Source organism: Glutamicibacter sp. NPDC127525, assembly GCF_042672105.1.
In the GTDB taxonomy this organism is placed as follows: domain Bacteria; phylum Actinomycetota; class Actinomycetes; order Actinomycetales; family Micrococcaceae; genus Glutamicibacter.
In genome coordinates this window covers 1,039,450-1,139,431 of sequence record NZ_JBHXVN010000001.1, presented here as the reverse complement: position 1 = coordinate 1,139,431, position 99,982 = coordinate 1,039,450, and the positions used below count along the sequence as shown (strand labels likewise).

General features: G+C 60.6%; 98 protein-coding genes, 4 tRNA genes and 1 riboswitch. Of the genes, 59 read left to right on the top strand and 43 right to left on the bottom strand.

Translation table 11 applies throughout. The features are described from left to right. Window positions 1-145: 145 nt before the first annotated feature. Both ACFVHU_RS05370 and ACFVHU_RS05365 read right to left on the bottom strand, forming a co-directional pair. Complete coding sequence (locus ACFVHU_RS05370; protein ID WP_105657082.1) at window positions 146-784, bottom strand: TrkA family potassium uptake protein; 639 nt, start codon at window positions 782-784, stop codon at window positions 146-148. Window positions 785-809: 25 nt separating this feature from the next. Next, window positions 810-2,243 (bottom strand): TrkH family potassium uptake protein, encoded by a 1,434-nt coding sequence (locus ACFVHU_RS05365; protein WP_105656958.1) that lies wholly within the window; start codon window positions 2,241-2,243, stop codon window positions 810-812. Between the two features lie 205 nt (window positions 2,244-2,448). On the opposite strand from ACFVHU_RS05365, the gene ACFVHU_RS05360 reads away from it, so the two are divergent. The 5 genes from ACFVHU_RS05360 to ACFVHU_RS05340 all read left to right on the top strand — a co-directional run bounded on the left by ACFVHU_RS05360 (window position 2,449) and on the right by ACFVHU_RS05340 (window position 6,410). Beyond that, the gene (locus tag ACFVHU_RS05360; RefSeq protein WP_181148815.1) at window positions 2,449-3,618 is read left to right on the top strand and encodes an acetoin utilization protein AcuC; all 1,170 of its coding nucleotides are present in this window, start codon (window positions 2,449-2,451) and stop codon (window positions 3,616-3,618) included. 95 nt (window positions 3,619-3,713) lie between these two features. After that, window positions 3,714-4,157: a metalloregulator ArsR/SmtB family transcription factor gene (locus ACFVHU_RS05355; protein ID WP_332594628.1), complete on the top strand. Its 444-nt coding sequence runs from the start codon at window positions 3,714-3,716 to the stop codon at window positions 4,155-4,157. A 190-nt stretch (window positions 4,158-4,347) separates the two neighbouring features. Beyond that, window positions 4,348-5,691, top strand: a complete 1,344-nt coding sequence (gene gdhA, locus ACFVHU_RS05350) for an NADP-specific glutamate dehydrogenase (protein ID WP_105656957.1) — start codon at window positions 4,348-4,350, stop codon at window positions 5,689-5,691. A 256-nt stretch (window positions 5,692-5,947) separates the two neighbouring features. Beyond that, window positions 5,948-6,172: a helix-turn-helix domain-containing protein gene (locus ACFVHU_RS05345; RefSeq protein ID WP_013349804.1), complete on the top strand. Its 225-nt coding sequence runs from the start codon at window positions 5,948-5,950 to the stop codon at window positions 6,170-6,172. Window positions 6,173-6,311: 139 nt separating this feature from the next. After that, the gene (locus ACFVHU_RS05340; protein ID WP_005504750.1) at window positions 6,312-6,410 is read left to right on the top strand and encodes a 30S ribosomal protein bS22; all 99 of its coding nucleotides are present in this window, start codon (window positions 6,312-6,314) and stop codon (window positions 6,408-6,410) included. A 102-nt stretch (window positions 6,411-6,512) separates the two neighbouring features. Here the strand turns inward: ACFVHU_RS05340 and ACFVHU_RS05335 are convergent, their stop codons facing one another. Then, the gene (locus ACFVHU_RS05335; protein ID WP_105656956.1) at window positions 6,513-7,319 is read right to left on the bottom strand and encodes an HAD family phosphatase; all 807 of its coding nucleotides are present in this window, start codon (window positions 7,317-7,319) and stop codon (window positions 6,513-6,515) included. A 62-nt stretch (window positions 7,320-7,381) separates the two neighbouring features. On the opposite strand from ACFVHU_RS05335, the gene ACFVHU_RS05330 reads away from it, so the two are divergent. Next, on the top strand, window positions 7,382-7,627 hold the full coding sequence (locus tag ACFVHU_RS05330; RefSeq protein ID WP_332485935.1) for a glutaredoxin family protein: 246 nt from the start codon (window positions 7,382-7,384) through the stop codon (window positions 7,625-7,627). Between the two features lie 27 nt (window positions 7,628-7,654). Then, complete coding sequence (locus tag ACFVHU_RS05325; protein ID WP_286134124.1) at window positions 7,655-8,329, top strand: redox-sensing transcriptional repressor Rex; 675 nt, start codon at window positions 7,655-7,657, stop codon at window positions 8,327-8,329. Between the two features lie 106 nt (window positions 8,330-8,435). On the opposite strand, the gene ACFVHU_RS05320 is transcribed toward ACFVHU_RS05325, so the two are convergent. Continuing rightward, complete coding sequence (locus tag ACFVHU_RS05320; protein WP_105656954.1) at window positions 8,436-9,212, bottom strand: DUF3824 domain-containing protein; 777 nt, start codon at window positions 9,210-9,212, stop codon at window positions 8,436-8,438. A gap of 173 nt (window positions 9,213-9,385) precedes the next feature. Here ACFVHU_RS05320 and ACFVHU_RS05315 point away from each other — a divergent pair, with 173 nt between their 5' ends. The 5 genes from ACFVHU_RS05315 to ccsB are packed head-to-tail and all read left to right on the top strand — an operon-like array spanning window position 9,386 to window position 14,127. Beyond that, window positions 9,386-10,048: a histidine phosphatase family protein gene (locus ACFVHU_RS05315; protein ID WP_388022874.1), complete on the top strand. Its 663-nt coding sequence runs from the start codon at window positions 9,386-9,388 to the stop codon at window positions 10,046-10,048. A gap of 36 nt (window positions 10,049-10,084) precedes the next feature. Beyond that, window positions 10,085-10,678, top strand: coding sequence for a TlpA disulfide reductase family protein (locus ACFVHU_RS05310; protein ID WP_332485937.1), 594 nt, complete (start codon window positions 10,085-10,087; stop codon window positions 10,676-10,678). An 8-nt stretch (window positions 10,679-10,686) separates the two neighbouring features. Further along, complete coding sequence (locus ACFVHU_RS05305) at window positions 10,687-11,442, top strand: cytochrome c biogenesis CcdA family protein (protein WP_105656951.1); 756 nt, start codon at window positions 10,687-10,689, stop codon at window positions 11,440-11,442. Further along, window positions 11,442-13,070, top strand: coding sequence for a cytochrome c biogenesis protein ResB (locus ACFVHU_RS05300; protein ID WP_133833583.1), 1,629 nt, complete (start codon window positions 11,442-11,444; stop codon window positions 13,068-13,070). The genes ACFVHU_RS05305 and ACFVHU_RS05300 overlap by 1 nt, the downstream gene beginning before the upstream one ends. Continuing rightward, entirely contained in the window at window positions 13,063-14,127 is a 1,065-nt protein-coding gene (gene ccsB, locus ACFVHU_RS05295; RefSeq protein ID WP_105656949.1) for a c-type cytochrome biogenesis protein CcsB, read from the top strand. The genes ACFVHU_RS05300 and ccsB overlap by 8 nt, the downstream gene beginning before the upstream one ends. A gap of 266 nt (window positions 14,128-14,393) precedes the next feature. Here the strand turns inward: ccsB and ACFVHU_RS05290 are convergent, their stop codons facing one another. Beyond that, window positions 14,394-14,837 (bottom strand): PLD nuclease N-terminal domain-containing protein, encoded by a 444-nt coding sequence (locus tag ACFVHU_RS05290; protein WP_105656948.1) that lies wholly within the window; start codon window positions 14,835-14,837, stop codon window positions 14,394-14,396. Between ACFVHU_RS05290 and ACFVHU_RS05285 the strand changes: the two genes are divergently transcribed. After that, a complete protein-coding gene (locus tag ACFVHU_RS05285; protein WP_353615987.1) occupies window positions 14,738-15,181 on the top strand; it encodes a DUF4229 domain-containing protein in 444 nt (147 codons plus the stop codon). The genes ACFVHU_RS05290 and ACFVHU_RS05285 overlap by 100 nt on opposite strands. A gap of 133 nt (window positions 15,182-15,314) precedes the next feature. On the opposite strand, the gene ACFVHU_RS05280 is transcribed toward ACFVHU_RS05285, so the two are convergent. From ACFVHU_RS05280 to ACFVHU_RS05270, 3 genes are all read right to left on the bottom strand, one after another. After that, window positions 15,315-16,199, bottom strand: coding sequence for a 1,4-dihydroxy-2-naphthoate polyprenyltransferase (locus ACFVHU_RS05280; RefSeq protein WP_105656946.1), 885 nt, complete (start codon window positions 16,197-16,199; stop codon window positions 15,315-15,317). A 75-nt stretch (window positions 16,200-16,274) separates the two neighbouring features. After that, window positions 16,275-17,402 (bottom strand): AMP-binding protein, encoded by a 1,128-nt coding sequence (locus tag ACFVHU_RS05275; protein ID WP_105656945.1) that lies wholly within the window; start codon window positions 17,400-17,402, stop codon window positions 16,275-16,277. A 27-nt stretch (window positions 17,403-17,429) separates the two neighbouring features. After that, window positions 17,430-18,392 (bottom strand): 1,4-dihydroxy-2-naphthoyl-CoA synthase, encoded by a 963-nt coding sequence (locus tag ACFVHU_RS05270; RefSeq protein WP_388022868.1) that lies wholly within the window; start codon window positions 18,390-18,392, stop codon window positions 17,430-17,432. Between the two features lie 185 nt (window positions 18,393-18,577). Here ACFVHU_RS05270 and ACFVHU_RS05265 point away from each other — a divergent pair, with 185 nt between their 5' ends. Next, window positions 18,578-20,017, top strand: coding sequence for an amino acid permease (locus ACFVHU_RS05265; RefSeq protein WP_388022866.1), 1,440 nt, complete (start codon window positions 18,578-18,580; stop codon window positions 20,015-20,017). 72 nt (window positions 20,018-20,089) lie between these two features. Here the strand turns inward: ACFVHU_RS05265 and ACFVHU_RS05260 are convergent, their stop codons facing one another. Continuing rightward, window positions 20,090-21,517: an MFS transporter gene (locus ACFVHU_RS05260; RefSeq protein WP_388022864.1), complete on the bottom strand. Its 1,428-nt coding sequence runs from the start codon at window positions 21,515-21,517 to the stop codon at window positions 20,090-20,092. A gap of 336 nt (window positions 21,518-21,853) precedes the next feature. Between ACFVHU_RS05260 and ACFVHU_RS05255 the strand changes: the two genes are divergently transcribed. From ACFVHU_RS05255 to ACFVHU_RS05245, 3 genes are read left to right on the top strand one after another with little or no spacing between them, the layout of a single operon-like run. Next, window positions 21,854-23,077 carry an acetyl-CoA C-acyltransferase gene (locus tag ACFVHU_RS05255; protein WP_105656942.1) on the top strand — a complete coding sequence of 408 codons (1,224 nt, stop codon included), beginning with the start codon at window positions 21,854-21,856 and terminating at the stop codon, window positions 23,075-23,077. Window positions 23,078-23,079: 2 nt separating this feature from the next. Next, entirely contained in the window at window positions 23,080-23,874 is a 795-nt protein-coding gene (locus ACFVHU_RS05250; RefSeq protein WP_388022861.1) for an enoyl-CoA hydratase/isomerase family protein, read from the top strand. A gap of 2 nt (window positions 23,875-23,876) precedes the next feature. Further along, window positions 23,877-24,749, top strand: a complete 873-nt coding sequence (locus ACFVHU_RS05245; protein WP_133833586.1) for a 3-hydroxyacyl-CoA dehydrogenase family protein — start codon at window positions 23,877-23,879, stop codon at window positions 24,747-24,749. Between the two features lie 59 nt (window positions 24,750-24,808). Here ACFVHU_RS05245 and ACFVHU_RS05240 read toward each other — a convergent pair whose 3' ends face one another. Then, window positions 24,809-25,594 carry a LuxR C-terminal-related transcriptional regulator gene (locus tag ACFVHU_RS05240; RefSeq protein WP_388022980.1) on the bottom strand — a complete coding sequence of 262 codons (786 nt, stop codon included), beginning with the start codon at window positions 25,592-25,594 and terminating at the stop codon, window positions 24,809-24,811. A 286-nt stretch (window positions 25,595-25,880) separates the two neighbouring features. Between ACFVHU_RS05240 and ACFVHU_RS05235 the strand changes: the two genes are divergently transcribed. After that, window positions 25,881-26,333, top strand: a complete 453-nt coding sequence (locus ACFVHU_RS05235) for an acetate uptake transporter (protein WP_388022978.1) — start codon at window positions 25,881-25,883, stop codon at window positions 26,331-26,333. A 149-nt stretch (window positions 26,334-26,482) separates the two neighbouring features. Here ACFVHU_RS05235 and ACFVHU_RS05230 read toward each other — a convergent pair whose 3' ends face one another. Next, entirely contained in the window at window positions 26,483-27,385 is a 903-nt protein-coding gene (locus tag ACFVHU_RS05230) for a serine protein kinase RIO (protein WP_388022857.1), read from the bottom strand. 140 nt (window positions 27,386-27,525) lie between these two features. On the opposite strand from ACFVHU_RS05230, the gene ACFVHU_RS05225 reads away from it, so the two are divergent. After that, window positions 27,526-28,242, top strand: coding sequence for a tyrosine-protein phosphatase (locus tag ACFVHU_RS05225; RefSeq protein ID WP_388022855.1), 717 nt, complete (start codon window positions 27,526-27,528; stop codon window positions 28,240-28,242). Window positions 28,243-28,352: 110 nt separating this feature from the next. Beyond that, on the top strand, window positions 28,353-30,467 hold the full coding sequence (gene paaZ / locus ACFVHU_RS05220) for a phenylacetic acid degradation bifunctional protein PaaZ (RefSeq protein ID WP_388022852.1): 2,115 nt from the start codon (window positions 28,353-28,355) through the stop codon (window positions 30,465-30,467). A gap of 93 nt (window positions 30,468-30,560) precedes the next feature. On the opposite strand, the gene ACFVHU_RS05215 is transcribed toward paaZ, so the two are convergent. From ACFVHU_RS05215 to ACFVHU_RS05190, 6 genes are all read right to left on the bottom strand, one after another. Continuing rightward, window positions 30,561-31,289 carry a nicotinamide mononucleotide transporter gene (locus ACFVHU_RS05215; RefSeq protein ID WP_388022849.1) on the bottom strand — a complete coding sequence of 243 codons (729 nt, stop codon included), beginning with the start codon at window positions 31,287-31,289 and terminating at the stop codon, window positions 30,561-30,563. A 216-nt stretch (window positions 31,290-31,505) separates the two neighbouring features. Further along, window positions 31,506-32,123, bottom strand: coding sequence for a TetR/AcrR family transcriptional regulator (locus tag ACFVHU_RS05210; RefSeq protein ID WP_105656933.1), 618 nt, complete (start codon window positions 32,121-32,123; stop codon window positions 31,506-31,508). A 32-nt stretch (window positions 32,124-32,155) separates the two neighbouring features. Beyond that, window positions 32,156-33,475 (bottom strand): phenylacetate--CoA ligase family protein, encoded by a 1,320-nt coding sequence (locus ACFVHU_RS05205; RefSeq protein WP_388022845.1) that lies wholly within the window; start codon window positions 33,473-33,475, stop codon window positions 32,156-32,158. Between the two features lie 32 nt (window positions 33,476-33,507). Further along, window positions 33,508-33,954, bottom strand: coding sequence for a hotdog fold thioesterase (locus ACFVHU_RS05200; protein ID WP_105656931.1), 447 nt, complete (start codon window positions 33,952-33,954; stop codon window positions 33,508-33,510). Between the two features lie 116 nt (window positions 33,955-34,070). Continuing rightward, a complete protein-coding gene (locus ACFVHU_RS05195; RefSeq protein WP_388022842.1) occupies window positions 34,071-35,084 on the bottom strand; it encodes a GNAT family N-acetyltransferase in 1,014 nt (337 codons plus the stop codon). Window positions 35,085-35,104: 20 nt separating this feature from the next. After that, window positions 35,105-37,258 carry a S9 family peptidase gene (locus ACFVHU_RS05190; RefSeq protein ID WP_388022840.1) on the bottom strand — a complete coding sequence of 718 codons (2,154 nt, stop codon included), beginning with the start codon at window positions 37,256-37,258 and terminating at the stop codon, window positions 35,105-35,107. Between the two features lie 202 nt (window positions 37,259-37,460). On the opposite strand from ACFVHU_RS05190, the gene ACFVHU_RS05185 reads away from it, so the two are divergent. The 9 genes from ACFVHU_RS05185 (at window position 37,461) to ACFVHU_RS05145 (ending at window position 45,097) form a co-directional block, all read left to right on the top strand. Then, on the top strand, window positions 37,461-38,927 hold the full coding sequence (locus ACFVHU_RS05185) for an amino acid ABC transporter substrate-binding protein/permease (RefSeq protein ID WP_388022837.1): 1,467 nt from the start codon (window positions 37,461-37,463) through the stop codon (window positions 38,925-38,927). After that, window positions 38,924-39,679: an amino acid ABC transporter ATP-binding protein gene (locus ACFVHU_RS05180; RefSeq protein WP_105656927.1), complete on the top strand. Its 756-nt coding sequence runs from the start codon at window positions 38,924-38,926 to the stop codon at window positions 39,677-39,679. Before ACFVHU_RS05185 ends, ACFVHU_RS05180 begins: the two co-directional genes overlap by 4 nt. A gap of 195 nt (window positions 39,680-39,874) precedes the next feature. Further along, window positions 39,875-40,324 carry a DoxX family protein gene (locus ACFVHU_RS05175; protein WP_332489071.1) on the top strand — a complete coding sequence of 150 codons (450 nt, stop codon included), beginning with the start codon at window positions 39,875-39,877 and terminating at the stop codon, window positions 40,322-40,324. Between the two features lie 141 nt (window positions 40,325-40,465). Continuing rightward, complete coding sequence (gene paaA, locus ACFVHU_RS05170; RefSeq protein ID WP_388022833.1) at window positions 40,466-41,452, top strand: 1,2-phenylacetyl-CoA epoxidase subunit PaaA; 987 nt, start codon at window positions 40,466-40,468, stop codon at window positions 41,450-41,452. 1 nt (window position 41,453) lies between these two features. Further along, entirely contained in the window at window positions 41,454-41,744 is a 291-nt protein-coding gene (gene paaB / locus ACFVHU_RS05165; RefSeq protein WP_105656924.1) for a 1,2-phenylacetyl-CoA epoxidase subunit PaaB, read from the top strand. Beyond that, a complete protein-coding gene (gene paaC, locus ACFVHU_RS05160; RefSeq protein ID WP_388022829.1) occupies window positions 41,741-42,601 on the top strand; it encodes a 1,2-phenylacetyl-CoA epoxidase subunit PaaC in 861 nt (286 codons plus the stop codon). Before paaB ends, paaC begins: the two co-directional genes overlap by 4 nt. A gap of 37 nt (window positions 42,602-42,638) precedes the next feature. Further along, entirely contained in the window at window positions 42,639-43,136 is a 498-nt protein-coding gene (paaD, locus tag ACFVHU_RS05155; protein WP_332489069.1) for a 1,2-phenylacetyl-CoA epoxidase subunit PaaD, read from the top strand. Continuing rightward, the gene (gene paaE / locus ACFVHU_RS05150) at window positions 43,133-44,293 is read left to right on the top strand and encodes a 1,2-phenylacetyl-CoA epoxidase subunit PaaE (protein WP_105656922.1); all 1,161 of its coding nucleotides are present in this window, start codon (window positions 43,133-43,135) and stop codon (window positions 44,291-44,293) included. Before paaD ends, paaE begins: the two co-directional genes overlap by 4 nt. An 18-nt stretch (window positions 44,294-44,311) precedes the next feature. Further along, entirely contained in the window at window positions 44,312-45,097 is a 786-nt protein-coding gene (locus tag ACFVHU_RS05145; protein ID WP_388022825.1) for an enoyl-CoA hydratase/isomerase family protein, read from the top strand. 76 nt (window positions 45,098-45,173) lie between these two features. Here ACFVHU_RS05145 and ACFVHU_RS05140 read toward each other — a convergent pair whose 3' ends face one another. Continuing rightward, complete coding sequence (locus ACFVHU_RS05140; RefSeq protein ID WP_013349765.1) at window positions 45,174-45,626, bottom strand: Lrp/AsnC family transcriptional regulator; 453 nt, start codon at window positions 45,624-45,626, stop codon at window positions 45,174-45,176. A 226-nt stretch (window positions 45,627-45,852) separates the two neighbouring features. Between ACFVHU_RS05140 and pdhA the strand changes: the two genes are divergently transcribed. The 4 genes from pdhA to ACFVHU_RS05120 all read left to right on the top strand — a co-directional run bounded on the left by pdhA (window position 45,853) and on the right by ACFVHU_RS05120 (window position 50,770). Continuing rightward, window positions 45,853-47,016 (top strand): pyruvate dehydrogenase (acetyl-transferring) E1 component subunit alpha, encoded by a 1,164-nt coding sequence (pdhA, locus tag ACFVHU_RS05135; protein WP_105656919.1) that lies wholly within the window; start codon window positions 45,853-45,855, stop codon window positions 47,014-47,016. Window position 47,017: 1 nt separating this feature from the next. Further along, on the top strand, window positions 47,018-48,100 hold the full coding sequence (locus ACFVHU_RS05130; RefSeq protein ID WP_105656918.1) for an alpha-ketoacid dehydrogenase subunit beta: 1,083 nt from the start codon (window positions 47,018-47,020) through the stop codon (window positions 48,098-48,100). Then, entirely contained in the window at window positions 48,101-49,510 is a 1,410-nt protein-coding gene (locus tag ACFVHU_RS05125) for a dihydrolipoamide acetyltransferase family protein (protein ID WP_388022821.1), read from the top strand. It begins immediately after the preceding gene. A 234-nt stretch (window positions 49,511-49,744) separates the two neighbouring features. Then, a complete protein-coding gene (locus ACFVHU_RS05120) occupies window positions 49,745-50,770 on the top strand; it encodes a hypothetical protein (RefSeq protein WP_388022819.1) in 1,026 nt (341 codons plus the stop codon). A gap of 25 nt (window positions 50,771-50,795) precedes the next feature. Here the strand turns inward: ACFVHU_RS05120 and ACFVHU_RS05115 are convergent, their stop codons facing one another. Further along, window positions 50,796-51,659 carry a phosphatase PAP2 family protein gene (locus ACFVHU_RS05115; protein ID WP_105656915.1) on the bottom strand — a complete coding sequence of 288 codons (864 nt, stop codon included), beginning with the start codon at window positions 51,657-51,659 and terminating at the stop codon, window positions 50,796-50,798. Between the two features lie 80 nt (window positions 51,660-51,739). On the opposite strand from ACFVHU_RS05115, the gene ACFVHU_RS05110 reads away from it, so the two are divergent. The 3 genes from ACFVHU_RS05110 (at window position 51,740) to menD (ending at window position 56,831) form a co-directional block, all read left to right on the top strand. Next, on the top strand, window positions 51,740-52,735 hold the full coding sequence (locus tag ACFVHU_RS05110; RefSeq protein WP_332489063.1) for an o-succinylbenzoate synthase: 996 nt from the start codon (window positions 51,740-51,742) through the stop codon (window positions 52,733-52,735). Window positions 52,736-52,860: 125 nt separating this feature from the next. Beyond that, window positions 52,861-54,984: a PhoX family protein gene (locus ACFVHU_RS05105; RefSeq protein WP_388022814.1), complete on the top strand. Its 2,124-nt coding sequence runs from the start codon at window positions 52,861-52,863 to the stop codon at window positions 54,982-54,984. Window positions 54,985-55,139: 155 nt separating this feature from the next. Beyond that, window positions 55,140-56,831, top strand: coding sequence for a 2-succinyl-5-enolpyruvyl-6-hydroxy-3-cyclohexene-1-carboxylic-acid synthase (menD, locus tag ACFVHU_RS05100; RefSeq protein WP_388022975.1), 1,692 nt, complete (start codon window positions 55,140-55,142; stop codon window positions 56,829-56,831). A 71-nt stretch (window positions 56,832-56,902) separates the two neighbouring features. On the opposite strand, the gene ACFVHU_RS05095 is transcribed toward menD, so the two are convergent. From ACFVHU_RS05095 to ACFVHU_RS05080, 4 genes are all read right to left on the bottom strand, one after another. Continuing rightward, a complete protein-coding gene (locus ACFVHU_RS05095) occupies window positions 56,903-57,685 on the bottom strand; it encodes an amino acid ABC transporter ATP-binding protein (protein ID WP_133833593.1) in 783 nt (260 codons plus the stop codon). 13 nt (window positions 57,686-57,698) lie between these two features. Further along, window positions 57,699-58,490: an amino acid ABC transporter permease gene (locus tag ACFVHU_RS05090; RefSeq protein ID WP_105656910.1), complete on the bottom strand. Its 792-nt coding sequence runs from the start codon at window positions 58,488-58,490 to the stop codon at window positions 57,699-57,701. A 98-nt stretch (window positions 58,491-58,588) separates the two neighbouring features. Beyond that, window positions 58,589-59,377, bottom strand: coding sequence for a transporter substrate-binding domain-containing protein (locus ACFVHU_RS05085; RefSeq protein WP_388022810.1), 789 nt, complete (start codon window positions 59,375-59,377; stop codon window positions 58,589-58,591). 166 nt (window positions 59,378-59,543) lie between these two features. Next, complete coding sequence (locus ACFVHU_RS05080) at window positions 59,544-60,881, bottom strand: isochorismate synthase MenF (RefSeq protein WP_388022807.1); 1,338 nt, start codon at window positions 60,879-60,881, stop codon at window positions 59,544-59,546. 290 nt (window positions 60,882-61,171) lie between these two features. On the opposite strand from ACFVHU_RS05080, the gene ACFVHU_RS05075 reads away from it, so the two are divergent. Continuing rightward, window positions 61,172-62,269 (top strand): polyprenyl synthetase family protein, encoded by a 1,098-nt coding sequence (locus ACFVHU_RS05075; RefSeq protein ID WP_388022804.1) that lies wholly within the window; start codon window positions 61,172-61,174, stop codon window positions 62,267-62,269. Window positions 62,270-62,352: 83 nt separating this feature from the next. On the opposite strand, the gene ACFVHU_RS05070 is transcribed toward ACFVHU_RS05075, so the two are convergent. The 4 genes from ACFVHU_RS05070 to ACFVHU_RS05055 all read right to left on the bottom strand — a co-directional run bounded on the left by ACFVHU_RS05070 (window position 62,353) and on the right by ACFVHU_RS05055 (window position 65,075). Beyond that, window positions 62,353-62,523 carry a hypothetical protein gene (locus ACFVHU_RS05070; protein ID WP_166650716.1) on the bottom strand — a complete coding sequence of 57 codons (171 nt, stop codon included), beginning with the start codon at window positions 62,521-62,523 and terminating at the stop codon, window positions 62,353-62,355. 183 nt (window positions 62,524-62,706) lie between these two features. Next, on the bottom strand, window positions 62,707-63,219 hold the full coding sequence (locus tag ACFVHU_RS05065; RefSeq protein ID WP_388022801.1) for an HIT family protein: 513 nt from the start codon (window positions 63,217-63,219) through the stop codon (window positions 62,707-62,709). Beyond that, window positions 63,219-63,653, bottom strand: a complete 435-nt coding sequence (locus tag ACFVHU_RS05060; RefSeq protein ID WP_105656905.1) for a hypothetical protein — start codon at window positions 63,651-63,653, stop codon at window positions 63,219-63,221. The genes ACFVHU_RS05065 and ACFVHU_RS05060 overlap by 1 nt, the downstream gene beginning before the upstream one ends. An 18-nt stretch (window positions 63,654-63,671) precedes the next feature. After that, the gene (locus ACFVHU_RS05055; RefSeq protein ID WP_388022798.1) at window positions 63,672-65,075 is read right to left on the bottom strand and encodes a PucR family transcriptional regulator; all 1,404 of its coding nucleotides are present in this window, start codon (window positions 65,073-65,075) and stop codon (window positions 63,672-63,674) included. A gap of 114 nt (window positions 65,076-65,189) precedes the next feature. Between ACFVHU_RS05055 and ACFVHU_RS05050 the strand changes: the two genes are divergently transcribed. The 3 genes from ACFVHU_RS05050 to gabT all read left to right on the top strand — a co-directional run bounded on the left by ACFVHU_RS05050 (window position 65,190) and on the right by gabT (window position 68,493). Then, window positions 65,190-66,797 carry a sodium-dependent transporter gene (locus ACFVHU_RS05050; RefSeq protein WP_388022795.1) on the top strand — a complete coding sequence of 536 codons (1,608 nt, stop codon included), beginning with the start codon at window positions 65,190-65,192 and terminating at the stop codon, window positions 66,795-66,797. A gap of 2 nt (window positions 66,798-66,799) precedes the next feature. Continuing rightward, window positions 66,800-66,943 (top strand): methionine/alanine import family NSS transporter small subunit, encoded by a 144-nt coding sequence (locus ACFVHU_RS05045; RefSeq protein WP_332487043.1) that lies wholly within the window; start codon window positions 66,800-66,802, stop codon window positions 66,941-66,943. Between the two features lie 206 nt (window positions 66,944-67,149). Beyond that, window positions 67,150-68,493 (top strand): 4-aminobutyrate--2-oxoglutarate transaminase, encoded by a 1,344-nt coding sequence (gene gabT / locus ACFVHU_RS05040; RefSeq protein WP_388022792.1) that lies wholly within the window; start codon window positions 67,150-67,152, stop codon window positions 68,491-68,493. 94 nt (window positions 68,494-68,587) lie between these two features. On the opposite strand, the gene rarD is transcribed toward gabT, so the two are convergent. Next, window positions 68,588-69,526 carry an EamA family transporter RarD gene (rarD, locus tag ACFVHU_RS05035; protein ID WP_388022789.1) on the bottom strand — a complete coding sequence of 313 codons (939 nt, stop codon included), beginning with the start codon at window positions 69,524-69,526 and terminating at the stop codon, window positions 68,588-68,590. 238 nt (window positions 69,527-69,764) lie between these two features. Here rarD and htpX point away from each other — a divergent pair, with 238 nt between their 5' ends. Both htpX and ACFVHU_RS05025 read left to right on the top strand, forming a co-directional pair. Beyond that, a complete protein-coding gene (htpX, locus tag ACFVHU_RS05030) occupies window positions 69,765-70,643 on the top strand; it encodes a zinc metalloprotease HtpX (RefSeq protein ID WP_105656899.1) in 879 nt (292 codons plus the stop codon). Between the two features lie 229 nt (window positions 70,644-70,872). Continuing rightward, the gene (locus ACFVHU_RS05025) at window positions 70,873-71,469 is read left to right on the top strand and encodes a hypothetical protein (RefSeq protein WP_388022785.1); all 597 of its coding nucleotides are present in this window, start codon (window positions 70,873-70,875) and stop codon (window positions 71,467-71,469) included. A gap of 115 nt (window positions 71,470-71,584) precedes the next feature. Here the strand turns inward: ACFVHU_RS05025 and ACFVHU_RS05020 are convergent, their stop codons facing one another. After that, window positions 71,585-72,073: a YajQ family cyclic di-GMP-binding protein gene (locus tag ACFVHU_RS05020; RefSeq protein WP_105656897.1), complete on the bottom strand. Its 489-nt coding sequence runs from the start codon at window positions 72,071-72,073 to the stop codon at window positions 71,585-71,587. Window positions 72,074-72,255: 182 nt separating this feature from the next. Here ACFVHU_RS05020 and ACFVHU_RS05015 point away from each other — a divergent pair. After that, a tRNA-Tyr gene (locus ACFVHU_RS05015) sits at window positions 72,256-72,337 on the top strand. Between the two features lie 141 nt (window positions 72,338-72,478). Then, window positions 72,479-72,853, top strand: a complete 375-nt coding sequence (gene trxA, locus ACFVHU_RS05010) for a thioredoxin (RefSeq protein WP_105656896.1) — start codon at window positions 72,479-72,481, stop codon at window positions 72,851-72,853. A gap of 24 nt (window positions 72,854-72,877) precedes the next feature. Here the strand turns inward: trxA and ACFVHU_RS05005 are convergent, their stop codons facing one another. Continuing rightward, entirely contained in the window at window positions 72,878-73,840 is a 963-nt protein-coding gene (locus ACFVHU_RS05005; protein ID WP_388022780.1) for a DNA-3-methyladenine glycosylase family protein, read from the bottom strand. Window positions 73,841-73,979: 139 nt separating this feature from the next. On the opposite strand from ACFVHU_RS05005, the gene ACFVHU_RS05000 reads away from it, so the two are divergent. After that, window positions 73,980-75,344 (top strand): pyridoxal-phosphate dependent enzyme, encoded by a 1,365-nt coding sequence (locus ACFVHU_RS05000; RefSeq protein WP_332498254.1) that lies wholly within the window; start codon window positions 73,980-73,982, stop codon window positions 75,342-75,344. A 27-nt stretch (window positions 75,345-75,371) separates the two neighbouring features. Further along, window positions 75,372-76,529 (top strand): cystathionine gamma-synthase, encoded by a 1,158-nt coding sequence (locus tag ACFVHU_RS04995; protein WP_388022777.1) that lies wholly within the window; start codon window positions 75,372-75,374, stop codon window positions 76,527-76,529. Between the two features lie 88 nt (window positions 76,530-76,617). Here the strand turns inward: ACFVHU_RS04995 and ACFVHU_RS04990 are convergent, their stop codons facing one another. Next, window positions 76,618-77,034, bottom strand: a complete 417-nt coding sequence (locus ACFVHU_RS04990) for a hypothetical protein (RefSeq protein WP_133833604.1) — start codon at window positions 77,032-77,034, stop codon at window positions 76,618-76,620. Between the two features lie 308 nt (window positions 77,035-77,342). On the opposite strand from ACFVHU_RS04990, the gene ACFVHU_RS04985 reads away from it, so the two are divergent. Beyond that, window positions 77,343-79,262, top strand: a complete 1,920-nt coding sequence (locus ACFVHU_RS04985) for a DEAD/DEAH box helicase (RefSeq protein WP_388022972.1) — start codon at window positions 77,343-77,345, stop codon at window positions 79,260-79,262. Between the two features lie 92 nt (window positions 79,263-79,354). On the opposite strand, the gene thiC is transcribed toward ACFVHU_RS04985, so the two are convergent. Together thiC and ACFVHU_RS04975 are read right to left on the bottom strand one after the other, a co-directional pair. Next, window positions 79,355-81,097, bottom strand: coding sequence for a phosphomethylpyrimidine synthase ThiC (gene thiC, locus ACFVHU_RS04980; protein ID WP_332594905.1), 1,743 nt, complete (start codon window positions 81,095-81,097; stop codon window positions 79,355-79,357). After that, a riboswitch (TPP riboswitch) is annotated at window positions 81,094-81,201 on the bottom strand. Its footprint overlaps the gene before it by 4 nt. Window positions 81,202-81,474: 273 nt before the next feature. Next, window positions 81,475-81,546: transfer RNA gene (locus ACFVHU_RS04975), tRNA-Thr, on the bottom strand. A 533-nt stretch (window positions 81,547-82,079) separates the two neighbouring features. On the opposite strand from ACFVHU_RS04975, the gene ACFVHU_RS04970 reads away from it, so the two are divergent. Next, window positions 82,080-82,151: transfer RNA gene (locus ACFVHU_RS04970), tRNA-Thr, on the top strand. 47 nt (window positions 82,152-82,198) lie between these two features. Then, window positions 82,199-82,275, top strand: a tRNA-Met gene (locus tag ACFVHU_RS04965). An 82-nt stretch (window positions 82,276-82,357) separates the two neighbouring features. On the opposite strand, the gene ACFVHU_RS04960 is transcribed toward ACFVHU_RS04965, so the two are convergent. Next, entirely contained in the window at window positions 82,358-83,134 is a 777-nt protein-coding gene (locus tag ACFVHU_RS04960; protein WP_286134123.1) for a GTP pyrophosphokinase family protein, read from the bottom strand. Window positions 83,135-83,375: 241 nt separating this feature from the next. Here ACFVHU_RS04960 and ACFVHU_RS04955 point away from each other — a divergent pair, with 241 nt between their 5' ends. From ACFVHU_RS04955 to ACFVHU_RS04925, 7 genes are all read left to right on the top strand, one after another. Next, complete coding sequence (locus ACFVHU_RS04955; RefSeq protein WP_332727213.1) at window positions 83,376-84,317, top strand: DUF2797 domain-containing protein; 942 nt, start codon at window positions 83,376-83,378, stop codon at window positions 84,315-84,317. A gap of 87 nt (window positions 84,318-84,404) precedes the next feature. Beyond that, on the top strand, window positions 84,405-84,680 hold the full coding sequence (locus tag ACFVHU_RS04950; RefSeq protein WP_105656889.1) for a hypothetical protein: 276 nt from the start codon (window positions 84,405-84,407) through the stop codon (window positions 84,678-84,680). A 101-nt stretch (window positions 84,681-84,781) separates the two neighbouring features. Further along, complete coding sequence (locus ACFVHU_RS04945) at window positions 84,782-85,228, top strand: MaoC family dehydratase N-terminal domain-containing protein (protein ID WP_105656888.1); 447 nt, start codon at window positions 84,782-84,784, stop codon at window positions 85,226-85,228. Between the two features lie 2 nt (window positions 85,229-85,230). Beyond that, window positions 85,231-85,671: a MaoC family dehydratase gene (locus ACFVHU_RS04940; RefSeq protein WP_332498258.1), complete on the top strand. Its 441-nt coding sequence runs from the start codon at window positions 85,231-85,233 to the stop codon at window positions 85,669-85,671. A 2-nt stretch (window positions 85,672-85,673) separates the two neighbouring features. Beyond that, window positions 85,674-86,873, top strand: a complete 1,200-nt coding sequence (locus ACFVHU_RS04935; RefSeq protein ID WP_105656886.1) for an MFS transporter — start codon at window positions 85,674-85,676, stop codon at window positions 86,871-86,873. A gap of 52 nt (window positions 86,874-86,925) precedes the next feature. Next, entirely contained in the window at window positions 86,926-87,987 is a 1,062-nt protein-coding gene (locus ACFVHU_RS04930; protein ID WP_133833608.1) for a UDP-N-acetylmuramate dehydrogenase, read from the top strand. A gap of 52 nt (window positions 87,988-88,039) precedes the next feature. Further along, the gene (locus tag ACFVHU_RS04925; protein WP_388022769.1) at window positions 88,040-88,555 is read left to right on the top strand and encodes a GNAT family N-acetyltransferase; all 516 of its coding nucleotides are present in this window, start codon (window positions 88,040-88,042) and stop codon (window positions 88,553-88,555) included. 81 nt (window positions 88,556-88,636) lie between these two features. On the opposite strand, the gene asd is transcribed toward ACFVHU_RS04925, so the two are convergent. The 9 genes from asd to ACFVHU_RS04880 all read right to left on the bottom strand — a co-directional run bounded on the left by asd (window position 88,637) and on the right by ACFVHU_RS04880 (window position 97,048). Beyond that, a complete protein-coding gene (gene asd, locus ACFVHU_RS04920; RefSeq protein WP_388022767.1) occupies window positions 88,637-89,755 on the bottom strand; it encodes an aspartate-semialdehyde dehydrogenase in 1,119 nt (372 codons plus the stop codon). A gap of 112 nt (window positions 89,756-89,867) precedes the next feature. Then, complete coding sequence (locus tag ACFVHU_RS04915) at window positions 89,868-90,095, bottom strand: NF038396 family protein (protein WP_105656882.1); 228 nt, start codon at window positions 90,093-90,095, stop codon at window positions 89,868-89,870. 7 nt (window positions 90,096-90,102) lie between these two features. Beyond that, on the bottom strand, window positions 90,103-90,678 hold the full coding sequence (locus ACFVHU_RS04910; protein ID WP_105656881.1) for a dihydrofolate reductase: 576 nt from the start codon (window positions 90,676-90,678) through the stop codon (window positions 90,103-90,105). Beyond that, on the bottom strand, window positions 90,675-91,484 hold the full coding sequence (locus ACFVHU_RS04905; RefSeq protein ID WP_105657074.1) for a thymidylate synthase: 810 nt from the start codon (window positions 91,482-91,484) through the stop codon (window positions 90,675-90,677). The genes ACFVHU_RS04910 and ACFVHU_RS04905 overlap by 4 nt, the downstream gene beginning before the upstream one ends. Window positions 91,485-91,593: 109 nt before the next feature. Continuing rightward, window positions 91,594-91,923, bottom strand: a complete 330-nt coding sequence (locus tag ACFVHU_RS04900; RefSeq protein ID WP_388022762.1) for a GNAT family N-acetyltransferase — start codon at window positions 91,921-91,923, stop codon at window positions 91,594-91,596. A gap of 139 nt (window positions 91,924-92,062) precedes the next feature. Then, entirely contained in the window at window positions 92,063-93,070 is a 1,008-nt protein-coding gene (locus ACFVHU_RS04895) for an NUDIX hydrolase (protein WP_105656879.1), read from the bottom strand. Then, a complete protein-coding gene (locus ACFVHU_RS04890) occupies window positions 93,070-95,286 on the bottom strand; it encodes an RNA degradosome polyphosphate kinase (RefSeq protein ID WP_332502981.1) in 2,217 nt (738 codons plus the stop codon). The genes ACFVHU_RS04895 and ACFVHU_RS04890 overlap by 1 nt, the downstream gene beginning before the upstream one ends. A gap of 84 nt (window positions 95,287-95,370) precedes the next feature. After that, window positions 95,371-96,327, bottom strand: a complete 957-nt coding sequence (gene mshD / locus ACFVHU_RS04885) for a mycothiol synthase (RefSeq protein ID WP_133833613.1) — start codon at window positions 96,325-96,327, stop codon at window positions 95,371-95,373. Between the two features lie 52 nt (window positions 96,328-96,379). After that, window positions 96,380-97,048 carry a response regulator transcription factor gene (locus ACFVHU_RS04880; RefSeq protein WP_105656876.1) on the bottom strand — a complete coding sequence of 223 codons (669 nt, stop codon included), beginning with the start codon at window positions 97,046-97,048 and terminating at the stop codon, window positions 96,380-96,382. A gap of 198 nt (window positions 97,049-97,246) precedes the next feature. On the opposite strand from ACFVHU_RS04880, the gene ACFVHU_RS04875 reads away from it, so the two are divergent. From ACFVHU_RS04875 to ACFVHU_RS04865, 3 genes are all read left to right on the top strand, one after another. Continuing rightward, window positions 97,247-97,915 (top strand): hypothetical protein, encoded by a 669-nt coding sequence (locus ACFVHU_RS04875; protein ID WP_105661542.1) that lies wholly within the window; start codon window positions 97,247-97,249, stop codon window positions 97,913-97,915. Between the two features lie 266 nt (window positions 97,916-98,181). Continuing rightward, entirely contained in the window at window positions 98,182-98,796 is a 615-nt protein-coding gene (locus ACFVHU_RS04870; RefSeq protein WP_133833614.1) for an FABP family protein, read from the top strand. 2 nt (window positions 98,797-98,798) lie between these two features. Next, window positions 98,799-99,881, top strand: coding sequence for a folate-binding protein YgfZ (locus ACFVHU_RS04865; protein WP_105656873.1), 1,083 nt, complete (start codon window positions 98,799-98,801; stop codon window positions 99,879-99,881). Window positions 99,882-99,982: the final 101 nt, after the last annotated feature.

Here is a 99,982-nt window from a genome sequence, read left to right as displayed (position 1 = left end):
CAATCTGGTGGCCCTGCATTTTTTTTAAAAACCCACGGTGCCCCCCCTGGTGTTTTACGCGCGCGGCTCCCAACTAAAAAAAATCCGGGGGGGGCCCCCCACCGTTGGGGGCCCCCCCCACCGCCGTATTCACGATCCTCGTGCCCTACGGGCGTGCTGCGAAACGCTCGAGCAGGTCCACGTGCCCCGAGACGATCAGGACATCTCGGCGAGTCACCATGGTATCCGGCATGGCGTAGGTGAAATCCTCGCCCGGGGACTTCACACCAACGATCGTCACCCCGTACTTGGAGCGGACTTGGGACTGGGCCAAGGTGAAGCCCTGGGTCTCCTTCGGAGGGTACATCTTCACGATGGCGAAGCCGTCATCGAATTCGATGAAGTCGAGCATGCGGCCACCGACCAGGTGCGCGGCACGCACACCGGCATCGGCTTCCGGGTAGATGACGTGGTTGGCACCAATGCGGGTAAGAATCTTGCCATGGGAGGGCGTAATGGCCTTGACCCACAGATGCTCAATGCCCAGATCCACCAGGTTCACGGTGATCAGCACGGATGATTCGATGGAGGTACCCACGCCCACGACTGCAGAGGAGAATTCCTGGGCGCCGAGCTGGCGCAGGGCGTCAATATTGGTCGCGTCGGCCGCGACCACGTGGGTCAAGGTGCTGGCCCACTGCTGAACGAGCTCCGGGCTGCGCTCAATGGCCAGCACTTCGCGCCCCTGCTTGACCAGCGTTTCAGCGACAGATGCACCGAAGCGGCCCAGGCCGATAACCAGCACCGGGGCATTGTGGTCTATGTTCTTGTCAGCCAATGAGTGGCCTTTCTTCTGGGAGTCTGAACAGCGTATTGCGGTGGCGCATGGTCAACGCGCTGGCGAGCGTAATACTGCCGATGCGTCCGGCAAACATCAACGCGCTGAGCACATACTTGCCGGCCGGAGGCACTTCTTGCGAAACCCCGCTACTCAGGCCCACGGTAGCAAAGGCCGAGATCGACTCGAACAGGGCTCGCGAGAAGCCCACCGATTCGTCGATGGTCACGAGTGCGCCGGTAGCGACCATCACCAGCGAAGCACCCATGGCGACCACGGAGATGGCCACGCGCATGGTGCCTTGCGGAATCTGCCGGCCAAAGGCCTTCGCGTCAGTATCGCCACGGACCTCGGCCAAGATCGCCAAGAACATCACGGCAATGGTGGTGACCTTGATGCCGCCAGCAGTAGAAGCTGAACCGCCACCGGCGAACATCAATGCGTCGGTCAACAAGATGGTCACCTGGTGGATGTCGTTCTGATCCACCAGGTTGAAGCCGCCAGAACGGGTCATGGTGGAGGCGAAGAAGCCATGAATGAGCTTGTCGCTGATGGATAAGCCGCCGATGGTCTTGGGATTGGCCCATTCGAAAATCAGCCACAGGAAGGATCCGGCAAAGAGCAGGATGGTGGTGGTGAGCATGGTCAGCTTGGTGTGCAGGTTCCACTTCTTCATATTGAACTTGTGCGCCAGCAGCACCATGATCACCGGGAAACCCAAGGAACCGGTGAACACGCCGGCCATCAATGGGCCCAGGATCCACAGGTCGGTTTCGTAGGGAACCAATCCGTCGGAGTGCGGGGTGAAGCCTGCATTGTTGAAAGCCGAGACGGCATAGAAGATTCCATGCCAGATGGCGGACAGGACGCTTTCACCCAGAATGTAGAAGCGCGGGATCAGAAAGAGCGCGATGACCGCCTGCAGGCTGATCGCTGTGAGGATCACGATGCGCAGCAATGAACTTACTTCACCCAGGGCTGAGGCTCCAGAACTGTTCATCGAATTCTGCGCCATCAGCTTGGCTCGCACGCCCAGCTTGCGGGATACCGCCAGGGACATGATGGAGGCCAGGGTCAAAATGCCCAGGCCGCCCATGAACGTTGCGACCAGCATGATCAGCTGACCGGCGAATGACCAGTGCACAGCGGTGGAGACGGTCGTTAGGCCAGTAACGCAAACTGCCGACACAGCGGTGAATAATGCGTCATGCAGCGCGGTGGCTTCCCCCGTGGCCGAGGAAAACGGCGCCGCGAGCAGGGAGGTGAACAACGTGATAGCCAGCAAGAAGGCGCCAAGAGTCAAGCGCGCGGGGGAGCGCACGGTGAAGTCCGCAACTGCGATGCGAACGGTCAGCCATTTCTTGCGTCGCTGTTCGCGCATTTCAGCTGCCCGGGCGCTGGGGCCCGATGCACTGGCTGTGCTCATTTATTACTCGCCGTTTCCTGGGGAACAGTTCTTTGCCATGAGGATTTGAAGTCCTTCTAGTAATTTACGCGTTTCCACCGCTAAACGCTTGTGTTGCCCGGCTAAAGACCCGACAAGCCGCGCAAACTGCCATGAATTCATGAGTTGGGTCACTATCGGGTAGCCTGAAATCGTGTTAGATCCGCAGCATGCCCCACGGCCCACCATGGTGATGTGGGATGAAGAGTATCTGAAGTACAAATTCAGCGACTGGCATCCCATGCACCCTTCACGGCTAGAACTGACCTATCGACTCAGCGATGAGCTGGATATCTTCGATGCGCCGAACGTCACGATACAGGCTCCGGATATTGCCGACGATGCGGTCATCGGCTCCGTCCATGACCAGAGCTATATCGATCAGGTGCGGCGGGTGAGCCAGGATCCAACACTCGTTGCCGAAGAATTCGGCTTGGGCACCGAAGACGACCCGGTATTCGCCGGGATGCATGAAGCCGCCGGGCGCATTGTTGGCGGTTCGGTAGCAGCGGCCCAAGCCATCATGGACCAAGAGGTGGTCCGTGCGGTGAACTTCGCCGGCGGCATGCACCACGCCGCGAAAAGCAAGGCCAGCGGTTTCTGCATCTACAATGACGCTGCTGCCGCGATCCATCGCATGCTGGAACAGGGTGCCCAACGCGTGGTCTACATCGATGTGGACGCGCATCACGGGGATGGCACCGAGTCGATCTTCTGGGATGACGAACGCGTGCTGACCATTTCCATCCATGAATCCGGGCTGTCGCTGTTCCCCGGTACGGGATTCGCCAATGAAATTGGCGGCAAGAACGCCGAAGGCAGCGCAGTAAATGTTGCTCTGCCGGCAATGACCGGGGACTCCGGGTGGATGCGTGCCTTCCATGCGATCGTTCCGCAGCTGGTACGCGCCTTCAAGCCCGAAATCATCGTCTCCCAGCACGGTTGCGATGCGCACCGTGATGATGACATGACCAACTTGAAGCTGTCTGTTGATGCGCAACGCCAGGCGGCCCTGGACATATCCCAGTTGGCAGATGAGCTGTGCGAAGGCCGGTGGCTGGCTACCGGAGGCGGGGGATACAACGTCACCGCCGTCGTGCCGCGTACCTGGACCCATCTGACGGCTATTGTTGCCGGCAAGCCGGTGCCGTTGCGTACCTATGTTCCCGAGACCTTCCGCCGCTACGTTCTGGAAAGGTACGGCCGTGCCATGCCTTACCTCATGGGCGATGACGCCCAGCTGTGGTGGCGCAATTGGGAAGTCGGCTATGATCCGGCCGATCCGGTAGACCGAACCATCATTGCTACACGCAAGGAGATATTCCCGCTTTTCGGGCTCGATCCATGGTTCGACTAGCCTCGCATGGCTGCGGCCAACGGAGACAGAGGCGAGACCTCACAGCATTTTAGGCATGGAAATCGATTGCCAACCGTTCATATGCCGTTAGGGTTATGTGTGTGGCAATTGATGAAGTGTTTTCGGCGTTGGCTGAACCAACCCGACGAAAGATAATAGAAGCGCTCAAGAACGAGCCGAAAGCAGTGGGCACTCTGGTCACTGAACTGGAGATCTCGCAGCCGACTGTTTCCAAGCACTTGAAGGTGCTGCGCGAAGCTGAACTCGTGAGCATGGCCGCTGCCGGGCAGCGGCGCATCTACAGCATTGATACCTCAGCGCTGGAAGATCTCGTGCGCTGGTGCGCCGATTTGGTACCTGCCCAACTGGAGGGCCAGGAGCTGGCAACCACGCAGGCCGAAGCCGAGGGGCAGCTGGCAGCGGTATCGAATCCAACGGCTCAGCAGATCGGTCGGCGCGTTGGCCAAGGCCTGGAACAAGTTACTGGACGTGCGCAAGAGTTTTTCGAGAAACTTCCGCGGTTCGGGCGTCGGCGCTAGCTCTTGTCCAGTCTTCGGCGCTGCAACCGTGCAATATGGTCAATCTTTTAAGTTACGCGCGCAATCCTGTTTTATAACATGAAAATTTTGTTCAGAATGCCCAGCATGGCATTCTCGTGTGCGGGGCAGTGACGCCGGCAATGAGGCCCCTTGTGCGCCTGTGCCTGCCCCAAGTGATGAGGAGAAAAACTTGGATAAGCACTTAGCGACGATTCGCGACGAAGTCTTCCGCCGCAATCCCGGCGAAGCAGAATTCCACCAGGCCGTCACGGAAGTATTCGACAGCCTTGAAGCTGTATCGGTCAAGCATCCTGAATACGCCGAAGCCGCAATCCTGCAGCGTTTGTGCGAACCTGAACGCCAGATCATCTTCCGAGTGCCATGGGTTGACGACGAAGGCCGCGTGCAGATCAACCGCGGCTTCCGCGTTGAATTCAACTCGGCTCTGGGCCCATACAAGGGCGGTCTGCGTTTCCACCCATCGGTTTACCTTGGCATCGTCAAGTTCCTGGGCTTCGAACAGATCTTCAAGAACTCCCTGACCGGCATGCCCATCGGCGGCGGCAAGGGCGGCTCGGACTTCGACCCGCGCGGCAAGTCCGATGGCGAAGTCATGCGCTTCTGCCAGTCCTTCATGACTGAGCTCTACCGCCACATTGGCGAATACACCGACGTGCCAGCCGGCGATATCGGCGTTGGCGGCCGCGAAATCGGTTACCTCTTCGGCCAGTACAAGCGCATCACCAACCGCTACGAGTCCGGTGTGCTGACGGGCAAGGGCTTGAGCTGGGGCGGTTCCCTGGTTCGCCCGGAAGCCACCGGCTACGGCGCAGTGATCTTCACTGAAGAAATGCTCAAGACCCGCGGCCAGACTTTCGATGGCCAGCGCGTGGTCGTTTCCGGTTCGGGCAACGTGGCAATCCACGCCATCGAGAAGGCGCAGGCACTGGGAGCGAAGGTCGTTACGGCTTCCGACTCGGCCGGCTTCATCGTTGACGAGGGCGGCATCGACCTGGATCTGCTGCGTCAGATCAAGGAAGTTGAGCGCGGCCGCATCTCCGAGTATGCCGAACGCCGTGGCACCAAGAAGGTGAAGTACGTTGCCGGTGGCAGCGTCTGGGACGTTGCAGGCACCGTGGCGCTGCCCTGCGCAACCCAGAACGAATTGGGCGCTGAGGCCGCAAAGAAGATGGTTGCTGCTGGCACCATCGCAGTGGCCGAAGGCGCCAACATGCCTACTACCGCTGAAGCGACCTCGATCTTCCAGGATGCAGGGGTGCTCTTCGGCCCGGGCAAGGCAGCCAACGCTGGTGGTGTTGCTACCTCCGCTCTGGAGATGCAGCAGAACGCCAGCCGCGATGCATGGAGCTTCGAGCACACCGAGCGTCGCCTGACTGAGATCATGGTCGGCATCCACACCAGCTGTGCTGCTACTGCAGACGAGTACGGCATGCCGGGGAACTACGTCGCCGGCGCCAACATCGCGGGCTTCGTGAAGGTCGCAGACGCAATGCTCGCACAGGGCGTCATCTAATAATCTGCAGCGCTGCAATCCGCGTGAATTCATTGGGGACCCGGTGAAATCACGCGGATTGTCTCGTTCAGGCATCAAAAAATGTGATTCAGATGGTCACGTGTGTGTTTCGTGATGCAAAAGTTACAAAAGTGCGATTAGACTAGTACAAAGCGAACGTGAACCTGAACCGCCGATGTTGATCCAAAGTCGTGTAAGTTCATCTTCGCTAAATTAACGCGACGAATAAGAGATCAGCGTCAGGAGAATATCCCGCATGACGGATAAACAGAATTTTGCCGGAGCCCGTTTCATGACTGTGGCCGAAGTGGCCGACATGATGCGCGTTTCCAAAATGACCGTTTATCGGCTGATCCACGCCGGTGATTTGCCTGCTGTTCAGTTCGGTCGCTCCTATCGCGTTCCGGAAAACGCCGTGGAATCATATCTGAATGCCGCGGCCATTGATCCGCAGCACGGTACCGGTTCTTACGGTCGATAGTCCGCGCGATGGTCAGAGCATGACCGAAAAGCGGGTAATCTGTTAAGGAACGTTTAACGTCCGGTCAACCTTGTCCTTGGGCTCGCGCGCAAGCAGGCATTTGGGGTTGACGCATTTATTTAGTTTGTGAGGAACCACTATGGGCTCTGTTATCAAGAAGCGCCGCAAGCGTATGTCGAAGAAGAAGCACCGCAAATTGCTTCGTAAGACCCGCCACCAGCGTCGTAATAAGAAGTAAATCTACTTCTGAGCATTTGCCGCTTGGCAATCATCGCCACCGCTTCACAGTGAAACTGTTGAACGGTGGCGATTGCTTTATCCAAAGCCGCCCAGCGCCGGCCTAAGAGCCGGAACGGCGCAGAATGGACCGTCGCGCCGCCCAGAGCGCACCAAGCACTCCAGCGGCCTTCAGGCCTAGTTTGGCGGCTCGCTGGCCGGTGCGGAAATCGTAGACCTGCCAGCCGCGGCGCTTGGCGTAGGCGCGAAGCCGCGCATCGGGATTGATGCATACGGGGTGTCCCACAGCTTCAAGCAAGGGAACATCATTGTAGGAATCCGAGTATGCCCATGATTTCGACAGCGAGATGCCGCGAGCCTTCGCCAGGGTGCGCACCGCTTGCGCTTTTTCCGCAGCGTGCAGGATCGGGCTGGCCAGCGCTCCGGTGTAGAAACCGTCTTCGCTGGCCACTACAGTGCCCAATGCACCGGTAAGTTCGAGACGTTGCGAGATGACATTCGCCACTTCCAGGGGAGTGGCAGTGACTAGCCAGACTTCACGGCCCACCGTCCGATGCTGGCGAGCAATGGCTACCGTACCGGTCCATAGCTTGGGTTCGATGTATTCGTCATAGATCTCGTTGCCGATCTTCTCGATCTCGGACACCGGGATCCCTCGGACCATCATCAACGCACGGTCGCGAATCTGGTGAATGTCCCCTAGGTGCTCACCGCGCGCGGCGAAGCGCAACTGCTTGAGCGCGAACCAGAGGATTTCGCGGAATTGGAAGAAGCGGCGCTCATGCAGTTTCCGGGCCAGCAGATACAGCGATGCACCGCGCACAAGGGTGTTATCTACATCGAAGAAAGCGGCGACCGTGTCCGGAGCCAGGGCGGAATTCGGGCTGGGGTGATGATCGATGGAAGACATTTGATCCAGTTTATTTCATTGCCAAGTTTAAGGGCGGTTACGGCTCGTGAGATTATAGGCAGGTGAGTACTTTGAATCAGATCCAGCTGTTGGTTCGAGAAGGCTGCCACCTGTGCCAGGCCGCACGCGCAACCGTGGCCGAGGTGACTGGCCGGTTGAATATGGAGTTTTCCGAACTGGATATTGACCAGCACCCTGAATTGCTGGCCAAGCACCACGAGGAAGTGCCGGTTCTGCTGATCAACGGAGAAGTCCGCGACTTCTGGCACATCGACGCACAGCGTCTGGAACGACTACTGAGCAGCTAGCCGCTGCCGAATAAATGAAAATGCGTTGTGCTCTTCAAGAGCACCGAAAAGTGCGGGAGAACGAAGATGTCAGAGCTTGAAGCCCGGGTCCTGCCTGAGGCCACGCTGGCTCGACTGACCCAGTACTTGCGCGCGCTGAACGCCTTGGAAGCCCAGGGCCTGGAACGCACCAGTTCCGGGGTGCTGGCCAAGGAAGCTGGAGTGAACCCCTCCATCCTGCGCAAAGACCTTTCCTGGTTGGGTTCCTACGGAACCCGCGGGGTGGGCTACGTGGTCCGCGAACTGGCAGAACATATCAGCCGCACCCTCGGCCTGAACCAGGACTGGCGTGTGGCCATCCTCGGCGCCGGTAACCTGGGGCGCGCGCTCAGCGGATATGCAGGCTTCAGGACTCGTGGCTTCAACGTCAAGGCGATCCTGGATATCGACCCCGCACTGGTCGGCAGCCCGGTCGGCGAGCTGCACGTGGAAGCGATCGCGGACTTGGCCGCAGTGGTTGAACGCGAAGAAATCAACATCGCTGTTCTGGCAATTCCGGGCGATGCTGCGCAGGACCTGGTCTACGAACTGGCCGCGCTTTCGGTCCGCTCGGTGCTCTCGTTCGCACCGATGCCGCTTCGCGTACCCGCGGGCATGAACCTGCGGCGCGTTGATCTTTCCACTGAATTGCAGATCCTGGCATACCTCGCCGTTCAAGGCTGAAGCCGCGCAGACGAGAAAAGGCGTAGCCGCGTCATCCCTTGGGTGGATGGAGCGGCTACGCCTTTATTGTCCCTGCAGGGCCTCGCGAAGAGGCTCGGCCATGCGTTTAGCGGAAGCCGGCCAGGCGAGCCTGGCGGCGCTGCGCAATGTATTGCGAAGAAGGGCGCAACCAGGCGAAGACCACGCCTGCAATGCCCAACAAGATGCCCACAACGTAGACAGCGTTGATAATTCCGGCTTGAGTGTCAGCGAACATGCTGATCATTGGAACGATAGTCACCAGATTCAGCAGTGAAAGCGCACCGAGGATCGTGGCGATAATTCGCATGGCGCCCACGCCGCGGCCAACGAAGAAGCCCACCAGGAAATACAGGGCCAAGGTGATGATCATGGAGATAATCACGAAGGTCGACATCATGGAATTGACCTGGGCCATGAAGGCCTCAGGGCTTGCCATCATCTGTTCAACCAGTGGATCCTGCTCCATGCCCGGGGTGCTCTGCATCTGGTTCTGGAACTCTTCTTGCACCAGCGACCACTGCTGGCCAATCATGTTGGCCATCATGTTGGAGTTGGTCATCAGCCAGCTGGCGAGGGCACTGAAGATGCCCGCGAGCATGATCAAGCCAAAGGCGATAGCCAAGGTCCGTGGCCGCTCGGTCGGCGGCTGCACGCCGGCGTAACCTCCCTGCTGGGCATACTGGTCGTAGCCCGGTGCCTGCGGTTGCCCGTAAGGATTCGGATTCTGGCCGTACGGGTTCTGGCCGTACGGCGAGGGCTGCTGGCCGTAGGGGTTTTCGCCGTACGGGTTCTGCGATGAACCCTGGCCGGAAGGGCCCGGGTTGTAGGGCTGGCCCGGCTGGTTAGGATCGTTGTCGCTCATGATGCGTCCTTCTGGTCGAACTGTCTTATTGACTAAGCGTAGTGGCAGTCGATTGTGAGCAACCCCTCCGAAAGGATGGTTTTTCCATATGGGATTCCAATGCGTGTCCTGTGAATAGTTGACGGTGGCCACAATATGGCTAATTTGCACCGAATATTTGAGACACTGGAGGCATGCCTTTATCGACCGTCCATTTGTTGCGCCACGGGGAAGTTTTCAACCCTGACCGTATGCTCTACGGCAGGATCCCCGGCTTCGGGCTCTCGGAACTCGGATTCCAGATGGCCGATGGGGCAGGAGAATATTTTGCCAAGCGCCAAGCAGAAGGCGGCAACGTGGTGCGTCTGGTGGCCTCACCGCTCCTGCGAGCCCAGCAGACAGCCGCGCCGACCTCCAATGCTCTGGATCTGCAGGTCCACACCGACGAGCGGGTTATCGAAGCCGGCAACAAGCTGGAAGGGCTGTCCAAGGTTGCGGAGCACCTGCGTCAGCCGAAGTACTGGCCGCTGCTGGTCAACCCGCTGGAGCCTTCATGGGGCGAACCATATGCCCAGCAGGTTGCTCGCATGCGCCTGGCCATGGATGAGCACCGCAAGGCCGCCCTCGCCGAGCACGGCGAAGGAGCGGAAGTCATTATCGTCAGCCACCAGCTGCCGATCTGGGTTACGCGCCGCGCCGCCGAGAAGAAGCCGCTGTGGCACGATCCGCGCCAGCGCGAGTGCACCCTGGCTTCCATCACCAGCTTTGATTTTGAGGGAGACGAATTGGTCTCCGTGCGTTACACCGAACCGTGCCCCGAGCTGCTTGCCGGCGCGGCGAATATCCCTGGAGCCTAAAGCAAAATGACAGATCCTGTGCCTAATCCTCGCCACTTGAGCCGCCGCACCATGTTGCGTTCGCTCATGGTTGCCGCCGCCGTGGTGCCCTTGGCTGCCTGCAGCGGCAAGGAAGATGCGCTGACCGCGCAAGCAAACAGCGGCGACGGCAAGAACTACATCGCTGGCGACGGCGCCGTGGAAGAGTACGAAGTTTCCAAGCGCAGCGAACCGGTTGCCCTCAAGGCCACCACCTACCATGGCACCGATATCGACTTCACGCAGTGGCAGGGCAAGCCCGTAGTCATGAACTTCTGGTATGCCGCCTGCGCTCCGTGCCGCATCGAGGCACCGGATCTGAAGGAAATCGCTGAAGGCTTCGGCGAGAAAGTCGAATTCATTGGCGTCAACGTACGCGATGAAGCCGAAGCGGCGAAGGCCTTCGAGCGCACTTTCGAGATTCCCTATGAGTCGGTACAGGATACCTCCGGGGACATCCAGCTGGCGATGACCAAGTACGTCCCGTTGCAAGCGGTTCCATCCACCTTGGTGCTGGACCGCCAGGGCCGTGTCCGTGCCCGCGTGATCGGTGCCGTAGAGCCTGGCACCCTGAAGTCATTGATCGACTCCGCTCTGACCGAAGAGTTGTGAGCTGATCAGTGACCACTAATCCCTTTGCCGACATCGTCCTGGACGGGTCGTTGCTGCTGGCTGCCCCAGTAGCACTGCTGGCCGGGCTGGTCTCTTTCCTTTCGCCTTGCGTCCTGCCGCTGGTGCCGGGCTACCTCGGTTACGTCACCGGGTTGACTGGTGCGGATCTGAAGGAGCACCGGCGCGGCCGCGTGGTCTCCGGCGTACTGCTCTTTGTCCTGGGATTCTCCGTGGTCTTCATCGCAGCGGGCGTGCTTTTCAGCCAGGCCTCCGCGTGGCTCAGGTTCAACGGCTCCTGGGTCACCCAGGCATTGGGCCTGGTCGTGGTCTTCATGGGCATCGTGTTCATGGGCGGCTTCTCCTGGATGCAGCGTGACCGCAAGATCCACAGGAAACCGCCTGCAGGCCTGTGGGGTGCCCCGGTTCTGGGGCTGACCTTCGGCCTGGGGTGGGCACCGTGCATCGGCCCCACCTTGAGTGCGGTACTGATCATGTCCACCGGTGTGGACGCGAACGTAGGGCGTGGAACGCTCCTGACTGTGTTCTATTGCCTCGGATTGGGTTTGCCCTTCATCCTGATTGCAATGGGGTTGCAGCGCGGCATGCAGGCGCTGGCGTTCTTCCGCAAGCACCAGGTTTTCATCATGCGTTTGGGCGGGGTACTACTCATTGCCTTGGGACTGGTCATGGTGACCGGTCTGTGGGGAACATGGGTAGCAGAACTGCAAAACTGGTTTGCCAATGAAGTGAGGTTGCCAATTTAATGGCGAAACAACAACGGAATTCCAAGGGAACTGGCGACGCGCCTGCTCTGGGATTCATGGGTTCCATGCGTTGGATCTGGACCCAGCTGACATCGATGCCAACAGCCTTGTTCTTGCTGTTGCTGCTCGCCGTCGCTGCGGTACCGGGATCGATCTTCCCGCAACGCGACGCCAACCCCGAATCTGTAGCCCAGTACCTGGAACAGCACACCACCGCTGGTCCATGGCTGGATCGCTTCCAGATGTTCGAAGTGTATTCATCGGTGTGGTTCTCCGCGATCTACATCTTGCTGTTCGTCTCGCTGATTGGCTGCATCATCCCGCGTGTGAAGAAGCACGCCAAAGCCTTGCGCACCCCGCCGCCGAGGACCCCGGTGCGCCTGGAACGACTTCCCCAGTACAGCTCGCATGAAATTCTGGAAGGCGAGACGGATACGCCCGATGACCAGCAGGTCATCGAGGATTCGTTCAGGATCCTGAAGAAGCGCGGCTACCGTGTCGAGCGCCGCGAGGATGCCACCGGGGCCTCGGTTGCCGCAGAGCGCGGGTATACCCGCGAAATCGGCAACCTGCTCTTCCACATCTCGCTGATGGGCGTACTGGCTTCGGCCGCGATCGGCGGAGCCCTGGGCTACACCGGGCAGCGCGTGGTTGTCGAGGGGGAGACCTTCGTGAATTCGCTGGTGGCCTACGACTCCTTCACCCCGGGCACCGGCTTCAATGCCGATAATTTGCCGCCCTTTGCTGTGACGCTGGACAAATTCGACATCATCTTCGACCGCGAATCCGAATCGCATTTCGGACAGCCGCTGGACTTCACCGCCCACGTCAAGGTGCGCGAATCGCCCGATGCCGAGCCAGTGAAGCAGGAGCTGAAGGTCAACCATCCGCTGCGGATCAGCGGCGGTGACGTGTACCTGGTCGGCAATGGCTACGCCCCGGTGATCACCGTCAAGGATGGCAACGGCAATGTCTCCTATTCCGGCCCGGCGGTTTCCATTCCGCAGGATTCGGTCTACACCTCGATGTTCGTGCTGAAGGTTCCGGACGCCGAGCCATCGCAGCTGGGCTTCCAGGGCTTCTTGCTGCCAACCGCACTGGTGGATGAGAACGGCTTCGGCATCTCGGGCGATCCCAACGCCATCAACCCCCAGCTGCACCTGAACTCGTACTTCGGGGATCTGGGCCTTGACGACGGCAACCCGCAAAACGTGTTCGTGCTGGACACGGAGAAGATGGAACCGCTGAACAGCCGTGATTTGGATGCCGGCGGCATCATCCTCGAAGCGGGGCAGACCTACGAGCTGCCCGACGGCAAGGGCTCGATTACCTTTGACGACCTCAAGCGCTTCGTTGCATTGGACATCAATCATGACCCGGGCAAGCTGCCAATCGGCATTTTCTCAGGTCTGGCGCTGATCGGCCTTGCGGTCTCGCTGTTTACCCCGCGTCGCCGCGTCTGGGTGAAGCTGAAACAAGAAAACGGCAAGCGTAGTATCGAGTACGCACTGCTGGCACGTGGCGAGGATCCGCGTCTGGAACGCGAAGCTGCAGAACTACAGAAGATCTTTGACAAGGCTTGGCCATTGGCAAGCCAGGAGCAGAACCAAGGAGCAGTAAATGGATAACGCTGGGGCATTAGCGCCAATCAATGAAACGCTGGGTGAATACAGCCAGTTGTTCATGCTGCTGGCCGCCATGGTCTACGGAGTGGTCTTCATCATTTTCGCCTTGGACCTGGCAAAGACCAACAAGTCCATCAGCGAAATGGATTCCGAAGCGCTCAAGCGCGACGAGGAACTGCTGGTTAGCGCCGGCGGCGCCGTGGGCACCAAGCCCCGTTCGCGCCGGGGTGCCGCTGTGCGTGCCGACAACGTCGGCGAGCATATCGTGACCGACAAGATGGAGTACACGCAGTTGTCGGCCAAGCGCCCCACGGCTCGCATTGCCGTGGTGCTGATGTGGCTGGCCGCTGCCCTGCACGGCGGTGCCGTGGTTTCCCGTGCGATAGCCGCGCACCGAGTGCCCTGGGGCAACATGTACGAGTTCCTGTCCACCGGTGCATTCCTGGTGGCTCTGGTCTTCTTGCTGGTGCTGATCTTCAAGGACCTGCGCTTCATGGGATCCTTCATCTCCGGCCTGGTCACCTTGATGCTGTGCGGTGCCACCATCGGCTTCCCGACACCGGTTGGCCACCTCGTTCCTGCCCTGCAGTCGCCATGGATCGTCATTCACGTCTCCATCGCCGTCCTGGCGTCGGCACTGTTCGCCATCAGCTTCGCCATGAATGTGCTGCAGCTGGTACAGCATGCTCGCATGAACCGGCTGGCCGCTGGCCAGGACGACAAGCTGCCCTTCATGCGCGTGGTGCCAGGTGCCGGCGCATTGGAGAACTTCGCCTACCGCATCAACACCATCGGCTTCGTGATGTGGACCTTCACTGTCATCGCTGGTGCGATCTGGGCTGAGGCCGCTTGGAGCCGCTACTGGGGCTGGGATCCAAAGGAAGTCTGGTCCTTCGTGATCTGGGTTGTCTACGCAGGCTACCTGCACGCCCGTGCCACCGGTGGCTGGACGGGCCCACGCTCGGCCTGGTTGTCGATCATCGGCTTCCTGTGCGTGGTCTTCAACTTCACCATCGTGAATATCTTCTTCGACGGTCTGCACTCCTACGCCGGAGTCTAGTTCCTAAGAATCCAGCACTGCGAGCGGTTTCCCTTTAGCGGGGAGGCCGCTCGCAGTACTTTAAGCGTTCGTTGCAGGCCCTGGTACTCAAGTGCAGGGGCACAGACCGGCGCCTGCCCCCGTCCGCCCCTCCAGCGCCCGTAGAGGAAGCCCCGCGTCCCTGGCCGCCTGCAAGAGTGCCCGAAGTTTCCACGAGGCATGAAAAAGCCCAGCGGCGCTGGTACGCGTGCTGGGCTGGTTGCCGGGATCCCGGCAGTACTAGGGGGTTATTCGGTTTCAGACGAAGAGCTGTCGGTGCCTTCTGGCTTGTTCTTGCGTTCTGCACCTGGCTTCGGTTCCTTGGCCTCAGGCTTGGCTGGTTTCTCGCCATCGGCCTTCTGCACGTCTTCACGTTTAGTGAGGTCTTGCTCACGCGCTTTCGAGTCGGCTTCACGCTGTTGCTGGCGGCGCCAGACCTCCAGCTGGCGCAGGAAATCCTCATCGTCGTCCGGAGCCATGGACTTCTGCGCAGGGGTGCCATTTGACGCAACAGGGCGACCTAGGAGGAACCACAAACCGGCTCCGATTAGCGGAAGGAGGATGACGACCGCAATCCACGCAGGCTTAGGCAATGAACGAATGCTGCGGCGCTCTGCACGAGCGCATTCGATCAGGGTATAAATCGTCAAAGCAACCGAAACCACTGCGGCGAAAATCAATAAGCGGACCATGCTTCCATTCTAGTGATAATCCTGTTCACAGGTTCACCGGTAGAATTGAGACTATGCAGTTTGTGAAATATACCGTTATCCGCCTAGGCATATTCCTAGCCGTTTTCTTGGGCCTCTGGTTAGGTATGAAGTGGCCAATCTTCGTTTCCGGAATCATTGGCCTGGTCGTGGCCTTCGCGGTGGCCTACCTTTTCTTCAATAAACTTCGGCTAAAGGCGAACGAAGATATCCGCAACGCTTTCAGCAAGACCTCGGCAAACAAGACCAGGATGCAGCTAGCTGATGAAGCCGTTGAGGATGAATTCGACGAATCACAGCGCAAGCAGACCCCTGGCGCCGAGTAAATTTCCCCACGCAGGTTCACCTCGAACTGCATAGCCAGCCATTCACGCATGGCCGGCAGAACAATTAACGAGATGGGCTGGCCGGATCAATTGATCCGGCCAGCCCATCTCGTTTTTCCTTCTGCAGCGGTGGCTAGGCCAAAACCTCGATGGCGATAGCCAAGGAGAAGAGCACCGCATATACGACATTGACCATGCCGGTCTGCTTGAGCACCAGCACCAGCTTTGGCAGCTGCTGCTCGCGAAGCATCAGCAGCGATGGAGCCACTGCAGGAACGAAGGTGAGCAGGATCAGCCACATCCACGGGAAGGCGCTGGTGGCCAGCAAGGGGAGCAGGATGGCTACCGTCAGCATCAGCACGTAGCTCAAGCGGGCATTGTGTTCGCCAAGGCGCACAGCCAAGGTAATCTTTCCCACCTCTTTATCGGTAGGAATGTCTCGCACGTTATTGGCCATCAGCAGGGCGCAGCCAATCAGGCCGGTGCCGATGGCACCCCACAGCGAAGCCATGGTCAGCTGGTTGATCTGGGTGAAGGTGGTACCCAAGGTGGCGACCAAGCCGAAGAAGATGAAAACGTAAATATCGCCCAAGCCACGGTAGCCGTAGGGGTTCTTGCCGCCGGTGTAGCCCCAAGCGGCGAAGATCGCGGCGACGCCTACCAGCAGCAGCGGCCACGAGGAAGAAATGATGACCAGGACCAGACCGAAGATGGCGGCTAGCCCGAAGCAGCCGAAAGCGGCATTGCGCACGTTCTTCGGCTCGGTGAGCTTGGAACCGGTCAGGCGCAGCGGGCCGACGCGTTCGTCATCGGTGCCTCGGATGCCGTCCGAGTAGTCGTTGGAGTAGTTCACTCCGACCTGGAGCAGCAGGCCCACCAGCAGAGCCAAGACGAAACGGAACCAATGAACGGTTCCAGTTTCGCCCAGCGCGGCTGCGGTACCGATGACAACCGGGGCAATGACGATAGGCAAGGTGCGCAAACGCGCCCCAGAAACCCACTGGGAAAGTGTGGCCACTTTCTGTCCTTTCAGGGCAAGCGGAAACTCGTACCCTCTAGTTTCCCGCGATTAGGCGTGCAAGGCGAATCGAGACTAGTCGCGAACGCCTAGTTCTTCGATGACCAGTTGTCGATTGAACTTGCCATTAGGCAGCTGCGGCAAGCCAAGAGGGTAGTGGCGCACGTGCTTGGGCACCGCTTCCTTGCCCAAGGTCCGGCGCACCGCTTCGAAGGCATCGGCGGTATTGGTCGGGCCCGCATAGGCCAGGCCAACGCTGTGGCCCCATTGCGGATCGGGCACCGGGACCACGATTGCCTGCGTGAAGAATTCTTCCAGCAGCCCTTCAATCTTCGATGCCGAAAGCTTGATGCCCCCGGTATTGATCACATCATCGATGCGTCCAATGATCTTCAAGCGCTGTTTTTCAACGGTGCCCAGGTCATCGGTGACGTACCAGCGGACACCATCGCGTTCAATGAAGTGCTCGGCGGTGGCTTCGGGGGAGTTGGCGTATCCGTCGGCGAGCATGGGGCCGGCGACCCAGATGCGCCCCTCATGCGCTGCCAGCTGCACGCCGGGAAGGGCCGTGCCGTTGTAGACCAGGCCGCCGGAAGTTTCCGAGGACCCATAGGTCTGGAAAATCTTCAGCCCATGGTGTCGGGCGCTGACCAGCAGGTCCTTGCTGGCTCGCGCGCCGCCCAAGAGGATGGCGTCGAAACGCTTCAGCGCCTGCAAGGTTTCCGGCGCCGGGTTATCCAGCAGCCGGGCAAGCTGGGTTGGAACCAGCGAGGTGATCCGGCGGGAGTCGATCATTTGATTGGCGGCTTCGGTGAATGCCGTGGCCGAGAAGCTGCCCTCGGTGTCCATCACCACGGGCTTGGTGCCGGCGAACAATGAACGCGTCAGCACGCTCAGTCCCGCGACATAGTGCACCGGCAAGGCCAGCAGCCACTGGCCTTCGAAGCCGAGGAACTCGGCCGTGGCCTGCGCACTGGATGCCAACGCCGAAACGCTGAGCACCGTGCGCTTGGCCCGGCCGGTGGAACCGGAAGTCCGCACCACTGCCATGGGCTGCTCGAAACCTGGCAGGTCCTGTGGTGCCAAGTACTCGATGCGCCAGCCGTTGGGGTTGCTCTCATCGAGCAATACCTCAACGGCCGGCCCCCCGTCATTGGCCGCCGTGGCCAAGGCTGCGAGCAGTTCAGAGAGTTGTCTGTCCATATCCGGTCCTCGTTCCGTCGCGGAAGATTAGAAGCAGTAAGGGTAGTTGGACCAATCCGGGTCGCGCTTGCCCAGGAACGCGTCGCGTCCTTCTACTGCCTCATCAGTCATGTACGCCATGCGGGTGGCTTCGCCAGCGAAGACCTGCTGGCCGGCCAAGCCGTCATCGGCCAAGTTGAAAGCGAACTTCAGCATGCGGATGGCCTGCGGGGACTGGCGGGCGATGTCGGCTGCGTACTCCAGGGCCACCTCTTCGAGGCGTTCGTGCTCTACCGACTCGTTGACGGCGCCCATGCGGACCATGTCATCGGCCGAGTACTCGCGGGCAAGGAAGAAGATTTCGCGGGCGGTCTTCTGCCCGACCTGGCGGGCGAGCAATGCCGAACCGTATCCGGCATCGAAGGAACCGACGGTAGCGTCGGTCTGCTTGAACTTGCCGTTCTGCTTCGAGGCAATGGTCAGATCCGAGACCACGTGCAGCGAATGGCCGCCACCGGCAGCCCAGCCGTTGACGACGCAGAGGACAACCTTGGGCATGGTGCGCATCAGGCGCTGGACTTCCAGGATGTGCAGGCGCCCGGCACGCGCCGGGTCGATGGATTCGCGGGTCTCGCCTTCGGCATAGCGGTAGCCGTCACGGCCACGGATGCGCTGGTCGCCGCCGGAGCAGAATGCGTGTCCGCCGTCCTTTTCCGAGGGGCCATTGCCGGTCAGCAGGACAGTGGCCACGTCGCTGGTCATGCGGGCATGATCCATGGCGCGGAACAGCTCGTCCACGGTGTGCGGGCGGAAGGCGTTGCGCACCTCGGGGCGGTCGAAAGCGATGCGCACGGTCGGAAGGTCGCGCACGATGCTTCCATCCGCCGCTCGCTGGACCTGGCGATGGTAAGTGATGTCGGTGAAGTCGAATCCCTCGACCACGCGCCAGCGCGTTGGATCGAAGACATCGGAGACCTTCTCGGGCAATGCGGAATTATTCAGGCTACTCACCCTATGAATGCTAGTCGGTTTCGTCCGGAACTCTAAGAAAGGAGGAGTAGACTTTTCACGGCCCGACTCGCGGTTGCGCGTGGAATCCCCGCCCGTACGGCTTGGACCATCCAGTGAATCACCGGATTCATTTCACGATTTTTGCACGGATTCATTGAACGCGTCCGTAGGTCAGGAGTTCATCTATGCCATCTGGTCAGCATCGCCCGGCAACCCCGGAAATCAGTGCCGAGGGCTACAAGAAATCCCTGAGCCGCCGCCACGTCCAGATGATCGCGATCGGCGGAGCCATCGGTGTGGGCCTGTTCATGGGCTCCGGCGGGCGCCTGGCCTCGACCGGTCCGGCGCTGGTGCTGTCCTATCTGGTAGCTGGCGCATTGGCCTACCTGCTGATGCGGGCACTGGGCGAACTGATCATGTACCGCCAGACTTCCGGTTCCTTCGTCTCGTATGCGGCTGAGCTCTTCGGCCCCAAGGGCGCCTTCATCTCCGGATGGATGTACGTGCTGAATTGGATCATGACCGGCATTGCCGAGCTGATCGCCATCGGCCTGTACTTCCAGTATTTCTTCCCGAATGTTCCGGTAACCGTTTCCGCGTTCTGCGCGTTGCTGCTGCTGGTGGCCATCAACCTCTTCAGCGCCAAGGCTTTCGCAGAATTCGAGTTCTGGGCAGCTTGCATCAAGGTGACCGCGATCGTCCTGTTCTTGGCCGTGGGTACATACATGGTGGTGACCAACGCACAGGTGGGAGACCACACCGCGTCGGTGGCCAACCTCTTCATCGGCGATGAGAACGGCGAGGGCGGAATGTTCCCCCGTGGTTTCTTCGTCAGCATCCTGGTCCTGAACTCGGTGATCTTCGCCTATAACGCCATTGAACTGGTGGGCATTGCCGCCGGCGAGATGGAGAACCCGGAAAAGGAAGTTCCATCGGCAATCCGTGCGGTGGTCGTTCGCATCCTGGTCTTCTACGTAGGCAGCGTCTCCCTGCTGGCCATGGTGCTGCCATGGAACGAATACGAATCCGGGGTCAGCCCGTTTGTCACGGTCTTCGAGAAGATGGGCCTGGGCTGGGTTGGCAGCGCGATGAACCTGGTGGTGATTACCGCTGCGCTGTCCTCGTGCAACTCGGGCCTGTATTCCATCGGCCGCATCCTGCGCACCATGAGCGGCAATGGGCATGCTCCGCAGTGGCTCGCGAAGATGAACAAGCACTTTGTTCCCTCGACCGGCGTTATCACCGTGGGCGTGGTCTATCTTGCCGGCGTCATCCTGAACATCTGGCTCGGAGATTCCTTCGCCTTCGACCTTGCCTTGAATACCGCATCCATCGGCGTGCTGTTCACCTGGGCCTCGATTTTCGGATGCCAGCTCATGCTGCGCAAGAAAAAGGGCTCTGTTTCCTCGCTGCCCATGCCCGGGTCGCCCATTACCGGTTGGGTCGGATTGATTTCCTTGCTGGTTATCACCGTCCTGATTTCTTTCGATACCTTGACCGGGGAAAACGGCGAGGTCTTCCCGGTGGGGCTGTACACGATCGCCACAATTCCGGTGTTCGCCTTGCTGTTGTGGGGCGGATGGCATTTTGCTCGCAAGCACGCCCGGCCGGGCATTGATTTCTAGGCCGCCAGCGATTATGCGCCAGCCGCTAAAGGGAGCAGTTCAACTGATGCGCCCCCTTGGCGGCTGGATGGCTCAGGACGTTCGGTTTTCATCGCGCTGCACCGCAGCGAGGATGCCGGTGTCCAAGGCATCGGGAATCGCGGTGCCGCGCAGCGAAGCGCCGGCGGTCTCCGGCATGAACTTGATGGCGATCGCACCAATCACGCACGCTGCCATCATGTAGATGGCCGGGAAGAGCAGGAAACCGGTGGCATTGATGGCCGCTTCATTGACCATCGCGGCGGTGCCGCCGAAGACCGCCGTAGCGATGTTGTAGGTAATCGCGAATCCTGCGAAGCGCACCTGCGAAGGGAACATCGCCGGGAACGTCGCGGTAATCGTGGCCAACTGCGGAATGTAGAGCAGACCCAGCACGGCGAAGCCGACAATGGCCCAGGCGAAGGACTTGCCCATCAGCCAGAACATCGGTACTGCCAAGACGAACAGGCCAATGACTGAGGCGTACCACATTGGCTTGCGTCCGACCTTGTCCGAAAGCGAGCCCGCAAATGGAATTACGGCCATCATGGCCACCTCGCCGATCAGGATGGTGGCCAGCGAAGCGTTGGGGTCCAGCCCCAACTGGGTTTCCAGGTACGTCGGCATGTAGCTGAGCAACGTGTAGTTCACGACGTTCAGCGCAATGACCAGTCCGGTCATGGTCAGCATGGGGCGCCAGTAGGTGAACACCAGTTCCTTGAGCGACCCGCTCTGCTGGGCTTCGCCGGATTCTTCCATCTCCTGGAAGACCGGCGTGTCCTCCAATCTGCTACGCAGGTACAGGCCGATCAGGCCCATGGGCAAAGCGAGGAAGAATGGGATGCGCCAGCCGTAAGCCATCATGGCCTCCTCGCTGAGCACCACCTGCAGACCCAGCATCACGGCGGTGCCGAGGGCGAAACCGCCCAAAGTGCCGAATTCCAAGAAGGAACCGAAGAAGCCGCGTTTGCGATCCGGCGCATACTCGGCCATGAAGGTTGCCGCGCCGCCGTACTCGCCACCGGTGGAGAAGCCCTGGATCATGCGCAGCAGCACCAGCAGGATTGGCGCGGCGACGCCAATGGCTTCGAAGGTTGGCAGGATGCCGATGAGGAAGGTGGCCAGCGACATCATGATGATGGTCAAGGCCAGGATCTTCTTGCGCCCCAGCTTGTCGCCCAGCGGGCCCCAGACCAGGCCGCCAATCGGGCGGACCAGGAAGGAGAGGGCGAAGGTGGCCAAGGCCATGAAGGTGCCGCCCTCGGTGGGGAAGAAGTGGGCGGTGATGTAGGTGACGGCCACGGCATAGACACCGTAGTCGAACCACTCGGTCATGTTGCCCATGGCAGATGCCGCAGTGGCCTTGCGAACTTCTTGCCGGCCTTCTTGCGTGTTCATGTCCGGCCCGATGTCATGGTCCAGGTCGGGAGCGAAATTATGTGCATTCGAGTTGTCGTTTGGCTGGCTATGTTCCGGTTGCATTGCTGCTCCGTTGTTTTCAGCTTTCCGTCGACCGATCGCCCTAAGGCCAGATAGGAATTCATCGCCTTGGCCGCGGTCCACGATCCGGGAGTTCCCCGGAGTCGGTTAAATACCAGAGGCTATTCGAATCAATTTCTAAAATCAACCACTGACATGGAATTGATTGCCCGCAATTGCGGACAGAACGGGGGTTGGCCCGTGGCCCGGCCATGTGGTCCCGGCGGCCTGGAAATGCTCAATTGTGAAAATCCGGCGACCCGCGACTTTATTATTGAACGAATGGTCGGTAAGTTTAGGTGTTGAGGGTCACTAATCATTTTGGCATAAGGAGCACAGATGACCGAGGCATTTCTCGTAGGTGGAGCACGCACGCCGGTAGGCCGTTATGGAGGTGCGCTCAGTGCTGTGCGCCCCGATGACCTGGCCGCGCTGACTATTCGCCGAGTCATTGAAGACGCGGGCATCGATCCGGCCGACGTTGATGAAGTCATCTACGGAAACGCCAACGGCGCGGGCGAAGAGAACCGCAATGTTGCCCGCATGGCTGCGCTGCTGGCCGGCCTGCCCGTGACCGTCCCGGGCATCACGGTCAACCGCCTCTGCGCCTCGGGCATGAGCGCCATCACTATGGCCAGCCACATGATCAAGGCCGGCGCCGCGGACATCGTGATCGCCGGCGGCACCGAATCCATGTCGCGGGCACCTTGGGTCATGGAAAAGCCTTCCAAGGCCTTCGCCAAGCCGGGAGCAACCTTCGACACCTCCATCGGCTGGCGCTTCACCAACCCGCAATTCCTCTCCGGCCAGTACTCGCGCGATGGCAAAGCCACCTTCTCGATGCCGGAAACCGCCGAGGAAGTCGCCCGCGTCTACAACATCTCGCGTGAGGATTGCGACCAGTTCGCCGTCGAATCCCACGCCAAGGCCATTGCCGCCATCGAGGCCGGGCATTTCCGCGATGAAATCGTTCCGGTCACTGTCAAGGGACGCAAGGCAGAGAGCATCGTGGACACCGACGAGGGGCCACGGCCAGGGACCACCATGGATGTGCTTTCCGCCCTGCGCCCAGTAGTCAAGGGAGGAAGCGTCGTCACTGCTGGCAATGCGTCGACGCTGAACGACGGAGCGTCGGCAATCCTCGTGGTCTCCGAACGGGCCATCAAGAAGTACGGACTGGCGCCGCGCGCCCGAATCGTCGACGGGCAGGCCGCGGGCCTGGAACCAGAAATCATGGGCATGGGACCGGTCCCGGCGACCCGCAAGGTACTTGAACGCGCGGGACTGGGCATTGACCAGATCGGTGCCATGGAAATCAATGAAGCCTTCGCCAGCCAGTCCCTGGCCAGCATGCGCGAGCTGGGGGTCGATGCAGGAATCGTCAACCGCGACGGCGGCGCCATCTCGCTGGGCCATCCGCTGGGTTCCAGCGGTTCCCGCATTGTCATCACCCTGCTGGGCCGCATGGAACGGGAGCTGGCTTCCGAGCAGCGCAAGCTGGGCATTGCCACCATGTGCGTTGGCGTGGGCCAAGGCACCGCGATCTTGCTGGAAGGCGTCTAGAAGTGGGCGATTTGAACAGCGGGTTCACCACCCTCAAGCTGGCGGAAACCGATGACCGCCTCTGGGTGCGCCTGCACCGCCCAGCGGTCCGCAATGCCATTGACCAGGCCATGGTCGACGAGCTGCACACCATCTGCGATTATCTGGAGAAGAATCCCAAGATCCTGATTATGGCTGGCACCCCCGCAGAGGCAGCGAGCGAAGCGAATCCCAAGGGGCGCAAGGGCATCTTCGCTTCCGGAGCCGATATTTCCCAGTTGCGCGAACGCCGCCGGGATGACGCGCTCGCCGGGATCAACTCGGGCATCTTCGACAGGATCGCCAAGTTGCCGATGCCGGTGGTTGCGGCATTGGACGGCTTCGCCCTGGGCGGGGGCGCTGAACTGGCCTACGCCGCGGACTTCCGTATCGGCACCCCCGAGCTGCGCATGGGCAACCCGGAAACGAATCTGGGCATCATGGCCGCCGCAGGCGCCACCTGGCGGCTGAAGGAACTGGTCGGCGAGCCGCTGGCCAAGGAAATCCTGCTGGCTGGCAAGGTGCTCACCGGCGAGCAATGCCTGGCCGCCAACCTGGTGACCGAACTGCATCCGGCTGCCGAGCTGGATGCCGCCGCCGATGCACTGGCAGATCGCATAGCAGCCCAGGATCCGCTGGCGGTGCGCATCACCAAGTCCGTCTTCCATGCTCCGCGCGAAGTCCATCCGTTGATCGATACCTTGGCCCAGGGCATGCTTTTCGAGTCCCAAGCCAAATTCGACCGCATGCAAGCATTCCTAGATCGAAAGAAGAAGTAACCATGAGTGCACAAACCAGCTTCACCACCGGAGCGTTGCCGCAGCAGATGGGCGTGCTCGGCGGCGGACGCATGGGTGCCGGCATCGCCCACGCCTTCTTGACCAGCGGCAGCACCGTTCTCGTTGTTGAACGCGACGACGAGGCGGCGCAGGCGGCCTATGAGCGCGTAGCCGGATCCGTGGACAAGTCCATTGCCCGTGGCCAGATCAGCGAAAGCCGCGAAGAGCTTTTGTCCCGCTTCTCCACCAGCACCGACTACGAGCAGTTCGCCAGCGCGCAGCTGGTGGTTGAAGCCGTTCCGGAAATCTGGGACCTGAAGGTTTCTTCCCTGCAGGCCGTGGAGCAGGCACTGAACGCCGAGGCGGTGCTCGCTTCGAACACCTCGTCGCTGTCGGTCAGCGGCTTGGCCAAGGAATTGCAGCGTCCCGCGAACTTCCTGGGCTTGCACTTCTTCAACCCGGTTCCCGCCTCCACCCTGATCGAGGTCGTGATCGGCAAGCAGACCGATAAGACCCTGGTGGACGCATCGCGCGGATGGGTTCAAGCACTGGGCAAGACCGCAGTGGTGGTCAATGACGCTCCCGGGTTCGCTTCTTCCCGCTTGGGCGTGGCTATCGCCTTGGAAGCCATGCGCATGGTCGAGGACGGCGTAGCCAGTGCCGAAGACATCGATAACGCGATGGTCCTGGGATACAAGCACCCTACCGGCCCGCTGAAGACCACCGACATTGTCGGTTTGGATGTGCGCCTGGGCATTGCCCAGTACCTGCACGAGACTCTGGGGGAGCGTTTCGCTCCGCCGCAGATCCTCAAGGACCTGGTGGCCCAGGGCAAGCTCGGACGAAAGACCGGCCAGGGCTTCTACAGCTGGTAAACGGCTGAAGCCAGTTGCGACGCCCGTAGCCCGGGTCCCGGGGTCCCCGGAATGGCCGCCTAGGGGATCAGGCCCCGGCTGCGAGCGCGCAACACCACATCAAAGCGATTCGTGGCACCCAGCTTTCGCACGGCCGAGGCCAGATAGCTTCTGACGGTGCTTTCGGCTAATCCCGGATGCGTCGCAATCAAGGCGTTGCGCTTGCCCAGCGCCAGATGGGAAAGCACATCCAGCTCACGCGGCGAAAGGTTCGAGGGGCCGTCGATTGCCTGCGGCGCTGGCCCCTGCCCTGGGCGCAGCATCGTGCTGGCCGTGCTGAGCCGTGCGGCGAGCTCCGGATCCTGCACCATCCGCGCAATATCGCGCAGCTCGGTGTAGAGCGCATTGAAATCTTCTTGGCTCAATGCCATCTCCGAGGGGTGCGCGGCCTGCGGTTCGTAGGCACTGAGCACCGCCATGCGCCTCTGGGTCTCTTCATGGACCGATAGTTCCCAAGCGAGCCGGCGGGCCTCTGCTGCGGCGGCGGACAGCATTCCATCGGTCAGCTGCCGGCGGTTTCGCAGTCCGGCATAGATCAGCGCACGCACCTGGTCGTCAACCACGACCGGTACTGCCAGCAAGGCCAGTATTCCCTCGCCGCCAATTTCCCGGTCATAGCTGTGAATGATTTCCGGGGTCTCATGGTACGAATCCGTGGCAGCCAATTGACGCCGCGATAGCGCCAAGCCGCCTAGGCCCTCACCGGGCTTGACCACCAGGCCACGCAGCGAACCGGTGCGGGTTCCTGCGAAACAAGTCAGCTTCGTACCCGTGGACCGGGCGAAACCGCCAAAGGCAACTGGCAGGCCGGTGCGTGCCGCCGAAGTATTGAGCGTGCGGTCAAAAAGGGCTATTTCGTGCGAAGAATCAGTGGTCGCCGGCTACCTCCTTTAGATGGTAGTGATCCGACTCACCATCGATTTAGGATACCTGCTAAAGGCAAGTGATCGGCATCACTTGCCTGGATTGAACTGACCGCTGACACGATGGAGTATCCGCCATGACCGCACTGCTGACCCGAGAAGACCCCGTTGGAATCGCCTCACCAGCCGCACCGGCCAAGCCGGGCCTGGCTGACCCCGCGGCACTGGGATTGGGCGCCTTGCGCTGACAACCTTTGCGCTGAGCCTGTCCAACGCCGGGATCATTCCAGAAGCTGGCGCCGCCGTCCTGGCGATTGCCCTATTCTACGGTGGCTTGGTCCAGCTGATTGCTGGCGTCATCGAATTCGCGAAAGGCAATGTCTTCGGCGCCACCGCGTTCACTTCCTATGGCGCATTCTGGATGGCCTTCTGGTGGCTGGAAACCAACCCGGAGGTAGCGCAGGCGGCGGGCCCGGCGGGCCTCGGTCCATTCCTTCTGGGGTGGACCATTTTCACCGCCTACATGACGGTCGCCGCCCTGCGTACCAATGGCGTGCTGGTTGCCGTGTTCACCATGCTGACCGCGGCCTTCATCTGCCTGACTATCGGCGCCTTCACCGGCAGCACGCTGATACATGAACTCGGAGGCTGGTTGGGCCTGTTTACCGCATTCCTGGCCTAGTACGGCTCCTTTGCCATTGTCACGAACGCCACCTGGGGACGCCAGGTCCTGCCTACCTGGGCGAAGTAGGCCGCGGAAAGCTGGTCGCAGGCGCGCGCCCGCGGCGAATCATCGGGATTCGTCGCGGGCGCGCCCAGTTCTGGCTGTCCTCAGAAGAGGTAGCTCATCAGCGAGGAGAACAATTCATCGGGGTCATTGGGCAAGCCCTTGGAAGTGAACCAATCGCAAAGATTCACGCAATCACGGTGCAGGAAGTCCAAGCCGTTCGGGTTGCCGGCCAGATCTACGCACTGCGGAACATCGATTACTACCAGCCTTTCGCCGGAGACAAGAATGTTGTACGCGGAGAGGTCTCCGTGGGCGATGCCGAGCCCGGCAAATTTCTCCAGTGCTCCGGTGAGCTGGTCCCATAGCGATGGAAGGCGCGGGTCAAAGCGCGAGAGCTGCTGCAGGCGAGGCGCTGCCGCATGCTGATCGTCTGGATCGGCAATGAACTCCATGAGGATTTCGGTGCCATCTATTTGCACAGGGTAGGGAACAGGTATGCCCGCCTCGTAGCAACGGAGCAAATAGCTCCATTCGGCATTGGCCCACTGCAGAGCGGCGATCTGCTTGCCGTACGTGGAGTTGTTGCGGATAGCGCGGTTATCACGCGAACGCCGTGCGGAGCGCCCGTCGCTATAGGACTGCGAGCGGCTGAACTGCATTTGCTCGCGCGAACGATAGCGCTTTGCTGCCAGAAGGCTGCTGCGATCTTCGGTGGCACGTTCCAGCAGGAAGACATCGCCTTCCTTGCCCGTTTTCAAGATGCCCAGCTCGGTGTCGATGGCTGCGGCCTCTTCGATGAGCCAGTGCGGATACGGTTTGGGTCCGCGCAAGCTCTTCTCGATAAATGGCCATGTCGAATAACGTTGGCCGTTTGCCGGATCACCGGTCTCAGAGTCGTTCCAGACCGGCTTGTGCTTGCTGAATTTCAGTTGTTGATCGGCATCCGTGGAGGCAGTGGCGATCAGTGGCGAATTTGCGGCCTCGAGGCCAGCGGGAAAATGCATCGGAAGTAGTCCTTGGGAGAAGGGGGAAATGGCTTGTTCAGGCGGTAAGCAATCATCGTTACCCCTCCTTCAACAGACTGATTGACGTTTGCCAATGACTAGAACAATACAACAGCCGGGCAATGTGTTGCAATAGGCTTATGAGCCACAGCCTTACCTACCGCAAGCAAGCCGGGGACCTGGACTGGAGCGGAGCCGTTAATGCGCGCCACATCTGCGGAGCCTTCTACCGCATGGGCAGGCATGAGTGGCTGACGGCTGAGGGCTGGCAGCAAATGCACGCTGCTGGCGTCAATAGGGTCATCGACCTGCGCAACCCGGACGAAATCCGCCGTCGCGAGCATGACCCAGCGGTGCCCGCGGCAAGCCTCGCAGGGATCGAGCTGGTGAATCTGCCGCTGGAATCGCCAGGCAATGAGCGTTTCGAGTCGGTGGCGGTGCCGTACATGAATCACACCGGGATGTACCAGCTGGTCTGCGAGGAATTCGGCGACCACCTGCGGGCAGTGTTCGAGAGCCTCGCGACCGCGGAGCAGGGCGCGGTGGTCCACTGCTCGGCTGGACGCGACCGATCGGGATTGATAGCCACAATGCTGCTTCAGCTGGCTGGCTTGGATGGCCAGATCCTGCTCCATGATGAACTCGCGGTCAGGGGGATCAATGAGTGGCATCGCATTTCCCCTCGCAAGCACCCGTACGAGAGCTACCGCAGTGAAGAGCAACTGCGGGAAATCATTCATGGCCGAGCTGGCGAACTGGAGAATTTCCTCAGGTGGCTCGGGTCCACGCGGAGGTATTTGCTGGACCAGGGAATGAGCGAGAACGCCGTGGAGCGCCTGCGCCAGCTGGCACGCTAAGGGCCAGGGGAGCGCTGGCGAAGCAGCGAGGCGCACAAGTGTCCTCGATCACCCCTTCCTGCTATGGTTAACGGTAATACTGACCGACCGTTCAGGAAGGAATTGCGTCAATGACGACAGAACAGATCACCGTAGTACCCAGCTATATCGCGGGGAACTGGCACAGCCCAGCGGCACAAGGCGGAACCGAGGTCCGCGACGCCAATACCGGCGAAGTGCTGGTCACCGTCACCAAGGACAACTTGGATGTTGCTGGCGCCGTGGCATACGGCCGACAGACCGGCCAGCGCGAACTAGCCAAGCTCTCCTTGCATGAGCGGGCGCTCAAGCTCAAGGAACTAGCGCTGTACCTCAATGAGCGGCGCAAGGACCTGTACGAGGTTTCCTTCAAGACCGGTGCCACCAAAATCGACTCGATGGTCGACATCGACGGTGGCATTGGCGTGCTGTTCACCTTCTCTTCCAAGGGCCGGCGCGAACTGCCCAATTCCAACGTGATCCTCGATGGCCCCACCGAGCCGCTGAGCAAGGACGGTTCCTTCATTGGCACCCACATCTACACCGCGATGGCCGGCGTAGTCGTCCAGGTCAATGCCTTCAACTTCCCTGTCTGGGGGATGCTCGAGAAGTTCGCACCGGCCTTCATCGCCGGTGTGCCGACAATCGTCAAGCCGGCAACCCCCACCGGGTACCTCACCGAAGCGGCTGTGCGCATGATGCTGGACTCGGGCATCCTTCCAGAGGGTTCCCTGCAGCTGCTTTCCGGCTCTGCTCGCGACATCATGGACCACCTGGACTACCGCGATATGTTCGCCTTCACCGGATCGGCATCCACCGCAAGCAAGCTCAAGTCGCACCGCAACGTTATCGACGGAGGCGTGCGCTTCGCGGCTGAAACCGATTCCCTGAATGCAGCCATCCTCGGCCCCGACGCTGTGGAAGGCACCCCGGAATTCGAAGCTTTCGTCAAGGTTGTCGTCAATGAAATGACGTCGAAGGCCGGCCAGAAATGCACCGCCATCCGTCGCAACATCGTGCCTGCAGCACAGGTGGATGCGGTCATTTCGGCCGTTGGCAAGCGCATCGATGAACGGGTGGTCATCGGCGATCCTCGAGTTGAGGGCGTCACCATGGGTGCCCTGGCTTCGCTGGAACAGCTGGCCGATGTGCGCGGGGCCGTCGAGGACATGATCGCTGCCGGCGGCGAACTGGCCTACGGCCGCCTGGATGCCCCTGCGGTACGTGTCGCTCCCGAAAAGGACGCCGTGGCAGAAGGCGGAGCCTTCATGTCCCCAGTGGTCCTTCGCTGGAACGACGCGCGCAACCCGATGGTGCACTCGCGCGAAGCCTTCGGCCCAGTCAGTTCCGTCATCGGCTACAGCAGCGTTGACGAGGCCGTGGAACTGGCTGCCATGGGCGCCGGCTCGCTGGTCGCAACCGTGTGCACCAATGACGCCGAAGCCATGCGCGCCCTGGCCTTGGGCATCGCCGCGCACCACGGGCGCGTGCACATCCTGAACCGCGAAACCGCACGATCCACCACCGGCCACGGCTCTCCGGTTCCGCATCTGGTCCATGGCGGTCCAGGCCGGGCCGGAGGCGGCGAAGAACTGGGCGGCATCCGGTCGGTCAAGCACCACATGCAGCGCACCGCGGTGCAGGGCTCACCCAACATGATCACCGCGCTGAGCGGCGTCTGGCACACCGGTGCCCAGCAGTCCCTTGCTGGCAGCCAGCAGTTTGGCGGTAAGCCGCAGAACGTCCACCCGTTCCGCAAGTCGCTGGCTGAGCTGAAGATCGGTGACGGTTTCGTCTCGGATCTGCGTGAAGTCAGCTTGGAGAAGATCACCGAATTCGCTCACGAAACCGGCGATACCTTCTATGCGCACACCGATCAGGCCGCCGCCGAAGCCAACCCGTTCTTCCCGGGAATCGTGGCCCACGGCTACTTGCTGGTTTCCTGGGCCGCGGGACTGTTCGTGGAGCCCGCTCCGGGACCCGTCTTGGCTAACTACGGCCTTGAATCACTGCGATTCATCACCCCTGTAGCTGCCGGCGACTCGATTCGCGTCACCCTGACGGCCAAGAAAATCACCCCGCGCGTCACCGACGAATACGGCGAGGTTGCTTGGGATGCGGTGCTGCACAACCAGAACGATGAACTGGTCGCCACCTACGACGTGCTGACCTTGGTTGAAAAGACCGACTCGACCTATGCCAACTAGAACGGCTAAGTCCGGCTGACCCCTTCGCGGGAAACAAGAAATGGCGTTGGGCCACGATGAGGAAATCGTGGTCCAACGCCATTTTCGCGAAGCCTAGGAAGCGCCGTTGCTTCCGTGCTGCTTGTTCAGCTTCGCCAAGGTAGCTTCCTTGGCGGCATCCAGTGCCAGCTCGGCCTCGGAGAGCTCTGCAATGCCTTGACCGGCCTGGCCGGCGGCTGGCAGGTTGCGCCAGAGGAAGAAGCCGTACAGTGCCGCCAAGGCGATGAAGACGAACAGGCCCAGCATGCCCAGCATTGGGGAGATCAGGAAGTAGACGACCAGATCGGCAACGGCGGCCACGGCCAGCACCAGCCAGCCAGCTCGCACACCGCGGGCAACCATGACGAACGATGCGAAGATGGCCGCATCAGCGAAGTACAGCACCCAGATTTCCGGGGTTGCACTCATGAAGCCGCCATTGAAGAGGAACGGGCCGAAGCGCAAGGCGACCAGCAGGATCAGGCCCACGAGCAGGCCGAGCGCGGACCACACTGTCACCGCGGTGCTCGTGACCATGCGGGTGAACTTTCCCTTGAGCTCGTAGCGGGAGAAGCGCCAGAGGCCGAAGATTGCAATCAGCAGCAGCGGAACGGCGTAGATCAGGCCCAGCAGGTCGAACTGCATCGAAGAAATGACCGGGCCTACGAAGACACCCAGGATCAGGGTCCACCAACCCAGGTCGTTGCGGTGCGCCAGCAGTGCGGCGGAGACGAAGACGAGCAGCATGCTCGCAGCCGAGAGCAAAATCTGGACAAAGGAACTACTGCTGTCGGCGGTAGCCATGAAAAGGGTTTCTAAGATGGAATCCACAGCGCTCTTCACTTGGTTGATCGAGAATGACAGGTGCTAAAGCACCCCTTCGATGCTAACGGTGATTTCTGTGAGGACGGCAAGATTACAAGGTTGGCTGCGCCACATTGCAGCGGACGCCCAGCCCGGTTAGCGACGTCGGCTCCCGGCTGGAAGGCGGGAGCCGATATGGGGAGCCCGGACTTGGAATCAGGCGCCGCCGGTATGCAGGCCGTTGAAGAGCAGCGAAACAGCCTGGTCCTCCAACTCGGGTCCGTCGATCGGCCCGTCAGCGCGGTACCAGTCCACCACTGAGTTGATCAAGCCGAAAAGCAGCCTGGCGGTGGCCCGAGGTTCCAAGTCGGCACGCAACTTGCCATCCGACTGCGCGGCAGTCACCAATTCTGCCAGCTGGCGGTCCATTGCGCGGCGGCGTTCCAGCGCCTGGCGTTCCAGATCAGTGTTGCCACGCAGACGCAACAACAAGGTCACGTAGGAACGCTTAGCCAGCAGGATCCTGAAGGTTGCGCGCAGGAAGAATTCCAGACGCTCATCCGCGGTGCCCTCATGCGAGCGGACCTCGGCGATCACCGCCTCCAGGGGAATCAGCGCCTCATCCAACGCTAGGCGCAGCAGGTCCTCTTTCGACGGGACATGGTGGTAAATCGCGGATTTGCTGATACCCAGTCGGTCGGCGAGCTTGCCCATGGAGGTCGCGTCGTAGCCGTATTCGTTGAATGCCTCGACAGCAATGCGCAAAACGGTTTCTTGATCGTAACCAGGGCGGCCACGCTTGGCCGGACGGTTGGCAGTATCGGTAGTTTCCATGATTAGTTGATTATCCCATGTCCCGGCGGAGGCTAGTTAGCGCGCATGTCGTAGATGCGCTTGAGCTTGCCCATGGAGCGTTCCAGGGATTCCGGTTCGACAACGTCGATGGCGCAGGAAGAACCGACATGGATCTTGATCAGCTTGGCCAGTTCCTTGGCGCCGTTGGTGGCATCTTCGATGGACGCCTCGCCGCGGCGCTCCACCTTCACCGCCAGCTGGTCCATGCGATCCGGACGGGTCAGGATCAGCTGGAAGTGCGGCGACAGGGTCGGCACCTTCAGGATCAATTCCTCGATCTGGCTTGGGAACAGGTTCACGCCGCGCAGGATGATCATGTCATCGCTGCGTCCGGTGATGCGGCCCATGCGGCGGTGGCCCGGTCGGCTGGTGCCAGGCATCAGGCGGGTCAAATCGTGGGTGCGGTAGCGGATGATCGGCAGGGCCTGCTTGGTCAGCGAGGTGAAGACCAATTCACCGTGCTCGCCATCGGGCAGCACCTTGGTTTCGTCGAAGGCATCAATGATTTCCGGGCGGAAGTGGTCTTCCCAGATGTGGCTGCCATCCTTGCGTTCTCCGGATTCGCCGGCCACCCCGGGGCCCATGACCTCGGAGAGGCCGTAGATGTCGCAGGCGGTGATGTTGAACATCTCTTCCAGCTCGTGGCGCATCTCTTCGGTCCATGGTTCGGCACCGAGGACGGCCACCTTCAGCGAGGTGGACCGCGGATCAAGGCCCTTGCGCTGCATGGCATCGCCAATGGTCAACAGGTAGGTCGGCGTGCACAGGATCGCATCAGGCTCGAAGTCCTGGATCAGCGAGATCTGCTTGTCGGTCTGGCCTCCGGACATGGGGATGACCGTCGCTCCGAGGTGCTCGGCGGCGGCATGCGCACCCAGGCCGCCGGTGAACAGGCCGTAGCCGTAGGCGTTGTGGACCTTCCAGCCTGGCTTGACTCCGGCCAGGCGCAGGCAGCGGGCGCCGAGCTTGGCCCAGTCCTCCAGGTCCTTCTTGGTGTAGCCAACCACGGTGGGCTGGCCAGTGGTACCCGAGGAGGCATGGATGCGGGCGACTTCATGCTGCGGGACGGCGAACATGCCGAAAGGGTAGTTCTTGCGCAGATCTTCCTTGTCGGTGAAGGGGAACTTGGCGAGGTCGCTCAGTTCCTTCAGGTCATCAGGGTGCACGCCAACGGCATCGTACTTTGCCTTGTAGTACGGCACGTTGTTGTAGGCATGGTGCAGAGTTTCCTTCAAGCGGGTCAGCTGGATCGCTTCGATCTGCTCACGGCTCATGGTTTCTTCTGGATCAAGCGGATTCGGAAGGCTGTCGCGGTCGGTGTTCTGGGACATGCTGAAACTTTCGTGTCGAGTGGGCAGGGTGCTTAGCGGTTCTTCGGTTTCGGGACGGTGCGCGATCGTCCGCGGAACTCTGCGACGGTTTCAATTGAGCCGTCGGCCGCTGGCTGGGTCACCTTGATGTCGTAGATCCCGCTGCGGCCTTGCTGCGAGACACGGTTGCCGGTGGCAGTCAGCACTCGTCCGGGAATGGCTGGCTTGAGGAAGTTGACGTCGGCGCCGGAGGCTACCGTGATGGTCTCGTCGGAGCCTGCCTGCGGATTGCAGCTCAGTGCGAACGCAGTGTCGGCCAGAGCGAAGATCATTCCGCCGTGGCCAATGCCGAAGCCGTTGAGCATTTCCTGCCGGAGCGCCATGGTGATGACTGCGTGGCCGTCGGAGACCTCGACGACTTCGATTCCCATCCACTGGGTGGCGTAGTCATTGCGGAGAATGGCGTGCGGGACCGAATTCTCTAGCTGTGTTTCGCTCATCATCTTCCTTCGCCGAATTATTTACCGAACGATCATTAGGTAATAACATTATGTGAGCTAAGTCAAGTTATGCGGCCATATCGGCGGTACTGTTTCAGCGATGAAGCGCAGCGGATTCAGGCGGTGAAAATTCGTTGATGGACGTCAAGGATGAAAGGTTCCTTGATCCGGTTGTAGTCCATGACCAGGCCGTTCTCGCCGTCGCTTGCAGCCAATGCGCGGGCGGCTTCCCGCTTTACCGCGGCGTATGCCAAACGGTCGGCTTCATGGTGTTTCAGATGCTCGCGGAAAATCACGAGCCGCAGATACTCGGGGCTTCCTGCGCTGAAGACATGGATATTGGCCTCGGGGAGCCGCGAACCGGCAGCGGGCTTGAGCATGCGGTGGCCATACCAGCCAGGTTCACGATGCCAAAGAAGCATGCCGCTGGATTCCAGCGCCGGAACGTAGGACGCTTCCTGATCCGCGTCGGGGACCAGCAAGACGATGTCGATGATCGGCTTGGCGGGCAGGTCCGGAACGGATGTCGAGCCGGTGTGTTCAATGGCCAACGCGGTGGCCCCCAGGACACTGGCGATTCGATGGTGCAGGCGGTGGAAGTCCCTGGCCCATTGCTTCGATGGCTCGGCAATCTCTATGAGGCCGCGCATCAGCTCTCCACCCACGGCCTCGTATTCCGGATCTTCATCTGGCTGGTCGGTGAGCAGCGGGTAGAAGGGCAAGGTGCACAGGTACCGCCGGGCATCCGGCCAGCGCGGGTCGGCAGAAGACTGCGAAACAACGCAACCCAGCGAGCGGTAAAAACCCACCGCATCCTCTGCAGTGGTGGCCCAAACGTTCTTCTCATGGCAGTCGCGCAGCTCAGCGAGCAGCCTCGAGCCCAGCCCCCGGCCCTGGTGGGATGTTTCCACGGCCAGGTATTCAACGCACACCGCGTATTTGCCGCTGTGCCGGTAGGCGGCCAGTGCCGCAATATCGCCCGCGGCAGTGGCGATGGAAAGCACCTCAAGGCCTTCGCATTCATCGAGCAGCGCTTCGAGCGCCTGCTCGTTGGCAGGTTCGGCGGCCAGCACCAGCAAGCGGCGAATCGCAGGGTCGTTGCGGTAGTCGCTGATCTTGATGTGGTGCATGGCCGCCGTTCCTTTGCTACTTAGATTTCGTCGGTGCATCCCAGGGCGTCCAAGGCGAAGGCGTAGTCCCACGCGCGGGCCTTCCAGGACTCGTAACGTCCCGAAGCGCCGCCGTGACCGCCATCCATTTCGGTCTTCAGCACAATCGGGGCCTGTCCGGTACCGACTTCCCGCAGCTTGGCAACCCATTTGGCTGGCTCCACATACAGTACACGGGTGTCATTGAGCGAGGTGACCGCCGCGATCTTCGGGTAATCCTGTGCTGTGACGTTTTCGTAGGGAGTGTAGGACTTCATGTAGTCGTAGACCTCCTTGCTCTCGATCGGGTTGCCCCATTCTTCCCATTCCAGTGCCGAGAGCGGAAGCTCTGGATCCAGGATGGAGGTCAAGGCATCGACGAACGGCACCTGGGCGATGATCGCGGTATACAGCTGCGGAGCCATGTTCGCGACAGCGCCCATCAGCAGTCCGCCGGCCGAACCGCCCAGGGCGGCGATGCGCTGCGGATCGGCCCACCCGGAATCGAGCAGGTACTGTGTGGAATCAATGAAGTCGGTGAAGGTGTTCTTCTTGTGCAGCTTCTTGCCCTGCAGGTACCAGTTGCGGCCCAGCTCGCCGCCGCCGCGCACGTGGGCAATGACAAAGACCACTCCGCGATCCAGCACGCTCAAGCGAGGGATGCCGAAACCAGGATCCATGGAGGCCTCGTAGGAACCGTAGCCGTAGATCAGCACCGGCTGGGGAACCGAGGTATCCAGGTCGGCACGGCGCATGATGGTCAAGGGGATCTTGGCGCCATCGGCCGCGGTGGCCCACTCGCGGGTGGACAGGTACTTGGCAGGATCGAAGTTGTTCACCTGGGTCTGCTTGCGCAGCACCAGCGACTGGTTCTTGAGCCACAGGTCGTATACGCGGGCCGGGGTGAAGTCTGCGGTGTAGCCGATGCGGATCAACGGAGCATCCAGCTCGGCAAAGGTCGCCGAGGCAGTGAACAGCTCATCATCGAAATCCGGTTCAATGGCCGGCTGCTGGGCTTTGGTGCCCAATCCGTCCAAGGCGATCAGCTGCACGCGCTCGCAGGTATCTCGGCGCACCGAGAGCACCACGTGCGAACCGGTCAGCGCGGTGCCTTCGATCTTGACCGTGTCCTCGTGGGCCACCACGGTCTGCCAGTGCGCCGGGTCGGCGTTTTCGCCCAGCTGGTCCAGGGATGCCAGCGACACCATGTTGTTCGGTGCCTGGTGGTCGTGGGTGATCAAGGCCTGGCCGGCGCCCGGCATCAGGTCGATTCCGTGCAGCAGGCGCAAGGAGCGCGGCACCAGCAAGGTCACGGCAGCCGAAGGCTCGGCCAGATCCAGCATGCTGGTTTCAGCGTATTCGGAGTTGCCGCTGGAGATCATCAGGGTGTTGCGGTCCGGGCTCAGATCGAAGCCGAGCCACATGCCAGGATCATTTTCCTCGAAAATGATCTTGTCCTGCGTTGGGAGGGTCCCCAGCAGGTGAGCGCGAATCTGGTGTGGCCGCCAGGTTTCGTCAACCACCGTGTAGAAGACAGTTGAAGAATCGGGGGAGAAGGCCAGGCCGTAGAACACTCCTTCAATGGTGTCGCTCAGCAGCAGGCCGGTGTCCAGGTCCTTGATGAAAAGGGTGAATCGCTCATCGCCCGCATTATCGACACAGTAGGCAAGCAAGTTGCCTGCTTCATTCAACGCCATGCCGCCGAGCGAGAAGAACGGCTGCCCTTCGGCTAAGGCGTTGCCATCAAGCAGCACCTCTTCGGCAGGCAATGCAGTTTCCGCGTCGATGACCGGGGGAGTCCAGTCGGCAACAAGGTCCCCGGTGTCCGATGCCTTGACGCGGCACTGGATGGTGTAGGGCTTGCCTTCGGCCGAACGGGTGAAGTACCACCAGCCGCGGCGGCGCACTGGAACCGACAAGTCGGTTTCAACGGTGCGTGCCTTGATCTCGCTGAACAAGGCATCGCGCAGCGGCTGCTGGCTAGCGGTAATGGTGTCGGTGTACTCGTTTTCTGCGGTCAGATGCGCGATGACATCCGGGTTGGCTTTCTCCCGCAGCCACTCGTAGTTGTCGATGAAGTCATCGCCGTGGAAGCTGCGGGTGGTGGGCAGCTTTGCGGCACGCGGTGCATTGGCGGTCAACGATTCTGGAGTCATACCCCTATTCAATCCCACTGCCGTGCTATGCGGGTGCAGCTATGCTCAGCGCGGACAGAACAGCGGTTTCAAACCGATAACGATGCAAGTGCAGGCGAGTCGCGGGGTACCGGCTAGGCTTTATAAGTCCTAGGCTTGCAGGCAGAACGTATCATCTGCACCTTGGGCCATTCGCCCTTCAGTACGAGAAAGCGATACATCAGTGGAAAAGAAAAGAACAGCTGCCCCCACAGGGCGCCTGGCCCGATGGATAGCCGCGGCTGCCATCGGTTTGATGGCCTTGGTCGTCGGGGCACCCTCGGCCGTGGCCCAAGGCAGTGAAAGCGTCGAGGGCCAGACCTACGTCATCGGCACGGATACGACTTTCGCGCCCTTCGAGTTCCGCCAGAACGGCGAACTGACCGGTATCGACATGGATCTTCTGCGCGCCATTGCCGAAGACCAGGGTTTTGAAGTCGAGATCAGGTCCCTGGGCTTCAACGCCGCTTTGGCCGCCCTTTCCTCCAACCAGGTGGATGGCGTGATCGCCGGCATGTCGATTACCGACGAGCGCAAGGAGATCTACGACTTCTCCGAGCCGTACTTCGAGTCCGGCGTGCAGATGGCTGTCGCTGCCGGCAATGACGAGATCACCGGTTACGAGGACTTGGAAGGCAAGACCGTTGTCGCCAAGACCGGCGCCGAGGGCGAAAGCTATGCAAAGTCCATCGCCGAGGAATACGGCTTCCAGGTCAAGTCCTTGGACCAGTCGGCCACCATGTACGAATCGGTCAAGGCCGGTTCTGCCGTTGCCGTCTTCGACGACTACCCGGTGCTGGCCTACGGCATTGCCCAGGGCAATGGCCTGAAGACCGTCACCGACAAGGTCCCGGGCGGTTCCTATGGCTTCGCCGTGAACAAGGGCGAGAACACCGCGCTGCTGGCAGCGTTCAACGACGGCTTGGCCGAGCTGAAGGCCAACGGCGAGTACCAGCAGATTCTGGACTCCTACCTTGCCGACCCGACCGCAGCGGCGCCAAGCAACTTCTTCGACCTGCTGGTCAAGTCCATTCCCGCATTGATGACCGGTCTGTGGCACACCCTGCTGGTGACCGCGATTTCCTTCGCCATTGCCATGGCATTGGGCCTGGTCTTCGGCTTCATGAAGATCTCCGGGAACATCGTGCTGCGCGGCATCGCCACGACCTTCGTGAACATCTTCCGCGGCACCCCGTTGCTGCTCTGGGCCTTCATGTTCTACTTCGGCCTGCCGCAGCTGACCGGCTGGGAGATCAGCGTCTGGACCGCAGGCGTGCTGACGCTGTCGCTGAACGCCGGTGCCTATGTCGCCGAAATCGTTCGCGGCGGTATCCAGTCGGTGGATCCAGGGCAACTTGAAGCATCCCGTTCGCTGGGCCTGGGCTATGGCAAGTCGATGCAGAAGGTCGTGATCCCGCAGGCTTTCAAGATGATGACCCCGTCGCTGATCAACCAGTTGATCATCAGCCTGAAGGACTCCTCGTTGCTGCTGGCTATCGGCTTCACCGAGCTGCTCTACCAGGGCCAGCAGATCTACGCGGCGAACTTCCGTGTCACTGAGACCCTGCTGATCGTGGGCATTATCTACTTCATCGCCATTATGGCGCTGACCAAATTGGCAAATTATGCCGATCGGAGGTTCAACAAGTGAGCACCGTAACCGAGCAAAGCTCCAACGTGAAGATCCAGGTCAAGGACTTGCACAAGTCCTTTGGCTCCAACAATGTCCTCAAGGGCATCGACATGGATGTCCGCGAAGGCGAAGTGGTGTGCGTGATCGGCCCTTCGGGGTCCGGCAAGTCCACCTTGCTGCGTTGCCTGAACAAGCTTGAGGACATTACCTCGGGCAAGGTGGTTGTCGATGGCTTTGATGTCACCGACCCCAAGGTGGACATCAATGAGGTGCGCCGCCATGTAGGCATGGTGTTCCAGCACTTCAACCTGTTCCCGCATATGAGCGTGGCAGAGAACATCATGCTGGCGCCGGTCGAGCTCAAGAAGATGAGCAAGGCGGAAGGCCGGGAGCGCGCACTTGAGCTGCTGGAACGCGTGGGCTTGCGCGAGAAGGCCAACGCCCGTCCGGCCTCGCTCTCTGGCGGCCAGAAGCAGCGTGTGGCCATCGCCCGCGCGCTTGCCATGGCCCCGGGCATCATGCTCTTCGATGAGGCTACCAGCGCTCTTGACCCGGAGATGGTCGGCGAAGTGCTGCAGGTTATCAAGGAGCTGGCCGACACCGGCATGACCATGGTTCTGGTGACCCACGAGATGGGCTTTGCACGCGAAGTCGCTGACCGCGTGGTCTTCATGGCTGATGGTGTTGTCTGCGAGCAGGGTGCGCCCGAACAGCTGTTCGGCAACCCGCAGCAGGCGCGTACCCAGGACTTCTTGTCCAAGGTTCTCTGAGCCGTACCGCCAAGCCAGCGGAAAACCGTGCTGTCCACGACCAGATGAAACTGGTTGCGGGCAGCACGGTTTTTTCGTGACGAAGCTTACGGGACAAAAACCTTCATATGCTTGAAGGTTCAACTTATTCCCTTGTAGGGTTGGAGCAGTAGCCACACGGGATCTTCCCGTGCCCCAATCCCTAGGAGTTAAAATATGTCCGCTCTGGAAAACAACCCGGGTCTGCAGACCGCTGCGCGTACCCTGCTTCGCTTGGCCTTCGGCTTCCTCTTCCTGGCTCATGGCTGGCAGAAGTACTTCCAGTTCACCATCGAGGGCACCACTGCGGCCTTTGGCCAGATGGGCGTTCCTGCTGCCGGCTTGATTGCTCCAGTGGCGGCAACCCTGGAGATCGCCGGCGGCGCCGCGATCATCCTTGGCCTGCTGACCCGCGTCTTCGCTGGCCTGCTGGGCCTGCAGATGATTGCCGCCCTGTTCATGGTTCATGCCTCAGGTGGCGTGTTCGTGGAAAATGGCGGCTTCGAGCTTGTCCTGGCACTGGCTGCCGGCGCGCTGGCACTGCTCTTGACTGGCCCAGGCCGCATCTCGCTTGATGCGCTGATATTCAAGGGCAAGAACTCGGAAAAGGCGCTGGCTAACGCCTAATCCCCAGCTTCAAGGAAACCCCGGGAATTCTTTCCCGGGGTTTTGTTGTGCCTGGAGGGGGTTGGTGTTGACGTGATCGAGCGCACTCTGACATACTGAACGAACGGTCAGTATGTAATTTGTTTTCGATGAGGTGAACCCATGGCCCCGACCACACCGCAGGAGCCGGGACTGAGTGCCGTCCCGAGCTACGAAGAAGAGCAGTCCCAAGCGCGTTTCGACGCCTTGATCGATCAGGACTCCCGCGTCGAGCCACGCGACTGGATGCCTGAGAAGTACCGCAAGACCCTCAGCCGCCAGATCTCCCAGCACGCGCACTCCGAAATCATCGGCATGCAGCCTGAGGCCAACTGGATCACCCGCGCTCCCTCGCTGAAGCGCAAGTCCATTCTGATGGCCAAGGTGCAGGATGAAGCCGGGCACGGGCTCTACCTCTACTCGGCTGCCGAGACCCTGGGCACCACCCGCGACGAGTACAACGAGCAGCTGCTCTCCGGCAAGGCCAAGTACTCCTCGATCTTCAACTACCCTGCACGCACCTGGGCGGATATGGGTGCTATCGGCTGGCTGGTCGATGGTGCGGCCATCGCCAACCAGGTTCCGCTGTGCCGCGCCTCCTACGGCCCCTACGGCCGTGCGATGGTGCGCGTGTGCAAGGAAGAATCCTTCCACCAGCGCCAGGGCTTCGAAATCCTGCTCTCGCTCTCCCGCGGCACCGAGGTGCAGAAGAAGATGGCCCAGGACGCCATCAACCGCTTCTACGAGCCCTCGCTGATGATGTTCGGTCCGCCAGATGACCAGTCGCCGAACTCCCAGCAGTCCATGGCCTGGAAGATCAAGCGTTTCTCCAATGACGAACTGCGCCAGCGCTTCGTTGGCATGATCGCCGAGCAGGTCAAGGTCCTGGGCCTGACCCTGCCGGATCCCCAGCTGCACTTCGATGAAGAAAAGAAGCAGTGGATCCACAAGGATTTGAACTGGGATGAATTCATGGCAGTGATCAAGGGCAATGGCCCGGCCAACGCGCAGCGGCTGGAACGCCGCCGTGAAGCGCACCGCGAAGGTGCCTGGGTCCGAGAAGCCGCCGCAGCATACGCAGCAAAACAAGCACGAAGTGAGGTCGCCTAGCATGAGCCAACAGAGCAATTGGCCCCTGTGGGAAGTATTCGTCCGTTCGTCCCGGGGACTCTCGCACGTCCACGCCGGATCCCTGCATGCACCGGATCAGCAGATGGCACTGCGCAACGCCCGCGATCTGTACACCCGCCGCAATGAAGGCGTCTCGCTATGGGTCGTAAAGTCCTCGGACATCATCAGCTCCGACCCCGGTGAAAAGGATTCCTTCTTCGAATCCCCGCAGGGCAAGGACTACCGCCACGCGACCTATTACAAGGCCAGCGAGGGAGTGAAGCACCTGTGAAGCACGAAGAACTCGACGAAGCGCTCGATAGCTTCGGCGACGCGCTGGCCTCGGCCACCCGCGTCACCCCGGGCAATGCCCTGCGTCCGGAGGACATCGCCGTGGACGGCGTCAAGCCAAGCGAAGAGGTTGCGCGCTACGCGCTGACCCTGGGCGACGATGCCCTGATCCTGGCGCAGCGCATGTCGCACTGGATTTCCCGGGCTCCGGAACTGGAAGAAGATGTTGCCCTGGGCAATATCGCCCTGGATATCCTGGGCCACGCCCGCTCGTTCCTGACCTACGCCGGACTGGCCTGGGACAAGACCGAAGACGAATTGGCCTACTGGCGCGAGGAAGAAGAATTCACTTCGCTGTGGATTGTCGAACAGCCTAACGGCCACTTCGGCGTGACCATCATCCGCCAGCTGATCGTTTCGATCTTCCAGAACCTGCTCTACAAGCAGCTGGCGCAGTCCAAGGACGAAACCCTGGCCGCCATCTCGGCCAAGGCAGTCAAGGAAGTCGACTACCACCGCGACCACGCCATCCAGTGGACCATCCGCCTGGGCCTGGGGACCGAGGAATCAGCGTCCAGGATGCGCCATGCCCTGGAAATCCTCTGGCCGTACGTCGATGAGATGTTCCGCGATGAGGAAGTCCACCAGGACCTTGCGGGCATCGCCGCGCTGCCCTCCACCCTGCGCGGTGCATGGGATGAAGAAATCACTGCGGTACTGGCCGACGCCGGACTGGAGATTCCTGCAACCGGACAGGCCATGGCCTACGGACGCCGCGGCGAGCATTCGGAGCACCTGGGCTACCTGCTGGCAGAGATGCAAGTTCTCGCCCGCAAGCATCCCGGTGCCAGCTGGTAACTACGCAACATTTTTGCCCGAAAAGGGGGAAGCAGTCTTGAGCAAGACGATCGCTGGCGCCAAGGACCTGTTCGCTATCGCCTCCCAGGTGACCGACCCGGAAATTCCGGTGCTATCCATCGCGGACCTGGGAATCCTGCGCGAGGTGGACATGGCCGAGGACGGAACCGTGCAGGTAGTCATCACCCCGACCTATTCAGGTTGCCCGGCGATGGATGCCATCAATGGCGACCTGTACACCGCTTTCGCAGACGCCGGATATGAAAAGGTTGACGTCAAGCTGGTACTGAGCCCGGCGTGGTCAACGGACTGGATGACCGCGGAAGGCAAGGCCAAGCTTGAAGAGTACGGGATTGCCCCACCGACCGGCCAGGGCCACGCAGGCCGCGTCACCCTGGGCATGAGCGTGAAATGCCCGCGGTGCCACTCGCTGAACACCCGGGAGTTGGCCCGCTTCGCCTCGACTTCCTGCAAGGCGCTCTACACCTGCAAAGACTGCTTGGAACCCTTCGACTACTTCAAGGTGCTCTCATGACCGAAAAAACCACTCCCACCCGACGCCGGGCATCCTTCCATCGGCTCACCGTCTCGAACGTGCGCCGGTTGACCAAGGACTCAATTGAAGTCAGCTTCGCCATCCCTGGCGACTTGAGCGAGGAATACGACTACGTCGCAGGCCAGTACGTGGCGTTGCGCAAGGAAATCCCCAACGCCGAAGGCGAGCTGGTCGAACTGCGCCGTTCGTACTCGATCTGCGCCGCCCCGACGGGCGACGAGATCAAGGTGGCGATCAAGCGCGACCTGGGCGGCCTGTTCTCCACCTGGGCCAACGAGTCCCTGGCCGCAGGGGACCAGATCGATGTGATGAGCCCTGCCGGCGCTTTCATCTCCAAGCACAAGCTCACCCAGATCAATAACCCGTCGACCATCGACACCAAAGCGCAGGACCGTTTCGTGGCCGTCGCCGCCGGCTCGGGCATTACCCCGGTGCTGGCCATTGCCCGCACGATCCTCGAAGCCAATGAGCACACCCGCTTCGACCTGATCTACGCGAACAAGGCCGCCATGGACGTCATGTTCCTGGAGGAACTGGCCGACCTGAAGGACCGCTACACATCCCGGCTGGCACTGCACCACGTGCTCAGCCGCGAACAGCGCATTTCGCCGTTGCTTTCGGGCCGCATCGACGCCGAGAAGCTCACCACGCTGCTGACCAGCGTGGTCCAGGCACCGAATGTTGACGAGTGGTTCCTTTGCGGCCCATTCGAGCTCGTCCAGTTGGTCCGCGACCAGCTGGCCAGCTTGGACGTTCCCGCCGAGAAGGTCCGTTTCGAGCTATTCACCACCGGCGAGCCGACGAAGCCGCAAGGGCATATCGGCCGTCCCGTGGTGGCGGACGAGAATGAGGAAAGCTACGAGATCAGCTTCAACCTCGACGGCCTGAAGGGCGAGGTCAAGTCGCCGGTGCGGGCCAACGAAACCGTGCTGAACGCTGCCTTGCGCGTGCGTCCGGATGTGCCGTTCGCTTGCGCTGGCGGCGTGTGCGGCACCTGCCGTGCCAAGGTCACCTGCGGTACGGTCACCATGGCCGAGAACTACGCGCTGGAACCCGACGAAGTCGAAGCCGGCTACGTACTGACCTGCCAGTCGCACCCAACCAGCGAAAAGCTGAGCGTCGACTTCGACGCCTAGAAAGGCCAGGACGGATCCATGATCGAACTGACGATTGAAGATTCCATCGCGCGGGTGGTGCTCAACGCTCCACAGAAGATGAACTCGCTGGATGAAGCTGCCTTGGCGCAGCTCTCGGAAGCCTATGACAAAGCGGCCGCCGCCGTGGCTGCGGGCACCGTGCGCGCGCTGGTACTGACCGGCGAGGGACGCGGATTCTGCGCAGGTCGCGACATCTCCGGGGTAGATCCTGCGGACGATGACGTGATCGGCTATCTTGACGGCAAGGTCCAGCCGCTGCTGGAAAAGATGTCCAGCTTCCCTGCGCCAACCTTCGCGCTGGTGCAGGGTGCCTGCCTGGGCGTGGGATTGGGGCTGGCGATCGCTACCGACGTAGTCTACGTGGCAGAGAACGCCAAGATCGGCTCGCCGTTCGCGAACCTCGGTGCCACCTTGGACTCGGGCGGGCACTGGCTGTTCACCGAGCGTCTCGGGGCACACCGCACGCTGGATCTGATCTACACCGCCGAACTGATCTCCGGTGCTGAAGCGGTGCGTTCGGGATTGTTCTCGCGTGCGTTCGCGCCCGGGGAACTGGTGGAGCGCAGCGAAGAAATCATTGCCAAGGTAGCCCAGGGTGCAACTCAGGCATTCATCGCTTCCAAGCAGCTGGTCAAGGAAATCCGTGACCAGCGTGCGGGACTGTGGGAATCGATGCGTACCGAGAACCGGGCGCAGGCAGCCCTGTGCAACACCGCTGACTACGCCGAAGGTTTCAAGTCCTTCCAGGAGAAGCGCAAGCCGGTGTTCACCGGCCAGAAGTAGTTTCCCAGCAGACACGAGAAGAGCACCTGGAAATGGTATCCAGGTGCTCTTCTCGTATCTTCTGGTGAATCACTGCCTATCGGGTGTCGGTGTCTTCGAAGATCAGCAGGGTCTGCGTATCCAGGACCGTTGGCAAAGACTGCAATTGCTCGAAGACCACGCGGCGCAGATCCAGATTGTCCTTGGCTCGCACCAGCAGGATCACATCGAAATTGCCTCCGACCAGGCCCACATGATGCACCTCGGGAATGGACGCCAAGTGATCGCGCAGTTCGCGCCAGGAATGCTGGCGGAGTTTCAAGGTCACGTAGGCGCTGGCCTTGAGTCCTGCCTTCACCGGATCAATCACCGCCGTATAACGAGTGATCACCCCGGCATCTTGGAGCTTTGCGATACGGGAATAGGCGTGGGCACGCGATACATGCACCTTTTGTGCCACGGTGGTGACCGACTGGCGCCCGTCGCTGGTTAGCTCAGCGAGGATCGCATGGTCGACATCATCGAGTTTTAACTCCGCTTCCGCGGCCATTGGTACTCCTTGTTGACGTGTCGGACGTCTCTGTTCCAAACACAATCTATCGAAACTTTTCGTCTACGAGTATAAGGATACCAATCACAACTTTCCACGATTCCACGCCGGACTGGATACAGAATGCCACGCATACCCATAATTGATTGCAAATGATGCTTAGGTGAAGTGAGTCACAAGCAGTTGTGCTCATGGACCGAGCCAGAACCACGAAAGGTGGGAGAACATGAGCACTGAAGCGCATGCAGATCGCATCTCTGATGTCAGCAAGAAATTCGGGATTACCCCCGAAGACTACATGCTGCCAGCACGCCACATGATCAACCTGTTGAACCCGGACGGAACCCTGCGCCCAGAGGACCAGCAGGGCACTGAACCTGGCCACGAGTACCCGCTGCCAAGCCCGGCCCGGCTGCTGGAAGCCTATGCGGCTCTGGTCACCGGCCGCCGCGTCAACGACCAGAACTCCGCACTGGTCCGCCAGGGCCGCATGGCTGTCTACCCCTCCAGCCACGGGCAGGAAGCCTGCCAAATCGCAGCAGCCCTGTGCCTGGGCGAGAACGACTGGCTTTTCCCAACCTACCGCGACACGGTAGCGGTGCTGACCAAGGGCGTAGCCCCGATGGAAGTCATGACCAGCTTCCGCGGCGAATGGCACTGCGGCTATGACCCGAAGGCGTATAACTGCGCACCGATGTCCACCCCGCTCACGACCCAGCTGCTGCACGCAGTGGGTGTCGCCCACGCTGCCAAGCTGCGCGGCGAAGACACCGTAGTGGTGGCCATGTGCGGCGATGGCGCCACCAGCGAGGGCGACTTCCACGAAGCGCTGAACTTCGCCGCGGTCTTCAACCTTCCGGTGATCTTCTTCGTGCAAAACAACAAGTACGCCATCTCGGTTCCGCTCTCGCAGCAAAGTGCCGCCCCGTCCCTGGCCCACAAGGCTGTTGGCTACGGCATGGCCGGCGAGCGCGTGGATGGCAATGACCTGATGGCCTTGATGGCAATCATGACCCGTGCGGTGCGCATGGCCCGCGAAGGCAATGGCCCGCTGCTGATCGAGGCCCACACCTACCGCATGCAGGCGCACACCAACGCAGATGACGACAAGCGCTACCGCGAGGACTCCGAAGTCCAGGAATGGATCGCCAAGGATCCGGTGACCCGCATGAAGGCGTACCTGGACGATGCCGGGCTCTTGACCGATAGCACCGTCGCCAAGATCACCGCAGACGCCGAGTCGGTCGCCAAGACCCTGCGTGATGGCATGAACCAGGAAGCCAACACCGATCCACGTGAGCTGTTCGAGCACGTGTACTCGGCCAAGACCCCGCAGCTGGCTGAACAGCAAGCCATGCTCGTCGACGAACTAGACCGTGAGGAGGCCTAGGATGACTGCCACTACTTCGCGCTTGAACCCGAACGTCAGCGCTGCCACCGCACGAGCCGCAGCCAAGGCCGCCAATGAGCACCAGCCGGTGACCTTCGGCAAGGCGCTGAATACCGCCCTGGCTGATTCGCTGGTTGCCGACAACTCGGTAGTGATCTTCGGCGAGGATGTGGGAACCCTTGGCGGCGTTTTCCGCATCACCGATGGGCTGACCGCACGCTTTGGTTCCGAACGCTGCTTTGACACCCCGCTGGCCGAATCCGGCATTGTCGGCATGGCCGTGGGCATGGCCATCAACGGCATGCGCCCGGTTATCGAGATGCAGTTCGATGCATTCGCCTACCCGGCGTTCGAGCAGATCGCTTCGCATGTCGCCAAGATGCGCAACCGAACCCAGGGCAAGCTGAACCTGCCGATGGTCATCCGCATTCCGTACGCCGGCGGCGTGGGCGGCGTGGAGCACCACTGCGATTCCTCGGAAGCCTACTACGCCCACACTCCAGGGCTGAAGGTCTTCACGCCCTCGTGCGTAGAGGATGCCTACCTGATGCTGCGCGAAGCCATCGATTCGGATGATCCGGTGGTCTTCTTCGAGCCGAAGAAGCTGTACTGGTCCAAGGAGCAGGTGGACTTGGCGCAGCTGGCCGAGCAGTACGAGGCCAAGAAGAGCGCTAGGACCGAGGGCCAGGCGCGCATCGCCCGTCCGGGCAGCGATGCCACGCTGATTACCTATGGTCCAAGCGTTTCCACCGCATTGGAAGCTGCCAAGTTGGCAGCCGAGGAAGGCATCAGCCTGGAAGTTCTCGACATCCGGAGCATTGTGCCCTTCGATGACGAGACCGTCTGCGCATCGGTGCGCAAGACCGGACGCGCTATCGTGGTTGCCGAAGCCCAGGGCTTCGCCTCGGTAGCCAGTGAAATCGTGGCCCGGGTGCAGGAGCGCTGCTTCCACTCGTTGGCCGCTCCAGTGCTTCGCGTGACCGGATTCGACATTCCATACCCGGCCCCAACGCTGGAAAAGTTCCATCTTCCAAGCGCCGAACGCATTCTCGACGCGGTTGACCAGCTTCAGTGGGAGGCGTAAATGAGCATCAAGACTTTTCTCTTGCCAGACCTTGGCGAAGGCCTGACCGAAGCCGAGCTGGTGCGCTGGATGGTTGCCGCCGGTGACGTTGTCGCAGTTGACCAGCCCATAGCGGAGGTGGAAACCGCGAAGTCGCTGGTGGAGATCCCTTGCCCGTTTGAAGGCGTAGTCTCGACCCTGCATGGGGACGCCGGCCAGATGATGCTGGTGGATGAGCCTTTCATCTCCGTGAACACCGGCGGCGAAGAAGCTGAAGTGCCTGAAGCCGAACGTGCGCAGTCCTACCGCGAGGAAGAGCGTGCTGGCACCCAGGTACCTGCCGAAGAATCAGCAGAAGCCGATGAGGGTAGCGGCAACGTGCTCATTGGCTACGGCACTTCCTCTGCCCAGCGCAAGACCAGCCGTCGGCGCAAGCCGCGCGGCGGGGTAGCCGCGCCAGCGGCACAGGCACCGGCCGAAGCGGCCCGCGTGATCAACCCGCTGGTACGCAAACTGGCGCGGGATAACGCCTTGGATATCAGAACGGTTCGAGGCTCTGGTCCAGAGGGGCTGATTCTGCGCACCGACGTGGAAGCCGCCTTGTCGGCTGATGCGGGGCTGCCTGCAGCTGCGGCGGCCGCTGCCCCGGCAGCACCGACCCCGGCTTCCGCAGCCGCGGTGCCCGCTGCACCAGCCCAGGCTGGCGAGGCGGATTCGAAGACCGGCCTGCCGGTCGCATCTTCCCAGGTGCTCTCGGGCGTGCGCAAGACCATCGCCACCGCGATGAGCACTTCGCGCCGCGAGATCCCCGAGGCTACCGTGTGGGTGGATGTCGATGTCACCAAGCTGCTGAAGCTGCGATCGAAGATCAAGGAAGCCGAAGGCCAAGCTCCAAGCGTCATGGCACTGATCTCCCGTTTCGCGGTGGCCGGCTTGCGGCGCTTCCCTGAACTGAACAGCCGCATTGAGGCTGAAGCTGATGGGGGCTTGCGCCATACCCTCTTCGAGGGCGTGAACCTCGGGTTCGCAGCCCAGACCGATCGCGGCCTGGTTGTGCCAAATGTGCGCAACGCCCACAAGCTGAACGCCAAGGAACTGTCAGCCGAGTTCGCTCGACTGGCTACGGTGGCCCGCGAGGGCAAGGCCGGTGTCGCCGACCTGTCCGGCAGCACCTTCACCATCAATAACTACGGCGTGTTCAATGTTGATGGCTCCGCGGCCATCATCAACTACCCGGAAGCGGCCATTCTGGGGCTGGGGCGCATCATCGAGAAGCCGTGGGTGGTCAATGGCAAGATCAAGGTCCGATCCATCTGCGAGATGACACTGAGCTTTGACCACCGGGTCTGCGATGGCGGAACCGCTGCCGGCTTCATGCGCTATGTTGCCGACGCGATGACGGATCCAAAGACTGCGCTGGCTTCGCTCTAGCGCCTACTGTGCGCAGTGCTCGCTCTCAAGAGTGATCTTGATGCCCGTCGAACCTCACGAGGATTGACGGGCATCACCCTTTTTGCTGATATTTCATCTATGTTCGATCATTTATCAGCATGTCAAATATAGGTTGCTAGAATTGAACCAATTATTATTTCTATGATGGAAATATGTTGGGTTGCTTTCCAGCCGCTTATGACGCGGGCTAGGCAGCAGGAACAGGGGATTGAGATGTCAACAGCGGGGACCGGAATCAAGAACCGGCCATTCATCTACCTGCTGCTCCTGCTACCGACGGCCATTGTGCTGGGCGCCTACGCCCTGCTCGCCGGCAAACTGCCGGAAATGACCGCCACTCACTGGAGTTCGACCTATCCGGACGAGTTTACCCGCACCGCGGTGTTTGTTCCCGTCTGCATCGGGCTATGCATTCTTGGTGCCATCACCGGAGTGATTTCCTTGGCGCTGCGCCGCAAACCGGCACTGCTCATGGTGCTGCTCTTCGCCGGCGGGTTGCTCTCCTGGAGTGCAGCTGGCGTATTCGTCGGCTCGGCGGTGCCTACAGCGCTCGCCGAGACATCTGAAACCGCAGTGCTGGGCGGCATGATGGCTGTGCTGATTGCCTGCTCGCTGCTGGGCATTGCGCCACTGTGGGTCAGCGGCATCTACCAGCAATACACCAGGCAATCCGTTGAGGCCCGCCAGGCACGAAGTGATGCAGCGCAGGGCATCCAGCGGCCTGTTGCGGCGGGGACACCAGTCATGGCACGGCAAGAATTCAATCAAACGATGGCAGCACCGTGGTGGATGTGGCTGCTATGCCTGGTGGTGTTCGCGGCGCTTTTCATTGCTGTTGCGTTGCCGCTGCTGACCGGTGACAGCCAAGATGGCGACTGGGTGGGCTTCATCGTTGCCATGACCCTGTCGGCCGTGGCGTGCGTGTCGATTCTGGGTTTGATCTGGATTCGGGTATCGATCAGCGGTGATCGCTTCCGGGTATCATCAGCGGTCTTGGGGTTCCCGATGCGAACCATCAAAATCGACGAAATTGAATCTGCGACCAGCGAAAAGATCGTTCCCATGATGTGGGGAGGCTGGGGCTGGCGAATCATTCCAGGCGGTTCGGCCATCGTGATGAAAGAACACGAAGGCCTCGTTTTCGAACTCAAGAACAAGAAGCGTTTCGCCGTGACCATCCCGGAATCGCAGCAAGCCGCAGACCTGCTCAATGCCCGTATGGCCTGCGGGAAACAGTAGCGAATAACGTTTCTGGGCCTGCGCCCTACTTATTGAAGGTGCGCATGGGCCCGATAACCACCGAGCGCAGCACCAAGCCGGATACCAGCGAAGCGGCCACGACATGGATGATCCCCAATGCCGCGTAGACCAATTGCAGGAACTCCGGGATCTTCTGGATATGCGGGTGCGGCAGGAGGAACGAGAGCCCGATTACCGCAGCCCAGACAACCAGGCTGCCGGCCCCAACTTTCCTCGACCAGGTGCCCTTTGGCAGTTCATGGCTCAGCGGCTGGATGCGCTGGAGCACGACCGAGGCCAAGACCATCCAGAATCCGGCCACCACGAAACCAGCTGCAATGTCACTTGGACGGTGCCAACCGCAGATCAAAGTGGCCACCCCGGTCACCGTCGCGAACAACCACGCGATCGGCTGGACTACCGGACGCAGTTTCGGTGGTGAAACCAGGTACATCAGTCCCATTGCGGCGGCAGCGGCGGTGGTGTGTCCTGAGGGAAAAGAATTTCCTGTGGTGCCGAAGTTGAAATCCGGGCGGGACAAGATCTCGTGCTTGAGCAATTGCGTGCTGCCCGCTGCGGCTGCGGCCGCGATGACCGCCACGATGGCCCGCAGGAAGCGCCGGTCTCGAATCACGCGATACAGCAGGAAAACTGCCGCAATGATGCCGCAGATTGCCGGCAAGAGATTCAGGAATTCACGGATCGGATTAATCAGGTCCGTCCGGGGCCACCATTGCGACCACGCTATGAATCCAGCCTGATCGGCCCATTGCCCCACACGCTGCTGGACGAAAAATACGTATTCGAGGCAGAACAGCGAAATCAGCAACAGCAGAGCCCACCACCACCTGATATGGTGCGGGCGCGCGGATGCTGGATTGCGAGGCATATCTCTAGGGTGTCATATCCGGCACGGGGAACGGCACAGTTCAGGCATGTAACTATGCCCACCCTCGATAGGCTTAGAGCATGAGTGTTGAACTTCCGCCCCTTGAAGATCTGCTGGCAAATTCCCATGTTGTCCGGTTGCCGATGCGTGTGAAATTCCGTGGTGTCACCCAGCGTGAAGCGCTGCTGATCAACGGGCCGGAAGGTTGGGGCGAGTTCTCCGCATTTACCGAGTACGGACCGGCCGAAGCCTCACGGTGGCTAGCCGCCGGAATCGAGGCCGCTTACCAGCCGTTCCCGGAACCGTTGCGCACCAGCATTCCGGTCAACGCCACCTTGCCTGCAGTTGCGGTAAAAGATGTCGGAGCGGTTCTCGAACGCTATGACGCGCCGCACACCATCAAGATCAAAGTGGCAGAAAAAGGCCAGGGGATCGAGCAGGACCTGGCGCGTGTAGCTGAGGCCCGTCGGCTCTACCCGCAAGCAGCGCTGCGCGTGGACGCGAATATGGGATGGGATATTGCCCAGGCGGTCCCGGCCTTGAAGGCCCTGAGCGAGTACGACCTGCAATACGCGGAGCAACCAGTGCCTGGCATTACCGGGCTGGCAGAAGTCCGCGAGCAACTGCGCAACGCCGGCAACCCCTTGAAGATCGCCGCTGATGAAGCGGTGCGGAAGCACACCGACCCCTTGGAAGTCTCGCGGTTGGGCGCAGCAGATCTGATGGTCATCAAGGCCCAACCGCTGGGCGGCATCGGTGCGGTGCTGCAAATTGCCAAGCAAGCCGAACTGGATGTTGTCGTGTCCAGCGCCCTGGATACTTCGGTAGGGCTGGCCCAAGCCGCCGCCTTAGCCAGCGCGCTGCCAGAACTGCCCTATGCCTGCGGCCTTGCGACGGGCACCTTGTTCGCCGAAGACGTATGTGCCGAGCCGTTGCTGGCCACCGCTGGGTACTTGCCGGTGCGTCGCATTGAGCCGGATCACCAGAAATTGGATGGCTTGCGTCCGCAAGAGGCGCGCGTGCGCTGGTGGCTGCAACGCCTGGAGTCCTGTTATGCCGAGCTGACTAGGGGATAACCCCAGGCAAGAATCTATTTCCCCGGCGTTAACCTTTGCGTTGCATTTAGAACACTTCCAAGTGAAAACCTCAGTTCGAGTCATTCCCCTGACAATGAGCCACATACTGAGGAAGTGAGCGGATCATGAATCCAACCCGTACCCTTTTGCCAATGCTGGGCCACACCCGCGGCGGTCGTTCTGCAGCTACTTGCCACTTCAAGTGCGCCGACGCCTGCACCAAGCCAGATTGCAACACTTCGTCCAACGGCTACTTCAAGGACATTGCCGACAAATCGCTCTCCCGCCGCAGCATGCTGGGCCTGGGAGCCGTCGGTGCTTCAGCGCTGGTCATCGGCCCGCAGCTTTTCGGTGCAGCCGACGCTACCGCGGCACCACTGGTGCCAATGAAGCCGGGTAAGGGCGGGCACCTTTCATTCGATGCCATTGAGCCGGTGTCGCGTTCGGTGGATACTGTTTCCGTTCCCGAGGGCTATGACTGGAATGCCATCATCCGCTGGGGCGACCCGCTCTTCAAGAACACCGCGGAATTCGATGCTTCCAAGCAGTCCGCCCGCAAGCAGGCTGAGCAGTTCGGCTACAACTGCGACTACCTGGACATCATTGTCGACAAGTACTCGGGACGCACCGGCGTGCTGGTTGCCAACCACGAATACACCAATGAAGACATGATGTTCGACTCGGCTTGGTTCGAAGCGAACCAGGAAGAAGCCCGCAAGATCGCGATGAACGCGCATGGCTTCTCCGTGGTCGAGGTCAAGCGCAAGAAGAATGACAAGAAGTGGAGCTACGTGCAGGGCGGCGAACGCAACCGCCGCATCACCGCCAGTACTGAATTCCGGGTCGATGGCCCAGCCGCAGGCAGCGACCTGCTCAAGACCGCCGCAGATCCAACCGGTACCAAGGTTCTTGGCACCTTGAACAACTGCGCCGGAGGCACCACCCCATGGGGCACCGTACTCTCCGGTGAAGAAAACTTCGACCAGTATTTCCGCGGCAAGGGCACCGCCGAGGAATCCCGCTACGGCATTGGCACCGCCGCGACCGGCCGTGGCTGGGAAGAAAGCGACCCGCGCTTCGGCCTGCACAACGAAGGCTTCGAAAACGAAGCCAACCGTTTCGGCTGGGTAGTCGAAATCGATCCGCAGGACCCTTCGTCCACCCCGGTCAAGCACACCAACCTGGGCCGTTTCAAGCACGAGGGCGCCAACGTTCGCATTGCCAAGAACGGCAAGGTTGTTGCCTACTCCGGCGATGACTCGCGCTTCGAGTACCTGTACAAGTTCGTCTCGAAAAACACTTTCTCCAAGCACGATCGCAAGCACAATATGGGCTTGCTCTCCGAAGGCGACCTGTACGTTGCCAAGTTCGCCGGCAACTCTCCAGCAAGCGAGATCGACGGCAGCGGCGCAGTTCCGTCTGATGGTGCTTTCGACGGCATGGGAACCTGGCTGCCACTGGTGAAGAACGGCGAATCCAAGGTGGAGGGCATGGGCGTCGACGAGGTGCTGGTCTACACCCGCCAAGCAGCTGACAAGGTCGGCGCCACCAAGCTGGACCGTCCCGAAGACGTTGAGCCGAGCCCGGTATCCGGCAAGGTCTACGTGGCACTGACCAACAACACCGACCGCGGCAAGGACGGCAAGGAAGGCGCAACCGAGGTCAGCCCACGGGTACGCAACCGCGACGGCCACGTTCTGGAAATCACTGAAGCCGGCAACGACGCCACCGCCGCGAAGTTCACCTGGAACATCTTGCTGGTTGCCGGCGATCCAAATGTGAACGGATCGACCTACTTCTCCGGCTACCCAACGGACAAGGTCTCGCCGATTTCCTGCCCGGATAACCTGGCATTCGATTCCAAGGGCAACCTGTGGATCTCCACCGACGGCGCCCCTGGCACCATCGGCTACTCCGATGCACTGCACAAGGTCACCCTGACCGGCAAGGATCGCGGCCGTGTCGAGCAGTTCCTGGCCGTGCCAACCGGCGCAGAGACCTGCGGCCCGCTGATCCATGACAAGGACAACTCGGTCTTCGTCGCGGTGCAGCACCCGGGTGAAGGCGGCAGTTTTGCCAGCCCTACCTCGCTGTTCCCGGACTTCGTGAAGAACGCAGGAGGAGCCGGCAAGGGCGAGTTCTACGGCCCGCGCCCATCGGTCGTCCAGGTCTTCAAGCAAGATGCGAAGCCGGGCAAGGGCAACGGCAAGGGCAAGGGACACGACAAAGGCAAGGGTCACGACAAATAAGTCGGATTAGCCTGCAGTGCAAGGGCGTCGGCAGGATCCTCTCCGGGATCCGGCCGGCGCCCTTTGCCGTTCCAAGTCGGTTGACCGGCACGTCAAGGCATAGACTTGGATCATTGCCTTCAGCTTTGGAATCTAAGGAGTCATGCGGCGTGGGAATGCAGCAACCTGGCGAGCAACGCGCCATCACTACAGCTCGCCATGTGCTCTCCGCCCTGATCAGTGCCGGGATCAGGGATCTGGTGATTTCTCCCGGTTCGCGCAGCGCGCCCTTGGCCTATGCTGCAGCCGAGGCAGAAGCCGCGGGGATCCTGGATATCCATGTGCGCATCGACGAACGCTCCGCGGCCTTCATGGCACTGGGCCTCGCCCAAAGCACCATGCGGCCGGTCGCCCTCGCCGCCACCAGCGGCTCGGCCATCGGGCAAATGCTGCCTGCAGTAATGGAAGCCAACCACACCGCGACACCACTTCTGGTCCTTTCTGCCGACCGTCCCGATGAACTGCACGGCACCGGTGCCAGCCAGAGCACGCGCCAGAAAACCCTCTTTGGCGAGCACGTTCGCCTGGCCGCCAATGTCCCCGCTGGGACCGATCCGCAACACGAGGTCCAACGCGCTTTACTGGCCTTGGCCGGCGACCAGCACACTGCCGCAGGTCCGGTCCAATTGAATCTGCAGTTCCGGGATCCGCTCACCCCTGCACAGGACGAGAGGATCGAGAGCCAAAGCTGGACGGCAGTTGAGCCGGGGCAGTGGCAGGCACACGACCAGCTGGACAGGGCGAGCTTGCCGGTCCAGCAGCTGGAGCCACGCCGGAGCGTTGTCATCGCCGGGCATGGCGCCGGAGAAGAGGCGCAACGATTCGCCCACACTCTGGGGCTGCCATTATTTGCCGAACCATCTTCTAACGCACGCTTCTCGGCCAACGCCATTGGCCACTACCGTCCGCTGATCGCGGCAGGCATGGACCGCATTGAACGCGTGGTGCTCTTTGGCCGTCCGACATTGAGCCGCCCGGTAGGCCAGCTCCTGGCCAACCCAGCGATCGAATCGGTGATTTGGCAGCCTGCGCCAGCGGCCTGGTATGAAGCGGGACGGCGCCGCGAGACCCCGGTCAGCTCGTGGAGCGAATTGCAGGAGTTCGCCGGAACCGGTGCAAAGGGGTGGCTGGAAGCGTGGCAGCAGCTTGATGCCCAAGCTTTGGAAGTACGGCAACGCCTGAGCCGCGAATCGCTGATTAACGGGGTAGATGTTGCCGAAGCTATTTGGGATTACGCGCCGGAAGTCCTGCTGCTGGGCTCATCCAACATCGTTCGCGACTTCGACCTGGCGGCCCGACCGGCACCCGAACCAACTATGACCGTGCATGCCAACCGCGGTCTTGCCGGAATCGATGGGACCATTGCCACCGCCCTGGGCCTGGCCCGGGGAAGCAAAAAGCGGACGCTTGCGGTGATGGGAGATATTACCTTCGCCCATGACGCCAGCTCGCTGTCCTGGACCCCCGGCGAAGAGCAGCCAATGGTGGATATCGTGGTCTACAACGACGGGGGAGGAGCAATCTTCTCCACCCTGGAGCATGGTGCCGTGGATGCCTCAGGCCGGTACGCCAATGCGGTGGAACGGTTCTTTGCCACACCGCAGCAGCTGAGCCTGCCTGCGCTCGCCGAAGCCTATGGCTGGCAGTACGCCAGGGCCGCAAGCAAGGAAGAGCTCAGCGCCGTCTTGACTTCAACGCAGCCGGCGAACCTGCGCCTGATTGAAGTGCCTGCATCGCGGAGCAGCCTGCGCGCCGAGAATCTTGAATCAAATCAACAGATCGGGCAGCTAGCCTGGCCAGAGCTGTAGGGAAAAAAGAAATTCCCCTGCGTCGACCATCGGCAACGATGGGCAACGCAGGGGAATTTTTGCAGTTGAACTCAGATATCCACGTGCGTGGGATCGAGCACGCGACGCAGGAAGTCCTGGGTACGTGGCTGCTGCGGATTGCCAATGACATCCACGGCCTTGCCTTCTTCCACCACGACGCCACCGTCCATGAAGAACACGCGGTCAGCAACTTCCTTGGCGAAAGCCATCTCGTGGGTGACCACCAGCATGGTCATGCCCGCTTGGGCCAGATTCTTCATAATGGACAGGACCTCGCCCACGGTCTCCGGATCCAATGCACTGGTTGGCTCATCGAAGAGCATCAGCGTTGGTTCCATGGATAGCGCTCGGGCAATGGCCACGCGCTGCTGCTGGCCGCCGGAAAGCTGGTCGGGGTAGCGATCGCCGAAGTCGCCCAGGCCTACACGTTCCAGATTGCGCAACGCGACCTTCTGGGCGTCGGCCTTCTTGCGCTTGAGCACCTTGATAGGGGATATCGTGCAGTTCTCCAGCACGGTCAGGTGCGGGAAGAGGTTGAACTGCTGGAAGACCATGCCTACTTGCTGGCGCATCTTGTCCAGGTTCACATCGGGATCGGTGACATTGAAGCCACCGACCATAATGGTTCCTCCGTTTGGCTGCTCCAGCAAATTCACGCAACGCAGCAGAGTGGACTTGCCTGAACCGGATGGGCCGATCAGGCAGACAACCTCGCCCGGAGCAACATTCAGGTCAATGCCCTTGAGCACTTCGTTGCTACCGTAGGACTTGCGCAGTCCGGTGATTTCCACGCCCGAAGCATGGACTGAAAGTTCATTGGTGTCAGTCGACATTTTCAAGTCCTATCTATCGCTTGGTCTTGGCGGCGCGGGATTCAAACTTGCGGGCCACCAAGCTCAGCGGGATGGTGATCACCAAGTAGAATAGGCCGGCGACAACCAGCGGGGTGATGCCGGCATCGATTTGCGAAATGCCATCACGGCCAAACTTGGTCATTTCGTACTGGGCCATCGACGCACCGAGGATGAATGCCAACGAGGTGTCCTTGGTCAGCAAGATGATTTCGTTGGTCATTGGCGGCAACACGATCTTGAACGCCTGCGGAATCACGATGGTGACCATGGCACGCCACGCTGGCATGCCCAACGAACGTGCAGCTTCGGTCTGTCCCTTTGGCACCGCCTGCAGGCCTGCACGCAGGGTCTCAGCGATGTAGGCGGCCGAGACCAGGCCCAAGGCGCACATGACATTGACCGGCTGCGGCCACTGGGTTCCGAACGCCTGCGGCAAGCCGAAGCCGAAGGCCAATAGGACCAGGATGGCTGGAATACCGCGGAAGAATTCGATAAATGCAGTGGCGAACCAGCGATAGGGCGCGAAGGACGCCATTTTCATCAGGGCCAGAAGCAGACCCAGGATGAGGCCGAAGGCGAAGGAGATGATCGTGTAGAAGATCGTGTTCTTCAGACCGACCAAGATCATGCCAGGGAACATCGGTCCCAATTTGTCGAAGGAGAAGAAGGCATAAATGGCCTTGTTCCAATCAACGGCCAAGACCAGTGCGATGATCGCGATGATGAAGATGGCGATTTGAATGGTCTTGCTCATGCGGGCGCGCTGACGTGTAGTCATTGCCATGCTTGATTACCTCTCATAAAGGAAGCGGAAGCTGGACTGCCAACCTGTGGGTGCAGTCCATGCCCCCGCTTGCCTTGGAATCAGTTGATCCTCGAGAATTACTTCTCGCCGAACCACTTCACAGTCAGTTCTTCCATGGTTCCTGCATCGGCCAGCCGCTTGAGGGTGCCATTGACCAGTTCCAAGGTCTTTGGCTGCTCCTGTGGAACCGCAATGCCCAGCTGCTCGCCGGTCTTGAAGTCGGCCACGACGCTGAAGCCGTCCTTATCCTTGATCGCGTAGCCCAATACCGACTGGTTGCCCAGCAATGCATCCACTTGGCCAGCCAGAAGTGCCTGGGTTTGCAAACCGGCATCCTCGAAGCCAACGATGTTGCTCAAGCCCTGTTCCTTGGCGTACTTCTCGCCGGTGGTGGCCTGCTGGACGCCGACCTTCTTGTCCTTGGCGGATTCAAGATCCTTGATTTCAGAACCGTCAGCCGAAATCAGCACCAGATCGTCATCCATATAAGGGGTGGAGAAGTCCATCTTGGCCGAACGCTCTTCGGTGATCGATACCGAGGAGATCGCGATATCGCACTGGGTGCTGAACAGGCCGGATTCAATGGAGTCGAAGCTGGCGTCGATGACGTTCAGATCCAGTTCTGCATCCTTGGCAATCTCGGCAGCGATATCCATATCGAAGCCGACGTTCTTGCCGTCCTTGACGAATTCGAATGGTTCGTAAGGAATGTCTGAGCAAATGGTGAGTTTGCCTTCGTTGAGCGGGAAGGAACCAGCTTCGGCTTCACCTTCGGAACGGGAACCGGAACCGCAGGCGGTGAGCGCCAGCAATGCAACGGACGTGACGGCAACAGCGGAGGCGAACTTCTTCTTGAGACTACGCATAGGATCAGAACCTACTTTCGGGTTATGCGAGTGGATCAGTGCGTAGCCACAATCATAACCGGGGCAACACTAGGCTGAGATTCACCTCACACATGTCGCGTCGAGACTAAGGATTATTTATGCTCAGTGCGATCCTGGCGGCCTTGATCCGCTGCGCAGCCTGCGCCTACTCGGCTCCGAGGGCTTGGCGCATGGGACGCATCTTCGCCCATGATTCGGCTAGTTCATCCTCGGGCACCGATCCCGGAACAATGCCGCAGCCCGCGTACAGGCGCATCAGCTTTTCGTCTTCCAGGATTCCGCCACGCAGCGCGATGCCGAATTCGCCATCGCCACGGCTGTCAACCCAGCCCACGGGGCCGGCATACGGTCCGCGGTCCATGCCTTCCAGCTCGCGCAAGAGCACGCCAGCCTTCTTGGTCGGCGTGCCGCACACTGCAGCGGTCGGATGGAAAATCTCGGCAACATCCAGAGCGGTAGGCAGAACCCCGGCGGCATCGGCGCGCAACTGGGCGCGTACGTCGCTGGCCAAATGCCAAACATTGGGAAGCTGCAGAATAAAAGGTTCTTCCGGCGCGCTCATGCCGTGCGAAATGGGATTCAGGGAAGCCGTGAGCGAATCTATGGCCAGCTGGTGCTCGTTGCGCTGCTTCGGATCTTCAAAGAGGTTGCGGTGTGCGAATCCGGGGTCCTCGGCGCCAGCAGCCGCGCGGTCGAGCGTGCCAGCTAATACGCGGGCCTCGGCCAAGCCGTCGGTAACGCGCACCAGCATCTCCGGGGTAGCGCCTACCAGGCCGTCAACTGAATAGGTCCAGCAATTGCCATAGTGCTCGGTCAGCGCATCGACCACGCGGGCAAGATTGATCGGGGTGGAACTGTGCGCCAACACGTCGCGGGCCAGCACCAGCTTGGAAATTCCGCGTTCCTCGAAGCGGCCCAGCGCCTGATCCACGGCATCAAGATAGGAACCGGCGGTCAGCTGTCCGCTGGTCAGTTCAATGCTGCCCGGTTCGCCCGCCGGCAACGACGCATCGGCCATCGCGGCTTCGGCGCGGGCCAAGGCCTGCTGGTAGGTCAGCCCGTCGAGTTCCTCTGCGCTGCCGGTGATGGTAATCCAGGACTTTTCCTCATCGCGGCCAATCACCAGCTGCGGGATCACCATGCGCGATTCGAAGACGCTGGTGAAGGAGAAGGCAAAAGATCCGAAGGACACCAGGCCGCTGCCGGGGCGGGCGATCGGGTCAATGATCTGTGCCTGTTCGATGATCTGTGCCAGCCAGGCGCGGGCACGTGCAAAGCGCTCTTCGCCGTGGGTGTGCAAGCGGGCCGCAGTGCCAAAGCCAACCAGACCGTGGCCGTTGCGGGTCCAGACCAAGCTTCGGTGACGCAATGAGTCGGCAACTAGTGTTTCGGGGGCATCAAGGTATTCAAAGGTGATGCTGGTGAGAACAGGAGCCGACGGCTGATGAGCGCTGGCGCTAAGAACGGGCGAATCTGCAGACATGATAAGGCTAAGCCTACCGCGCAATGCCGGGGGAAAAGGCTTGCGGGTGTCCGTGGTCACCCCTGTGAGATCGGCCGGGTCTGGTGAGAAGTGCCGGGGGAACCCGGTAAACTCTAAAACGACCTCCTAGGTCGCTGGTACCAGACCGGTATGCCCGGTCTGGCCATGCCAGCAATGTGCAGTGGAAAGCATCGGCTAGAGTGAAGAGATGTTTGCGTGCATCTTGCAGGCAGATTGCCTTCGCATACCGCGATGGCCAACCCGATGAAAGATAAGTAAGCCGTAGAACAGTGACTGATTCGAAGAGCAACTGGACCGCAGCCGGACACGACGTGTCCGACTCGATTGAGCTGAATCCTGAAACCGCTGCATTAGCTGCGGCCATCAATCTTCCCTCGGGCTTCGCTTTGCTGGCCGAGGACCCGGACTTCGGTCCGGCTATTTCCATCGGCATGGCGAAGGTGGAGAAGCTGCTCCGCGACGCGCTGGCCAACTCCGACCCCTTGATCGACGCATCCAGCCGCCACCTCGTTGAGGCCGGAGGCAAGCGAGTGCGTCCCTTGCTGGTGCTGCTGACTTCCCTGCTCGGCGACGGCGTGAATGACGATGTCATCAAGGCCGCCGCCGTCGTGGAACTCACCCACCTGGCAACCCTGTACCACGATGACGTCATGGACTCTGCTCCAATGCGCCGCGGTGCGCCAACAGCTCACGAGGTGTGGGGCAACTCGGTGGCGATTCTCGCCGGCGACCTGATCTTCGCCCGTGCATCGGTCTTCGGATCCGAGCTGGGCCCAGAAGCAGTCATGTGGCAGTCGCGCACCTTCGAGCGCTTGTGCCTCGGACAGCTGCATGAATCCATCGGTCCGCGCGAGGGCGACGATGCCATCGAGCACCACATCCAGGTAATCAGCGACAAGACCGCGTCGCTGCTCTCCACCTCCGGAGCCTTCGGCGCCCGTTTCGGTGGCGCCCCGCAGTACATTGAGGTACTGCGCGAGTATGGCGAAAAGGTTGGCGTTGCCTTCCAGGTCGCCGATGACGTGATCGACTTGGCATCCACGGAAGCCGACTCGGGCAAGACTCCGGGCACCGATTTGCGTGAAGGCGTGCCGACCTTGCCAATTCTGCTGCTGCGCCAGGCAGCAGCCGAGGGCGACGCGCAAGCGCAGAAGGCTATCGAACTGGTTGATGCGGATCTGGCCACCGATGAAGCACTGGCGGCCGCTGTGGAAGCTGTCACCTCGCACCAGGCAATCCATGATGCATGGAAGGCCGCACGCCAGTGGGCCGATGACGCGATTGCCGTCTTGGCTCCACTGCCCGAGGGCACCGTGAAGCAGGCGCTGATTTCCTTCGCGGATGCGGTTGTTACCCGCGAAGCCTAGGCAAGCTTGAACAGACAAAACCCCGGAAGACTGCAAAGGTCTTCCGGGGTTCTGTTTTGCCCAGGGCGGCTGCCAGATCCCTGCTAGAGCTGGTCGTTGCAGTTCTGCCCGTCGTCGGTCGACGCTTTACTCCCAGGACGATTCTTGCTGGCGGTAAAGAATCTGACGGCGAGAATGACCAGGCCAATGGCCACAAGGGCCGGGATGATGTAGAAAATAATCAGTTCGTAGGTATTCGGGACCAGGGGATTCATGTGTTCATCTTATGAGGGCCCTGTCAGATGCAGTACCGCCTCAATGATGATATTTCTGTAGACCGGGAGCATGGCCGTAGTGCTGAGCGGAAAATGCCTGAGGTCTCCCATAAGTGGCAAGCCGGCCCCGGCAACGAATTCTCGTTCCCGGGGCCCGCTCGCGCCAGCGTCATGCCCTCGTGCTTATCGGACGATGTTCTCCGGGACCAGCGGCTGCGGATGCTCGGGGGAAAAGAGCGCTTGGCGCAGCTGCTGCGCTTTGCTGGCCCGATCCTGGATCGATACCCGGTGGCGCAGCTGCCGATAGAGCTCGTCATCGGCGTAGCGCGGGAAAACGTGCTGATGGTAATGCCAAACATGCTGATTGCCCGCAGGCTCATTGTGCTGCCGCGTGCTCGTGCCCTCGGGATTCCAGGCGAGCTTCATCGCCAGGGCAACGCGCTTGGTCTCCCGCATGATCGCGGCGCCGGTCTGCTCATCCAGATCGTAGAGCGCTTCCAGATGCGCGGTCGGAATGATCATCACGTGCCCGCCGTAATTACCGAACCCATCACAAGCCATGATTGCTGCCACCAGATCTGTCTGGTAGATCAGATCCGTGGGCGCGCACAAGTTGTCCTGGCTGAAAGGCTGGTCGTTGACCAGCTCGCAGAAGGGACACTGGTAGTTGGCTGGTTCATGGGAACGGTGGAGCACTAGTCCTCCAATTCGGCGGCCAGCTCTTCAAACACCCAGGTGTACATGTCCAGGGTGAATTCGCTGAAGGTGCCTTCCTCGCTGGTCCATTTTCCCTTGGCATTGCTGCGGCGGTAGACGATTGGATCCGGAACATCGAGCTGGGATGCCTTGAAGCCCCACACGAACTTCTCTTCCTCATCTTCCAGGAACAGGAGGTAGCCGTCTTCGATTTCCAGTTCTTCAGGGTCGAAGAAGTAGTGGTAGGCCTCCATGAAATCCTCATTGTTGCCCAGAGCACGATAGAACTCTTCAAGGACAAATGGAATTGAGACCTCTGACTGCGCCAGCCCTTCGCGCAATTCTTCGGCGCTCAAGCCATCGGCTTCGTTCCACTGGTCTTCCAAGTACTTGGGAACCAGGGAACAGAACTTCTCTAGAAACATGTCTGCCATGTCTTTATCCTATCGAGATTAGCCCAGCTCAAGGGCACTCAACGCGATCCAGAGCTGGACTCGGTCGCTAGTCACATTCGGGTCGTAGCCCGAGAGATCTGAAATTTGCTGGATCCGGTAGCGCACTGTGTTGCGATGCAGGCCCAAGGACTCGGCCACGGCCCCCACCGAGCCATCGCGGTTGAGGTATTCACGCAAGGTCAGCAATAGGTCAGAATCGTGGGAGGCGTCGAATTCCTGCAGCGGGCCCAGGGCTTCGATGGCCAAATCCTGCAGCGGAACATCGTGGGCGGCGAGCAGGAGCGAGGTGAGAGAAAGCTTGGTGGGTTCGTTGACCCGCTCTCCGTGGCGCAGGGACTCCAGGGCCTCGAAGTAGCTCCAGCGGATGCCGGTGGTATTCGGGTAGCGCCCGCCGTAGCCCACCCGAGCCGGAAGGCCGGCAGCGAGCAGATACTCGTCGAGGTGCTTGATGGACAGCTGCAGCTTGCTGTGCGCGACAATGATCGCCAGGCGGCCATCTATGATGGCTGAGACCTGCGAGGACAGATCGGCGGGCAGCGGCAGGGTTTGCAAGCGCTCGACCTGTGCTGGAGCCTGCACCAGGATGACCGAGTGCTCACGCTGGGTATTCAAGCCGAGTGCCCCCAGCCGGCCAGCGGCATCGGCGCCAACCAGGGCTCCAGTGGCGAGGTCCTCCAGCACCTGGCCGTTGGCCTGGCGCTGCGAGGCGCGCAGACGGGATTTATTAGCCAGTTCCAGCCCGATCAGCGACTGCGCGTAATCGACCACTGGATGGTGGACATAGGGTTCTGCAATATGCAGGGTGCACTTATCACGCAGACCCGTGGCCACCGGTCGTTCATTCCAGGAACGTGCAGGATCATAGTCCCCGCTGATCACTTCGCCGTGCAGGGTCAGCGTTACCTGGGTGCCGAGCATTCGCTCGAGTTCCTCGAGCATGCTGTCCAGATCCGAGGAAAGCAGTGTCTGGGCCAGCTTCTGGTGGGATTTCAGCAGGCTTTCAACACGCTTGAGGTGGTCGGAATTCAGTGCTTCGGCGATCAGCCGGGTAATTGCGGCAAAGGGTATCTGATAGGGCACCTCGAAGACCGGAAGCCCTACTTCGCGGGCCGCTTCAACCGTCGCTTGCGGGACTGAGGCGTGTTCCAGGCCTGTGCCGAAACCCAGGGCTACGGCATCGTTGGCCGCAAGGACTTTGACGAACTGCCGCTGTGCGGCCTTGGTCTTCTGGCGCACCCCGGTGGTCAACACGATTTCTCGCCCGGTGAGGAACTGCGACGGGTCAAGCAGCTCGGTCACCGCACCCCAGGTGATGACCATGCCATCGCGATGAGTGTGTTCAGTCAGCGGTCGAAGGTCGAGCTCGTCATGTTCCAGAAGACCGCGTAAACTAATTGCCATGTAGCCATTCTAGAGGGATGGCGAAAAGTTCCCGATTCAGCAAATTGCTCAAAATATGGACACGCGACCTCGAAAAATGACCACAATGTGAAAATTTTGCAGTAGCTTAGACACATGAGCACTCCATCTTCATCACAGGGCGCTCCACTCGCAACCGAGAAGCGTGAAACTTTCAGCTCCCGAAAGTTGTTCATCCTTTCAGCGATTGGTTCGGCCGTTGGTCTGGGAAACATCTGGCGTTTCCCTTACGTCGCCTACGAAAACGGCGGCGGCGCATTCTTGATCCCATATCTGGTCGCAATTCTCTGCGCCGGCATTCCGTTGCTGTTCCTCGACTACTCCATCGGCCACCGCTACCGCGGCTCTGCTCCGCTGGCATACCGCCGGGCCAACCGCAAGGCCGAGGCCCTGGGCTGGTGGCAGGTGCTGGTCTGCTTCATCATCGCCATCTACTACGCGGCCATCATTGCGTGGGCCGCGATGTACTGCTGGTTCTCGGTCACCAAGGCGTGGGATAAGAACCCGGACGGGGCTGCCGGATTCTTCATGGGCGACTTCCTGCAGGTCGCGGACGATGTCACCGTCGGGTTCGACTTCGTCGGCAGCGTCTTCTTCCCGATGCTGTGCGTTTGGCTGATCGCCATCGTGATCATGGTTGCCGGCGTGAACAAGGGCATTTCGCGGGCCAACGCGATCTTCATGCCTTTGCTGATCGTGATGTTCCTGATCCTCGTTATCCAGTCGGTCTTCCTGCCAGGTGCTGTGGACGGCTTGAATACCTTCTTCACGCCGAACTTCGAGGCGCTGTCGAATCCTTCGGTGTGGGCAGCGGCATTCGGCCATATCTTCTTCTCGCTGTCGGTGGCCTTCGGCATCATGGTGACCTACTCGTCCTACATGAAGCGCAAGAGCGACCTCACCGGTTCGGGCTACGTTGTAGCTTTCGCCAACTCCAGCTTCGAGCTGCTCGCCGGCATCGGCGTCTTCGCGGCTCTGGGGTTCATGGCGTACAACGCCGGCAGCTCCGTCGACGAAGTGGCAACCAGCGGAATCGGCCTGGCCTTCATCGCCTTCCCGACCATCGTTTCGCAGGCTCCCTTGGGCGGCGTCATCGGCGTGCTGTTCTTCGGTTCGCTGGTCTTTGCCGGCATTACCTCGTTGATCTCGATCCTCGAGGTGATTGTTGCGGCTTTCCAGGACAAGCTGGGCTGGAAGCGCCAGTCGGCCACCCTGGTTGTTGTCGTTCCAGTGGCATTGATCTCCATGATCTTGTTCCCAACCACCACTGGATTGTATTTGCTGGACACCATGGATGCGTTCGTGAACCAGTTCGGCATTCTCGCTTGCGCACTGGTGATCGTGATCGTCTTCGGTGCAGGCCTGGGCATGCTGCCTAAGCTGGCCAAGCACTTGAACCGCCACAGCTCCATCAAGCTGGGTACCGGCTGGATGGTCCTGGTCGGCGGCGTGGGCCCAGCTGTCTTGGGCTACATGCTGATCAATGAAATCCAGACCAAGCTTGCAACTCCCTATGAGGACTACCCTGTTTGGTTCCTCGGGATCTTCGGTTGGGGCATGGCCGGGGCATTGATTGTCGGCGCGGTCCTGCTGTCCCTGGTCCCTTGGAGCAAGAAGTCCAAGAAAAGCGACCCCGAGTTCGATCAGCATCGTGCGAACGTCGAGGCAGAAGAAGTCCCTGAAGTGTCCAGGAAGGAATACTAGCCATGAGTCCTATAGCGATTGTCTTCATGATTATCTCCATGCTGACCATTTGGGGAGGCCTGGCCATCGCCTTGATCAGCCTGAATCGCCATCCTGAAAAGCACGATGACGATGTGATCGAGCCTGCTGGCTCGGCAGGCAATTAGAACCTGTAGACTGCATCAAGATTGAAGGCCTCTTGGCTTCAAGTTCCGGCTTGAAGCGAAGAGGCCTTTTCCTGTGCAGATGCACTATGCGACACGAAATGTGTTGTGCCGATCCGCGTAGTCGCTTGGAGCTCAGGAGAATACTCTCTAGTTATAGAGAAAACTGGGCCAGAGAGCTCACTCATAAGTTCTGGAAGGACAAGCACATGGACGTTACCTACCGCATTGAACAGAAGCGCACGATCAATGGTCCGTTCCCCGGCCCGAAGTCGCAGGAACTGGCCGCACGCCGAGCCAAGGCAGTTGCTGCCGGTGTAGCTTCCAGCCTGCCTGTGTACGCGGCCGAGGTTGATGGCGGCATCATTGTCGATGTCGATGGCAACCAGCTCATCGACCTGGGCTCCGGCATCGCCGTCACGACCATTGGCGCCTCGAATCAGGCAGTAGCCAAAGCCGTCGCCGAACAGGCCGCGCGCTTCACCCACACCTGCTTCATGGTCGCTCCGTACGAGAACTACATCGAGCTGGCCGAGAAGCTGGCTGCCATCACTCCGGGCAACTTCGAGAAGCGTGCAGTCTTCTTCAACTCCGGTGCCGAAGCGGTAGAGAACGCCATCAAGGTAGCCCGCATTGCCACCGGCCGCCAGGCAGTCGTCGCCTTCGACCACGCCTACCACGGCCGCACCAACCTCACCATGGGCTTGACCGCCAAGGCCGCCCCATACAAGCGCGGCTTCGGCCCACTGGCACCGGAGATCTACCGCATGCCAATGAGCTACCCATACCGCGAAGAGAACCCGAACATCTTCGGCAAGGAAGCAGCCGAGCGCGCGATCCTGGCCATGGAGAAGCAGATCGGCGGCGACCAGATCGCTGCGATCATCATCGAGCCGATCCAGGGCGAGGGCGGCTTCATCGTTCCGGCCACCGGCTTCCTGCCGCGCATCGCCGAATGGGCCAAGGAAAACGGCATTGTCTTCGTTGCTGACGAAGTCCAGGCAGGCTTCGCACGCTCCGGTGCTTGGTTCGCCTCGGACATCGAAGGCATTGAGCCTGACATCATCACCTTGGCCAAGGGCATCGCCGGCGGCATGCCGCTGTCTGGCATTATCGGCCGTGCCGACCTGCTGGACTCGGTGCACGGTGGCGGTCTGGGCGGCACCTACGGCGGCAACCCGGTTGCTGTGGCCGCGGCACTGGAATCCATCAAGTTCATGGAAGAGCAGGACTTGGCGGGCCGCGCCCGCGAGATCGAAGAGAAGTTCTTCACCCGCTTCGGTGCGCTGCAGAAGGACATCAAGGAACTGGGCGACATCCGTGGCCGCGGCGGCATGGTTGCAATGGAATTCGTCAAGGCTGGTGGCAAGGAGCCGGATGCCGAGCTGACCAAGGCCATCGCAACCGAATGCCTGGCCCAGGGCGTCTTGATCCTCACCTGCGGCACCTACGGCAACGTGGTTCGCCTCTTGCCGCCGCTGGTGATCGGCGACGAGCTGCTCGAAGATGCGTTCAACGTACTGGAAGACGCAATCCGCAAGGCTGTTGCCTAAGTAGCTCAAAACAGGCCCTAAACGGCGAATGCCTCGAACCTCCCGCGGGAGATTCGAGGCATTCGCCGTATCGGCGGTGAGTGCAACCGGGCGTTCAGACCAACTTTTTCGGTTCCGGCATGGAGCCAATGCGTGGAGTTCGCATCATGTCCACGAGCACGAAGAGCACCGCAACCCATACCAAGGCGAAACCAACCCAGCGTTCGAATGGCATGTGCTCGCCAAAGACCAGCAGGCCCAGGATGAACTGCAAGAGCGGGGCGAGGAATTGCAATGAGCCCAAGGTGCTCAAAGGCAGGCGGCGAGCCGCGCCCCCGAAGAGCAAGAGCGGAACGGCGGTGATGATGCCGCTCGCTGCCAAAAGCGAGAGGCCAGGAACATCAGCCGAGAACAGCGCAGACTTCCCGTCAGCGGCCAGCCAGACCAGATAGCCGATGGCCAACGGGGTCAGCCAGACGGTTTCGATGGTCAAGGACCCCAGCGCAGTTCCGCTTTGGCCCACTTTGTTCTTCACCAGGCCATAGAAGCCAAAGGAGAAAGCCAAACCGAGGGAAATCCAAGGGACCTGTCCCAAGCCGATCGTCAAGACGAGTACAGCAACGGTGGCTATGGCAACAGCGATCCATTGCAGCCGACGCAATTTTTCTTTCAGGACGACAACACCCAGAAGAATCGCCACAATCGGGTTGATGAAGTAGCCCAGCGAGGCTTCCAGCACATGTCCGGTCAAGACCGCCAGTGCATAGAGAGTCCAGTTAGCTGCAATCAGAAGACTAGCCAGTCCCAACTGCCAGATGGTCTTGGAATCCTTGAACATCGCAAGGAACTGCTTGACCTGGCGCGTGAACGCCAGCAGCAGCAGGCAGAAAACCAGCGAGAAGATCACGCGAACGCCAACGAACTCGAAGGCCGAGATGTCAGGCAGCAACAGGAAGTAAGCCGGGAGCATGCCCCAAATCAGGTACGCGGCGGTGCCTTGGATCAGTCCGTAGCTATGTTCTGAACGGATCGGTTTAGCGGTACTTACGGACATGCAGGGCGCACACTTTCAGAAACAAAATGGATCAAGGGAGCGGCCCACCGGGAAACAAGTTGTGGAACCGCATCTTAAAACTACAACGTTCCCGCCGTCTGGATATTCCCCTGGGCCGGCGGTGCCTGCCATTCCACATGGCACTGTGATATTTTCACCGGAACATAAATGGAATTCCAGTCGTTGACTAGACTAGAGAACACCAACTTGGTTTGCTTCATTGAGGGAGTGCATCGCCGTGCATGGACATAACAACGGACTCAAAACCGCCTTTTTGATGGGCGGAATGTTTGCCCTGCTGCTGGCCATTGGCTCGCTGATATCCGCGGGCACCGGCCGTTCAATGTTCATTTGGATATTTGCCTTGATCGGCCTCGGAACTACTGCCTACAGCTATTGGAATAGCGACAAGCTGGCTCTGCGCTCGATGCACGCCTACCCGGTCAGCGAAGCGGAACAGCCGGGAATGTACCGAATCGTGCGTGAGCTGTCGATGAACGCGCAGCAGCCGATGCCGCGACTGTACGTTTCGCCAACCACTTCGCCGAACGCCTTTGCCACCGGCCGCAACCCGCAGAATTCGGCGGTGTGCTGCACCGAAGGCATCCTGCAGTTGCTGAACGAACGCGAATTGCGCGGGGTGCTGGGCCACGAGCTGATGCATGTCTACAACCGGGACATCCTCACTTCTTCGGTCGCCGCCGCGGTTGCGGGTGTCATCACCTCCGTTGCCCAGTTCCTGATGTTCTTCGGCGGCGGCAACAGCAATGACAACCGCGGGGTGAATCCGATCGCCTTGATTGCCCTTTCCCTGCTGGCGCCACTGGCAGCGTCGATCATCCAGATGGCCGTGAGCCGCACCCGCGAATATGATGCAGACGAGGACGGAGCCAAGCTGACCAATGATCCGCTGGCTTTGGCGAGCGCGCTTCGGAAACTGGAATCGGGGATTACGCAGGCTCCGCTGGCTTCCAATGACCAGAAGCTGGTCAACAGCTCGCACCTGATGATCGCCAATCCATTCGGCTCGCGCCTCAAGCGCATGTTCTCCACTCACCCGCCAATGGAGGATCGCATCGCACGGCTTGAAGCGATGGCTGGCGGACGCGGATACTAAGTGCAAAGCGGCTCCTGGGCTAAAGGCCGCATCTCATATGGAGATGCGGCCTTTAGCTTGTTTCGGGCCTTTCCCGTTGAACTGTTAGTTATCTACCCTCCTACTAAAGGATGAGGCGAAGATCTTTGTCTGTCCTAGTCAAGCAAAGATAGGCTGATCGTAGCGGCACCGAAGAGAAGACTCTCTGCCGTCTGATGATGGAGCAAGGAGCAAGGAGCAAGGAGCAAGGATGCGAGACGACGACGCGGCCCTTCTGCCCAGGCTTGGGGATGCCATATCCGGTCAACTGGCCACCGGAACGGTCAAAGGATTGGCTTGCCTGCTTGTGGCCTGGATTTGCTCATCATGGATCGCCCTCGACACTGCTTTCGGCACATTCGCTATCGCGCTGGCGATCTCGTATCTCCTCTCGGAAATCCTCGGCGCCATCATCGTTCGACCGATTGTCCTGAAAGAACGCCGTCCCAACCCCGGGGGAGTGCTGTACGTCGTCCTTCCATTCGTGGTGTCCATCATGGTCAGCTTTGCTGCGTCCTATGCGGTTACCAGCTCATTGCGTGACAGCAGTTTTGTGACAGTGCTCGTTGCCGCATGCAACGCCGCTGAGATCCTCTGGATCAAACCATGGGTGCCGGGCCCTTCGCCGGAAGAAATGGCCGCGAAGTTCCATGAATTCAAAGCCATGACCAAGGACCACTTCGCTGATGATGTTGCTGATATCAAGCGGCGGGCCAGGGAAAGGACTCGTGAACAGTACTACGCGAGGAAAGCCCGCGAAGAAGCAAAGTGGCTGAAGAGGCAGAAACGCGACGAGGATGAGCGCTGATCCTTCCCGGGTCCATGCTCCAGTGGTGCGCAGAATAGCAGCGAGGGCTGCTTCCCATGATGAATGGGAAACAGCCCTCGCTGTGTATCACGTGATTTCTAACGCTGGGTCAGTCCTAGCGGAAGTTCACGAACTGCAGATCCGCTTCTTCGAAGTCGCGCAGCAGAGCCATGGTGGCCTGCAGGTCATCGCGGGACTTGGAAGAGACGCGCAGCTCGTCACCCTGAATGGTTGACTTGATGCCCTTAGGCGCCTCATCGCGAATCAGCTTGTTGATCTTCTTGGCGACATCCTGGGCAATGCCCTCCTTGATGCTTGCCTCGATGCGGTATTCCTTGCCGGATGCAAATGGCTCGCCGGCATCCAATGACTTCAGGGAAATGCCGCGCTTGACCAGCTTGGACTGGAAAACATCCAGTACTGCGTTGACGCGCTCTTCCGAGTTGGCCTTCATCAGGATTTTCTCGCCGCTGAAATCAACTTCAGCGCCAACGCCCTTGAAGTCGTAGCGCTGGGCAATTTCCTTCTGGGCCTGGTTCATCGCGTTGGCGACTTCCTGGCTATCAACCTTGCTTACGACGTCGAATGTGGAATCACTAGCCATGTGAATACTCCTAGTTGAAACGGGTCTGATTCGCTTCATAGCCTACCGGTTTTGCCCCCTGGATTTGGGGTGTGATCAGGCTTACAGCAAAAATGCCCCTCTCGATTTCACAACATCGAAAAACTCCTGTAGAGTTATTTCTCGTTCCGACAAGAGCAAATGTTCTTGAAGCGAACGTACTCGGCAGATTACCCGAGTGGCCAAAGGGGGCTGACTGTAAATCAGCTGGCAACGCCTTCACTGGTTCGAATCCAGTATCTGCCACAAAATAACTCCCGGATCCCAGGATCCGGGAGTTTTTTGCATGCGGAAGGAATGCACGGCAACCCGGATCTTTCCTATTCCCGGTTCCGAACAAGATCACCTTTCTACGTATTTCAAATAAGGATCGGCTACCGTATAACCATGGCAACGAAAAATGTGAGCGAAGACGACTTCGCGAAGTTGATTGAAGACAACGACATCGTCCTCGTGGACTTCTGGGCCGACTGGTGCGGGCCGTGCAAGCAGTTTGCACCGGTTTACGACCAGACCTCGGACAAGTTCAGCGACGTCGTTTTTGCCAAGGTGGATACCGAAGCTGAGCAGGGCCTGGCACGTGCAGCTAACGTGACCTCGATTCCTACCATCATGGCGTTCCGCGAACAGGTCCTCGTATTCTCGCAGGCTGGTGCGTTGAACCAGACCCAGCTCGAAGATCTCGTCACCGCGGTCAAGGGCATTGACATGAGCGAAGTGCACAAACAGATCGCCGAGGAAGCCGCGCAGGCTGATTCCTAAGAACCATTAGAGGCTTCGGGCTCCTTACCTCCGCCGGTGATCCAGCGGTGCGTAACGGGGCCCGAAGCTTTGTTTTTTCTGCCCCGAAAGCACCAGCAAGCGCACTACGCGTTGACGGTGCGGGGCGTATGGCGCCAATAGCTCCAGCATCTGCCCATCGCTGATTCGGGAACCGGTAAGCACCTGGCCCACGAAATCAGCCAGATGGAAATCTCCCACCGAAATATGGTCACTGGATCCGTGGGAGCGCTGCAGGGTTTCGGCAATTGTCCAGGGACCAATGCCCGGCACCGAACCCAAGGCGGCTTCCAAGGTGCCCGGAGCCTTGGCGGTGGGCCGTGCATGGTCCATTGGCTTCTCGGCCCACCACTGCAAACTGCCGGCAACCTGCAGCAGGCGTGCCATGGTGTTAGCCCGCTGTCCTTCAACGCGCGCCTTTTGCCAGTCCCAGCGCCTCATCGAGGCTAGCTTTTGCGGTCCGGGGAAAATCATCAGGCCCTCGGGAGCCGGACCCGGAGCCCGCTGTCCCAAATGGCGGATCAGCCAGCGCCAGGAATAATTCGCTTCAATCCCGGTCACCCGCTGTTCCAAGATCGCCCCGGCGGCGTGCTCAAAGATCCTGCCGGTGCTGGGCAGAACGAAGTCCGGATGCAACGAGCGGGTGCGCGCGATAATTTCGGGGAACTGCCCTTCTTTGATCCTCGCGTCGAAATCGCTCCAGTCATCGAGCGCCCCTAGAAGGTTCGGCGCTGAGCCGATGGCCCAGTGGGCTCCGGGACCCCATGCTCGAAACGTTGCCGGGGCGGTGGGCGCGGGCTTGCTGATTTGCAGCGTGGCATCTCCGAACGGTGTTCCAAAGGCCAGCCATGCTTCGCTCTGGGACAGGCGGATGGTCGGATCTCCCAGTCCCCGGCGCAGGATTCCCAAAGTCTTGAGCAAGGACACGGGGCGGTGCGGATCGTAATCGGCGCTCAACGGCTTCTCCATGAATCGCATCCTATAGCCTCGTGCCTGCAGTAGCTTGCGGCAGGCTTGCCTAGCACTGATGAAAAGTGCCCGTCCACTGCGTGACGTTTCGCTACGTGCCGGAACGACATGTATGACAACCGCCGGTAAAGTTCTTGACATGAAGTATGCGTCCACAGTCCTAGATCTGATCGGCAATACCCCTTTGGTGAAGCTCAATCGAGTCACCGAGGGGATCAAAGCCACTGTATTGGTGAAGCTTGAATACTTGAATCCGGGTGGTTCCATCAAGGACCGCATCGCATTGAAGATGGTCGAGCGCGCCGAAGAATCCGGCCAGCTCAAGCCCGGCGGAACCATCGTGGAACCAACCAGCGGCAACACCGGTGTCGGCTTGGCCATGGTGGGCCAGCTCAAGGGCTACAACACCATCTTCGTCACCCCGGATAAGGTCGGCGAGGAAAAGCGCGATGTACTGCGCGCCTACGGTGCCAAGGTAGTAGTCACCCCAACCGCGGTGGCCCCGGATTCCCCTCAGTCCTACTACGGCGTATCGGACCGCCTGGTTACCGAGATCGACGGCGCCTACAAGCCCGACCAGTTCTCCAACCCGGCAGCACCTGACAGCCACTTCGAAACCACCGGACCGGAAATCTGGAACGACACCGACGGCAAGCTGACGCATGCGGTCATCAGCGCAGGAACCGGCGGCACCATCACCGGCACCGGACGCTACCTCAAGCAGGTTTCCGCCGGCCGCGCCTCGGGCCCGGTCAAGATCATTGCCGCTGACCCGGATGGCTCGGTCTACTCCGGTGGCACCGGACGCCCGTACTTCGTCGAGGGCGTCGGCGAAGACATGTGGCCAGGGAACTACGACCCATCCGTGCCGGATGCCGTGGAACCAGTCACCGACGCTGAGGCTTTTGAAATGACCCGCCGGTTGGCCAAGGAAGAAGGCCTGCTGCTGGGCGGTTCTTCGGGCATGGCAGTGGTCGCCGCGCTGCGTGCAGCCAAGGACCTGGGCGAAGACGACGTAGTTGTCGTGATCGCCCCGGATGGCGGTCGCGGCTACCTGGCCAAGATCTTCAACGACCAGTGGATGCTGGACCAGGGCTTCACCACCGATGAATACTCCGCCTTGGACTTCATCGGCGCGGCACTTGCCAAGCAGGGCACCACCACGGTGGCTTTGGATACCACCCTGGCCGAAGCGGCCAAGGCACTGCGCGAGCAGGGCGATGACGCACTGGTCGTGTCCACTTCGCCGCTGCCAGCGCGTATCGGCGAGATCCGCGGTGTCATTGGCGCGGGGGACATCACCGACGCACTGCTGGCTGGCGCAGAACCAACCAGTACGCTGGCAGACCTGGGCGACTTGGCCAAGCCATTCATCGGCACCGCAGACACCCCGGAACATGCACAGGAACTGCTCAAGAGCCACCCGGCCGTACTGCTGACCAAGGGCGGCGAAGTGATCGCCGCGGCTACCGCAGCCGATCTCTTGGCCTACTCCACCCGCTAGAGACAACACCTCAAAGGATTGATATCGATGACTGAAAACCACCAGGGAGCAAACACCCGCTTTGTCCATGCGGGCCAGGAATTCGAACCGGTCACCGGCGCGGTAGTTCCGCCGCTGCACTTCTCCTCGACCTACGCGCAGGACGGCATTGGCGGCCTGCGCAACGGCTACGAGTACGGCCGCGGCACCAACCCGACCCGCGACGCGCTGCAGGCGCAGCTGGCCGGCGCAGAATTCGGCACCCACGCCTTCTCCTTCGGCTCCGGCCTGGCCGCCGAGGACTCGCTGATCCGTGCGATCCTGCGTCCGGGCGATCACATTGTGCTGGGCAACGACGCCTACGGTGGAACCTTCCGCCTGATTGACCGCGTGCTGGGCGACTGGGGCATCGGCAACACCCCGGTGAACATGGCTGACGAAGCAGCCCTGGCTGCCGCTATCGAAAAGAACAAGGCCAAGCTGGTGTGGGTTGAAACCCCTTCGAACCCGATGATGACCATCACCGACATCGCCAAGGTCGCTGAAATCGCCCATGCTGCCGGCGCATTGCTGGTCGTGGACAACACCTTCGCCAGCCCATTCCTGCAGCAGCCGCTGACCCTGGGTGCTGACATCGTGGTCCACTCGACCACCAAGTACATCGGCGGCCACTCCGATGTGGTGGGCGGTGCGGTGATCGTCAAGGATGCGCAGCTGGCAGAAAAGATCGGCTTCATCCAGTTCGCTGTGGGTGCCGTCTCGGGCCCGATGGACGCCTTCTTGACCACCCGCGGCCTGAAGACCCTGGGCGTTCGCATGCGCGCCCACTCGGAGAACGCCGCACAGGTTGCCGGGTGGCTGCGTGAGCGCAGCGAAGTCGAGCGCGTGCTCTACCCGGGCTTCGAAGACCACCCGGGCCACGAGATTGCCAAGAAGCAGATGTCAGGCTTCGGCGGCATGGTGTCCGTCCAGTTCACCGGCGGAGAATCGGCGGCCCGCAAGATTGCCGAGAGCACCAAGCTATTCACCTTGGCAGAATCCCTGGGCGGCATCGAATCGCTGATGAACTACCCGTCGGAGATGACCCACGCTTCGGTGAAGGGTACCGAGCTGGCGGTTCCGGTGAACCTGTTGCGCCTGTCCGTTGGCATCGAGGACCCTGCGGATTTGATTGAAGACCTGGAGAAGGCCTTCGCCAACCTGTGAGAACCAAGCGCAAAGGACCTGGGTTCCGCTGCCCGCAAAGGGCAACGGAACCCAGGTCCTTGGTGCTTTGAACGAAGTTCCGGGTCGGCTACCGGCGGCGCTTGGCCGGTTTGGGGTCGACGATCTTGAAATACCTGTTGCTCGCTGGCATCCACATCAAGGCCACGCTGAACATGATGATGGCCGCCAGCAGCGAATAGCGGCCGAATCGCAGCAACAGCGGCAGCGCGGTAATCAGGCCCAACCAGGACAGCTGGGCGCGCGCGGCCCGATCTCCGGTGAATAAGCGGTAACCCAGCACACAGCAGGCAAGGCCGGCAGCGGCGAAAAAGATCATCAGCGCAATGGCTCCGAAATCCAGCGCGGAATCCTGGATATGCTCGTAAGCCAGGAAGCCTCCGAAGCCGAGAAAAAGCACTCCGGCTAGGAGCCATAGCATTTGGGCGATGAACAATCCGCCTGGGGTGGGCTCATCTGGACGTCGCGGAAAAAGTGGTTTCTTCACGTTCTCAACCCTACGTGCTTCGGTGCGGTGCCCGATCTCACACGCTCTCGACACTGACAATAGTGGCCTGTTCAAGCTAGCATTAAGTGTTCGCGAACATCAGGGTATCCCTCTCGCATCCAGCCCAATTTTTGAGGCCGGAGCCTTCTCGTGTTGTATTTTCCGCAAAGTGTGTGCGGGTCTTTATGTCATAGGGGAGCGCTTGATGAGCGTGACTTGTATCTGACTGTGCAGCCTATACGTCGTTTCTTTGGGGACGGCCAAGGCCTATCCCCTAACGAATGAGGTAATTCTTCGTGTCTTCTGACATGCCCGTAAACACCGACGACAACCAGACCCCGGAAGAGCCAACCGTGCTCTTCTCCGAACTTGGCCTGGATGCCCGCGTGCTTGCATCGCTTGCCGACCTTGGCTACGAAAAGCCATCGCCAATCCAGGCAGCGACCATTCCACTGCTTCTCGAAGGCCGCGACGTTGTCGGCCTGGCCCAGACCGGTACCGGCAAGACCGCTGCTTTCGCGCTTCCTGCCCTGTCCCGCATGGCAGAGCTGGCTGACACCAATGGTCCAGCCAAGACCCCGCAGATCCTGGTTCTGGCTCCAACCCGCGAGCTGGCCCTCCAGGTCGCCGAAGCCTTCACTTCCTACGCCAAGTACCTGCCGAACTTCACCGTTCTGCCAGTGTACGGCGGCTCGCCATACGGCCCGCAGCTCAACGGCTTGCGCCGTGGCGCCCAGGTAGTCGTTGGTACCCCAGGTCGCGTTATCGACCACATCAACAAGGGTTCCTTGGACCTGTCGAACCTGCAGTACGTTGTCCTTGATGAGGCCGACGAAATGCTGCGCATGGGCTTCGCCGAGGAGGTCGACAAGATCTTGGAAGCTACCCCAGAGGACAAGCAGGTTGCCCTGTTCTCGGCAACCATGCCACGCACCATCCGCCGCATCGCTTCGGAATACCTGCGCAACCCGCAGGAAGTTGCCGTGAAGTCCAAGCAGTCCACCGGCACCAACATCACCCAGCGCTACCTGCAGGTCATGGGCGCCCACAAGCTGGACGCCATGACCCGCATCCTGGAATCCGAGTCGTTCGAAGGCGTTATCACCTTCGTCCGCACCAAGATGGCTACCGAGGACCTGGCCGACAAGCTGAAGGCCCGCGGCTTCACCGCGGCTGCCATCAACGGCGACATCCCTCAGCAGCAGCGTGAGCGCACCGTTGAGAACCTGCGCTCGGGCAAGATCGACATCCTGGTTGCTACCGACGTGGCAGCTCGTGGCTTGGACGTTGAGCGCATTTCGCACGTTATCAACTTCGACATCCCGCATGACACCGAGTCCTACGTGCACCGCATTGGCCGTACCGGCCGTGCCGGCCGCTCGGGCGACGCGATCCTGTTCATGACCCCGCGCGAGAAGTACTTGCTGCGTGCCATCGAGAAGGCTACCCGCCAGCCGGTGACCCAGATGCAGCTGCCTTCGCTGGATTCGGTCAACGACCGTCGTATCCAGAAGTTCACCGATCGCATCGACAAGACCATCAGCGGCCAGGACTTGACCACCTTCCGCGAAATCGTGGAGAAGTTCGCTTCCGAGCACGAAGACCTGGACCAGCTGGAAATCGCAGCTGCACTGGCTCTGATGGCCCAGGGCGGCCGCCCGCTGCTGATGACCGAACCAGTCATGTCCCCTTCGAAGAAGGCGCGCATGGATCGCCCAGAGCGCGGCGAGCGTGGCGACCGCGGTGACCGTGGCGATCGCGGTCCACGTGCCCGCAAGACCGCTGCCGAGGGCAACGCCATGTACCGTCTGGCCGTTGGCCGCCGCAACCGCGTGCAGCCGGGCTCGATCGTTGGCGCACTGGCCAACGAGGGTGGCTTCGATTCTTCGGAAATCGGCGGCATCGAGATCCGTTCGGACCACACCCTGGTCGAGTTGCCAGCAGAGCTGAGCAAGGACCAGTGGCGTGCACTGTCCAAGACCCGCATCGGCGGCGAGGCCATCGAGCTTGAGCTCGACAATGGCCGCAGCCCACGTCGCGACGACGAAGGCGACCGCGGTGGCTTCCGTGGCGGCCGTGGTGGCGGCTTCGGCGGCGGACGCAGCGGCGGCCGTGGCGGTTTCGGTGGCGGACGCAGTGGCGGACGTGGCGGTTTCGGCGGCGGCGGACGCGGCGGCAAGGATCGCTTCAGCGATTCGGGCCGCAGCGGTGGACGTCGCGACTACTAAGCCAGTCGCACGCAGCTGAACAGCATTGAATAACGCCCTTGGGGCAAGCCGAAAGCTTGCCCCAAGGGCGTTTTTCGTGCGCCGCAGGCTATTTACGGAGCAGGAGTTCCCACCGGGATCCCGTCCCCGAGATAGACCGTGCCGCCGCTTTCCAGGAACTGCCTGCTTTTCTGCGCCATCCCGGCCAATGCGGCCTGCGCCTCGGCCGAGCCGTACTCGTCGCGGATATCCTGGGAGATGCGCATGGAGCAGAACTTCGGCCCGCACATGGAGCAGAAGTGGGCGGTCTTGGCCGGCTCGGCCGGCAAGGTCTCATCATGGAATTCCTGTGCGGTGACCGGGTCAAGGGACAACGCGAACTGGTCATTCCAGCGGAATTCGAAGCGCGCCTTGCTCAGCGCATCATCCCGCGCTGTGGCACCCGGGTGGCCCTTGGCCAGATCGGCGGCGTGCGCAGCGATCTTGTAGGTGATCACCCCGGTCTTCACATCATCCCGGTTGGGCAGTCCCAGATGCTCCTTGGGGGTGACGTAGCAGAGCATCGCGGTCCCGTACCGTGCGATCTCCGTGGCGCCAATGGCGCTGGTGATGTGGTCGTAGCCCGGGGCGATGTCGGTGACCAGCGGGCCCAGGGTATAGAACGGCGCCCCGTCGCACAGCTGCTGCTGGCGTTCCACATTCTCGCGCACCAGATGGAACGGGATATGCCCCGGGCCTTCGACCATCACCTGCACATCGTACTTCCAGGCGCGCTTGGTCAGCTCGGCCAGGGTGTCCAGCTCGGCGAACTGGGCGGCGTCGTTCGCATCTGCGATGGAGCCCGGGCGCAGCCCGTCGCCCAGCGAGAAGGCCACGTCGTACTGCGCGAAGATCTCGCACAGCTGATCGAAGTGGGTGTACAGGAAATTCTCCTGGTGGTGCGCCAAGCACCAGCCGGCCATGATGGACCCGCCACGCGAGACCATGCCGGTGACCCGGTTGGCGGTCAGCGGGATGTAGCGCAGCAGCACCCCGGCGTGGATGGTCATGTAGTCCACGCCCTGCTCGCACTGCTCAATGACGGTGTCGCGGAAGATCTCCCAGGTCAGTTCGTTGGCTTCGCCGTTGACCTTCTCCAACGCCTGGTAGATCGGCACGGTGCCGATGGGGACCGGGGAGTTGCGGATGATCCACTCGCGGGTGGTGTGGATGTCATCTCCGGTGGACAGGTCCATTACCGTGTCCGCGCCCCATTTGGCCGCCCACTGGAGCTTGGAGACTTCTTCTGCGATGGAGCTGGTCACCGCCGAGTTGCCGATATTCGCATTGATCTTGACCAGGAACGCCTTGCCGATGATCATCGGCTCGGATTCCGGGTGGTTGATGTTCGCCGGGATGATGGCTCGCCCGGCCGCGAGCTCGCTGCGCACCAGCTCGACATCGCATTCCTCGCGCAGGGCCACATAGCGCATTTCCGGGGTGATGATCCCGGCACGCGCATAGTGCATCTGCGTCACGCGGGCTCCGCCAACGGCCCGCAGTGGCGGGGCTGAGCGTCCGGCCCATTCCGCGCTGGCCGTGCCGCGGCGGACCGCTGAGCGTCCGTCGTCGTGCAGGTTGCGTTCGCGGCCTGCATAGGTTTCCACGTCCCCGCGTTCCAGGATCCACCGCTCGCGGAAGGGTTGCAGGCCTTGGGTGGGCTCGCTTCCCGGTCCGCTGGTGCGATATACCGCCAGCGGCTCGTTGGGCTGTCCATTGGGGGAGTCTGCCAATTGGATCTGCGTGACGGGAACAGAAATTCCCGCAGATTCACGGTAGGCAAGGGTGTGGGCAGGGTGCTGTTCAATTTGTTCCACTGGGGAAACTCACTTCCTTCGCCGGCATTACCCGGACAGGTTCAACGGTCGCGGACGGCGATAGCCCGATCTCAGCCCTTGCCAGGGCACCCGTGTGGTCGCGAACAACTTAGCACGCTTGCGAGGAGAAAACGCAAACCCAGTGGTCAGGGCCTGACATCAAGGAAGTGGGAAGGGCCGGCTGTGGCGGGCCAGGATGCTTTTCATTGGCCGGAGACTCTTGCCGGGGGCACCTGGAATCCGGGGCGCAAGACGCGGCCGATAGCCGGTGCTGCAGCTTGGGGTGCGCCTTGGGCCATGCTCGCAGTGGCTACACGGCATCTGCGGGATAAACGAAAAGAGAGGCAATCTGGAACCAGATTGCCTCTCTTATTTCGAGCCCCCTGCCGGAATCGATCCGGCGACCTCGTTCTTACCAAGAACGCGCTCTACCACTGAGCTAAGGGGGCAACAGGTAAATACTTTACACAGGTTTTTGAGGTTTGCAAAATCCGTCGGGAATTTGTTGCTGAGGTCACAATATTCCTACTCAAGACCGGAATGGGCGGCAAAGAGCTGTTGCCTTCCTGGCGGTTTCCAGCACCCCGGTTCACGGCCCGGGATCCAGCTGCCGGGCACCGGAGCCGTGCCTGGGCGCCTAGGTGGATCGGGTGTTGCCCAAGTGCCGCTCGGTCAGGGGTTCTGGAGTGGGAAAGGGTGTCAGCGTTCCGAAGTTCCAAGCGGGGTAATTCGATGCTTGGCCACCGGGGATGATCCGCGGGATTCTATCCTGCGCGTCATGGCAAATCCGCGATTGACCGCGAGGAGCACTCTCGTGAGCATCGTCACCAGGGCACTTTTTGTCCCACCCTTCGTCCCCGGGGTAGCGAGTAAGAGGATAAATAGTCATTGACTAGTGGTTTTACAGAATTCTCCGGGTCTTTTCCGGGGTGATCCGCCGATTTTTCTTTGCCGGGAAATCCGTGTAGAGTATTTACTCGTTGCCCCCTTAGCTCAGTGGTAGAGCGCGTTCTTGGTAAGAACGAGGTCGCCGGATCGATTCCGGCAGGGGGCTCTGAGTGAGAAGCATTCTTGGCTTCTACTGGATTGCTTCTCACTTGTGGCGGCGTAGCTCAGCTGGTTAGAGCGCACGACTCATAATCGTGAGGTCCCGGGATCGAGTCCCGGCGCCGCTACCAAATCAAAGATCCTCGGCCTCGGCCGAGGATCTTTTTTGGTTTCCGGCCCCGAAGCAGCATTGTCCTTCGAGGGCATGAACGGCTAGTGATCCAAGTCCTTCTCCTGGTTCCCGTCCTTGGCTTGCTGAGCCAGCGACAGCAGCCCCTGGATCGCTGTCGTATCGAAATCCGCCTCTTGGCTCGGTGCCTGATTGGCATCATGGCCGTGGACTTCGGTATGCAAGCGCTGCATCTGCATGTCGAGTTTCGTCGCCATGGCCGCCGCGTCGGCAAGCTCTTGCACTAGATGTTCTGGAACTTCGCCCTCGTACTTGTAGAAGATCTTATGTTCCAGGCTTGCCCAGAAATCCTGGGCAATGGTACGGATCTGCAGCTCCACCACGACATCGACCGGGCCATCGGATAAGTAGACCGGGATCTGCACGATCGCATGGACACTTTTATAGCCGTTGGGCTTCGGGTTCTTGATGTAGTCCTTGATTTGGAGGACCTTCAGGTCATTCTGCGAGGTTAGCGTGTTCAGAACCTTGTAGATGTCCTTGACGAAACTGCAGGTAATGCGCACGCCGGCAATGTCGCTGATGTTCTCGCGAATGGCAGGCAGGGACGGGGAGATGTTCCGGCGGGAGACCTTGCGCATGATGCTCTCCGGAGTTTTCACCCGGGAAGTGACGTGCTCAATTGGATTGTAATTGTGCAAATACAAGAACTCTTCACGCAAGATCGAGACCTTGGTCAGCACCTCGTCCACCGCAAACTGGTACTCCATCATGAAACGCTGGAAATCATGGCGGAAAGCCTGCGTCAATCGCTGCAGCTCGGCCGGCGAAGGGGCGGTCTCGGCAGCTGCGATGGCCACTGCACGAGTCTTGTCATCAAATGGGACAGAAATCCTGGATCACCTCAGCAGATTATGGCCCGGCCCGCGGTACGGTTCCGGTGCAGTTCCAGCCTAAGGGCTTCTCCTAGGAATTAGGCCAGAACGAATCGGGAATTCGTCCAGCAAACTTTCGGGCTGCAGGCGCCGGCCAACCTGCCTTGCAGGAGCTAGCCATGTCCGGTGAACTATCGTTGAAGAGGTAACTTCGAGGAAGGCATCGATGGAATTCGCCAGCGACCACCGGCAGCTCTGCCACGGCATCAGCTTCTCAGAGCATGAACGCGCCCCCATGCTCCGGCTTAGGCAAGCGGAAAAATGGAGCACCGAATATCTGGAAGCCAACCGTTCCCTAAGCTTGCGCATCGGCGAACTGAAATTCTGCCTGGGCTACATCACGATGAACAGCGATGGCTCTCGCAACACCTTGCCTTGCCCGAAGAACAAAGCGCTGCGTACCGGAACCCAGTGCGAACGCTGCCGCCGGCTGGATCATTCGAAGTTCATGCATCATTTCCACAAGACCGGCGAAGCCCCGGAAGGCATGCGCAAGTACCTGGAGCAGCCGCACTTCTTGTATGTCGCAAGCTTCGCCCATGGGGCGACCAAAGTCGGTACCACCTCAACCCAGAGCAAATGGACTCGCTTGGCGCAGCAGGGAGCGGTCATTGCCCGCTATATTGCCCGCGCCGCTGATGGAGCCGCTATTCGAGTGCTCGAAGACCTTGTCACTGAACACGTGGGCCTGAGCCAGCAAGTCCGGCAGAAGTCCAAGATCAAGGGACTGGCCAGCTGGGAACTGGACTACGCCCAGCTGGACCAGATCAACTCCGAAGCGGCAAGCCGGGCCCGGTCCTTCCTTGGCGCCCAGCGGGGCTTGGAAACCTACGGCGTGCAGCTGCGCGACGAGCTGTGGGAACAACCGGCCTTCGCCCGCCCGGTAGTAGACGCCTGGGATACCCATGCGCTGCATGCCTGGAATACCGCGCTGGGCGGGAACACCGTGAATCTGCGCATCCGCGGCGTGCTGGGGCAAAGCATCCTCGCAGACAGCGGCGAAGGCACCACCGTGCGCCTGCTGGATGCCGCCGAGCTGAAGACCCGCGAGGTCGCCATCGTGGAGAACTGCGCAGATTTCAGGGAAGAGCAATCCGCCCTGTTCTGAATCAGGCCCAGCGTTGTCGGGGGAGTCACGGGGAAATGCCCCGGCCACAATGAGCGGACACAGCCGGAGCTGAACTAGACTTGAACCATGACCAACACTCCTTGGGAATCAGCCTCACCACGCTATAAGAAGCTCGTCTTCGCTGCCATGGGCATCATGGGCGCAGGCATCATCTTGGCCATCATCGGCGCCAACATTCCATCGCTGCCAACGGTCTACACAGCAATCGGCATCATGGTCATCGGCATGCTCTGCCACATCGCCGGACTGGTTGTCCGCGCCAGGGATGCGCGCCAGTGGCGCATTGCCAATGGCCTGGCGGCCCCTCGAGCCAAGAAGCGCCCGGCGGACGGGCAGGACTAGGGCTCCGCAAGAATTCCACCGTGTGACCGCTTGGCTGCGCCCGGGTCCCGTATCCGGCGGCAGCCTCGCCTGGCCACTTCCAACAACGTTCAGGAGAATCCATGGGCATCAACCCCGACCTGGTAGGGCGCATCTACCCTGCCGGCGAGTCCTACCAGGTAGGCCGCGAAAAGATCCGCGAATTCGCCAAGGCCACCAAGGCCGCCAACCAGGCGCACTACGATGTGCAGGCCGCTCGCGAGCTGGGCTATAGCGATGTCGTTGCCCCTCCGACCTTCGCGATCATCATCGCCCAGCGCGCTGACGCGCAGCTGATTGCCGACCCGGCCAGCGGCATCGACTTCTCCCGCGTGGTGCACGCCGACCAGCGCTTCACCCATCACCGTCCAATCGTTGCCGGCGATGAACTGCTTGCCGAGCTCTACGTGGACCAGGTCCGTGAAATGGGTGCCGGTGCCATGATCACCACCCGCGCGGAAATAACCACCGTGGCCGGCGAGAAGATCGCAACCACCGTTTCATCGCTACTGGTACGAGCTGAGGACTAAGCATGATTGAATTCGAAAGCCTCGAAAAGGGCCAGGTCATTGGCTCGCACACGGTGCAGGTCAACCGCGCGGACCTCGTCCGCTATGCAGGTGCCTCGGGCGACTTCAACCCGATTCACTGGAATGAGCGCTTCGCCAAGGAAGTGGAACTGCCATCGGTGATCGCCCACGGCATGTTCACCATGGGATCGGTCATCGACCTGGTCTCCCAGTGGGTCGGCAACCCGGGAGCCATCATCGACTACCAGACCCGCTTCACCAAGCCGGTAGTCGTCGAAGATCCCAAAGGAACCAACCCGGCGAATCACGAAGGTACCACCATTTCGGTGGAGGGCAAGGTCGGCGCCTTGGACTCCGAAGCCCGCACCGCACGCATCGATTTGGCAGTCTCGGCCCATGACAGCAAGGTACTGCTCAAGTGCCAAGCCGTGGTGCAGCTCTAGGCATGCAACTTCCCGGTGAAGCGCAGAGGCCTGTAACCCAGTGGCGCAACGCGCTGATGGCCGCCTACCTGGCCAGCGGCCTGCTGATCTCGGCCCTGGTTTCGCGCTTGCCCGCAGTGCGTGATGCCCTGCAGCTGGACCACGCCAGCGTTGGACTGCTGCTGCTGTGCATGAGTGCAGGATCCTTCCTGTCCGTCTCGGTCTCAGGACAACTGGTTCTGCGCCTTGGGGCCACCCGCGTCATGCGCATCGCCGCGACAATAGCCGGCTGTTCACTCATTCTTGTAGGCGTGGGCGCAGGAATCTTTGGCAGCGCCCTGATCTGCGGCATCTTCCTCTTCGCCCAGGGCCTGGGGACCGCATCATGGAATGTCGCCTCCAATGTCCAAGGCGCGGCCATGGAACGCGCCTTGGGCAAGAGCATCATGCCCGCCCTGCACGGTTTCTTCTCCATCGGCACCGTGATCGGTGCCGGCGCTGGTGCGCTAGGTGCCCGACTGCAGATCCCGTTGCAGTACCACTACGGCTTCATGGGCCTGGTTATCGTCTTCACCGTGCTCTACAGTGCCCGATTCTACGGAGAAGACTACAGCCGGACCCCGCGCACCAGCAGCGGGACCTCGCTGAAGAAGGCCTGGACCGAACCGCAGACCGTCCTCTTGGGCGTTCTGGTTCTGGGCATGGCCCTGGCTGAAGGCGCAGCCGGCGACTGGGTGGCCATGGCACTGGTGGATGGATACCACACGAAGGAAGGCGTGGGAGCCATCGGCTACGGCGTCTTCGTTACCGCCATGACCCTGACCCGGCTGCTGTCCGGCGATCTGATCTTGCGCCTGGGCCGCGTCGTCATGATCCGGGCCAGCGCCATCAGCGCCCTGGTCGGGGTACTGCTCTTCGCCTTTGGCAACAACCTGCCGCTGGCCTTCGTGGCCTTGGCCATCTGGGGCATGGGCGTGGCCCTGACCTTCCCGCTGGCCATGAGCGCGGCATCGGATGATCCTGTTCATGCCGCGACCCGCGTCTCGGTAGTGTCCACCATCGGCTACGGCGCCTTCCTCGGTGGCCCGCCGCTTTTGGGACTGCTGGCTGAAGTCATCGGCCTGCTCCCTGCTTTGGGTTCCATTTCCATCCTGGTGGTCGTGGCCTTCTGCTTGTCCTCCAATGCCGCCGGAAACCGTACCGGCGGCGCAGGCAAAGCGTAGAACGCCGGCCGGCCGCACCTATTCGTTCCCATACGGAAAGTAAACTGAAGCAATGCTGAAGAATCTGACCACGACCCACGTTGGTGGGCCAGCCCAGCAATTGGTGACCGCTACCAGCGAAGCTGAACTGGCTCAAGCCGTTGCGGCAGCAGACACCGCAGGGCACGACGTTCTGCTCATTGGCGGGGGTTCCAACCTGGTGATCTCCGACGAGGGGTACCCGGGCGTCGCAGTACAGATCGCCACCCGCGGACTGCACCTGGACGAGCAGCCTAATGGCAAGGTGCTGCTGCGCGCTGCCGCCGGCGAGAACTGGGACACGACCGTTGAATACAGCCTGGCTGAGGGCCTGAGCGGACTGGAAGCGCTCTCGGGCATCCCCGGGTGCACCGGTGCCACTCCGGTGCAGAACGTCGGGGCCTACGGGGCAGACATTTCCCAGACCCTGGCGTGGGTGCGTGCCTACGACCGCCAGAGCAACCAGGTACTCAAGCTGGATAACTCCGAGCTTGGTTTCGCCTACCGCGATTCGGTCATCAAGCGCACGAGCACCAACGGATCCCCACGCTACGTGGTCCTGGAAGTGGCCTTCCTGCTGACCCGTGAAAATGAATCGGCTCCTATCCGCTATGCAGAGCTGGCCCGCCGGCTCGGAGTCGAAGCTGGCGAACGCGCCGACGCACTCGAAGTGCGCCAGACCGTTCTGGACTTGCGTCGTTCCAAGGGCATGGTCTTTGATGCCAGGGATGCCGACTCGCACTCCACGGGTTCCTTCTTCACCAACCCCATCGTTGAATCCAGCGTCATGGGCAAGCTTCCCGAGAACGCTCCGAGCTACCCGGCGGAACAAGCTGGCTTCCTCAAGCTGTCCGCCGCGTGGCTCATCGACCAGGCCGGTTTCGGCAAGGGCTACGGCTTGGAGGGGACCGAGGGGTTCGCGCTCGCTGGCGGCCGAGCGTCCCTGTCCACCAAGCACACACTGGCCATCACCAACCGCGGGGAAGCCACCGCCCAGGACATTGTGGCCATTGCGCGGGCAGTTCGCGCCGGCGTGCAGCAGCGTTTTGGCATTGAACTGGTCAATGAGCCGCTGCTGATCGGCCTAGCTCTCTAAGCGAGCAGCATGCCAGCCATCGCCGGAACACGGGAGGAAAACAAGGGTGCACTTGTCATTGCGAAAGCTCGCGCTGGAGGATATCGACCTGCTGGAAGCGAACTTCCAATCCGTGCAGGGCGCCGGTGAAGCCCAGTGGTTCGGCTTCTGGGATACGAACAAGCTGCGCGCCCGTGTCGGCCAGGACCAGTTGATCGGCAACGCCGATGGCGCGCTGGCGGTCTGCTTGGGGGAGCAGGTAATCGGCAAAGTCGATTGGTTCACCGTTTCGTCGTGGGGCCGGGCCAACACCTCGGCCTGCTGGGAAGTCGCTATCGGCATCTTTGCCCAGTACCGCGGCCAGGGCCATGGCACGCAGGCGCAGAAGATGCTCGTCGACTACTTGTTCACCCACTACCCCCGTCATCGGATCCAGGCTACGACAACCGCAGAAAATGCGGCTGAGCAGAAGTGCCTGGAGAAGCTGGGGTTCACCCGCGAGGGTGTCATCCGCCAAGCGCAGTGGCGCGCCGGTGCGTGGCATGACCAGCTGATCTATTCAGTACTCCGGGATGAGTGGGCCCACTAGAGCTCATCCGCAGGGGAAATGGCCAAGCCCAGAACAGAAATTTCTGTTCTGGGCTTGGCCATGGCTTTGCCTCGGAGGTGCCTAGAGGCGGCCCTGGGCGATAGCGAGCATGCGGCGCAGCGGCTCGGCAGCGCCCCACAGCAGCTGGTCTCCAACGGTGAAGGCCGAGATGTACTCAGGACCCATTTCCAGCTTGCGGATACGGCCGACCGGGATATCCAAGGTACCGGACGCCGCGACCGGAGTCAGCTGGTCCATGGTGGCTTCCTTCTCGTTGGGAACGACCTTGGCCCACTGGTTGTCTGCTGAGAGCAGCGACTCGATTTCGGAGACTGGCAGGTCTTCCTTCAGCTTCAGCGTCAGTGCCTGCGAGTGCGAGCGCATGGCACCGATGCGGACGCACAGGCCGTCCATGAAGATCTGCTTGTCGCCGGGGGTCTGCAGGATCTTGTTGGTCTCGACGCCTGCCTTCCACTCTTCGCGGGACTGGCCGTTGCCCAAATCAGCGTCGATCCATGGGATCAGCGAGCCGCCCAGTGGTACGCCGAATTGCGCGGCATCCAGGTTTCCGCGCTGGGTTTCCAGGACCTTGCGGTCGATTTCCAGGATGGCGCTGGCTGGATCGGCCAACTCGCTGCCCACCGACGCATTGATGTCGCCGAACTGGGTGAGCAGTTCGCGCATATGGCGTGCGCCGCCGCCGGAAGCGGCCTGGTAGGTCATCGCGGTGCCCCACTCGACCAAGTTGTTCTTGAATAGCCCGCCCAAGCCCATGAGCATGCACGAGACGGTGCAGTTGCCGCCGATGTAGTCCTTGACGCCAGAGGCCAGGGATTCATCGATCACGGCTCGGTTGACCGGGTCCAAAACGATGACCGAATCATCATTCATGCGCAGCGAGGACGCCGCATCGATCCACAGGCCGTCCCAGCCGGACTTGCGAAGCTCGGTGTGGACCTTGGTCGTGTAGTCCCCGCCCTGGGCAGTGACGATGATCGGCAACTTGGACAGCGTTTCAATATCGAACGCGTCCTGCAGCGGCCCAGCACCCTCAGCGAATGCCGGGGCGTTGCCGCCGGCATTGGAAGTCGAGAAAAATACCGGGTCAATCTGGACGAAATCGCCCTCGTCGAGCATGCGCTGCATCAGCACGGAACCAACCATGCCTCGGTAACCTACAAAACCAACAGATGAAGTCATGTCTCCATGGTAGGGGCGTTTATCCGGCAGAGCCCGGTTCGTTACACCAGTTAAAGCAGAATCACACCCAAGCCCCAGCAGGGTTCAGGCGTGACTCGGTGCAGCGAAAGTTTTACTTTTCCTCAAGCAGCAGCTTGCGGTTCTTGATCGCCCACATGGCGGAGAAGATAAAGATCTGCGTCGGGACCAGCAGCATGATCAGGCCGAATACCTTGTGGCCGCCGAGAACCATGAAGAAGCCGAGTACGGCCACCACCAAGGCCAGCAGCGGGAAGAGCATGTATCCGAGAATGAAGAGTGCTTCGGGGTGCTGCTTGAGCTCTCCGATGTATTTTTTCATGGTCGTTCTAATCCTTTTGGCGAAGCCAGGTTTCAAAGCGGTAGCGGGTACCGGTGGAGGAAGTGTGCCAGTGGGCCGCTTCCGAATCTAGGGACGGATCGGATGCGCCCAGAGCGAAGCCAGCGGTGAGCTTCGGTGCGGAGGTATCTCCAGCAGGGGAGGCATCGAGCTTGGTAATCACCGCGACGTCCAGCAGCGCCAGTGCCTGGGCATAGACCTTTCCGCCGCCAATGATCCATACTTCTTCGCCGCCGGCGCTGCGCTGTGCCAACGCGATGGCTTCTTCCAAGCTGGAGACGGGGAGTGCGCCATCCTTGCGCAGCTGCGCGTGGGCATCAGCCTGCGTGGTCAGCACGATGTTGGTGCGTCCTGGCAATGGACGGAACTTCGCCGGGAAGGAATTCCATGTGGCACGACCCATGATCACTGGATGGCCAGCGGTCGTGCGCTTGAAATGGGCCAGGTCCTCGGGAACGTGCCATGGCATGGCGCCGTCAGCGCCAATAATGCCGTTCTCGGCTTGGGCCCAAATGGCGCCAACCAGCGGTTCAACGTCGTGTGCGTGGCGAGGCTTGGGAGTCATACCGCTACGGCTCCCTTGATCGTCGGGTGGTGCTGGTAGTCATTGATGCTGAAATCTTCCAGCGTGTAGTCGAAGATCGACTCGGGCTTGGAATTGAAGCTGAGCGTCGGGTATGGGTAGGGATCGCGGGAGAGCTGCTCCTTGACCTGTTCCAAGTGGTTGGTGTAGATATGCACGTCGCCACCAGTCCAGATGAACTCGCCTGGCTCCAGATCGAGCTGGTGGGCAAGCATGCGCGTGAGCAGTGCGTAGGAAGCGATGTTGAACGGTACGCCCAGGAACATGTCTGCACTGCGCTGGTAGAGCTGGCAGGAGAGCTTGCCCTCGGCCACGTAGAACTGGAAGAACACGTGGCATGGAGGCAACGCCATATTCTGGATCTCTGCGACATTCCACGCCGAGACGATGTGGCGGCGGGAGTCCGGATTGTTCCGCAGCGAGTCGACCAGCTGGGAGATCTGGTCAATGTGGCCGCCATCGGGAGTTGGCCAGCTGCGCCACTGGACACCATAGACCGGTCCGAGTTCGCCGGCTTCGTCAGCCCATTCATTCCAGATGCGCACGCCCTGGTCCTGCAGCCACTTCACATTAGATTCGCCGCGCAGGAACCACAAGAGTTCTGCTGCCACGGATTTGAAGTGCACGCGTTTGGTGGTGACCAGCGGGAAAGAATCCTTCAGATCGAAGCGGATCTGGCGGCCGAATACCGACAGCGTTCCAGTTCCGGTGCGGTCTTCCTTGGAGGCGCCGTTCTCCAGCACGTCTCGAAGCAGATCTTCATAAGGGGTTGCGATTGGAGTCGTCATCTTACCTGTCGTGCTGGTGGTCGGCGCTGGCATATTCACACGTCCCAGTTTAGATCAAACGGAAAGCTCCTGGAACTAAGCGCATTGATGATGCTGCTCGCACTCGTGCCTAGCTCGCAGCCACCATGTCGTTATACTCCGGGTAGCGGCGCAGGTAGTCCTGGACGTAGCTGCACTCCGGAATGATCTTCAGCCCCTTGTCGCGGAACTTGTCCAGAACCAAGGTCACCAGCGCGCGAGCGTATCCGCGACGGCCGAATTCCTCATTGACTATGGTGTGCTGGATGGTGGCGATGCCATCTTCTTCGTAGTAGCCGAGGAAACCGATAAAAGTGGAACCGTGCCACAGCGAATAGCGGCCGCGGCTGGCATCGTGATCCAAACGCAGTCCATGGTGCACAATCTTCTCGACTGGCTGGTTCGGTTGCTGGGCAGTCATGGCATTACCTCATTCTTGGCTGTGACGTGTCTCCTATTCATAGTCTTATCCCTAATCGGAGGCAGATGCAACGGCTGGTGCCACGCCCTGAGAGAACACTGAAGCCCGGCATGCAATGCCGGGCTTCAGCCGCATCAGGCTAATCGTGGTACGGCGTATGAATCTCAAAGGAGACAATTCGCGGGCTGCCGGATTGGACCTGCTGCGCAACGATCAGGGACCCCGGTTCCAAATAGGGATCCTGGTCCGGCAGGGCCATGGCCAGTTCGTCAGTGGAGTTCTGGGCAAGAACCTCCAACACGAAGGGCAGCACCGGGCGATGGGTGCAAATCACCTGGGAACGGTACTTGTCGAAGAGTTTTTGCACGGCCTTGCGTGCCCGCTCCGGATTGCGTGTCGCCGCATGTTCGGTCAGGGCTTTAATGCTCTTGAGCTTCAAGGCGTGCAAGGCGGCATAGGGAGTGATCGTCTGGACGCACCGCATCCACGGGGAAGAGGCCACGTGCATCGGCTTCCATGCTTCGAGCATCCGGGAAACTGCCTGCGCCTGGCGTCGCCCCGTCGCCGCCAGCGGGCGGTCTCCTTCGGCACGAGTCCAGTTGCCACGAGGCTTGGCCTTGGCATGGCGGACAATGAGCACCGGGTGCGTATCGAGCACGCCGGCTTCATAGGCCAGGACCAGATCGGACAGCGGCTGGTTGTCCGTGGCAATGGACAGCATTTTGGCAGCCTTCTTGGGACTGGTCCAAAGAGCCTCGTCGCATTCCGCGCCATCAGGCTCAATTACCGTCTGCGCATCGGTCTTGGCTGCCCAATAGTAGACAACCTTGGTTTTCTGACCCACGGAGTAGGCGGTGGCTGAAAGCGGGATGCCCAAGGTGATGCGCAACCCGATTTCCTCGCGGACCTCGCGCAGCGCACACTCGGCGATGGATTCACCCTGATCGAGTTTGCCCTTGGGCCAGGACCAGTCATCGTACTTTGGGCGGTGGATCAGGAGAACTTGGAGTTTGCCGTCCTTCACGCGCCAGGGGATTGCCCCGGCGGCCACGATGTCGTATTCGCCAAGGCGGATTTCCTCGGCATCTGCAGAACGGATGATGTCACGAGCCCTGGTGCGGGTATCGCGCAGCTCTGGTTCGGTCACTAGCTATTACGTCCACTGTTTCGTCGGCGGGCATGTTCTTCAACTAACCAGAATTGGACGTCCGAGAGCGCCTTGCCATCCTCGTCCTGGTAATGGCGAATCCAGTCGCCATCGGAGTTCAGGTGCCACGAAGCGGTCTTGTCGTCCATGTAGCGGGCCAGCAGGGTGATCATGCGATCAATGTCCTCCTGGTTGCGCAGCGAGACCAGGGCTTCCACGCGACGATCCAGGTTGCGGTGCATCATGTCGGCGGAGCCGATGTACACCAGTGGATCTCCGCCGTTTTCAAACATGAACACGCGGCTGTGCTCAAGGAACCGGCCCAAGATGGAACGTACTTCGATGTTCTCGCTCAGTCCCGGCACTCCCGGGCGCAGGGCGCAGATGCCGCGAACGATGACTTCCACCTTGACCCTTGCCTGGCTGGCCCGGTACAGCGCATCGATGATGGCTTCATCCACGATGGAATTGACCTTGATGACGACCTTTGCCGGCTTGCCGGCCGCGGCGTTGACTATCTCCTTCTCGATATGCGCCAGCAAGCCGGTGCGTACCGAGCGCGGAGCAACCAGCAGGCGGTTGTAGGTCGAGCGCGGGGCGTAGCCCGAAAGCTGGTTGAACAGCTTGGAGATATCCTCGCCAACTTCGTCGTCGCAGGTGAGCAGGCCGAAGTCTTCGTAATACCGCGCGGTGCGCGGGTGGTAGTTGCCGGTGCCGATGTGGCAATAGCGGCGCAGCTTGTCGCCTTCGCGGCGAACCACCAAGGAGAGCTTGGAGTGGGTTTTCAGGCCCACGATGCCGTAGACCACGTGCACGCCCGCCTGTTCCAGCTTGCGCGCCCAAGAGATGTTGGCCTGCTCGTCGAAGCGGGCCTTGATTTCTACCAGGGCCAGAACCTGCTTGCCAGCTTCGGCCGCATCAATCAGCGCATCGACGATGGGCGAGTCGCCGCTGGTGCGGTACAGGGTCTGCTTGATGGCCATGACCTTCGGATCAGCTGCGGCCTGTTCCAGGAAGGCCTGCACGCTGGTGGAGAAGGAATCATAGGGATGGTGAAGCAGGATGTCGCGGCGCCGAACGGCCGCGAACACATTGGCGGCTTTGGCAGTTTCTGATTCGTTCAGGTAGTTCGAGGTATGGCCAACATGCTTGGTGTAGTGAAGCTCTGAACGGTCCAGCGACGCGATAACGCCCAAACCGCGCAGGTCCAATGGGGTGGGAAGCTTGAAAACCTCGTCCTCTTCAACACCGAGCTCGCGGGTGAGCAGCTCCATGATTTCAGGGTTGATGTCATTGGCGACTTCCAGGCGAACGGGAGGACCGAAGCGGCGGCGCAGCAATTCCTTCTCCAGCGCCTGCAACAGGTTCTCTGCATCGTCCTCTTCAACTTCCAGGTCCTCGTTGCGGGTGACACGGAAGAAGTGGTGCTCGACGATTTCCATCCCCGGGAACAACAGCTCCAGGTGCACCGCAATAAGTGCTTCGAGCGGGATGAACCGGGCCGTGCGCAACGAAGAGTGCGCCGCGCGGGTGCCGTCGATGCTGATCAGGCGGGCGATGGTGTCTGGCACCTTCAAGCGGGCAAAGAGTTCCTTGCCGGTCAGCGGGTTGCGGACCACCACAGCCAGATTCAGCGACAGCCCGGAGATGTACGGGAATGGGTGAGCAGGGTCAACCGCCAGCGGAGTGAGTACCGGGAATACCTGGGAAACAAACCACTTGGAAAGCAGGTCACGCTCGGATGCCGAGAGGTCTTCCCAGGTGGTGATGCGGATACCCTGCTCGGCCAAATCGGGGTATACCGAGTCGGCGAAGACTTTGGCATGGCGGGTCTGCAGCGCGTGGGCCGAGGATAGCAGCAACTCCAACTGGTCTATAGGGTTCATTCCGTTAGCCGCCGGCACCGCCAGTCCAGCGTGGATGCGGCGCTTCAGCCCGGCAACGCGCACCATGAAGAACTCATCAAGGTTCGAGGCGAAGATGGACAGGAAGTTCACCCGTTCAAGCAAGGGCAGATCGGTGTCTTCGGCCAGCTCCAGAACGCGGGCGTTGAAATGCAGCCAGCTGAGCTCACGGTCAAGGAAACGCTCATTTTTGAATCCGCCATCAGGATGCAGATCCGGTAGCGAATCTGCTGGCTCTATACGATCTTCATTGACCTTCGAGGAAGGAACATCACGTAGCTGAGTACCAGTTTCCTTGGGGTAGCTATTCATCGGCTGAACTCACTTCTTTCCTGCAAGTGGACGCTAAAGACACCGCTGGCGGCAGTCGCGATAAATCAGGGACTGCCGGTACCCCTAGTCTATCTTCTGCGGACCGTACATAATGTCCGCATCCCAAAGTGTGAAGCCCAGCGAGCGGTAGAGCTTAACTGCAGCTTCATTATCGGCATCCACGTACAAGATCACCGCATCGACGCCCAGTTCCAGCAGGTAGTTGATGCCGGTGGTGGTCAAGGAACGGCCCAGGCCTAGTCCCTGCGCCTCGGGAACGACGCCGACAACGTAAACCTCGCCGGTGGGGCGGACCGCGTCTGCGGTAGCAGGATGGATCTTGGTCCAGTGGTAGGCGAGCAGATTCTCCTCCGCGTCAAAGGCCAAGAAGAAGCCGGATGGGTCGAACCAGTCCTCGGACATGCGCGCTTCGAGGTCATTGAGGGTCAGCGAACCTTGCTCGGGATGATGCACGAAGGACTTGGCGTTAGCTTCCAGCCATTGCGGCTCGTCCTCGCCAACACGGAAGGTGCGGACCGTAATCCGGCGATCAATCGCAGGCTCTTCAAGGTAATCGGTGCCTTCGCGGCGCATCCGGAACAGCTCGCGTACGCGGTCCAGGCCCACACCTGCGGCCAGCTTCTTGGCCGCATCGTGGTCGCCGTGCGCCCACGCCTGGATCTTCGAGAGATCCAGCAGCTCACCGAGCTTGCCCAGCAGGGCCCGGCCAATGCCAGCGCGGCGATGCTCGGGGTGGACTACCAGTTCCAGGACCCAAGGCTGATCCGGGGATTCCCGAACCGCGATGGCAACGCCGGCCAACGTCGACTCCGCGCCTTCGCCGGCTTCAGCCAGCAGGGCAAGCAGATTCTGGCTAGGCTCATCGGCTGCCAATGCCACCAGGGTCTGGTCGCTCAACGGCGGGTTGCCATCGGCTTTCTGCGCATCGAGGGCTAGCTGGCGCACGTCGGATAGCGCCCGTTCATCAAGCTCACCGGGGACGTGCTGGATGGAAACAGTGTTCTGTGGCAGTTCGCTCATGCATTTCACGATAGTCGTAAAATGTGCGAAGTGGGTAGGAGTTATCTGAAAGTTATGATTCGGTGTGAAAGCGGTAGCCGACGTTGCGCACCGTTCCGATGAGCTGTTCATGATCGGTGCCGAGTTTCGCGCGCAAACGTCGCACATGCACGTCTACGGTACGGGTGCCTCCGTAGTAGTCGTATCCCCACACTTCATGCAGCAGCTGTTCGCGGGTGAAGACTCGGCCGGGGAACTGTGCCAGGTACTTGAGCAGTTCGAACTCTTTGTATGTCAGGTCCAGCATGCGGTTATCGATACGGGCGGTGTAGCTCAACTCATCGATGCGCAGGCCCGAAGTGCTTTCAGCGGCCACCGGTGCGGGGGCGGGAACCGTGGCTCCGGAGAGCATCAGGCGGATGCGTGCATCAAGCTCGGCAGGGATGGCGGAAGGCAACAGGAAATCAGTCGCAAACCAATCCGAGTTCAAAATGCCCAGTGCGCCTTCGCTGACAACCAACAGCAAGGGCAGATTCAAATTGGCGTGCAATAACTGCGCCAGGGAGCGCGCCGGAATGAGATCTGTACGGGCATCGAGGATGACCGCATCGCACTCAGGGATTTGGCTCAGCGACTCCGTTGTTGCAGGGAAGAAAGAAATCTCGTGCAATAACAGTTCGAGTGCCGGAAGAACTTCAGCGGCATTTTCGGCATGATTACTTAATAGCAGTAGGTGAGCCAATCGGTCTTCCTCCTGCCAGATAGTTGCGAAAAAATCACTTTTACGTGTCACAGTATAAGGAATGAATCAGTTGAAGCACGCATGTGAACACGCAAGTGCGGACACATTACCGTCAGGAATCAGAATTTGAGAATCAAGGTTTTATTCAGTGGACTCGTTGCAGCGGCACTGCTTGTCGTTGTTGCAAGTCTGGATTCGATGAGCTGGCTGATGGGTGTGCTCACCGCGGTCTTGCAGCTGATTTTCGCCTATACCTGGCCACGAATGGTCCGCTCCGATGCGCCATGGCCGATCACCATCATCTTGGCGTTGTGCTCTTTGGCGGCTACGGCTTCGACCATGTTCATGCCAGGCGGGTCGGTGATGTCACATAGTGTCGAAGCAATCGCCGTTGGCGTGCTTCTGGTATTTATCAGCCAGGTATTGCGCGGGGCAGAAGCCGAAGGCCGGCTGGCCGGTGTGGTTTCTGGCGTGACCGGCATAGTTCTGGGCGTGCTGGGTTCCGCCTGGGCCGCTAGTGCTTATGTGCCCTACGGCTTTGGGCTGGCCGTCACAACCGTGGTCGCTCTGCTTGGGGCTGGTGCGGTTGCCGTTACCCGCCTGCCAAACCGGATGACCATGATCCTGGCGCCTGTGGTCGCTGCCGCATTGGGCGCGGCCTCCAGCGCGCTGCCAATCGATATGCTCTGGTACCAAGGGGCGACCCTGGGACTGCTGACCGGCTTGCTGGTGGGTTCATTACGGGCATTGGCCTTGGTCAGCCGCAGCGTACGAAACATGAGTGGAATCCTTGGCCTTGCCTGCGCCATCTTGCTGATGAGCGGTGCGGTCAGCTGGTACGCGATGGAAGTGCTGGCTTTCATTTAGCGGTGAGCGGTTCAAATATGATGCTAGCTGCGTCACGCGTGTCGAAGTTCTCCTGCCTCCCGCGCTAAGATGAAGCCATGAATGAAAATTACCTTGCAATCGAAATTTTCTTCCAGGCACTTGTAGTGATCGCCGGTCTCGGAATGGCTGGGTTCGCAGGCTTGGTAGTGAAGCGCCTCTTCCAGGGCCAGAAGTAGAAACAGCGCACACAACAACGTGTGCGCTGTTTTCATTTCATCACTAACTGACTTAGGAGCGAGTAGTCCATGGCTTTTGACCTACCTACGGACCTCACCCCGGAACTTGTACCTTTCGCATGGCTCATCGGCACCTGGGAAGGTGCTGGCCGTCTTGGCGAAGGCGAAGCCGAGGACGAGTTTTTCTGGCAGCAAGTCACCTTCCGTGACGTTGGCGGGCCGTACCTTGAATACCGCAGTGAAGCCTGGCTGACCGAAGCCGATGGCACGAAGCTGCGGATCCTAGCCGTTGAAACCGGCTTCTGGTCCTTGGACCGTGAACAGCAGGAAGCCGATGCCGGTCCTGGCATGGAGCCCGGTGACATCTTCCCGGTACTGCGTTCGGCCGACGATGTGCAGAAGCTGCATACCGAAGACGGCTTCAAGATCCAGGCGCAAATTGTCCGACCAGACGGCATCTCAGAGTTGTATTACGGCCTGATTAATGGACCACGCATTCAGCTGGCCACCGAGAGCTTGCTGCGCAGCAAGAACGCCCAAGCTTACGCGTCCTCAACCCGGATCTACGGTCTGGTCAATGGCGAGCTGTTCTGGCGCTGGGATGTTTCCAAGGGCAATATGGATCTTCAAGCGCACGCCTCGGCGGCGCTCAAGCGTGTCACCTCGGAAGGCACGGTGCACTAATCATGGCCACTGAATACCGTTCGGTCCTGCTGGACCGTGCTGCTGCAGTGGAAGCTGGCGGCGTAGATGCCGGCGTCGCAGCCCACTACGGCGCTCCTACCCGCGAAGCTCGCAAACTCGCTGAGGGCCAGGCAATTGCCGATCTGAGCCACTTCGATGTCGTGGAGATCCGCGGCGAAGACCGCCAGAGTTGGCTCGATACGCTCAGCAGCCAGCGCATTTCCAGCCTGAAGCCAGGAGACAGCACCCAGACGCTGCTGCTTTCGGTTCAAGGACGCATTGAGCACGAAATGAAGGTGCTGGCCACCGCAGATCGCTTGCTGCTGATCGTTGAACCTGGTGCCGGAGCAGCGTTGGCGCAGTTCCTGAACTCAATGCGCTTCATGCTGCGCGTTGAGGTCAATGATCTTTCCGAGAGCTATGGCGTATTGGCGGCTACCCGCAAGATTGGCACTGCCGGGAGCCTGGTCTGGGAGAACCCATGGCCCGGAATCACCGACGGTGGTTGGGCCTATTCCCGTGAGGATCACCCGGGCAAGGAACGTCCGTGGTTCTTGCATATCGTGGAGTTGGAGCAGCTTGCCGTCGCAGTAGCTGACGAAGAGCTGTCAGGCATGATGGCTGTCGAGGCCTTGCGTATCGCCGCGTGGGAGCCGCGCTTCGGTGCCGAGATAGACGACAAGACCATTCCCCACGAGTTGGATTGGCTGCGTACCGCGGTGCACATGGACAAGGGCTGCTATAAAGGCCAGGAAACAATTGCCCGGGTGCACAACATCGGCCACCCGCCTCGTCGCATGGTTTTCTTGGACCTCGACGGTTCCATGCACACGCTGCCTGCCACCGGCGCCGAAGTGAAGCTGGGGGAGCGCACGGTTGGCCGGATCACTTCCGCGACTTTGCACTATGAAGCCGGGCCAATCGCCTTGGCCGTGGTCAAGCGCAACGTTGACCCGGAAGCGGTTCTGTCCGTGGTGGACGCCGAAACGAGCTACCCGGCAACGCAGGAAGTCATTGTGGCGACCGACGCCGGCCAGGTCGCTGGGCGCTTTACCGGGTTCCTGAGAACCCCGCCGCAAGGCTAAAGGCCAAAGAGAAGGGCGGGGGGGGGGGGTTTGTGGTTAACCCAAGACACACAACCCCCCGGGGTGTGTAGATGGGGGCCGGGGCCGAACGCGCCGCGCGA

Coding starts and splice junctions, on each gene's coding strand:
- ACFVHU_RS05365 (WP_105656958.1), bottom strand. CDS start 2,243: ATGAGCACAGCCAGTGCATCGGGCCCCAGCGCCCGGGCAGCTGAAATG.
- ACFVHU_RS05360 (WP_181148815.1), top strand. CDS start 2,449: ATGGTGATGTGGGATGAAGAGTATCTGAAGTACAAATTCAGCGACTGG.
- ACFVHU_RS05355 (WP_332594628.1), top strand. CDS start 3,714: ATGTGTGTGGCAATTGATGAAGTGTTTTCGGCGTTGGCTGAACCAACC.
- ACFVHU_RS05345 (WP_013349804.1), top strand. CDS start 5,948: ATGACGGATAAACAGAATTTTGCCGGAGCCCGTTTCATGACTGTGGCC.
- ACFVHU_RS05340 (WP_005504750.1), top strand. CDS start 6,312: ATGGGCTCTGTTATCAAGAAGCGCCGCAAGCGTATGTCGAAGAAGAAG.
- ACFVHU_RS05335 (WP_105656956.1), bottom strand. CDS start 7,319: ATGTCTTCCATCGATCATCACCCCAGCCCGAATTCCGCCCTGGCTCCG.
- ACFVHU_RS05320 (WP_105656954.1), bottom strand. CDS start 9,212: ATGAGCGACAACGATCCTAACCAGCCGGGCCAGCCCTACAACCCGGGC.
- ACFVHU_RS05315 (WP_388022874.1), top strand. CDS start 9,386: ATGCCTTTATCGACCGTCCATTTGTTGCGCCACGGGGAAGTTTTCAAC.
- ACFVHU_RS05300 (WP_133833583.1), top strand. CDS start 11,442: ATGGCGAAACAACAACGGAATTCCAAGGGAACTGGCGACGCGCCTGCT.
- ccsB (WP_105656949.1), top strand. CDS start 13,063: ATGGATAACGCTGGGGCATTAGCGCCAATCAATGAAACGCTGGGTGAA.
- ACFVHU_RS05285 (WP_353615987.1), top strand. CDS start 14,738: ATGAACGAATGCTGCGGCGCTCTGCACGAGCGCATTCGATCAGGGTAT.
- ACFVHU_RS05290 (WP_105656948.1), bottom strand. CDS start 14,837: ATGGTCCGCTTATTGATTTTCGCCGCAGTGGTTTCGGTTGCTTTGACG.
- ACFVHU_RS05275 (WP_105656945.1), bottom strand. CDS start 17,402: ATGGACAGACAACTCTCTGAACTGCTCGCAGCCTTGGCCACGGCGGCC.
- ACFVHU_RS05265 (WP_388022866.1), top strand. CDS start 18,578: ATGCCATCTGGTCAGCATCGCCCGGCAACCCCGGAAATCAGTGCCGAG.
- ACFVHU_RS05260 (WP_388022864.1), bottom strand. CDS start 21,517: ATGCAACCGGAACATAGCCAGCCAAACGACAACTCGAATGCACATAAT.
- ACFVHU_RS05255 (WP_105656942.1), top strand. CDS start 21,854: ATGACCGAGGCATTTCTCGTAGGTGGAGCACGCACGCCGGTAGGCCGT.
- ACFVHU_RS05245 (WP_133833586.1), top strand. CDS start 23,877: ATGAGTGCACAAACCAGCTTCACCACCGGAGCGTTGCCGCAGCAGATG.
- ACFVHU_RS05230 (WP_388022857.1), bottom strand. CDS start 27,385: ATGCATTTTCCCGCTGGCCTCGAGGCCGCAAATTCGCCACTGATCGCC.
- ACFVHU_RS05225 (WP_388022855.1), top strand. CDS start 27,526: ATGAGCCACAGCCTTACCTACCGCAAGCAAGCCGGGGACCTGGACTGG.
- paaZ (WP_388022852.1), top strand. CDS start 28,353: ATGACGACAGAACAGATCACCGTAGTACCCAGCTATATCGCGGGGAAC.
- ACFVHU_RS05215 (WP_388022849.1), bottom strand. CDS start 31,289: ATGGCTACCGCCGACAGCAGTAGTTCCTTTGTCCAGATTTTGCTCTCG.
- ACFVHU_RS05210 (WP_105656933.1), bottom strand. CDS start 32,123: ATGGAAACTACCGATACTGCCAACCGTCCGGCCAAGCGTGGCCGCCCT.
- ACFVHU_RS05205 (WP_388022845.1), bottom strand. CDS start 33,475: ATGTCCCAGAACACCGACCGCGACAGCCTTCCGAATCCGCTTGATCCA.
- ACFVHU_RS05200 (WP_105656931.1), bottom strand. CDS start 33,954: ATGAGCGAAACACAGCTAGAGAATTCGGTCCCGCACGCCATTCTCCGC.
- ACFVHU_RS05195 (WP_388022842.1), bottom strand. CDS start 35,084: ATGCACCACATCAAGATCAGCGACTACCGCAACGACCCTGCGATTCGC.
- ACFVHU_RS05190 (WP_388022840.1), bottom strand. CDS start 37,258: ATGACTCCAGAATCGTTGACCGCCAATGCACCGCGTGCCGCAAAGCTG.
- ACFVHU_RS05175 (WP_332489071.1), top strand. CDS start 39,875: ATGTCCGCTCTGGAAAACAACCCGGGTCTGCAGACCGCTGCGCGTACC.
- paaA (WP_388022833.1), top strand. CDS start 40,466: ATGGCCCCGACCACACCGCAGGAGCCGGGACTGAGTGCCGTCCCGAGC.
- paaB (WP_105656924.1), top strand. CDS start 41,454: ATGAGCCAACAGAGCAATTGGCCCCTGTGGGAAGTATTCGTCCGTTCG.
- paaE (WP_105656922.1), top strand. CDS start 43,133: ATGACCGAAAAAACCACTCCCACCCGACGCCGGGCATCCTTCCATCGG.
- ACFVHU_RS05145 (WP_388022825.1), top strand. CDS start 44,312: ATGATCGAACTGACGATTGAAGATTCCATCGCGCGGGTGGTGCTCAAC.
- ACFVHU_RS05140 (WP_013349765.1), bottom strand. CDS start 45,626: ATGGCCGCGGAAGCGGAGTTAAAACTCGATGATGTCGACCATGCGATC.
- pdhA (WP_105656919.1), top strand. CDS start 45,853: ATGAGCACTGAAGCGCATGCAGATCGCATCTCTGATGTCAGCAAGAAA.
- ACFVHU_RS05130 (WP_105656918.1), top strand. CDS start 47,018: ATGACTGCCACTACTTCGCGCTTGAACCCGAACGTCAGCGCTGCCACC.
- ACFVHU_RS05125 (WP_388022821.1), top strand. CDS start 48,101: ATGAGCATCAAGACTTTTCTCTTGCCAGACCTTGGCGAAGGCCTGACC.
- ACFVHU_RS05120 (WP_388022819.1), top strand. CDS start 49,745: ATGTCAACAGCGGGGACCGGAATCAAGAACCGGCCATTCATCTACCTG.
- ACFVHU_RS05115 (WP_105656915.1), bottom strand. CDS start 51,659: ATGCCTCGCAATCCAGCATCCGCGCGCCCGCACCATATCAGGTGGTGG.
- ACFVHU_RS05110 (WP_332489063.1), top strand. CDS start 51,740: ATGAGTGTTGAACTTCCGCCCCTTGAAGATCTGCTGGCAAATTCCCAT.
- ACFVHU_RS05105 (WP_388022814.1), top strand. CDS start 52,861: ATGAATCCAACCCGTACCCTTTTGCCAATGCTGGGCCACACCCGCGGC.
- menD (WP_388022975.1), top strand. CDS start 55,140: ATGCAGCAACCTGGCGAGCAACGCGCCATCACTACAGCTCGCCATGTG.
- ACFVHU_RS05095 (WP_133833593.1), bottom strand. CDS start 57,685: ATGTCGACTGACACCAATGAACTTTCAGTCCATGCTTCGGGCGTGGAA.
- ACFVHU_RS05090 (WP_105656910.1), bottom strand. CDS start 58,490: ATGGCAATGACTACACGTCAGCGCGCCCGCATGAGCAAGACCATTCAA.
- ACFVHU_RS05085 (WP_388022810.1), bottom strand. CDS start 59,377: ATGCGTAGTCTCAAGAAGAAGTTCGCCTCCGCTGTTGCCGTCACGTCC.
- ACFVHU_RS05080 (WP_388022807.1), bottom strand. CDS start 60,881: ATGTCTGCAGATTCGCCCGTTCTTAGCGCCAGCGCTCATCAGCCGTCG.
- ACFVHU_RS05070 (WP_166650716.1), bottom strand. CDS start 62,523: ATGAATCCCCTGGTCCCGAATACCTACGAACTGATTATTTTCTACATC.
- ACFVHU_RS05060 (WP_105656905.1), bottom strand. CDS start 63,653: ATGGCAGACATGTTTCTAGAGAAGTTCTGTTCCCTGGTTCCCAAGTAC.
- ACFVHU_RS05055 (WP_388022798.1), bottom strand. CDS start 65,075: ATGGCAATTAGTTTACGCGGTCTTCTGGAACATGACGAGCTCGACCTT.
- ACFVHU_RS05050 (WP_388022795.1), top strand. CDS start 65,190: ATGAGCACTCCATCTTCATCACAGGGCGCTCCACTCGCAACCGAGAAG.
- ACFVHU_RS05045 (WP_332487043.1), top strand. CDS start 66,800: ATGAGTCCTATAGCGATTGTCTTCATGATTATCTCCATGCTGACCATT.
- gabT (WP_388022792.1), top strand. CDS start 67,150: ATGGACGTTACCTACCGCATTGAACAGAAGCGCACGATCAATGGTCCG.
- rarD (WP_388022789.1), bottom strand. CDS start 69,526: ATGTCCGTAAGTACCGCTAAACCGATCCGTTCAGAACATAGCTACGGA.
- ACFVHU_RS05025 (WP_388022785.1), top strand. CDS start 70,873: ATGCGAGACGACGACGCGGCCCTTCTGCCCAGGCTTGGGGATGCCATA.
- ACFVHU_RS05020 (WP_105656897.1), bottom strand. CDS start 72,073: ATGGCTAGTGATTCCACATTCGACGTCGTAAGCAAGGTTGATAGCCAG.
- trxA (WP_105656896.1), top strand. CDS start 72,479: ATGGCAACGAAAAATGTGAGCGAAGACGACTTCGCGAAGTTGATTGAA.
- ACFVHU_RS05005 (WP_388022780.1), bottom strand. CDS start 73,840: ATGGAGAAGCCGTTGAGCGCCGATTACGATCCGCACCGCCCCGTGTCC.
- ACFVHU_RS05000 (WP_332498254.1), top strand. CDS start 73,980: ATGAAGTATGCGTCCACAGTCCTAGATCTGATCGGCAATACCCCTTTG.
- ACFVHU_RS04995 (WP_388022777.1), top strand. CDS start 75,372: ATGACTGAAAACCACCAGGGAGCAAACACCCGCTTTGTCCATGCGGGC.
- ACFVHU_RS04985 (WP_388022972.1), top strand. CDS start 77,343: ATGCCCGTAAACACCGACGACAACCAGACCCCGGAAGAGCCAACCGTG.
- ACFVHU_RS04955 (WP_332727213.1), top strand. CDS start 83,376: ATGGAATTCGCCAGCGACCACCGGCAGCTCTGCCACGGCATCAGCTTC.
- ACFVHU_RS04950 (WP_105656889.1), top strand. CDS start 84,405: ATGACCAACACTCCTTGGGAATCAGCCTCACCACGCTATAAGAAGCTC.
- ACFVHU_RS04945 (WP_105656888.1), top strand. CDS start 84,782: ATGGGCATCAACCCCGACCTGGTAGGGCGCATCTACCCTGCCGGCGAG.
- ACFVHU_RS04940 (WP_332498258.1), top strand. CDS start 85,231: ATGATTGAATTCGAAAGCCTCGAAAAGGGCCAGGTCATTGGCTCGCAC.
- ACFVHU_RS04935 (WP_105656886.1), top strand. CDS start 85,674: ATGCAACTTCCCGGTGAAGCGCAGAGGCCTGTAACCCAGTGGCGCAAC.
- ACFVHU_RS04930 (WP_133833608.1), top strand. CDS start 86,926: ATGCTGAAGAATCTGACCACGACCCACGTTGGTGGGCCAGCCCAGCAA.
- asd (WP_388022767.1), bottom strand. CDS start 89,755: ATGACTTCATCTGTTGGTTTTGTAGGTTACCGAGGCATGGTTGGTTCC.
- ACFVHU_RS04915 (WP_105656882.1), bottom strand. CDS start 90,095: ATGAAAAAATACATCGGAGAGCTCAAGCAGCACCCCGAAGCACTCTTC.
- ACFVHU_RS04910 (WP_105656881.1), bottom strand. CDS start 90,678: ATGACTCCCAAGCCTCGCCACGCACACGACGTTGAACCGCTGGTTGGC.
- ACFVHU_RS04905 (WP_105657074.1), bottom strand. CDS start 91,484: ATGACGACTCCAATCGCAACCCCTTATGAAGATCTGCTTCGAGACGTG.
- ACFVHU_RS04900 (WP_388022762.1), bottom strand. CDS start 91,923: ATGACTGCCCAGCAACCGAACCAGCCAGTCGAGAAGATTGTGCACCAT.
- ACFVHU_RS04890 (WP_332502981.1), bottom strand. CDS start 95,286: ATGAATAGCTACCCCAAGGAAACTGGTACTCAGCTACGTGATGTTCCT.
- mshD (WP_133833613.1), bottom strand. CDS start 96,327: ATGAGCGAACTGCCACAGAACACTGTTTCCATCCAGCACGTCCCCGGT.
- ACFVHU_RS04875 (WP_105661542.1), top strand. CDS start 97,247: ATGAGCTGGCTGATGGGTGTGCTCACCGCGGTCTTGCAGCTGATTTTC.
- ACFVHU_RS04870 (WP_133833614.1), top strand. CDS start 98,182: ATGGCTTTTGACCTACCTACGGACCTCACCCCGGAACTTGTACCTTTC.
- ACFVHU_RS04865 (WP_105656873.1), top strand. CDS start 98,799: ATGGCCACTGAATACCGTTCGGTCCTGCTGGACCGTGCTGCTGCAGTG.